This is a genomic window from Mesorhizobium sp. C268A (genome assembly GCF_040324475.1).
Lineage (GTDB): Bacteria > Pseudomonadota > Alphaproteobacteria > Rhizobiales > Rhizobiaceae > Mesorhizobium.
This window is the reverse complement of record NZ_JAMYVX010000001.1, coordinates 905,200-1,016,535: the sequence shown is the minus strand read 5'-3', so window position 1 is coordinate 1,016,535 and position 111,336 is coordinate 905,200. Positions and strand designations below refer to the sequence as shown.

Here is a 111,336-nt window from a genome sequence, read left to right as displayed (position 1 = left end):
CGTCAAGCTCATGGCCAAGGAAGAGACGAAGTGATGGGCAGCTTTACCGCCTGATCACTACCGGCGGCCGCCGGCGCTCCCAGCCCTCGCGTTCCAGCGTCGGCAGATCATGCTCCTCGCTGGCATAGCCGAGGCAGAAATAGCCGATCAGCGTCCACTCAGGCGGGGTGTCCAGGATTGCGGCCATCTCGGCCGCGTCGAGGATCGACACCCAGCCCATGCCGATGCCTTCCGCCCGCGCCGCCAGCCACAGCGTGTGCACCGCCATGACGGCCGAATAGTCGATGGTTGCCGGCATCGTCATGCGGCCGAGCCCATGGCCCTGTTGCGTCGTGCGGTCGGCGAAAACCGCGAACTGGCAGGGCGCTTCATTGAGACCGGCGAGCTTCAGCCGGGCATAGAGAGCGGCGCGCTCGCCTGAAAAGCATTCAAGAGCTTCGGCATTGCACCGCTCGAAACAGTCTCTCACCGCGCCCCGCCGCTCGGCGCTCTCGACCACCACGAAGCGCCACGGCTGGCTGAGACCGACGGACGGCGCGATGCTGGCAAGCTCCAGCAGCCGCTCCAGCGTACCCTCGGGCAAAGCCGTCCGCTCGAAGCGCCGCACATCCCGGCGCCAGCGCAGCAGCGTGACCAGCCCGGCGCGAAAATCATCGGTGAAATCGGGGGGTGGTGGCATGGCGATCAGGAGACTTGTGTGGGGAATAGGCAGTAGGCAGTAGGCAGTAGGCAGTAGGCAGTACAGCCCTCAGACCCTATTGCCTACTGCCTATTCCCTAAGCTGCGGCCGCCGCCTCCTTCCAGCAAGGCGGGCTGAACGGACGGGTCGCGTCGTGTCCGGCGAGTTCATAGAACAGAATGGTCATTGGCGGCTGCGTCCTCGCGGTCTAATTAGGCGCCTGCGGCTGAAGCGGAACTCGTCGGCGGGAAAAAGATGAAACAGCATTTCATGATGTTCGCGGCCTACAATCAATGGGCCAATGGCCGCATCTACGATGCCGTCGCCGCACTTGACGAAGAAGAGTTCAACCGCGATGTCGGCGCATTTTTCGGCTCGATGATGGGCACGCTCAACCATCTGCTGGCCACCGACCGCATCTGGATGAAACGCTTCACCGGCGAGGGCGACGCGCCGGCAAAGCTCGACGCCATCCTGCACCGCGCATTGCCTGGCCTAAAGCTGGCGCGTGAGGCCGAGGACAGGCGGATCGTCGACTGGGTCGACGGTTTGACCGAAAAGGCTTTGTCCGGCCGCTTCTCCTACATGACCGTTTCCGACATGCGCACCGTCTCGCAGCGGCTGGCGCCGGCGCTGGGACACGTCTTCAACCACCAGACCCATCACCGCGGCCAGGCGCATACCATCCTGACCATTCTCGGCCGGCCTTCGGTGCAGCTCGACCTGGCGTTTTTCCAACGCACCGACGAAGGCCGCGCCTACGCCTGATCTCCTGACCGCGCTTCCCGTTTAAACGCACGGGAGCGTTAACCGGTGCATTTGCGCGGCCGTCGATGCCCGGCACCAGCTCTGGATCCAAGCCGGGTTTGAGGACCCTGTCGGCACAACGCTGCCCGGTGACTGGGCCAGATGGCTGGGCTGTCAGTGGCCCGCCTTTTGTGGGCCTTCGGCTCCAGGCCGCCGCAGCCACAACCCGCTCCAACTCCGGTGGAATTTCTGTCGAGAGAATTAAACAGAGTTTAAATATTGAAGCAAAAACATATTTTTTTTTAGCAGACCAGTGCACGCCTTGAGAACTACAATCCTTATTCTTGGAAAAAATAAAGAAACTATAAGGAAGACTCGTGCGTAGCTGTGAGTGCATGAGCATATGTCTGCTTTGGTTTGCTGGCATGTTGCAATGCACAAAGCAGAACGGCAACAAGGAGAGTGTCATGGTTAATATCACTCAAAAAATCGCTAGAACACTGGCGGCGGGTGCAATTATCGTCATTTTTGCCGCTCCCGCGAATGCAGGCGGCGGAATTGGCGTCGGTGTCGGCGCATCTATCGGCGGTGCTGGCGGCATCAATGCCGGTGTTGGCGCTTCGATCGGCGGCAGCGGCGGGGTCAAGGCCGGTGCCGGCGCCTCGGTTGGCGGCAGCGGCGGTATCAAGGCGGGTGCTGGCGCAACGGTCGGCGGCAATAGCGGCGTTACTGCGGGCCTCGGCGCCTCAGTCGGCGGTAGCAGCGGCATCAAGGCCGGCGCTGGCGCGACGGTCGGCGGAGCCGGTGGCATCAAGGCCGGTGTTGGGGCCACGGTCGGCGGCAGCGGAGGTATCAATGCCGGTGTCGGCGTCAACGTCGGCAGCGGCATCAACGTCGGTGTCGGCGTCGGCATTGGCGGAACGCCGGGCACGCCCGGTACGCCCGGTACCCCCGGCACTCCAGGAACTCCTGGAACACCAGGCACCCCTGGGACACCCGGTGTCGTCGCCAGCATGTCGAACAGCCAGCTGACACGTATGAAGAAGCGCTGCGTCGATGTGCTCGCCAGCGAGGGCACCTACGACAGCGATCTGCGGCAGCTATGCCTTATGATCTCGCGTCGCTGAGACAGGTTTCGCCGGGAGTGTCGAGCCAGCCGTGAGGCTTTACGGCACTCTCCTACCGCATGGCCCAGACTTCCCGAGGGACATGCGCTGACGAGAAGCCTCCGGCCAGTCGGAAAGCCCGCCGCGCAAGTGGCGGGCTTTTTGTCGCCACTCACAAGGCAACCGATCGCGCCTTTCGATTGCCGGAGCGTTTTATCGTTTAACGGAAACGATGAAACGCGCTATCCCTTTGTCTTGGTAATTCTCAGGGAAAGCGCCCACGCGCTTCTCCCGGGAAAGCTGCTCACACTTTCCTGGAATTGTTCTGGTTAACCACATTCGAATTGCAGGTAAGATTTTAGGGTTTCATTTGTGTTCCCGCTGCAAAATGGCGAACACAGTGGGAGAAATGGCATGCGGGTCGATCTGTCGCCCACCAGCTGGGGCAGGGTCATAGCAGTCACGGTTGTCGGCACGGCGATCTGTATCGCGGCGGCCTTCCTTGTCGATTCCTACAATTTTCCGTCGCTGTCGCCCGAAGCATTGCGCTGGGCGCAGCTCACCGACCTGCTACTGCCGCTTGTGCTGGGTGGATCGTTCTTCTCTTTCCTGATGTACAAGATGCGCCAGCTGGCGATCGCCCAGAAGAATCTGAGCATTGTCGCGGCAACTGACAGCCTGACCGCGGTGTTCAACCGCGGCGCGTTTTCGATGCTGGTCGAGGCCTATCTCGAACAGGCGCGCAGCCAGGCCGTCGTCGATGCCGGCGCCCTGCTGATCGTCGACGCCGATCATTTCAAGACCATCAACGATCGATTGGGCCACGATTGCGGCGATCAGGCGCTCAAGCTGATTGCGCAGACGATCAAGGCCCAGCTGCGCGGCGCCGACATCGTCGGTCGCATCGGCGGCGAGGAGTTCGCCATCTTCCTGCCTGGCGCCGACCCGTCGCAGTCCTGGCTGGTTGCCGAGGGGATCCGGCGGCGCATCCGCGAGGTCGAGTTTGCCCCGGATGGACGGCCCTGTCCGCTCTCGGTGAGCATCGGTGGCGTCGCCTTCAGCGGACCCACCACCTATGCCGACATGTTCCTGACGGCCGACCGGCACCTCTACAAGGCCAAGTCCAACGGCCGCGACCAGGTCAGTTTCGAAACGACCGGGCCGCGCGCCCTGCTGGCCGGTGATCCGACGTTGCATTGAAATGCGGGCGCCAGGCGAGGCTCCGGTCGGGCACAGGCGCTTTTCAAACGGATCGCGGCAATGCGACCTGGAACACGCAGCGGCGCCGTCAGCTTCCATGGTGTCGACTGCAGCAGGCCTCGTTCCTTAACGCAAGTGTCTCGGTCTGCTGGTTGGCGCTGCGATCCGTTGGCCTGCCGCATCGATATGATGCCTTCAGATGTACCTAGTCCTCGCTTGGTGCGTCTGCCGCTGCTTGCGGGTTGGCCGTCCATTTCTGCTTCGAGGTGTGGATCAACGCGATGGTGAAACGGTGGCTGCAGCGTCGCTCGCTATCGCGCGTGGTACCCGCCTCGGCGGCTTGTACCGTTATCCAATGCTCATAGATCGGATGAGTCAGTGGATCCAGAAGTCGGCCTAAACTTGTTGGACCGGCAATTACTTAGAGAAGAAATAATCCGTAGAGTGGCGTCGGATTTTCCATTGTTCCATCCATTCATCAAGATGACGATATATTCAACTTCCTGATTGACCATAATGGATTTCTGTCTGACGTCTCAAGGGGCAGTTATATTTCAGAGATGGGGCAAGCATCTGCAATAAAACTCAAAGGAATTTTAACACGGCATCTAGGCCGGGGCCTTTTTACTCCTCGAGTTCGCCTCAGGGTATGGATGCGTGACGTGGCACCATGTGGATGAAGACATCGATCTCGTCAGTTCCGATCATCCACAAGCGATTTCTTTCCTGGCGAACGAATTCAAGGTTAAAGCCATTCAGTCGCGATCGATACCGGAGGAGGCAGTTTTTGGCCGGCTCTATGATGCAGTCTTTGCGCTTTCATTCTTTTCCACATGCCGATAACAACTGGTCGCGATGGCTGGTTCGTCTGTTCAGCTTTGTGCGGCCTGTTGGCATTCCGATTTCACAACTCACGGCTCGCGAACCCTGCCTTTTCTTCAAATGGAGACGCCACCGAGTGAATTTGGCCTCGGTTTGCATTGAACAGTGAACAGGCCGACATCGCGGTTGAGGAATACGGCATGATGGCCATGGATCTTGGTTTCGTGATCAAACTATCTCAAGACGCTTCCAATGCCGAGTTACTCCAAGATGAAGTGGACGCTTGGTGGGATCACCAAGACGTGTTTGTCGTTCGACGTCTGCCGGCAAGTCCGAGTGATCTTTTTTGCTGGGCAGGCCCGGTCCCGGCCGTCTCAGACGGCGTAGCCGCCATAACCGTGTGCGACCGGCTTGACCGAGACGGCCGGCTGGACCGCGGGCCAGAGGATGCCTGCCGTGACTGCAAAGGTGATCAGGGCATCGCGTGCGGCCTCGGTCGAGATTTCGCCGGCGCGCGCTGCCTCGCACGCCCGCACGGCCGCGCCATAGCTCAGGCGCCGGCGTGACGGCGGAAATTCGGTCAGGAAATCATGCATCTCGAACAGCGAGGCGAGCATGCGTTTGTGGCCGGCGCCAACGCTAACGGCAACCGGGGTGAAGAACATCGCGTCGTGCATTCTGGCCTCTCTGGATGGGCGGAAGGGCGGCGGCCGCCGCCCTCCGATCGCGGGTTGGACGCCAGAAAACGCGGCTGGCGGCCCGAGGTTCCCTGAGAGATGCCATGACAGGACGATTTGCTCTTGAGGTCGCTCCCTGCCGGCATTCGCGGTTGCGGCTATTTCCACATGCCGCGCATGCGGGCGCCGAGGTCGACGCGGACTTCAGGTCTGTGGCGCGGATCGTCCTTGGCGTGGACGCTTGCCCACGACGTCTGCTCGAAGGCGCCGAGGATCGAGGCCGGGATGAAACGGGTTCGCGAGGCATAGACGTGGCGGTCGCCGCGCGCTGCCTGGCCGTGAGTGAAGAAGCGCTGCGGCGTCACCAGATGCAGGCCGTCCTTGGCCCGCGTCATCGCGACGTAAAGCAGCCGGCGCTCCTCCTCGATGTCTTCCTTGGTGCCGACGCCGAGATCGGCCGGGATGCAGCCATCGACGGTGTTGAGCACGAAGACGTTCTTCCATTCCTGGCCCTTGGCCGAATGAATGGTCGACAGGATCAGATAGTCCTCGTCGCGGTGCGGCGGCCCGGCCTGGTCGCTGGTCGCATCCGGTGGATCCAGCGTCAGCTCGGTCAGGAAGCGCTCGCGCGAAGCATAGCCTGAACCGATCTGCTCGAGCTGCATGAGGTCGGCTCGCCGCGTCGTCGCATCCTCGTGGATGCGCTCAAGATGCGGCTCGTACCACAGCCTGACCTGTTCGAGATCGGCCGGCCATTTCCCCGACCGGGCGCGCAGGCCGGAATAAAGCGCAACGAAGGCTGGCCAGTCCTCAGCCGCGCGTTGCGGCGGCCGGTAGCGGGCCAGTCCCATTTCCTCGTCGAGCGATGTCGCCATGGTCTCGACGATGGTGCTCGCCGCCGAAGGGCCGATGCCGGGCAGCAGCTGCAGCACGCGGAAGCCGGCGACGCGGTCGCGCGGGTTCTCGGCAAAACGCAGCACCGAAAGCACGTCCTTGACATGGGCGGCGTCGAGGAATTTGAGCCCGCCGAACTTGACGAAGGGGATGTTGCGGCGCGTCAGTTCGATCTCCAGCGGGCCGCTGTGGTGCGAGGCGCGAAACAGCACCGCCTGCGATTTCAGCACCGTGCCGGCCTCGCGCTCGGCAAGGATGGCCTGGCAGACATAGTTCGCCTGCTCGGCCTCGTCGCGCACGCTGACCAGTTTCGGCCTTTGCGAGGATTTGCGCTCCGACCAGAGGTTCTTGGTGAAGCGCTCCGACGCCTCCGAGATGACCGCGTTGGCTGCCGCCAAAATGCTCTCGGTCGAGCGGTAGTTGCGCTCCAGCATGATGACATCGGCGGCTCGCGCGAATTGTTGCGGGAAATCGAGGATGTTGCGCACTTCCGCGGCGCGAAACGAATAGATTGACTGCGCGTCGTCGCCCACCACTGTCAGTCCGGCGCCGTCCGGCTTCAGCGCCGAAAGGATCGAGGCCTGCAGCCGGTTGGTGTCCTGGTATTCGTCGACCAGCACATGGTCGAAACGCGAGCCCAGATGCGCCGCGATCTCCGGCTCGGCGGCCATTTGCGCCCAATAGAGCAGGAGGTCGTCGTAATCGAGCACGTTCTGCGCCTGCTTGGCCTCGACATATCGGGCGAACAGAGCCTTCAGTTGTTCGGCCCAGCCGGCACACCACGGAAAGGCCGAACCCAGCACCTCGCCAAGCGGCGCCTGCGCGTTGACGGCGCGCGAATAGATCGCCAGGCAGGTGCCCTTGGTCGGAAACCGGCTTTCGGTCTTCGAGAATCCAAGTTCATGCCGGGCAAGATTCATCAGGTCGGCGGAATCCTCGCGGTCGTGAATGGTAAAGGCCGGGTCGAGGCCGATCGTCAGCGCATAGTCACGCAGCAGCCTGGCGCCGATGCCGTGAAACGTACCGGCCCAGCTCAGCGCGTCGGCGATGACGGACGCGTCTCGGCCCAGCACCTCGCCGGCGATGCGTTCGACCCGCCTGGCCATTTCGGTGGCGGCGCGGCGCGAGAATGTCATAAGCAGAATGCGTCTGGGATCAGCGCCCTTGACGATCAGATGCGCGACCCGGTGGGCGAGCGTGTTGGTCTTGCCGGAGCCGGCGCCGGCGATCACCAGCAGCGGCCCGGCGACCTTGCCGTCGCCATGTTCGACAGCGAGCCGCTGCTCGGCGTTGAGCTTCGCCAGATAGGCGGGCTGCAAGGACGAATCATTGATGGCGATGGTCATCGCCTATCAAGCATCGTTTCCGCTTTGTTCGCAACGGGCCGAAGTAGCCCCTATCGCCGTGGCGCGACACCCGTTGCCGCCGACTGGCGCCGCAAGGTGGCGCGTTCGTCGCCAGGCACCGGCAACGGATCGAAATTGTCGGGCACGTCCTTGATGATCTCCTTGGCGATGCGATAGGTCGCGTAAGCGAAAAGGCCGGTAATGAGCAGACGGATCATGGCGCGATCTCCTTTAGGCAACCAACCTCAGAGCCGCCGTTTGGTTCCAGCCGACGCGGTGTCGTTTGCGAGCGTGCAACCAAAGCTGAACCACCTCGTTGCCTTACGAAGGAGAGGGCAGACCTAGGAGGTCGCCATGAAGAGGCTTCTGATTCTGTTGGCCGCCAGCTTGGCGCTCGCCGCCTGCGACGGCGACATCCAGCCAACCAAAGCCCCGGTGCTCGATCAAACTCCGCAGACGGATTCGGCGCCAAAGCCGGCGGCCAGCGGCGATCAGCCGGCGCAATGATCGTTTTCCGGCGGGAGACGAGAAATGGCTTTCAGGAGAAGAAGGCCGGCGCCGCTTGGGAGGTGAGCTGATAGCGCCGGCCAGGCGGATATCAGGTCCGCCGCAACAACCGAAGATAGCTGAGTCTCTCGCCTGCGTCATGAGGTGGCAGTTTTCGTGCCGGTTCTGCTCGTGCCGTCTGCGCAAAACCAGCAGAAAAGACCACAAATCCCGCAAGGCCGCGGAAAGAATCCGACCTCAGGCAATGGCCTTGCGCAGCACCGGGCCGCCGGCAATCCCGGCGTCCAGCTGGCACTGCGTCAGCGCCGCCTCGGCCATGATCCACTGCTTGAACAATTCCACCTTGCGCGTGTAGGGCGCGGTGACCGGGCAGACGAAATACCAGCCGGCGGTGTTGGGGTGATGCACGGCAAACGGCGCCACCAGCCGCTCTGCGCGGATCTCGCTCGCCATATAGGCGCGGTTGGCGACTGCAAAGCCCATGCCGGCATTGGCCGCCTCATAGGACATCATGCAGGAATCGAAATAGATGCTCTTGGTCTCGCCGAGCACGGAACTCGCGCCGGCAAAACCCAGCCACGACTGCCAGTTCTGCGTGCAGGTGTCGGAATGCAGCAGCGTGAAATGCCTGAGGTCGTCGGGCGTCACCTTTGACGGCGGCCTATCGCCGAGAACCTCGTGGAACAGCTTCCTGCTGCACACCGGCGTCAAATCCTCCTTGAACAGCAGGTCCGCCTTGAGGTCGGGAAAGCTGCCGTCGCCATAGCGGATCTCGAGGTCGAACTCGGAGGTGGCGAACTCATTGGTGGCGTAGGAGGTCGAGACCCGCATTTCGATTTCGGGATATTGCCGCTGGAACAGCGGCAGGCGGGCAAACAGCCAGCGCGCCGCGAACGTCGGCAGCACCGAAATCTTCAGCACATGCGCCTGCGACTGTCCGGTCGCCTCCATGCTGGCCGCCACGATGCGCTCCAGCGCCTCGCGAACGCGCGACACATAGGTCTCGCCTTCGGGTGTCAGCGACACCGCATTGCCGCCGCGCTGGAAGATCTTGAAGCGCAGCTGTTCCTCAAGGCTTTTGACGCGCTGGCTGACGGCGGAAGCAGTAATAAACTGCTCTTCGCCCGCGCGCGTGAAGTTACGGTGCCGGGCGGCACTTTCGACAATCTTCAGCGAATTGAGGTTGACCTGACTGAGCAGACGCACGCGTTTCGACCTTAAGCTGGGCTTACACTAGCACCAGCATTCCTAATTTTACAGGGGTGGGGAAATTAATCGACAGTTTACCAAGTGATGCCCCCATCCTGGAGAAGTAGAATGAACGCCCATACCATACCTGAACTGCGCTACGCGATGAGCCGAGAAGCCATTATCGGCCATGAGACGGCCTGGAAAGTGTCGGGTTTCGGCGTTGCGCAGTATCTGCATGGCTACGACCCGGCGCTGCTGGCGGTGATCGAAGAGGCGGCGTTGAAGCTCAAGGCCAGCCACGCCGTGCACAAGCACCTCGACCTTACCTTCATCACCGGCGCCGACCGTTTTATCCCGGAGATCAAGGAACTGCTGCATGACAAGCTGCGCCTGGAACGTCTGTCCGACATGATGGGCACCAAGCTCGAGCCCTATCCGCTGTCGATCGTCGGCTCGACCGTCACTTTCATGAATCCCAAGGACGGCGCCGTCGATTGGCATTGCGACGGTGTCCCGGTCACCGAACTCATTCCGCTGTCGATCAGCAATCCGCTGGTCGGCGGCCATCTCGAAATCTACTGCGACGATTCCGAGACCGGCCGCGCCATCCTTGAATCCGGCCGCGAGATTCCGCGCAACCAGGTCATGCGCATCGACCACAAGATGAACTACGCCACACTCGGCCAATTTCTCGGTGTGCTGCACCGGACCGCGCCGATCCAGCTCGGCTCGCGCGTCACGCTGGTCCTCAACCAGCGCTCTGTGGCCAAGCCCTATGTCGACGACAATCGCATGTTCTATCTCGCAGCCGATAATGATCACGATCGCGAATGGGTCAACGAACTGGCCGAAGACGTCTGGACGAACCAGCTGCCGGCCTATCGCCGCTTCGAGGAAGAACGTCCGGTTGCGGCGGCGGCCGATGCGCCGGTCCCGGGCGGGTCAAGGGATTCATGGTAGCCAGGGCATAGAAGTGGACGCCGGTTTGGTCGTCGGTAACATCATGGTCGGCGATGAGGACAAGGCACCGTCGCGCCGATTCCGGGATGGATCCGGCTCGCCATCGGCCCTGGTCTTCGCCGCCGGCGCGGTCGCCCTGTGGTCGACCAACGCGCTGGTCGGCAAATCCCTGCTGGCCAGCCATCCAGTGTCGCTCGTGCAGTTGCTGCAATTTTGTGGAGCGGCTCTGGTGTTCGCCGTCATCCATCTGGCGAGCCGGAAGGGGGACACGCAAGACGCAGCCTTTTCCAAGGGTGCTGACGGCACCCTGGCGCCGGTCGCGGTCGGCTTTATTGGCCTGGTCGGCACCATGGTGCTGCAATACATCGCCTTTGCCTCCATGCCGGTGATCGAGGCCAATCTCGTCGCCTACACCTGGCCGCTGATGGTCGCGGCGGCGGTCATCGTGCTGGGCAAGCGGCAACGCCCCGTGCTGCTGGGGTTGACTGCCGTGCTCGGCTTTGTCGGCGTGGCGCTGGTGATCTCGGGTGGTCGCGGCCAGCCTTTTCTCCAAGGCAGCATCGTCGGCTATCTCGCTGCCTTCGGCTCGGCGCTGTGCATGGCCTTCTATTCGATTGCGGTCGCCCGCCTGGCCACACCGTCGGAGCGTTTGCTTTTGCCTTCGGCGTTGGTCGGCGTCGGCCTGACCTTGCTGTGGTGTATTCACGACGGCGCTGCCTGGCCATCCAGCGTGCACCTCCTGCTTGGCCTCTATCTCGGTGCCGGCCCGATGGGGCTGGGATATTATTTCTGGTCGCGCGCCTTGAAGCTTGAAGGCGGCGGCAAGGTTGCGGTCATCGCCTATCTGACCCCGATCGCATCGACGCTGCTGCTGACACTTTCGGGCGAAAGGCTGACGCTGACCGCGATAGCCGGTGCGGTCCTCGTCATCGGCAGCTGTATTGCGGTGGGCATAGAACGCTCGGAGGCTGAACATGCTTGACGACGATGAACGCCTCGCCAGACAGGAAGCATTCTGGCTGCTCAAGGAGTTCGGCGCCGAGGCGCCGCTCTACGCCGCCATGAAGGCCGAAAAGGCGATAGAGCAAAAAGATTTCGGCCGGTGCGCCCGCTGGAAGCGCATTCTGGACATACTGGCCGACTCTAAACCTGCGGCGTCCGTGCAGTTGAAATCTGCTGGCGCGAAGTCGGCCGTTTCCAAGTATTAGATTTTCTAATTTGCAACGTTGCAACCTGTTGTGGAAACATCCTCCTGTTCCGATTCTTGATCGTTTATTGAGACTTTAGCGACCCGTTGGGGGGTGCAGCTAGGTCGATACATCAAGAGAAGTCTTAAAAAAAGCCGGCAACTTCATGACCGGCGGGAGAAACAGAATTGCACACCATCGACAGCAAGACCGCTATTGAACTGACTGCTGACATCGTCTCGGCCTATGTCGGCAACAATCCTCTCCCTGCGTCCGGCCTGCCGGATCTGATCGCCAGCGTCAGCGCATCGGTGCGCAAGTTGGGCAGCATTGCCGCCGTGGAAAGCCCCGCGCTGAACCCCGCTGTCAATCCGAAGCGGTCGGTGTTTCCCGATCACATCGTCTGTCTTGAGGACGGCAAGAAATTCAAGTCGCTGAAGCGGCACCTGATGACCGACCATGGTCTCAGCCCGGAGGAATATCGTGGCAAATGGGGCTTGCCGTCGGACTATCCGATGGTGGCGCCGAACTACTCCGCGACCCGTTCGGCACTGGCCAAGTCCTCGGGCCTCGGCCGCAAGCCGGCCGTTCCGGCTGCCGCGGCCAAGGTGACGAAGCGCAAACCCAAAGCCTGAACCAGGCAGCCTCTGAAAAGTCAGTCTGCTGTTTGCAATGGACGGCGCGCTTAAGGCGCGCCGTTTTCATGCCTTATGCCCCCGCCGACGCCCAGGCCCTTGCGAAGCGCCGCCCTCCCGTGCAAAAGCCCCGGCATGCTTATCATCAACGACCTCTCGCTCCGCATGGCCGGACGCTTGCTTCTCGATCACGCCTCGCTGACCTTGCCGGCCGGCACCAAGGCTGGCCTCGTCGGCCGCAACGGCACCGGCAAGACCACGCTGTTCAAGGCCATCACCGGCGACTTTCCCTCCGAGACCGGCTCGATCAGCCTGCCCAAAAACACCCGCATCGGCCAGGTGGCGCAGGAAGCGCCCGGCACCGAGGAGCCGCTGATCGAGATCGTGCTCAAGGCCGATCTTGAGCGCACCGCGCTGCTCGAGGAGGAAAAGACCGCCACCGACGCGCACCGCATTGCCGATATCCATATGCGGCTGGCGGATATCGATGCGCATTCGGCGGAATCCCGCGCGGCCACCATCCTTGCCGGCCTTGGCTTCGACGACGCCGCGCAGCGCCGCCCGGCCTCGTCCTTCTCCGGCGGCTGGCGCATGCGTGTGGCGCTCGCCGCGGTGCTGTTTGCCGAGCCCGACCTTCTGCTGCTTGACGAGCCGACCAACTATCTCGATCTCGAAGGCACGCTTTGGTTGGAAAACTACGTGTCGAAATATCCGCACACGGTGCTTCTGATCTCGCACGATCGCGACCTGCTCAACCGCGCCGTCAATTCCATCGTTCATCTCGACCAGAAGAAGCTGACCTTCTGGCGCGGCGGCTACGACCAGTTCGAGCGCCAGTACACCGAGCAGAAGGAGTTGCAGGAGAAGGGCCGTGTCAAGCAGGAAGCCGCGCGCAAACACATGGAGTCCTTCGTCGAACGCTTCCGCGCCAAGGCTTCGAAGGCGAGACAGGCGCAGTCGCGCATCAAGGCGCTGGAGAAGATGAAGCCGATCGCGGCGATCGTGAACGACACGGTGCGGCCGTTCTCTTTCCCCGAACCGGTGAAAACGGTGGCGTCGCCGATCGTGGCGCTGAACAACGTCAATGTCGGCTATACCGAAGGCCAGCCGATCCTGAAGAAGATGACGTTGCGCATCGATGCCGACGACCGCATCGCGCTGCTCGGCGCCAACGGCAACGGCAAGTCGACCTTCGCCAAGCTTCTGTCGGGCCGGTTGAAGCAGGAGAGCGGCACCATGACGGTGGCGCCGGGCCTGAAGGTGGCGATCTTCGCCCAGCACCAACTCGACGACCTACGCCCGGATGAAAACGCCTATGAGCATGTCCGCCGGCTGATGCCGGAGGCGCCGGAATCCAAGGTACGTGGCCGCGTCGCCCAGTTCGGTCTCACCACCGAGAAGATGAACACCGCCGCCAAGGACCTGTCCGGCGGCGAGAAGGCGCGCCTGCTGATGGGCCTGTCGGCCTTTGAGGGGCCAAACTTGTTCATCCTCGACGAACCGACCAACCATTTGGACATCGACAGCCGCGAGTCCTTGATCCATGCGCTGAACGAGTTTCCCGGCGCCGTCATCCTGATCTCGCATGACCGCCATCTGCTGGAAGCGACCGCCGACCGGCTGTGGCTGGTCAAGGACGGGGCGGTCAACCCGTATGACGGTGACCTTGAGGACTACAAGACGCTGGTCACCGGCGTGTCCGGCGACCGACGCGGCAAACGCGAGGCCGAGAAGGCATCCAAGGCCGATCGCCGCCGCGATGCCGCGGCGCGCCGCGCCGCCTTCGAGCCGCTGGCCAAGGAAATCCGCGCCACCGAAGCGCTGATGGACCGCATCCGCAAGCGCATCGACCTGATCGAGGATGAACTCGCCAATCCGGCGGTGTACGAAAAGGATCCGTCGACGGCGACGAGGCTCGCCAAGGAGCGCTCGCAACTGGCCCAGCAGCTTGCCGGCCACGAGGAGAAGTGGCTGACCATGTCGGCCGAGTATGAGGAAGGCACGGCGGAGTGATTACCCTCCCCCGTTGTGGGGAGGGTCGATCCGCGAAGCGGAGCGGGGTGGGGTCCGCGCCGCACCCCATCCCGTCGCTGCGCGCCGACCCTCCCCATCAAGGGGAGGGTAAGATCTGGCCCTACACGCCGCCCGCGAAACCCGCTAAAAACGCCGCATGAACCAGCACGCCAAGCTCAGAATCGGCCACTCCGCCTGTCCGCATGATTGCCCTTCGACCTGCGCGCTCGAGGTCGAACTGCTCGATGGCAACCGCATCGGCCGTGTCCATGGCGCCAAGTCCAATACGTATACGGCTGGTGTGGTCTGCGCCAAGGTCGCGCGCTATGCCGACCGTGTCCACCATCCCGACCGGCTGCTGAAGCCGCTGATGCGCGCCGGCGCCAAGGGCGACGGCGTCTGGAAGGAATCCAGCTGGGAAGCGGCACTCGACGTCGTCGCCGAGAAATTCATCGCGGCCGAGGAAAAATACGGCTCCGAGACCGTCTGGCCTTATTTCTATGCCGGCACGATGGGGCTGGTGCAGCGCGACGGCATCGACCGGCTGCGCCATGCAAAAAAATACTCCGGCTTCTTCGGCTCGATCTGCACCAATCTGGCCTGGACCGGCTGGATGATGGGAGCGGGCGCCTTGCGCGGTCCCGATCCGCGCGAGATGGCGAAGTCCGACTGCGTGGTGATCTGGGGCACCAATGCCGTGGTCACGCAGGTCAATGTCATGACCCACGCCATCAAGGCGCGGAAGGAGCGTGGCGCCAGGATCGTCGTTATCGACGTCTACGAGAACGCGACGATGAAGCAGGCCGATATGGGCCTTGTGCTGAAGCCCGGCACCGATGGCGCGCTGGCCTGCGCGGTCATGCATGTGCTGTTCAGGGAAGGCATGGCCGACCGCGCCTATCTCGAAAGATACACCGACGATCCGAAGGGGCTGGAAGCGCACCTGGAGACGCGCACGCCGGGATGGGCTTCCGCCATCACCGGTCTTGCCGTCACCGAGATCGAGGCTTTCGCACGCCTCGTCGGCTCGACGAGGAAAACCTATTTCCGCCTCGGCTATGGCTTTGCCCGCCAGCGCAACGGCGCGGTCAACATGCACGCGGCATCCTGCATCGCCGCCGTCACCGGCGCCTGGCAATATGAGGGTGGCGGTGCCTTCCATTCCAATTCCGGCATCTTCAAGCTCAACCAGGATGTGCTGGAAGGCGCCGCGATGCGCGATCCCAATATTCGCCATCTCGACCAGTCGCGCATCGGCCCGGTGCTGACCGGTGCAGCGGACTCGCTCTATGGCGGCCCGCCGGTGACGGCGATGCTGATCCAGAACACCAACCCGGTGAATGTCGCGCCCGAGCAGCGGCTGGTGAAGCAGGGTTTCCTGCGTGACGACTTGTTCACCTGCGTGCACGAGCAGTTCATGACCGACACGGCAAAGCTCGCCGATGTCGTTTTGCCGGCAACGATGTTTCTCGAGCATGACGACGTCTACAAGGGCGGTGGCAACCAGCACATCACGCTCGGTCCCAAGCTGATCGAACCGCCGGAAGGGCCGCGCACCAACCATTTCGTCATCGAGCAATTGGCGCAGCGTCTCGGCGTCGCCGACCGGCCGGGCTTTGGCCTGACCGAGCAGCAGCATATCGACATCATCCTCGGCAAGCGCGGGCTGGGCTCCTTCGCCAGCCTCAAGGAAGACAAATGGGTCGACCTGCAGCCGGGTTTCGAGGCGGCGCATTTCATCGATGGTTTCGGCCATGCCGACAAGAAATTTCACTTCCGCGCCAACTGGAGCGGGCAGGCGGCGCCCAACCGGCCGCCGAAAAGCATGGGCCTGTTCGGGCCGGTGGCGGAGCTCCCGGAATTCCCCGACCATGTCGACCTGATCGAGGTCGCGGATGCGGAGCATCCGTTCCGGCTGACGACATCACCGGCGCGCAACTTCCTCAATTCGACATTCGCCGAGACACCGGTGTCGAAGGCCAAGGAAGGCCGGCCGGAATTGTTGTTGCATCCGGACGACGCTGCCGCGCTTGGCTTGGACGACGGCGACCGTATCGAGGTCGGCAACCGGCGCGGCGAGGTGGTGCTGCACGCAAAGCTGTTCGATGGCATCAAGCGCGGCGTGGTGATCGCCGAGGGCATCTGGCCAAACAGCGCGCATGAGCGTGGCGAAGGCATCAATGTGCTCACCGGCGCCGACGCACCAGCGCCCTATGGCGGTGCGGCCTTCCACGACAACAAGGTCTGGCTGCGGCCGGCGGGCTAAAGCAATTCCAGGAAAAGTGTGAGCGGTTTTCCGTCCGGAATTGCGGAAAAGAGACTGGCTATCCCGGCAGAGGCACCGTCAGCCCCACCTTGACACGGTCCATGGCAACGAAGGTGCGGAATTTCGGACATTCTTGCTGTCGAAGAACAGTCTGCGCGTCAGGGCCTCATAGGCCCCCATGTCGGCCGCGGTGATGACTAGGATGAAGTCGGCCTCGCCGGTGACGTAGTAGCATTGCTGCACTTCGGGCTCTGCCGAGAATTGCCGCTTGGCCGCGTCGATCAGGTCCGAGCGTTCGCTCTCCAGTTCGACCTCGACGAAAATGGTGATGGGCTGGCCGACCACAACGGGGTTGATGACAGCGACGTTGCCGGCAATGACGCCGGACTGCGCCATGCGCTTGATGCGCCGCTGCACCGCCGGCGCCGACAGGTTGACGGCTTCGCCGATCAGCCGCTGCGGCGTCGTGTTGTCCCGCTGCAGGATGGCAAGGATGGCGAGGTCGAAACTGTCGAGCGAAGGCGATCGAGGCAAAGCGCTATCCTGGCGAAACAAACTTGCATTTCGAAGCGCCAATAACAGCGCTATTTGCGCCTCGGCTGCAATATGATTTCGTCACACCCAAAGGAGGCCACCCGTGTTCCTGCTCAACAGCAATGCCTTGCACCGCCGGCCGCTCGATCCGGTCGATGCCGAAACGCTGGGGAATGCCGGTGCCGATACGGTCGAGCGCTTTCTTGCCCATCGCGACAATCACCTGGCAACTCCGTTGCATGCATTGCCGACGCTGGCCGGCGAACTCGGCCTCGGCGCCGTCCACATCAAGGATGAAGGCTTTCGCCTCGGTCTCGGCAGTTTCAAGGCGCTCGGCGGCGCCTATGCCGTTTTTCGACTGGTGCTGGAGGAGGCGAGCCGATCGCTTGGTCGGCCCGTTGACGTGGCCGATCTCAACCGGTTCGACGTCCGGGCGGTCGCTGCCGGCATGACGGTTGCCTGCGCCACCGACGGCAATCACGGCCGCTCGGTCGCGCAAGGTGCACAGTTGGTTGGCGCGAAAGCGGCAATCTTCGTTCACGCCGGCGTCAGCGAGGCGCGCATTGCAGCAATAGCCCGCTATGGCGCCGAGATGATCCGCGTCGACGGCAATTATGACGACTCGGTCAGCCAGGCCGCCGAGGTTTCAGCTGAGCAAGGCTGGACCGTGGTGTCCGACACCTCCTGGCCGGGCTATGAGCGCATCCCGGGCCTGGTCATGCAGGGCTATACGGCGATCGTGCGCGAAGCCTTGCGCCAGTTGCCGCAGCCGCCGACCCATGTCTTCGTGCAGGCCGGTGTCGGCGGCATTGCCGCCGCCCTGGCCGGCCATCTCGCCATCGTGCTCGGTGACGCCAGGCCGACCTTCATCGTCGTCGAGCCAGCCCGCGCCGCCTGCGTTGTCGCAGCCGCCCGGGCGGGCCACGTGGTCAAGGTCGCACACGATCAGCCGACGGTGATGGCGATGCTCGAATGCTACGAGGCCTCGCAAGTTGCCTGGCGCGTTCTGGCGCGGGTTGCCGATGCCTTCATGACGGTGGATGAGGAGGAGGCGGTCGCGGTGATGCGGCGGCTGGCACGGCCGGCTGGCAATGATCCAGTGATCGTCGCCGGCGAAAGCGGCGGCGTCGGTCTGGCCGGGCTGATCCGGGCGGTGGCCGACCACAAGGCCGCTCTCGGGTTCGACGACAAATCCCGCGTGCTTGTAATCAACACCGAAGGCGCCACAGACCCGCACCGCTATACCGAGCTGGTCGGGCAGAGCCCCGCCGATGTGCTGGCCGGCAAGCTGAAGGCCGAGGCATAGCCATGATCGGGATCGATGCACAGCGTCTGCTTGGCCGCATCCGGGAACTCGCCGCCGTTGGCCGCGACAGTGAGGATAGGCTGATCCGGCTCGCCGCCTCCGACACAGACAAACAGGGCCGTGACCTCTTTGTCGGCTGGCTCAGGCAGGCCAGGCTGGGAGTCGCCATCGACCGGGTCGGTAATATCTTCGGCATCTGGCAAAGCCCCGACAATGCCGGGCAGGCGCCGCTGCTCATCGGTTCGCATATCGACACCGTTATCGATGCCGGCATCTATGATGGCTGCTACGGCGTGCTGGCCGGGCTGGAGGTGATCGAGACGCTGCAGGCTTCGGGCTTTTCGCCGTCGCGCCCGGTCGCGGTCGCCGCTTTCACCAATGAGGAAGGCGTGCGCTACACGCCTGACATGATGGGCTCGCTATGCCATGCCGGTGGCGTCAGCGCCGAGGCCGTGCTGGCCGCCATCGGCACGGATGGCAGCGTGCTCGGCCAGGAGCTCGCCCGCATCGGCTATGCCGGCGACCGCGAACCCGGCTTCCTCAAGCCGCATGCCTATCTCGAACTTCATATCGAGCAGGGGCCGGTGCTGGAGCGTGAAGGCGTGCCGATCGGCGCGGTCGAGAATCTGCAAGGCATTTCCTGGCAGCGCATCACCATCGACGGCGCCGCCAACCATGCCGGCACCACGCCGATGTCGATGCGCAGCGACGCCGGCCACGCCGCCGCCCGCATCATCACCTTCCTGCACGATCGGGCCAGGGCTTCGAATGGGCCAACCGTGGCCACGGTCGGCACGATGCGCTTCGAACCCAACGCCATCAACGTCATTCCCGCGCGCGCCGTCTTCACCATCGACCTGCGCGATCCCGACGAACAGCGCTTGCAGGCGCATGAGGCGGCCCTTGCTGCCTATCTCGAGGAGCTTGAGGTTTTGGAGAACGTATCGATCTCGGTCGAGCGGCTCGCCCGCTTCGAACCGGTGCTATTCGACATCGGCATCGTCGAACTGATCGAGGCGGCCGCGAAGAACCGCGGTCTCGGCGTCAGGCGCATGACATCGGGCGCCGGCCATGACGCGCAGATGATGGCCCGCCTCGCGCCGGCGGCAATGATCTTCGTGCCGAGCGCCGGTGGCATCAGCCACAATCCGCGCGAACACACTGAAGATGCCGAGCTTGTCGCCGGCGCCAACATCCTGCTTGATGTCGCCAGTGAGCTTGCAAATAGGTCGGGGAGAAAATGGCTGAGCTCGATCGTGATGTGCTGAAGCAGGAAATGACCGGCTGGCGGCGCGATTTGCACGCGCACCCCGAGTTCGGCTTTGAGGAAAAGCGCACCGCTGCCTTTGTCGCCGCGAAGCTGCGCGAATTCGGGCTGGACGATGTTGCAGAGGGGGTCGGCGGCACCGGCGTCGTTGGCACATTGAAGCGCGGCAGCGGCAACCGGGCGATTGCGCTCAGGGCCGACATGGATGCGCTGCGCATCACCGAGCAGTCCGCGACCGCCCATCGCTCGCAGAACCCCGGCATCATGCATGCCTGCGGCCATGACGGCCACACCACCATGCTGCTCGGCGCGGCAAAGCTGCTGGCCGCCGAGGGCGGTTTCGACGGCACCGTGCGCTTCATCTTCCAGCCCGCCGAGGAATGGGGCAGGGGCGCGCTGGCGATGCTGGACGACGGGCTGCTGCAGCGCTTTCCCTTCGACGAGATTTTTGGCCTGCACAACATGCCTGGCCTGCCCGTCGGGCATTTCGAGACCCGTGCCGGCCCGTTCATGTCGGCGGAGGACAATTTCGAGATCGTGCTCAAGGGCATCGGCGGCCATGCGGCGCGGCCACATTCCGGGAACGAGACCTTGGTCGCCGCCTGCGCGCTGGTCACCAATCTGCAGACCATCGTCTCGCGCCGGCTGAGTCCCGCCGACATTTCGGTGGTTTCGGTGACCGAGCTGATCACCGACGGCACCCGCAACGCATTGCCCGGCCTCGCCTGCATCCTCGGTGACGCCCGCAGTTTTCGTCCCGAGGTCAGCGCCGAGATCGAGCGCCAGATGCGGGTCATCGCGGCAGGCACCGCCGCTGCCTACAATGTCACCGCCGACGTGACCTATAGCAGGGAATTCGTGCCGCTGCAGAACGATGCCGACCTGGTGGACGCGGCCTTTGTCGCCGCAAGGCGCGTGCTGGCCTATGGCGCCGCCAGCATCGCGGCGGAGCCGATGACCGCCTCGGAGGATTTCGCCCGCTTCCTCGATCACGTACCGGGCTGCTTCGTCTTTCTCGGCAATGGCGAGACCTCGCCGCCGCTGCACAATTCCAGCTACGACTTCAACGATGACGGGCTGTTGCACGGCACGGATTTCCATATCGCGATCGTCAGGCAAAGACTGGGCGGCGCGATCGGGAAATGACGCCTGATCGCCTTCGCAACTGGCCCAAGCGGCACTGCTATCGCCAGCCAGTTGCCGGGTTTAGGGAGATTGCCTGTTGCCGGAGATCGCACGCCGATGACCAGGGTTTCGCTTCTGGGAATACCGCATGACGAGAACTCGTCCTATCTCAAGGGCGCGGCCGCAGCGCCGGCCCTGATCCGGCGGGAACTCAAAAGCGACGCGCACAGCTCGTGGAGCGAAACCGGCTTCGATGTGGCGGACAGTTTCGTCGACCACGGCGACATCGACTTTTCAGGCGCCGGCGGTCCATGGGAGCGGATCGAGGCCGAGGTCGGCCGCGCGCTGGATGCCGGCCACCCGTTGATCAGCCTCGGTGGCGATCATGCCATCGCCTGGCCGGTGCTGCGTGCCGTGCGCCGCCGCCATGCCAGGCTAACGATCGTCCAGATCGACGCCCATCCCGACATCTACGATGCCTATCAGGGCAACAGGCGGTCCCACACCTCGTCCTTCGCGCGCATCCTGGAGGAGGGGCTGGCCGACCGGCTGATCCAGATCGGCTCGCGCACCCTCAATGATGAGCTTCGTGACCAGCTCAAGCGCTTCGGCGTCGAAATGATCGAGGCGCGGCATTTCAGCGAGGATCTGCAGCTCGATCTCAAGACGCCGGTCTATCTCTCGGTCGATCTCGACGGCCTCGACCCGGCTTGTGCGCCCGGCGTGTCGCACCGCGAGCCCGGTGGTCTTACAACCCGGCAAGTGATCAACCTGATCCAGCGGATCGACCAGCCCATCGTCGGCGCCGATGTCGTCGAATACAATGCAAGCCAGGACGTCTCCAATCTCACCGCGCTGGTTGCCGCCAAGCTGGTCAAGGAGATCGCCGGCATGATGCTCAAGACGCATGGCGCCGGCTGAATCAATCTGGCAGGGCGGCATGGTAGATCATTGTTGCGACTCGCATTTCCAGTGAAAGCCGCCATGCAGCATCCATTGAAAATAGCCATAGCCGGTGCGCTCGGCCGCATGGGCAGGGAGATGGCGCTGGCCGTCGAGACCGATCCCAGGCTGGCGCTCGTCGCCCGCTTTCACAGGCCGGGCAGCGCCGGCGAGGGGCTGGTCGAGCGCGACGAAGCACTGGCGCTTGCGGACGTCGTCATCGATTTCACCACGCCTGCGGCCTCCATCGAATTGGCGAAGACTTGCGCGGCCCGCGGCGGCCCGGCGCTGGTCATCGGCTCGACCGGCTTCGGACCTGCCGATCTCGCCGCCATCGCTGCTGCTTCGAAGTCCGTCGCCATCGTTCGCTCAGGCAGCTACTCGCTGGGGCTCAACATGCTGGCTGGGCTGGTCGAACAGGCGGCGCGAGCACTTGGTCCCGCCACCGACATCGAGATCCTGGAAGCGCATCACCGCATGAAGGTCGACGCACCGTCGGGCACGGCGCTGATGCTGGGCGAGGCGGCCGCTCGCGGACATGGCGTCAGGCTGGACGATGTGGCGAAACGCATCCGCGACGGCGTTACAGGTCCACGCCCTGCCGGCGAGATCGGCTTTGCCGTGCTGCGCGGCGGCAGCATCGTCGGCGAGCACAGCGTGAGCTTCCTCGGTGAGGGCGAAACGCTTACGCTCTCGCATTCAGCCGGCGACCGCTCGATGTTCGCGCGCGGCGCCATTGCGGCAGCACGCTGGGTCTCTGGCCGGCCGCCCGGCGAATACGACATGCGCGACGTACTGGGGTTCACGGCCTTTTGAGATGCAATGGTAACGCAACGAGGGCGTTGCGAGGTCGGAACCGCCTAGAGAATAGAATATAGCACAACTACGCCATTTCGCGCCTTCCCAAACCGAACCGAACGGTTCGGTTCGCACATTTTTGTGATTGGCAATGGCAGCAACGCACACCCATTTCGGGGTGGTCCGAGCGACGCGAATTCCTCCCAAGGCACGCCACTTGACGGACAGAACTGAAAAATCTGGATTACCTGAAATGACCAAGATCGCACTTACCGCTGCTGCCATCCTCCTTGCCACCGGCACCGCTTTCGCAGGCAGCGACCACTACGGCTCCGACGGCGTCAACCAGCCTGCTGTGACAGCGCCCGCCGGCAACATCGATCACCGTTATACCGCCTCGATCCGCAAGCCGGCCAGCCTCGGCGATTTCACGATCAAGGGCGACTCGAACCAGCCGGAATCCGGCCAGGGCATATGGGGTCGTTGATTTTCTGAGAAATCGACGACCACAAAGAGCGGTGGGCCTGGCCCACCGCTCTTGGTTTTATGCAATCGACTCGGGCCGCAAAGATCTTGAATCAATCCGCCAGCAGCGGGTCCTATCTCCTTGTTTGACCGTGGTCTTTTCAAAACTCGGTTTGCGGCTGTCACCTGCGGCTAGCCCGTTAGGCAGCTTGGTCTAGCTTATATCCTTCGGCTTGATGCAATGCGTCAACCGGGCCGCGCCGAAGCCGAGATCCGCCCAATCGCCGTCGATGACAAAGCGGGCAAGGGCGCCGGTCGGGAGTTTCTCTTCAAGTTTCCTTAGAGCAGCCACACCCGATCGCGGACCGGCGAGCCGGCGGGCAAAGTCCTCCAGGCCGGGATTATGGCCGAGCACCAGGAGACAGCTAGCCGATGCGACTGCCTGCTGCACCTCGGCCAGAATGTCGCCAGCCGTGGCTTCGAAAAGCGCCTCGGCGAACTCCACCGTTACGCTCGCCGAAAGTTCCGCCGAGACCAGCCGCCATGTCTCGCGCGTGCGCAGCGCCGGCGACACCAGCGCCAGGTCAGGCAGCCAACTGCGCCGGGCCAGTTCGCGCCCCATCAGCGGCGCCGTCTTCAGCCCGCGCGGCCCGAGCGGCCGGTCGAAATCAGCAAGCGCCGGGTCGTCCCAGCTCGACTTGGCGTGGCGCAGCAGGAGCAATTGTCTCGGTGTCGCCAATGTCGGCCTACGGCGTGATCCGCGCCAGATGTTCGAGATCGCGTTCTTCGCGCAGCGGGTCGGGCGCCATCACCACGGAAGTTCCGTTTTCGGCATCGTCGGCGAAATGTGCCAGCACGGTGCGACCGCTTTCCATGTGCGCCTTGCCGTCAGCGACCAGCCCGAGCGCCAGCGCATAAAGCCGGTGCTCGGCCTTCAGCACTCTGGCGGCCAGCGTGTCTTCGTTGTCGCCGACCATCACCGGCACCGCTGCCTGCGCGATGATCGGGCCGTCATCCATCTCTGATGTGACGAAATGCACCGTGCAGCCATGAATGCGAATGCCGGCGCGCAGGGCGCGCGCATGCGTATCGAGCCCTTTGAAGGCCGGCAGCAGGGCAGGGTGGATGTTGAGCATGCGCCCTTGCCACTTCTCGACCAGGCCGCGGGAGAGAATGCGCAGATAGCCGGCCAGCGCCACGATCTCGGCGTTGAACGCAATCAGCGCGGCGTCGATCGCCGCATCATGGGCTTCCTTGCTGGCATGGTCGGCGCGCACGATGACCTTGGTCGGGATACCGCGCGCGGCCGCGATGCCGAGGCCGGCGGCGTTGGCCCGGTCGGAAATGACGCCAACGATCTCGGCGGGATAGGCCGGGTCGCTCGCCGCCGCGATCAGCGCCGTCATGTTCGAGCCGCGTCCCGAGATCAGAACAACCGTGCGTTTCCTGCTCATAGGCCGATCGAGCCCCGATAGATGACGCCGGCGTCGCGGCGCGGAACGATGCGGCCGATCGGCGTCACAGTCTCGCCGGCCTCCTGCAGCACGGCTGCGACCTGTGCCGCCTGGCCGGAGGCGACGACGAGGATCATGCCGATGCCGCAGTTGAAGGTGCGCATCATCTCCTCCGGCGCCACGCCGCCAGTCTTCGCCAGCCAGGAAAACACCGGCGGCACATCGATGGCATTGAGATCGAGTTCTGCGGAAAAGTCCTTGGGCAGGACGCGCGGAATGTTTTCGGGAAAGCCGCCGCCGGTGATATGGGCCAGTGCCTTGATGCCATGCGTGTTGCGGATGGCCTTGAGGACCGACTTCACATAGATGCGGGTCGGCTCGAGCAGCGCCTCGGCCAGCGTCGCTTCGTCGTTGAACGGCGCCGGATCGCTCCAGGCAAGCCCGCTGACGGCAACGATACGGCGCACCAGTGAAAAGCCATTCGAATGCAGGCCCGAGGAAGCCAGCCCAAGCAGCACGTCGCCTTCGACAATATCGTCGGTCGGCAGCAACTGGCCGCGTTCGGCCGCACCGACGGCGAAGCCGGCAAGGTCGTAATCCTTGTCGTTATACATGCCGGGCATTTCGGCGGTCTCGCCGCCGATCAGCGCGCAGCCGGCCTGTCGGCAGCCGATTGCTATGCCGCCGACGATTGCCGTCCCCTGGTCGGGGTCGAGCTTGCCGGTGGCGAAATAGTCGAGGAAGAACAGTGGCTCGGCGCCCTGCACGACGATGTCGTTGACGCACATGGCGACGAGGTCGATGCCGATCGTGTCGTGCTTGCCGGCATCGATGGCGATCTTCAGCTTGGTGCCGACGCCGTCATTGGCGGCGACCAGCACCGGATCCGTGAAACCCGCCGCCTTGAGGTCGAACAGGCCGCCAAAACCGCCGATCTCGCCATCGGCGCCCGGCCGGCGCGTCGCGCGCACCAGCGGCTTGATCTTCTCGACCATGAGGTTGCCGGCATCGATGTCGACGCCCGCCTCGGCATAGGTGAGCCCGTTCTTGCGCTTGGCCCGGTCGCCCTTGCTCATCGTCGGCGCATCCCTGTTTCCCTCGGCGGCTCTTCGCATGAATGGTTTCGGGGGGCAAGGATGACGACAGGATACCGGGCTTTTGCCCAAGATAAATACGTGGACAGTCGCCCCTTCACCGCTGGTCCTTGCAGCCACAATCCATCTCCATCATCGATCTGCAGAACAAGCATGGCGGGACATGCCTTTGACCATTCCCAACCTCATCACCATCCTGCGCTTCGTGCTGGTGCTGGCGATGCTGAACATGCGCTGGGACTGGGCCTTTGCCGGATTTCTCGTTGCCGGAATTGCCGATGGCGTCGACGGCTTCATCGCCCGCCGCTTCAACCAGCATTCGAACTCGGCGCCTATCTCGATCCGATGGCCGACAAGGTGCTTCTGGTCTCGGTGTTCGTGGTCATGGGCTTCATCGGGCAATTGCCGCTGTGGCTGGTGGTGACCATGGTGTCACGCGATGCGCTGATCATCTGCGCCGTGCTCTTGTCCACGGTCATGGCGCATCCGGTCGAGATGAAGCCGCTCTATGTGTCGAAGGCCAACACCGCCGCCCAGATCGTGCTGGCGGCCGTGGTGCTGGGCGAACTTGCCCTTGGCCTCCACCTCTACCCGCTCAGGCCTGCGCTCATATTGCTGTCCGGGGTCTTGACCGTGGCTTCGGCCGCGGCCTATCTCGTGGCTTGGCTGAGGCATATGAGCGGCTATGGCGAAGGCTCCACCCCGGGTAGTTGACAAGAATGCCGCGACTGCAGCGCTAGCAGAGGCGGCTGCGTCCCTGGCGTTTCGCCGCCAGATTTTCTTCTGGCTGGGTACGGCAATCTTCCTGGCGCTGTTCCTCTACATTTTCTCCAGCATCCTGTTGCCGTTCGTTGCCGGCATGGTGCTGGCCTATTTTCTCGACCCGGTCGCCGACCGGCTGCAACGCCTCGGCCTCTCCCGGCTGATGGCGACGGTGGTCATCCTGATTGCCTTCATCGTCCTTTTGGTGCTGGCCTTCGTCATCCTGGTTCCGGTACTGGCCACGCAGATGGCCGATTTCGCCAGCAAGCTGCCGGAATATCTGACCCGGCTGCAGTCGCTGATCACCAGCTTCGATCCGAAATGGCTGGAGCAGAAATTCGGCGTCAATGCCAATGGCCTGCGCGACGGGCTGAATTCGCTGCTCACTTCCGGTTTCGGCCTGCTGAGCACCGTCTTCACCTCGATCTGGAGTTCCGGCGTTGCTCTGGTGTCGGTGGTCAGCCTGTTCGTGGTCACTCCGGTTGTCGCTTTCTACATGCTGCTCGACTGGGATCGCATGGTGGCGGTCGTCGACAGCTGGGTGCCGCGCGATTATGTCGGGACGGTCAGGGCGATCTCCAGGGACATCAACACCGCGACCGCCGGCTTCGTGCGCGGCCAGGGCACGCTGTGCCTGGTGCTCGGCGGCATGTATGCCACTGGCCTGACGCTGACCGGGCTGAATTTCGCCATCCTGATCGGCCTCTTCGCCGGGCTGATCTCCTTCATTCCCTATGTCGGCTCGCTGACCGGGCTGGTGCTGGCCGTCGGCGTCGCCTTCGTCCAGTTCTGGCCGGACTGGACCATGATCGTTGCTGTCGCGGTGGTGTTCTTCATCGGCCAGTTCATCGAGGGCAACATCCTCCAGCCGAGGCTGGTCGGAAAGAGCGTCGGCCTGCACCCGGTCTGGCTGATGTTTGCGCTGTTTGCCTTCGGCGCCCTGTTCGGTTTCGTCGGCCTGCTGATCGCTGTTCCTGCTTCGGCGGCGGTTGCCGTGCTGGTGCGCTTTGCCATTGCCCGTTACCTGGAATCGCCGCTCTACAAGGGACACTCCACCGAGCCCGTCCCGCCGCTGCCCGCCGATCGCGGCGGCGGCCACCGCTCGCCGCGCGGCTGAACGTGGCGGATCAAAAGACCGAACCGCCGCGCCAGCTGCCGCTCGACCTTGGCCACGGCACCGGCTATTCGCGCGACGCGCTGGTGGTGTCGGCCACCAACCGTGAGGCGGCAGCCCTTGTCGACCGCTGGCCGGACTGGCCGTCGCCGGTGATCGTGCTCGCCGGCCCGGCCGGTTCCGGCAAGACGCATCTGGGTTCGATCTGGCAAGCGCGGGCCAACGCTGTGGCGGTCGATACCCAGCGCATCGGCAATGCCATCACCGGGCTTGGCGGCAGGCCGGCGCTGATCGACGATGTCGACAAGACAGCCATCGACGAGGCGGGCCTGTTCCATCTCATCAATGAAGTGCGCGGCGCCGGGGCCACCTTGCTGTTGACGGCGCGGCGCTTCCCCGCCGCCTGGAGGGTGACGTTGCCCGATCTCGCCTCGCGGCTGAAGGCGGCGGCAACGGTCGAGATCCATGAGCCGGACGATTTGCTTTTGGCTGGTGTCATCACCAAACTCTTCGCCGACCGCCAGGTCGAGGTCGAGCCGCATGTCGTGCAATATCTGGTGCGCCGCATCGAGCGCTCGCTGGCCACCGCCATGCGCGTGGTCGAGCGCCTCGACCGCACCGCGCTCGAGCGCAAGACGCCGATCACCCGGGCGCTCGCCGCCGAAACCGTCAGCGCAATGGACGAAGGGCAGGGCGAGTTCGAGGTTTAGATCCTGCTGCAATTCCCTGGACGGCGATTGTCGATCCCGCCCGTGCGACGTTTTCAAAACATGCATGGTGACATCACCTGAAATAATATGATACTTTCAATCAATGACATCGGAGCGATATCAATGCCTGCAGTGACCGTCCGAAATCTTCCGGAAGCGACCCACCGAGCTCTGCGTGTACGGGCGGCCTTGCACGGTCGCAGCACCGAGGCCGAGATACGCGACATTCTGGAAAACGCGGTGCGGCCGGACGGCCGTGTGAAACTCGGCTCCGTTCTGGCAGACATTGCCCGACGCGCCGGGCTGACCAATGAAGACGTGGAGGTCCTGGAGCAGGCTCGCGACAAGGCGCCGGCCGAACCGCTGGGGTTCGAATGATCCTCCTCGATACCAATGTCGTTTCGGAGGCCATGAAGCCCGAACCGCATCAAGCTGTGTTGGCCTGGCTTGATGACCAGGCCGAGGAAACGCTTTACCTCTCCAGTGTGACGCTCGCCGAAGTGCTGTTCGGCATCGAGGCCATGCCGGCGGGTCGTCGCAAGGCTGCGCTCGCTGAAACCTTCGCCGGTGTGTGCGCCGTGTTTGAGCGCCGCATCCTGCCTTTCGATACCGAGGCGGCCCGGCACTATGCCCGACTTGCAGTGAAGGCGAGGGCAGCCGGCAAGGGGTTTCCTGTGCCCGACGGCTACATCGCGGCAATCGCCTCCGCAAACGGCTTTCATGTCGCCTCGCGTGACACGGCGCCATTCCACGCGGCCGGCGTGCCTGTCATCGATCCTTGGCAGCCGTAACCAGGTACGGCAGCCCGACCAGAGCGCGAGCTGCGAACATGCGTTTCGGCAGGATTTCCTCTTCAGCGACGACAGCGTGTTCGAATGAATACACTCGATCTCTCCGTGCCCACCGCCGCATGAGGGCCGCTGTCCCATTTCGGGAAACATTATTTGGCATCCGTTTTGCACCTGGGAACTTGCCGGCTGACCCCGGTCCTGGTCGCGTTCCTGATCGGGTTGTAGGCTCGCCGGGAGTGATGATTGGGGTTCTCGCCCGGCGAGCTTACCTTCGTGGAGCAGTCACCGGAGTGTCCGGGAGGGTGCCCTATAGCCACAACGCCGCCAGATACCGGACCAGCAGATAGACCACCGTATGCGCTGCCACGTAGCACGCGGCGACGACGACAAAGAACAGCACGCTGGCGGGCCACGAGCGGGGACGGCCTTGCCTCTTGCTCGGCCGGTTGTTCCAGATCCACAGGGCTGCACAGATAATGGCCCAGACGACGACGAACGGAACCGTGATGCCGATGTAAGCGAAGTAGGCAGGGCCAATCAGCGAAAGCCATGCCTCGAGACCAAGCATCCAGTATCTCCCCTTTGCCCGGAGTCTAATGCATGTCGCTCAAGGTGGTCCCGGTTTTGAGAGAACGACATGCATCAAAACAAAAATCAAAACGCGTCGCCTAGATACGTTTCAGCGCGACGCGCTTTTAGACCGGCGATAGAGGTGGAAGCGAGGGGATTATCCCTGCGTCGATTTTCAGCCAAACCCGCCGAAGGGATGCTGTTCGATGACACGGGCGCCTGATGCATGTCGCTCAAGTGGCCCCGGTTTTGAGAGAACCACATGCATCAAACAAGACCTCAAGCGCGTCCGTGAGTCCGTTCAAATGCGACGCGCTTTAGGTCAGATTGGTGCTCCGGCCGCCAACCCGGCCGGAGCAGGTCCAAAGCGATCGGATCAGCCGCAGACCCTGACCTCTTCGACGACCCTGTGGTGATGGCGCCAGTGCCTGACCAGTTCGATATGGCAGCGGTGATGGCGATGGTGGCGCCGCCATTGGCCATCCTGGTTGTCGCTGTAGTCGTCGCCATAGTCGTCGCTATAGTCTTTGTGGCGCTGGTGATGGCGAAGAACCTGTATATCGCCATCGTCGGACGAATATTGATCGTCGTCATCGGACTGGATAGTCAGACTGGCGGCTTGCGCCGGTGCGATCAAAGCCGCCGTTCCGGCGAACGCGATCATCGAGGCGATGAGAAGGGTTTTCATTGTTTGCTCCTTGGGTTGAACATACACAACTCTGGGAGCGAACTGGTGTTCCAATGTAGGGTCCGATCGGCGAGCGGCTGCTGCTTGGGCAATGCGTGCCACCATGCGCTACCGGCGAGGCAGCCATTGGCGACCTTGGGAGTGACCTTGGGCAAGGACTGGCTTTGTGGGAAAAAATGGTCGGAGTGGAGAGATTCGAACTCCCGACCCTCTGGTCCCAAACCAGATGCGCTACCAGGCTGCGCTACACTCCGAGGCCCTGCGGCGTATACGGTTCCGGACCCTGTCGCGCAACCCCTAAAACATCAAACGGGGCTTGGCGGTCTGCGCTCCCGCGCAATCCTGGCTGCGATCGCCTTGGCCTGGATGCGAGCATTGGCGAAGCAGCCGCGGATGCTTGGCCGCATGCCGGTGAACCACAGGCCCGGCAGTTTCGGGTCGCTGTCGGCGCCGTTGAACAGCGGCACGCCCTTTTGGTCGAGCACGCCGAGCTTGCCCAGCATGGCCTCGAGCCCGGTGCGGTAGCCGGTCGCGGCGATGACGATATCGGGCTGGATCGTCGCGCCATCGTCGAAAACGACCGTGTCGCCGGTAAATTCCCGCACGGTTGGCAGCACGATGATCCTGCGGTCCTTGATGGCATCGACGGCGCCGTCATCGGTGGCGATGGCGGTATAATCCGACGCCAGCCGGCTTGCGCCGCCCGAAGGCGTCGGCGGCAGGCCGTAGGCCGTGAGGTCGCCGAAGGCCCATCGTTGCGTCGCCGCCATCACCGCATCGGCGAGCTTGAACGGCAGCCGCGCCAGGATCGGCGAAAATCGGTGGACGGCGATCTGGCCGAGGCGCTTGGGCAGCAGTGCCGGACCGTTGCGCGCCGACAGCCAGATCTGTCCCGCGTCGGCTGCCACCAGGTGATTGAGCACGTCGAAGCCGGAATTGCCGGCGCCGACGACCAGCACTTTCTTGCCCGCATAGGCCGTGGCGTTACCGAATGCGGCCGAATGGATGATGCGTCCGGCAAAGGCCTTCATGCCTTTCCAGGCCGGGATGAAGGGCTGCCGGTCGCGCCCGGTGGCGATGACGACATGGCGCGCCAGCCGCGGCCCGGCACTGGTCCGCACAAGCCAGTGGTCGCCCTCGAAGCCAATCTCCTCGACCGCAATGCCGAACTCGACCGGCAGCCGGTGCATGGCGTGGAATTCGTTCAAATGGCCGATGATGGTGTTTCGGTGCGGAAAGGCAGGGGTGCCGGCAGGAAAGGAAACGCCCGGCAGCGCCGAAAGGTCGCGATGCGTGTTGAGATGCAGTCGCTCGTGCCGCCCGTGCCATGGCTCGGCCAGCCGGGCTTCCTTTTCCAACACCATCACAGGCACGCCGGTCTTGAGCAGCGCATGGGCTGCGGTCAAGCCGGCTGCCCCGGCGCCGATCACGATCGCGCCGTCGAAAATCGCTTGGCTGTCGGCCTCGGCGTGCAAAATCCCTGCGTCCATGCCTCTTTGTGTCGCCATCATGACCATGACTTTTGATGCTACGCCAGTGTATCCAGTCGATGCCGCTGCCGAAGCGGCCTGGTTGCAGGCCGCTTCGGCCTTGCTGTCGGCAGTGTTGCACAGTATTGACTGAAATAAGGCGGCGCTACCGCCAACGCAGCTACGAGGTGCCCATGTCCGCGCGTATTTTCAGCCCAGCCAAAACCGCGATGCAGTCCGGCAAGGCCAAGACCGGCCATTGGGTGCTGGAATTCGATCCCGCCCAACGCAAGAAGATCGACCCGCTGATGGGCTACACCACATCGGGCGACATGCTGAGCCAGATCAGGCTGACCTTCGACACCAGGGAAGAAGCGGTGGCCTATGCCGAAAAGCAGGGGCTGGCCTTCCGTGTCGAGGAGCCGAAAGAGACCAAGCGCCGGCAGATTTCCTATGCGGAAAATTTCCGCTATGACCGCAGGATACCCTGGACGCATTGACCGGCGGTCAGCGCCTCGCACATAGACACCAGCCGGCCAAGATATCAAATGCCGGCCAGCGGTCCCGTAGCTCAGCTGGATAGAGCACCGGCCTTCTAAGCCGATGGTCACAGGTTCGAATCCTGTCGGGATCGCCAACAACTTCAAGGTCCATTCCGGACACATAGGTTACGGTTTATATCGGAGACATGGGTAACACTTTTGGCCCGAAGGGGTTTTGGAGTGGTTCGAGCCTGCATGTCTCATCATCGAAGTAGCCCAAATCATAATCCATGAAGGAAGCCAGCCAGATATGGTCCTCGACCTGTTTGATGCCGACGGTCTGGCCGGCAAAGACGAGGCTGAGGTTGATCTTCTTGCGATTGTAGCAGATGCGGCCGCAGGTGGTGACGGTGACGGCCTTGTCGTGAAACGGATAATCGAGATCCGGCAGGCCGGCATAGATGCGCGGTGACGGCGTGTAGCGCTCGGCTGGACAGGCCATGTCGAGCGCCTGATGTGGGCGTTCTGAGTTGAACTCATTGATGAAGTCATCGAACCTGGCCTGCTGCTGCAGGAAATTGGCGCCAGCCGGTTTGGTGGTTTCCTTCTTGAGAGTCAGGTGCATGCGCTCATGGCGCCCGTTCTGCTGCGGACAGCCCGGCTGGATGCGCTCGATGTCGATGCCCAGGCGCAGCCACCAGACCGACAGTTTGCTGAGATTGAACAGCGCGTTTGGGCTGGCAAAGGGAACGCCGTTGTCGGTCCTGATGGCGCTGGGCAGGCCGAACTCTTTGAAAACGCTCTCGAACACCGTGAAGGCATAGGCTTCCTTGGTAGTCGACAACGCCTCGCAGGCGATGAGATAGCGGCTGGCGAAGTCGGTGATCGTCAGCGGATAGCAATAGCGCCGATCGGCGAGCATGAACTCGCCTTTGTAGTCGGCACACCACAGATCGTTGGGCCGATAGCCGTTTGAAAGTGGTGTTCCCATCGCCCTGTTGCGCCTTCGCTTGCGGCGCTCGACCAGGCCATGGCGGTCGAGAACCGCATGCACCGTCGAGATCGCAGGCCGGTGAACGTCAGGATACAGCCGGGCCAACCGTTCGCGTATCTTTGGCGCACCCCAGGTCGGCTTGTCTTGCTTGAGGCGCACAATCAGCTTCTCGATTTGAAACGGAAGCTGATTGGCGTGGCGGTAGGGTCGGCGTGATCGATCCGTCAGCCCCTCAAGGCCACTGTCATTGTAGCGTGTGAGGATCTTGTAGCCGGTCTTGCGCGAGATATCGAACTCACGGCAAAGCACCGCCATCTTCTCGCCGTCCAGCAGCCGGGCAATGAACTTCAGCCGCTCTTCCATGACGTTACACTCCTTCCAAGGCACCTTGCTCTCCTTGCAAAGGGCCGAAAGTGTAACCCATGTCTCCGGAATGAACTGTCACCCATCTCTCGGGAAGGGCACAAAGAGATAGTGTGGAGGCCTGAGTGGGAATTGAACCCACTACGTCGGTTTTGCAGACCGATGCGTCACCGTCCCGCCCTCAGACCATGGCTCCTTGTGCATTGACCGCGACAGCTAGTCAACTTGGCCGGCCTCTGCTCGCAGGTTCGGACCGCGATCCGGCTGCCACCAGTCGAGATGTTCGGAACGCGGCTCGCGTTCAGGCGTTTGTCGCAGATGGCACCGAAAACCCCGACCATTGCGCGCATCTGGCGCGGCAGGACCTCGCCCGACAGGGCCGACGCCTATGAGCGCTACAATTACGAGGCTGGTATCAAGCCGCTGATCGAGAAAGCGCTTGGCGTGCAGACTTTTCGCGAGGACACGCCGACGCATTCGGAATTCATCACCATCTCCTATTGGGAGAGCGTCGAGGCGATGGCCGCCTTTACCGGCGGCGATCCGCAAAGCATCCACCATCTCGACCGCGACAAGGAGTTCCTGATCGAATTGCCGAAGGGTGTCCAGGTGCTGCGAATCCGTTCCAGCCACGGACTGGTTGGCGGCAGCTGATGTTTGCGGGCTTTGACGCCAGGACCGTTCAAATGGAGGAGACATCGATCTTCGTCAGGGCCGGTGGCTCAGGGCCGCCGCTGCTGCTCCTGCATGGCTTTCCCGAAACGCATGTTATGTGGCGGGACATCGCCGTGGCATTGGCGCCGAACTTCAGCGTGGTTGCCGCCGATCTCAGGGGCTACGGCCAAAGTGGTTGTCCGGCTTCCGGAGCCGATCATGCCGCCTATTCCAAACGAGCGATGGCGCGCGACATGGTGCAGGTTATGGACGTTCTCGGTTTCGACCGTTTCATGGTTGCCGGCCACGACCGTGGCGGTCGCGTCGCCTACCGGCTGGCGCTCGACCATCCCGAAACCGTGTCGAAGGTCGCCGTTCTCGACATCGTCCCCACGGCCTCCGCCTGGGATCGGGCCGATGCCAGGTTGGCGCTGGCCTTCTGGTCGTGGAGCCTGCTCGCCCAGCCGGAACCGCTGCCTGAGCGCCTGTTGTCCGCAGCACCCGACGCAGTTGTCGACAATGCGATCGCCGGCTGGGGCTCGGCCCCAGATGCTTTTCCCGCTGAGGTCAGGGCCGCCTATATCGAGGCGCTGCGTGATCCCGCCCATGCCCACGCCATCTGCGAGGAATATCGCGCCGCCGCAGGCATCGACCGCGAGCACGACGCGCAGGACCAGGCTGATGGCTGTCGCATCAGATGCCCGCTGCTTGCGCTCTGGAGCGGCGAGGGCGGGTTGGAGAACTGGTATGCGGAGGAGGGCGGCACGTTGGCGATCTGGCGGCAATGGGCTGAAAACGTCGGAGGCGGCTCGGTCAAGGGTGGGCATTTCTTCCCGGAAGAGCACCCCGAAGCCACGGCTGCAAGGCTGTCGAGATTCTTCGCAAGCTGACGGCGGACCGATTGCTAAATCCGGCCCTGTGTTTTCCTGTGCCGACTATCTCAGATGCCCGAGGGATTGCAGGATCAAAGTGCTTGAAAGACCAAGCAGGGCGATACCGTAAAACCGGTCGATCCACACGGCGTTTGGCCCAGCCAGAAGCCTTGCGGCCCGCGCGCCAAGGGCTGCGTAAAACGTCAGCACAAACACATCGGCAAGCGCGGCGACAATGGCCAGGATGCCATACTGGATCGCGATCGGCTCATCCACGCGGACAAAATGCGGCAGGATCGCGGGGAAAAGCAGCCAGGCCGCCGGATTTGTGACCGCCACCAGGAAGCAGCGCCCAATGAGTGCCTTGGCTGAATGGCGTGTTTCGGGAAGGTTAGGGTTGAACGAAGGTCGGGATGCGGTGCGCAGGGTACCGATGGCGACGAAAAGCAGATAGCCCGCGCCGAACATCCTGAGAGCCCAGAGATAGAATTCCGAAGCCAGCAGAAGAGCGCCGAAGCCCAGCGCGACGATGCTGATAAGAACGAAATCAGACAGTACGACGCCGGCCATGCCGAGAAACGCGCGTCGAAAACCGTAGCGGGAGCCGTTGGTGATGGCGAGCACGACGTCCGGTCCCGGAACCGCCATTCCGAGCACCGACACGAAGGCAAATGTCACCAGCGGCAGGTTTCCCATGACGCCGCGTAATGTACCCGGCGCTCACCGTCCGTAACGCCCTTCACACAGCGGCTTGGCTATCGCCGATTGTTGTTGGCCACCTTGGCTCAGTGCCCGTCGCGCATCTTAACCACCACAGTCCGCACCGCCAGCACCAGCACGGTGATGATGATCAGGATCACCGAGAGCGCGGCGATCGCCGGGTCGATGTTGTCGCGCAGGCCCATCCACATCAGCCGCGGCAGCGTGATGGCGTTGACCGAGGTGATGAACAGGGTGACGCCTATCTCTTCCCAGGACAGCACGAAGGACAGCAGCGCGGCGGTGACGATGCCGAACTTGATGTTGGGCATGATGATGCGCGTGGCGCGTTCCCACACGCCGGCGCCAAGGCCGCGCGCGGCAAGGTCGATGCGGCGGTCGAGCTGGCTGAGCGAGACCAGGATCAGCACCGTGGCGAAAGGCACCGTCATCACCGAATGCGCCATGGCGACGCCGAGCCAGGTGTCGTAGCCGAAGAACGAACTCATGCCCGAGATCGACGTCAGCAGGAAGTAGAGCGTGATCGCCGAGACCACCGGCGGCACCACCATCGGCAACAGCACGAAGCCGACAAGGGCGGCGGTAAATCGCGGCTGGAACATCCAGGCGCCAAGGCTGAAGCACAGCGCCAGCACGGTGGAGATGACGCTGCTGACGATGCCGATGCGGATCGACAGCAGGATGGCGTCGAGCCAGCGCGGATCCTCGATCAGCGCGCGGTAGTGGCGCAGCGACAGTTCGCCCGTCGGCATAGCCAGCATGCGGCTTGGCGTCAGCGACACCGGGATGACCGCCAACAGCGGCAGCAGCAGGAACAGCGCCACTAGCACGGCGAGGATCAGGGAGACGGGACCGGGGCGATAGGTCGGCATCAGATCAGTTGCTTCGGTCTGACATAGCGGAACAGCAGCGCCATGAGCGCGCCGACGAACAGCACCAGCACGACGCTGATCGCCGCACCCAGTCCCCAGTCGGGACTCTGGAAGATGCGGAGATAGATCAGCTCGGCGATCATCACGCTGCGGCCGCCGCCGAGGATCGCCGGCGTGACGAAGAAGCCGAGCGAGAAGACGAACACGATCATCGCCGAACCGATGATGCCGGAGCGCGTCATCGGCACGAACACGGTCCAGAAGGTGCGCATACGGCTGGAGCCGAGCCCGCGAGCCGCGAGCAGCACGCGCTCGTCGAGGCTGCGCATGGCGGAGGCCAGCGGGAACACCGCGAAGGGAATGAGGAAATGCGTCATGCCGACAATGACGCCGAACTCGTTGCGCACCAGCGCCAGCGGCTCGGAGATGAAGCCGATCGATTGCAGCCAGGTGTTGATCAGGCCGCGGTTGGACAAAAGCGCCACCCAGCCGAAGGCGCGGGTAAGCACCGAGATCCAGAAGGGGACGAGAATGCAGAATTCAGCGATTATGCGCTGTGCCGGGCTGCCGCGCACCCACACCATGGTGATGGCGTATGCCGCCGCCACGGAAACCACGGTGACGATCAGCGCGATGCGCAGCGTGCGGATGAACACAGACTGCACCAGGGCATCGGTGGCGAGCGCGCCATACTGGCCGAGCCCCGGTGTCGGCAAGGTGACGCTCCACTTGACGACGCCGAGGAACGGCCAGGCGTAGGCCAGCACAAGGAACAGGAGCAGCGGCGCCATCAGCACCGCCGCGCCCATCCTGTCGGAGAGGGTGCCTCTCATCGAAGCTCGTGCCCGGCCTGGTCAGGCCGAGATGATCTTGGTGTATTCGTCGAGTGCTGCCCCGTAATTCTTGGCGTACCAGTCCATGTCGAGCGCGATCTGCTTCTTCATGTTTTCGGGATCGACCGGGTTGATGCGCTTCTTGTCGGCGGGGATCAGCGCATCGGCGGCCGGATTGGCCGGACCCTGTCCGAGCTTGTCGAACATCACCAGTTGCTTTTGCGGATCCTGGGCGCTGGCGATGAACTTCATCGCTGCGTCCTTGCCGCCGGGGTTGCCCTTGAGCACGGCCAGCGCGCCGGGCGAAATCAGGCCCTGATCCCAGATGAACTTGATCTTGCCGCCCGAGTCCTGCTCGATCAGCGAGGCGCGGGTCGACCACACGATCGCCATCGAGGCTTCGCCGTTGAGCAGCACGCTCTGGCTCTCGGCGCCGCCGCCCCAGTAAGCCACGACGTTTTCCTTGAAAGCGGCGATCTTGTCATGCGCTCGCTTCAGGTCGAGCGGGTAGAGCGAGGCCGGCGCGATGCCGTCTGCAAGCAGCGCTGCTTCCCAGCTCGACACGCCCCATTTGTAGAGCGAGCGCTTGCCCGGAAACTTCTTCACGTCGAAGAAGTCGGCCATGCCGGTCGGCGCGTCCTTGCCGTATTTCTCGGAATCATAGGCGATGACATAGGAGAAGAAATAGGTCGACGCCGCGTATTCCCAGCCGAACCCCTCGCGCATCTTCTTCTTGTCGACGACGGCGTAGTCGATCGGCTCGAGCGCACCCTGCGCGCCGAGCGTGATGGCCGAGAACGGGTCGACATCGACGAGATCCCAGGTCGGCGCGCCGCTCTTGAACTGTGCGGCAATCGCGCCTTCGGTCGGGCCCGAACCGTCCATCTTGACGGCGATGCCGGTCTCCTTGGTGAAGGCCTGGCCATAGGCGGCGTCATAAGCGGTGAGGGCATCGCCACCCCAGTTGACCAGCACCAGCTCCTTGGCCTGCGCAAAGGCACCGGTCGAGCGCAGCAGCATCGGTGTGCCGGCCAGCACGAGGGCTGCAAGCTGGGTGAATTGCCGGCGCGAAATCTCGCCGCGCACAGCCCGGGCGGTCAGCCCGTCCATGGCTTGTTTTTTGCTTTGGTTTGTCATTTTAGTTCCCCTTTTTCGTTTTGGTTCCGGTGGTTATGGCGCGCTCCAGATTCTTTGCTGGAAGACTTCGCCGTTCTCGTCGTCATCCTCCGTCCGGAAGGAGGAAACCCTTTTCCGCCGGCCATGTCAGCCAGACGGAATTGCCTTTGCTGAGTGCAGCCGCCGCGACCTCGTTCGGCACCGAGACGGTCACCTTGGCGCCCTGGCGTGTCGTCAGATCGAGTTTGGTCGCCGCACCCAGATAGGTCGAGCCGATGGCGGTGGCGGCAATGCCGTTCTCGCCGGCGGCGGCTTCGCGCGTGATCGACATATGTTCGGGCCGGATCGCCAATATGGCATCGCCACGGACTTTCTCGGCCTTGCAGAGCATGTTGACCGCGCGGTCCTCGCAGAGGCCCGTCGAGCCATTGTCGGCGGGCTTGACCCCCTTCAACGGCAGCATGTTGATCTCGCCAAGGAACTCGGCGACGAAGCGGTTGTCCGGCCGGTCGTAGACCTCGTCCGGCGCTCCGACCTGCAGCAATTTTCCGTGGTTGAAGATGGCGACGCGCGACGACAGCGCCAGCGCCTCGCTCTGGTCGTGGGTGACGAAGACGAAGGTGGTGCCGGTCTCCTGATGCAGCCGCTTCATCTCGGCCTGCATCTGGCCGCGCAGGCTCTTGTCGAGCGCCGAGAACGGCTCGTCGAGGAGCAGCACGCCGGGTTCGAACACCAAAGCGCGGGCCAACGCCACGCGCTGCTGCTGGCCGCCGGAAAGCTGCGCCGGCAGTTTCGTCTCATGGCCCTTGAGGCCGACGCGCTCGATCATCTCGGCAACGCGGCGCTTGATCTCGGAAGCCGATTTCTTGCGTACCTTGAGCGGGAAGGCGATGTTGGCCTCGACCGACATATGCGGAAACAGCGCATAACCCTGGAACACCATGCCGGCGGCGCGCTGCTCTGCCGGCCGATCGGTGATGTCGAAACCGTCGCTGAAAAGCTTGCCGGCGGTCGGTTGCACGAAGCCTGCCAGGATCATCAGAAAGGTGGTCTTGCCCGAGCCGGAGGGGCCGAGCAGCGTCAAAAACTCGCCGCGGCCGATATTGAGCGTCAGGTCGTCCAGCGCCCGGAACGAGCCGAAGCTCTTGCCGATCCCGATTGCCTTGATCTCTGCGGCCCGGCCGGGTTGCTGCATCCTGCCTCTTCCTTGATCGTGGCTTGAGCGTAGGGCAGTGCGCCGGCTCACCGCAACCGAATAGTTTTCGCCTGATCGGCAAATTTGATTCACGGATGGGAGGCTAGTACGGGCTGATCCGGTTCTCCGACAGCTTCGACCTCAACCAGCCATTGAATGCTTCCAGCACCGGGTGGCTGGCCTTGGCATGTTCCGACACCAGGAAATACGAGCGCGGCGAGGGGATCGCGATGTCGAAGGGGCGCACCAGACGGCCTTCGCTCAGCGCCCGGCGGCTGGTCAACTCGTCGCCCATGGCGATGCCCTGGCCGGCGATCGCCGCGGAAAAAACGAGGTTCATGTCCGAGAAGAAGATGCCGCCTTCGGTGTCGGGGTTTTCCACCTTGGACAGCGCCAGCCAGCGCGCCCAGTCCTCGGTGTCGCCGAGATGCAGGAGATTGGCGCGCAGCACGTCGGCCGGTTTTGAAAAGCCGCCGACCTTGTTGAGCAGTGTCGGGCTGCAAAGTGGCGTGAACGAGATTTCGCACAGCAACTCCACCGAGCGGTTCGGCCAGTTGCCGACGCCGAAGGCAATGAAGGCATCGGCGTCCGGATTGCTGACATCGTCCAGCCGCCGCGGCGTCAGGATCGACAGCGCCACGTCTGGATACATCTGCCGGAACTCGCCGATGTGGGTGCATAAAAACAGAGAGGCGAAGCCCGGCGTGCAGGAAACGGCGAACGAACCGCCGACGCCGGTGCCGGCCTGGCGCGTTACCGCATCGCCGAGCACGGTCAGCGCCTTCCTCACATCGGCGGCATAGCGCTGGCCGCGCGGTGTCAGCGCCACGCCCTTGCCGATGCGCTCCAGCAGGTCGAAGCCGAGGTCGCGTTCGAGCAGCCGCAACTGATGGCTGACGGCGCTGCGGGTCAAATGCAGTTCATCGGCTGCGCGCCAGACACTGCCGTGACGGGCAAAACTGTCGAGGGCGCGCAACGCCTGTGTGGAAGGTATTCGCAAGAGGCCTCAGGTGAACCGAATTTGCATGAACCGGAAAAACATATCACTTTTTGCAATGCCGCTTCACTGCTTTCTTGGGGCGCATGGAGAAACCGGTGACGACCTCGGCGCAAGCCACCGCGCTTGCCTGTCTCGATGGCATCCAACCGTCGCTGTCGGCGTGGACGCGCGCCATTTTCGATTTCGGGGAAACCGCCTGGCGCGAATACCAGTCGGCGGCCTGGTATGTGGCGCGGCTGAAGCATGAGGGCTTTTCGGTCGAGGAAGGGTCGGCCGGCATGCCGACCGCCTTTTGTGCCCACTGGACGAATGGCCCGGGGCCGACCATCGGCATGTACGGCGAATACGACGCCGTGCCCGGCAACTGCCAGGACGCGGCAACGGTGAAGCGATCGCGGCCGGGCCTCGGCAGCGAGGCCGGCGGCCACACCGATCCGCATTCCGGGCTTGGCATTGCCGGCCTCGGCGGACTTCTCGCCACCAAGGCGGCAATGCAACGCCACGGCATCGAGGGGACGTTGCGCTTCACCGGCGAGCCGGCCGAGAAGGTCAGGGGCTCGAAGCCGATCCATGCGGCCAAGGGCTACTATGACGGCCTTGCCGGCATGATCTCCTTCCACCCCTTCTATATGCTGCCGCTCTGCAACACGGCGCGCTGGGACACGCATTGCGGCGCGGCCTACGCGATGATCTACCGTTTTGTCTGCGACGAACCCGAAAACTGGGTTCGCGCAAGCGATGGCGCGCCGATCCCGCAGGCGCATTCGGCGGTGCGGGCGCCCGGTGCCAATGACGCGCTGATGACGATGTACATGACCTCCAAGGCGCTGCGCGATTCCATGCTGCCTCACCAGGGCGGCTGGTCGATCAGCGAGGCGATCCTCACCGCCGGGCAGGCGACCGCCGACAATCTGCCGGCGGGGCTGGCCGAGATCCAGTACATGATCCGCGTGCCGACCATTGCCATGGCAGAGCAGGTCACCGCGGTGCTCGACCGTAATGCGGCCGCGGCCGCGGCGATCAGCGGTTGTCGCTATGAGCGCCATTGGGTGTCGAAGTCGAGGCCGGGCCTCGCCAATCACGCCATGGCGGGGATTGCCTATGAGGCGCTGTCCACCGTTGGCGCTCCGAGCTGGGACGAGGCGGCGAAAGCGATCGGTCGCGAGGTCCAGGTCAATGCCGGCGGCACCGCGACCGACAACCCTTTCATCGACGAGATGGAGCGGCTGGTTGCGCCGCAAGAGGCCGAGGCAATCCTGCGCCGCGATTTGCCTCCGTCGCAGATCAACTCGACCTCCGACGACTACACCGACATGTCGTGGCACACGCCGACCGCACGCTTCTATGTCGCCCGCCCGGCGCTGCGCTCGGCGAATGGCCATGCCTATCCATCCTGGGCGATGAACGCGCTGGGCGGTATCTCGGCCACCATCGACCCGATGGTCATTTGCGCCGCCAAGACGGTTGCGCTTGCAGCCCTCCGCCTGCTCGAGGACAAGGCCGCGCGCGATGCGGCCATGGACGAATTCGTCACCCGCACCGGCGGCGGCATTGGTGGCTCCAACTGGATCGCGCCGCTTTGCGACTATGACCCGCCGATCAATTTCCGCTGGCCGGAATATGTCACCACCGCGCGGGGGCGCGATTGGTGGATTCCGAGCAGCCAACCCAATCAAGCTGCATAATCGAGGAGAACCTTATGACCGTCCATGACCGCATCGTCGCCGAGCCGTTCTCGCTGCAACGCCGCAACCCCGCCGGCGGCACCAAGCCGCTGACGTCATGGGGCTTTGCCAACGAGACCGACGTGCTGACAGACGTGTTGCTCGGCTCGCCAAACTTCCTGCGCCACCTCTCGACCAGCTCGCTGTCGCGCAAGCATTTGCGCGAAGCGCCCTGCAACGTCCAGATCGCGCAGGCGCAGCACAAGGACCTCGTCGCCGCCTACGAGCATTTCGGCGTCAACATCCACTGGCACGAGCCGACGCCGGAACTGCCGATGCAGGTCTATTCCAGAGACTCCAGCGTCATGACGCCCTACGGCGCCTTCATCACCGCCATGGCCAATTGGTGGCGGCGCGGCGAGAACTATGCCGCCATCCGCACCTATGAAAAGCTCGGCATCCCCATCTACGACATGGTCACGGCTGGCACCTTCGAAGGCGGCGACTTCAACGTCATCGAGGAGGGCGTGGTGCTGATCGGCTGCGGCGGCGCCCGCACGCAGGAAGAGGGCGCCCGGCAGGTGCAGGACTGGTTCGAAAAGGAAGGCTGGGAAACGCGCCTCGCCTTCATCGACGAATATTACGTCCATATCGACCTGATGGTGGTGCCGATCGCCGAAAAACTCACCGCGGTGTGTCTCGCCTGCACCGAGCCCGGCATCGTCGACTGGCTGAAGGGCAAGGGCCACGAGATCATCGACGTGCCCTTCCAGGACACGATGGCGCTCGGCTGCAACTTCATGTCGCTTGGCAAGGACAGGGTGATCGCGCCGACGTCGAGCCAGTCGCTGATCGGCCAACTCAAAGCGCGCGGCTTCGAGGTTGCTGCCGTCGACATGAGCGAGATTTCCAAGACCGGCGGCGGCATTCACTGCATGGCGCAGGCGCTGAAGCGCGAGCCGGCGTAACGGCACGAATTGCCGCCGGGACCTGTGACGGACTGCTGCCAGATTTGACAAAACGGGCCCGGCAGACGAAATTGATGCTATTAAGGAGGGATTCTGTGAAGAAAACTTACGAAAAGCCGAGTCTGGCCAAAGCCGGCAAACTCGGATCGCTGGTCGCTTCAAACCCGTCGAAGCCCGCCCCCTGAGCGCAACCAGCCGCTGAAGGCCGAAATTCGGTCGTCCTGGTTACCGACGACCGGATCGCGCTGTATGATTGAAGGGAGCCCGCCGGCTTTGAACGGCGGGCTTTTTGCTTTGCGCCAGAGCGCCGCCGCGTCAACTGGCTAGCCCAGTCTTCCCGACCCTGAATTGAACTTGCGCCGGGCGTTTTCCAGATGCGCGCGCATCGCCTGGCCGGCCGCTTCCGGGTCGTGGCGCTCGATCGCCTCGAACACCGCCTGGTGGCCGGCAAAACTCGTGCGGTTTTCGATCTCCGTATTGGCTACGTGGATGCGCTGATTGATCAGCCATTCGACCTAGCCGTTGATTTTGAAACCAAGCCAGCTTCCCCAAAAGATCATGCCCAAACAAAGCCATAGCGCGAAGACCACATGCGCGCCGTTCCCGCCCGCCCGGCGATCAGGGAGTGGCTGGCGTGAGATGGCCGCGCTGACGACGGAACGAGATCGCCTCGTCTGGCCGGCCGGACTCGCGACGGCGTGGTCCGGCCGGAATTCCATCTGCTATGCGGGTATCAATACGGCGATGCGATGCACGCCGACCTCCTTGCTTGTATTCGTCGCTTCATCGGTCTTGCCCTTGGAGCAGGTGTACATATCACCCGTCTTGAGCTTGAATTCCTTGTCCGCTTTCTTGATCGTGAATGCACCTGAGGTAATGGTGCACACCATGTCGTTGTCCATCACGGTTTGAGGAGCATGTGCTCCGGGCTGAAACACAACGTCGATAATTGCGATGCTCTTGTAGGCGGGAATGTCTGCATTGCCGGTGCCGACCTCCACCACCCTGACACCGGGCGCAATCTCCTTGCCCTCTTTCGGGCCGTATTTCTTGATTTTTGCCGATGCCGCCAAGGTGAACAAAGGCGCTACCGCGGCGGTCGTCAGACCGAGGGCAATTGCAGACCTGCGATTCATGGTTTTCATTGCATCCTCCCGATGCTCGTCATGCATGGATATGCACGACCGGCGATATATTAGCACAAACGAATTTACTTGTATGCAAAGTGACTGTGGCGCAGGCCAGCAAGAAAATGCTCCGCCGGATAATGTCGCTTCACTGTACCTTTTGCCGGAATTTCGAATGACAGGTCGAGCAATCCTGCAGGATGAGATGCAGGATATGCTCCGCCGGCAGTTTGGTCGGATCGGCTTCCTCTGGAATCGAGCGCTTGCCGAGCAGGCTGCCGCCGCCCATCGCCAGGCCGGTGCCCATGCGCATGTCATCGGTGATGACGGCCGGCGCGCTTTCGGCCTTGGCGGCCAGAGCGTCGGCCAGCGTTCCGATCTGATTTGCCAGGGCCTCGAATTCCGCCCGTGACTGATCGATCTCCAGCCTGGCCTGCGAAGGCGGTCCAAGCGAGCCGCTCGGAAATTCGGCAATCAGGGCAGGGCCGGTGCGCGCGCGCAGCGTGTCCGCTGCCGCCTTGAAGGCTGCCGCGTCATAGGCTTGCCTGCGGTCGAACATGCCGGCAATGGTTTTCGCAGCCGCCGCCATCTCCTTCATCGACGCCTGGCGGGCCGCGACGATCGGTCCGCTGCCGACGGAGGCGCCCATCGTAAGGGCACAGACCAGCCACAGCAGCGCCGCTTTCACAGTCCATCTCACGGCGCCATGTCCTTGCCCCATCCATCCGTGCTCAGCCAGCCGCAGCAGGGGTTCGACCTGCAGTCGGATTCTTCGGTCGTGATGCCGGTTCTCATCGGTAAATTTCCGTCGCCGGAGGTCTCCGTCTCTGAGCAGATAGACCTTCCAGCCACCGGAAGGTCAACTGATTGAGAAGGCCGATCAGCGGGCAATCAGCACAGGCTTGCAGCAAGCTGACGCAGCGTTTCCTTGACTTGGATCGCAAAAACGGGCAGCAAGGCGGGGGTGAGGGAGAGCATTCTACCGTGGCGCAGACCATGGAGTGCTCTTTTTTCGTATCAGGCGCCGCATAATCGGTGGCTGATGGAGGGATTGGTTAACCAACTTTGTCCATCTTTTGATTCAATCGGCAACAGACGCGAAAGGTGCAGGGGGCACCAGCGAACTGTGGATGTCACGGATGCGAGGGTCGCAAGCCTGCATGCCGATTGAGAGTGGTTGTATGGCGTTTTTGCGTTTGAAAGACCGGGGCGACACTCCTGAACGGGGTTTGACTTCGAAGAGATCCGGCCAGCGCTGGGTGGTGGTGCCGGTTGTCGGCGCGGCCTTGGCGCTGTGGTCGGTGGCAACCATGGCCGGCCTCTATTCGCTCGGTACCTCGCTCACCGCAGCCTCCAACAGCCTTCCGCACAGTCTGCTTCTGCCGAACGCAGCACTTGCCGATTCGCGCCGCAGCCTCGCCAATTCGTGGGCGCCGCGGCTTTCGGCGCAAAAATCACAGGCCTCGCTGCTCAGCCAATGCGACGCCGGCTGCGCGCATGCCGCCGCGAACTTCGCGCATGACGGCAAGATGGCGCGGCTGAAGCCGGCCACGCACGCTGTGGCCCCGAGCAGTGTCGCCTCAAACATTGCGCCAAACACCAGCGTCGCTCTCGCCACTTCGCGCGGCATGCGCTTCGACGGCGTGGTGGCCAAGGCAGAGCTGTCGCCGCAAAAGCTGGCTGCCGCCTTCGCCAAGGCCTCGAATGCGCCCTTCATGCTTGCCAGCCTTCCGGTCGCTGCCCGTTTCGCCGAAGTCCGGCTGCCCGATCAGCATGGCCCGGCCTCGGAACGCTTTGGGCCGGAAGTGGCTGAGATCGAACGCTCGTCGCGCCTGGCGCTGGCGCTGGCCAACAGCTTGCCGGAAGACGCTGACATGCTGGCCCCGCCGGCGGCCGTTGCAGCAATCGCCGGTGCGCAGGATCCTGGGCAGGCCGAGGTTCAGGTCGCTTCGCTGCCGCCGCAGGACGATCTGCCCGACAACATTGCGTTGCCGGGTTGGCGTCCACGCGCCGAAACCGCTCAGCCTGCCGAGGCTCGGCAAGCCAGCAAACCCAGGGCAGCCAAGCCACAGACCGACAGGACGGCCGAGAGCCCCGCACCCCAGTCGCCGGGCAATTCGTCGCCGCGCTCGCCACGCAGTACTTCGGAGGTTGCCGCACTGCCTGGCGTGCCAGAAAGCCAGAGCATCCAATCAAGCCGGATCAAGCCTGGCAAACGGTCGAAGACAGAGGCCGGCGAGATGCTGGCCTATGCCAAGCCGGACGTCCCGGCGGGCGGTGTCGGTCGCGCCTTCAAGGATCTGTTCGCCACGCCCGGAATGGGCGGCGGCGTCGCCGTGTACGATATCTCGGCCAAGACCGTCTATATGCCGGACGGCTCGCGGCTGGAGGCCCATTCGGGGCTGGGTTCGATGGTCGACCAGCCGCGCTTCGTGCACAAGAAGAATGTCGGCCCGACGCCGCCCAACACCTATGATCTGCGTCTTCGAGAATCCCGCTTCCATGGCGTCGAGGCGCTCCGTCTCACTCCCGTCAGCGGCGGCAACAAGTACGGTCGCGACGGCCTGCTCGCCCACACCTACATGCTGCGCGGCGGCCGTGCGGAGTCCAATGGCTGCGTCGTCTTCAAGGACTACGCCCGCTTCCTTGCCGCCTACAAGAAAGGCAAGATCAAGCGCCTCGTCGTCGTGCCGCGCCTGACCAAGCCGCTGACGCGGGTCGCTCAGGAAGGCCGGGGAGCGTAAGGCAGTAGGCAGTAGGCAGTAGGCAGTAGGCAGTAGGCAGTAGGCAGTAGGCAGTAGGCAGTAGGCAGTAGGCAGTAGGGCCCAGGAGCGTCCATCGCCTGTTCCTTGTTTTTCTGCCCCTATTGCCTATTCCCCACTGCCTATTCCCTTTTGACCCCCAGGCAGATTATGACTGACCCCTGCGGGTCGGCTTCACCACGAGGACATCATGACAATACGCGCTGTCGTTTGGGGCGAGAACATCCATGAGCGGACCAATGAGGTGGTCGCAGCCCTCTATCCCGAGGGCATGCACACGACCATCGCCAAGGCGCTGAATGCCGACGAGGCGATCTCCGCCTCGACCGCCACGCTCGAACAGCCCGAGCATGGCCTGCCCGCCGACCGTCTGGCCGAGACCGACGTGCTGGTCTGGTGGGGCCACAAGGACCATGGCGCCGTCGCCGACGAGATCGTCGAGCGCGTCGCCCGCCGGGTCTTTGAAGGCATGGGGCTGATCGTTCTCCATTCCGGCCATTTCTCGAAAATCTTCAAGCGGCTGATGGGCACGCCCTGCACGCTGAAATGGCGCGAGGCGGGTGAGCGCGAGCGGCTCTGGGCGACCAGTCCCAGCCATCCGATCGCCGAAGGCGTCGGCGAATATTTCGAGCTCGAGAATGAAGAAATGTATGGCGAGCAGTTCGCCGTGCCCGAACCGCTGGAGACCGTCTTCATCTCCTGGTTCCAGGGCGGCGAGGTGTTCCGTTCTGGGCTGACCTATCGCCGCGGCGCCGGCAATGTCTTCTACTTCCGCCCGGGCCACGAGACCTATCCGACCTATCACGACGCCAATGTGCACAAGGTGCTGCGCAATGCGGTTAAGTGGGCGCACAATCCGCAGGGCACCAAGTCGGCGATCCTTGAGGCGCCGAACGTGCCGGTCGAAAAGGCGCTGGAGCCGATCGTCGAGCGCGGCGGCAAGCTGCACGTTTCGGGCGAGGCCGGCTACCGCTAAAGCAAAGTCCAGGAAAAAAGGCGTAGCGGCTTTCCGCATGGGTTTCCTAGACCGTATCTGCGCCATATGATTGAATCGAACCAATTCGCTCGGAGTGCAGAGAATGCGGCTTTTGATACTGGGTACAGGCTGGATGGCGCAGGAGCATGCCCGCCGTTTCGGCGGCATCGACGGCGTCGAGATCGTCGGTGCTGTCGACGTCGATGAAAAGCGCGTGGGCGAATTCGCCGACGGGTTCAAGATACCGAAGCGATTCACATCGCTGGAAGACGCGCTGGCGTGGGGCGAATTCGATGCGGTCGCCAACGTCACGCCGGACCGCATTCACCACCCGACCACCATGGCGTTGATCGCGGCCGGCAAGCCGGTGCTGTGCGAAAAGCCGCTGGCCGAAGACTTCGGCAAGGCAAGCGAGATGGCCAACGCGGCTGAGGCAGCCGGCATCGTCAACATGGTCAACCTCACCTATCGCAATGTCGCTGCCTTGCAGAAGGCGCGACAGATGGTGCTGGCCGGCGAGATCGGCACCGTCCGCCACGTCGAATCCTCCTATCTGCAGAGCTGGCTGGTGTCGAAATTCTGGGGCGACTGGCGCACCGACCCGAAATGGCTGTGGCGGCTGTCGCGCGACCACGGCTCCAACGGCGTGCTCGGCGATGTCGGCATCCACATCCTCGATTTCGCCAGCTATGGCGCCGCACTCGACGTCGACCACGTGTTTTGCCGGCTGCGCACCTTCGACAAGGCGCCAGGCAACCGTATCGGCGAATACGAGCTCGACGCCAATGACAGCTTCGCCATGACGCTGGATTTCTCCAACGGCGCCTTTGGCGTCGTTCACGCCAGCCGCTGGGCGACCGGCCACATCAACGAATTGCGCCTGCGCATCTATGGCGACAAGGGCGGCATCGAAGTCGTGCACAATCTCGAGGGTTCGGAACTGAAGGCGTGTGTCGGCGAGGATATCGAGAACGCCAAATGGCACGTGCTCGACGCCGGCACGGTGCCGACCAATTACCAGCGCTTCGTCGATGCGGTTCGCAGCGGCGTGCAGGCCGAGCCTTCATTCCACCATGCCGCCGAACTGCAGAAGGTGCTGGATCTGGCCATGGTTTCGGAACAGAAGCGGACGGAACTGAGGGCCAGCGCCGATACGCAGTGATGTGAAGGGGAGGAAGAAACAATGGTCACGCGCCGCGCGCAATGTCTCTGCGGCCAGCTTTCAGCCGTCTGTTCGGGCGAGCCGGTGCGCATCTCGGTCTGCCATTGCCTCGACTGCAAGCGCCGCACCGGCAGCGCCTTCAGCTACAATGTCCGGTTTGCGCAAGCTGATGTATCGATCGAGGGGCGGGCGAAGCAGTTCACGCGCACCGGCGACGAGGGCGGCCGCGTCATCTACAATTTCTGCCCGGAGTGCGGCGCCGCCGTCCACTATCGCATCGACACGCAGCCCGGTGTGATCGCCATTCCCGTCGGCGCCTTCGCCGACCCGTCGTTCCCGCCGCCCTTCCAGTCTTTTTACCACGAAAGCCGTCGCTGTGAGTGGGTCGAGATCAACGCCGAGCCGCTGGCGACGTTCGACTGAAGGCCGCTTTTTGGATACCCGGAACCGTCCGCACGCTCCGCGCCTTTGAGAGGGCATCGCCCCCTGATTGCCATTGCCGAGCCGTTAGCCACCGCGCTCGGCTGCCCCATGAATAGGCATAAGTCAAGACGAATCCGGCTTGCGGCCCGATTGCTGACATGCTTACCTGACGGCATGTGTTCAATGGGGGTATATGGATGGCTAAGGAATCTTCGAATTCCGCTTCTTCAGAAAAGAAGGCGGACGTAAATCTGATAGGTAACACAGAAGGAAACGGGCTGAACTTCATGGGAGTTCAGGCCCGCGAAAACGGAACCGCCGGCGACGCCGTCGGTGTCGACAAGATCCGTGACCTGCTGTTCGGCAACCAGATGCAGGACTATGACCGCCGTTTTTCCAAGCTTGAAGAACGGGTGTTGCAGCGCTTCAAGGATGTCGAGTCCGAGGCCAAGCGCAATCTCGAAATGTACGAGTCGAATGCAAAGAAGCAGATCGATTCGCTTGCAGGGCAATTGCGGAGCGAAAAAGATTCACGAGCCGATGCCGACAAGGAGATCGACCGGAATCTTCGCGAGCAAAACCAGGCTCTTGAAAAGCAGGTGCGCACGTTGTCGGATCAGTTGAGCGCGCTCGAGCGCGACGTTTCGGACCGGATAAATCGAAACGATCATTTGCTGCGTGAGGAAATCAAGCAGAAGAATGAAGGCGTTCAGATGCTGATCGAGAAGATGTTTGCCGACCTCAGCAACGTCAAGACCGACCGAAATCTTTTGGCTGGCCTGTTTGTCGAGGTTGCAAAGTGTCTCAATCAGGATCCCGTCGGGAGCAAAAGCAACTCGGACCGCAGCTGGAAAGTGAGTTGATGGGACCTTGACGTCCACCGTCGACCCATTCAACCTTCCGCAAAGAACAGCCTCGAACGATACAGAGATTGATCGCGAGGCTCTGGCTCGTCTTTTGATCGAAATTGCCCGGAACGTTGATCCGGACTACCGTGCGCAGTTCGAGGCGGTTCCAACCGCCGATCCGCGCATGGAAACGCTGCGGCAGTTGCTGGTCAGCCGCGAAATCTCCGAGCTTTCACGCGTCACGCATCTGCTCGACGAACCCGAGCAGCTTGCGGCGGCCGTGGGCGACGTTCTTCCCAGTGCTGCCGGACGAGCGCCTTACGCGCAACTCGGCGAGGCGCTTGCGCCAGCTGTCGAACGGGCTGTGCAAAGGTCGATCCAGAAGAGCCCGCGCACGCTGACGGACATATTGTACCCGGTGTTTCTGCCGGCAATTCGCAAGTCGATCGGCGAAAAGATCGACCAGACCTTTCAGTCGCTGAATGAAACTCTAAGGCACATATTCACCTGGCACGGGCTCAAGTGGAGACTTGAAGCCTGGAGAACAGGGGCAAGCTTCTCGGCAGTTGTTCTGAAGCATTCCCTTGTCTACCGTGTGGAACATGCCTTTCTCATTCATCGGAATTCCGGCCTTTTGATAGCGCATGTAACTGCCGACAATGCGACGAGCGAAGATCCTCAGCTCATTTCTTCGATGCTCAGTGCGATTCAGGATTTTGTAAAAGACTCATTTAACGAGAAAGAGCAGAGCGGCCTGGACACAATCCGTTTCGGCGAGCTTCGTCTCTGGTCGGAAGTTGGACCGTTTGCGACACTGGTTTCGGTGATCCGGGGAAATCCGCCGGAGGAATTGCATGAAATCGTTCGCGATGTGTTGCTTCGCATCCATGAGCAATCCTCAGAGGCTTTAGAGCAGTTCGACGGCGACGGTTCGCAGCTGGCCTCCGTAGAGGCGCAGTTGCAGACCTGCGTCGAGCTGAAGCAGGAGGAATCAAACGACGGATTTCCGTGGCTGGTGGCGGCCGTTGCCCTGCTGCTTTTGAGTCTGGCAGGCGGTTGGTACTTTCTTTCCTGGCAGTCAGCGCAGCGCTGGCAGGCTTACGTGTCGCGCTGGCAGGCTTACGTGTCGCGAGTGGAGGCCCAGCCGGGCATCATCGTTGCCGAACAGCAGGTACGCGATGGCCAGTTCTATATTGCCGGCCTGAGGGACCCGCTTGCCGTCGACCCGCAGTCGCTGTTGTCAGGCACGGGAGTCGATCCGGCCGGGGTTCATTCGCAATGGCAATTTTATCAGAGCCTTGAGCCGGAGTTCGTGCTGAAGCGGCTGACGGCGTCGCTGGCTCCGCCGGATTCAGTGCGACTTTCGATTGTCGATGGCCGCATCGTCGCCGAGGGTGAGGCTCCCGACACCTGGATCAGCCGGGCGCGCGCGGCGGCCCAGCAGCTTTCGGCAGGCGGGCCGGTCTTCGATATCTCGGGGGTTCGTGACGTAAGTCCCCAAGTGCGCGAGGCGGAGCGCTGGCACGCCTATGTGTCGCGACTGGAGACCCAGCCGGGCATCATCGTTGCAGACCAAAAGATAAGCGACGGCCAATTCTATATTGCCGGCCTGCGAGACCCGCTTGGCGCCGATCCGCAGTCGCTGTTGTCGGGAACAGAGGTCGATCCCGCCCGGGTTCATGCGCAGTGGCAGTTCTATCAGAGCCTTGAGCCGGAGTTCGTGCTGAAGCGGCTGACGGCGTCACTGTATCCGCCGGATACAGTACGACTTTCGATCGTCGATGATCGCATCGTTGCCGAGGGTGAGGCTCCCGACACCTGGATCGATCGCGCGCGCGCGGCGGCCCGGCAGCTTTCGGCAGGCGGACCCGAATTCGACATCTCCAAGGTTCGTGACGTGAGCCCCGAAGCACGCGCGGCGGAGCACTGGCAGTATTATGTGTCGCGACTGGAGGCCCAACCGGGAATCATCGTCGCCCAACAAAGCGCGAGGGGCGGACATTTCTATATTTCCGGCTTGAGAGACCCGCTTGCCGCCGACCCGCAAGCCCTGCTGTCCGGAACGGACGTTGATCCTGCCCGCGTTCATGCACAGTGGCAATTCTATCAGAGCCTTGATCCGAAGTTTGTGGTGAAGCGGCTGACGGCGGCGCTGTCCCCGCCGAAAACCGTTCAGCTCTCGATCATCCAGGGTCGCATCGTGGCCGTGGGTGAAGCTCCTGCCGGCTGGATCAACCGCGCGCGGGCCGCCGCTGAACAACTTTCGGCGGACGGAGTGGTTCTGGATGTCTCGCAGCTGCGTGAGCTGAACCTCGCAGAACTTAATCATTTGAGGCAGGCGATCCAGACGACCGATATTTTCTTCTCTTCCGGCAAGGTTGTGCCGGGACCGGAGCAGACGCCGGTTCTCGACAGGTTGGCGGATCAAATAAAGGAATTCGCCCAGAGTGCCCGCAATTCCGGCGTAACGGCGCGGTTCATGTTGACCGGGCATTCGGACACCACGGGCCGTGAGACGGCCAACGCGTCGATCAGCGCCGCCCGCGCCGAGACAGTTCGTGCGCTTCTCAACAAGCGCGGCGTTGCTCCCGAATTGCTGCTGGTTCGGGGCGCGGGCACTTTTGAGCCGGCTGTACCTGAAAACAGTCTAACCGGTAGCTCCACCAATCGCCGGGTTTCGATTACGGTAAACCTGGACTAGCGGAGCCCAACATGTTGCAAAAAAAGATCTGCATGCTGGGCGGCTTCGCCGTCGGAAAGACGAGTCTGGTCCGCAGGTTTGTGCAGAGCATCTTCTCAGAAACCTACTTGACCACCGTCGGAGTGAAAATCGACAAGAAAAGCGTCGCGCTCCCGGACAAAACCGTGGATCTGATTTTGTGGGATTTGGCCGGCGAGGACGATATCGGCTCATTCCGCGTCAGCTATGTTCGAGGTGCAACCGGGCTCGTGCTAGTCGTCGATGGAACCCGCGCCGCTACTCTTGCCGTGGCACTCACGCTGCGCGAACGGGTCGAGGCCGAATTCGGCGCCATGCCGTTCGTATTGCTGTTCAACAAGTCCGATCTGGCCGATCGGTGGGCGATATCGGATGGTGAGATCAACGAGTTGAGGCAACGTGGATGGCAAATCTATCTAACAAGTGCGCTTTCGGGCGAGCAGGTCGATGACGCCTTTCGTCAACTTGCCTTGATGGTCACCAAATAGACCATGCATGAATTGCCAAAAGAAGTCAGAAATTGGTTTTTCAATTTCTTCTTCGACGGGCACGCTGTCGCTTATCTGAAAATCGACCCTGAGCTTTGCATAGCTGCCAAGGGCGGTAATGTTGAACATTACGGGCTGTCATCACTTCGCATCGGCAAGCCTGTTGCCGAGCAGCTTGAATTCATGGAGGGTTTGCTGCCTTGCCCGGAGCTTCCGTTTCGCATGGACATGGTTGAACTGCCCGGCGGGCGTGTCGCCGACCTCCATTTTTTTGCTGACAATGCGTTCGTGTGGCTGCTTTTTCTGGACGCCACTGCCGAACGAGACAACAGGCAGCGGCTTCAACAGAAGGCCTATGAAATGACGCTCCTGCAAGAGAGGGAGCGTCAACTCAACGAAAAATTGCAATCGACGAACGAGGCGTTGAGGAAGAGCCAGGAGGGATTGGCGCGTGAATATCAGCGCGCCGAAAACCTGCTCCTCAACATTCTCCCGGCCTCGATCGCGGAGCGATTGAAAGCGCAAAAGAAAATTGCCGACAACCACGCAGAGGTGAGTGTGCTTTTTGCCGACATCGTCGGTTTTACGGAACGAGCGCGCAGCGTCGGAGCGGTGACGACGCTCGCTATTTTAAACTACTTCTTCAAGGCGGCGGATCGGCTCTCTGAGCGATACGGCTGCGAAAAGATCAAAACAATTGGCGATTGTGTGATGGTGGTCGCCGGCCTGCCCACGGCGCGATCCGATCATGCAAAGGCCCTCACGCGCTATGCGATTGAGCTGCGCAAAGCGGTCAAGCGGGAACGCTTCGCAGGAGAGCCGATAAGGCTGAGAATTGGAATTCACTCAGGACCGATCGTCGCCGGCGTCATAGGCAAGAGGCGGTTCGCCTATGACCTGTGGGGTGAGACCGTTAATCTCGCCTCACGTATTCAAACGTCCGCGGAGCCCGATGAAATCCGTATTTCCGATGCAACTTGCCAACTGCTTGGACCGAAATTTGCTTGCGACCCACTCGAGGAAACGGAATTGCGCGGTGCGGGTCGCGTGCGAATGTGGCGGCTCCCGAGCTGATCCGTCGCCTGCGGTGCGACCGTGGAGCGCCGATAGCGGCGCCCGAAAGCCATTGGCGTGACCTGATCTTGCGATCGCAAAGCACCCTTTGCGCTTGCCCGGAAGGCCTCTATTCTGGAGCACAGTGGCCGCTGGTGGGATAGAATGTCGGTACTGCCTTTCCTGAGAATCTACGCACCGCTAAACGCGGTGCTGGCTGCGCCTGGGCTTCTGGCGGTGGCTGCGCTCACGATGCCGAACATGTCCGGACGAAGCAGACTGGCTCTGGCTGCCGTGCTCGCTGTCATTTGGGCCGCCTATCTTCTGCAGATGGCCGAGACCCTGCTCAAGCGCTGGGCGGGAGACCTTCGGGACAGGACGCCGGCAATCGCAATCGATGTGCTCGCGGTTTTGGTTCCACTCGCCGCATTCCTGCTCGACGGCACGCCCGACCGCAGCCTCTACTGTGCTGTCTGGCTGCTGAAGCCGCTGCGCGACTCGACGTTCTTCCCGCTGCTTGGCAGGGTTCTGGCCAACGAAGCGCGCAACCTGGTCGGCGTCACCACGGTCTTCGGCCTGGTTCTGTTCGGTGTCGCACTTGCGGCCTATGTCATCGAGCGCGACGTCCAACCGGAAAAGTTCGGCAGCATCCCCGAGACAATGTGGTGGGCGGTGGTCACGCTGTCCACTACCGGCTATGGCGACGACATTCCGCAAAGCTTCGCCGGCCGCGTCCTTGCCGGGGCTGTCATGATGTGTGGCATCGGCATCTTCGGGCTCTGGGCCGGCATTCTTGCCTCCGGCTTTTATCAAGAAGTCCGTCGCGAGGATTTTGTCCGCAATTGGCAATTGATTGCCGGCGTTCCGTTGTTTCAGAAGCTTGGCCCGGCCACGCTGGTCGAGATCGTGCGCGCGTTAAGACCCCGCACGGTGCCGGCGGGCGCCGTGATCTGCCGCAGCGGCGAGACCGGCGATCGGATGTTCTTCGTCGTGGAGGGCCGCGTCAGCGTCGCGACGCCGAACCCGGTGGAGCTTGGCCCTGGCGCCTTCTTCGGCGAGATGGCGCTGATCAGCGGCGAACCGCGTATGGCGACCGTCACTGCCGCAACTTCTGTCTCACTCCTCTCGCTGCACGCGGCGGATTTCCAGATGCTGTGCAGCAGCAGCCCGGAAATCGCGGAAATCATCCGCAGGACAGCGCTCGAGCGGCGCGGCGCGGCGCCGGTGGCTTGACCGTACAGCCGATGGTGGCCCGGCTGGAACTGGATGGTACGGCTCTATCGACCACGCGCGAAGGTTCTGGACGGCACGTGGAAGGTCCCAGAGGCGTAGCCGGAGACCTAAACGTAGCCGATCCACTCTACCGGCGGCTCGTTGTTTGGCGCTGTGCGTCGACAGTTCCTGCCCCGCGGCCTTTCGGACGACCGGCTTTGGCTAAACTCTAATGCCTTAGAATCTTGCTTAGAAAAGCCCGGCTGCGGTCGGTCTTCGGGTCGGAGAAAAACGCTTCCGGCGTGCCGCTTTCGACGATGGCGCCGGCGTCCATGAACACCACGCGCTGCGCCACCTTGCGGGCAAAGCCCATTTCGTGCGTTACCACCATCATGGTCATGCCTTCCTCGGCCACCGCGACCATGACGTCGAGCACTTCGGAAATCATCTCGGGATCGAGCGCCGAGGTCGGTTCGTCAAACAGCATGATCTTGGGGCGCATGCCGAGGCAGCGCGCGATGGCCACACGCTGCTGCTGGCCGCCGGACAGCTGTGACGGGTAGGCATTGACCTTGTCGGCGAGGCCGACCTTGGCCAGCAAGTCGCGCCCGGCCTGCTGGGCCTCGGCGCGGGGGATCTTGCGCACATGGATCGGCGCCAGCGTGACGTTTTCCAGCGCCGTCTTGTGCGGGTAGAGGTTGAACGACTGGAAGACGAAGCCGATCTCGGTGCGCAACTGCGTCATGTTGGTGGCGGGGTCGCCGAGGCGCTGGCCGTCGACGACGAGGTCGCCATCCTTGATCGCTTCCAGGCCGTTGATGCAGCGGATCAGCGTCGACTTGCCCGAACCACTTGGGCCGCAGACGACGACCACTTCGCGCGGCTCGACGCTGAGCGTGATGTCCTTCAGCACATTGAGCGAGCCGAACCATTTGTTGACGCCGCGAAAGTCGATCATGCCCGTTTTGGTCAGGTTTGGTTTGGTCGGGCTCGGATTGGTCATGGCGGTCAGCCCTTTGGGGTTCGATGTCACAGCTGCACCTCGCCATGCGCCGCGCCCATGCGTCGCTCCAACCGGCGGGCGAGCATGATCAGCGGATAGCAGACGACGAAATAGCCGACGCCGACCAGGAAGAAGACCAGCAGGCCGTTGGGCACACGCTGCACCACAAGCCAGCCGACGCGGGTGAGGTCGGTCAGCCCGATCGCCGAGACGACGGAAGAATCCTTGATCAACAGTACATATTGCCCGACCAGCGGCGGCAGCACGATGCGCATCGCCTGCGGCAGCACCACCTGGCGCATGCGTTGCCAGCGCGACAGGCCGGACGCCAGAGCTGCCTCGACCTGGCCGGTCGGCACCGAGCGGATGCCGGCGGCGACGATCTCGCAGATGAAGCACGCGGCGAGGTTGGTGAGCGCGATGATGCCGGCGGTGAAGGCATCGAGCTCGATGCCGAATTCCGGCAGGATGAAGAAGATCAGGAAGATCTGCACCAGGAACGGCGTGCCGCGGATCAGGTCGACCCAGGCGCCGATCACGCTCGAGATCAGCCGGTTGCCGCCGGTGCGCAATATGCCGAGGCCGAAACCAAGCAGCGTGCCCAGCACCAGGCTGATCGCCGACAGCATCACGGTCATGCCAAGGCCGCGCAAGGCGAGGGGGTAGCTGCCGGCCAGGCTTTGCAGCTGTTGCCAGATCATGTGCTGCTCCTTGCCGGCTGCAGACCGAGCCAGCGACTGGACAGCCCCGCCAGTCCTTTGAGGCCGTAATAGAGCAGCAGATAGAAAGCGGCGATGGTGATGAAACCTTCCGCCGGCATGAAGCGGTCGGACGCCAGCAACTGGCCGGCGCGCGTCAGTTCGGAAACCGAGATCAGCGACAAAAGCGCGGAATCCTTGACCAGCACGATCGCCTGGCCGAGCAGCGGCGGGATCGTCACCTTGAAGGCTTGCGGCAGGATGACCAGGCGCATGCGCTGGACATAGGTCATCCCCGAGGCGACGCCGGCCTCGACCTGGCCGCGCGGGATCGACAGGATGCCGGCGCGGATGATTTCCGCGACATAGGCGCCGCTGTTCAGCGACAGAGCGATGATGCCGACGACCAGCTCGGGCAGGACGAAGCCGAGACGCGGCAGGCCGAAATAGAGGAAGTAGAGCTGCGCCAGCAACGGCGTGGCGCGCACGGCATCGATATAGCCCTTGGCCAGCACGCGAAACAGCTGGCCGCGCTGCAGGTTCATGGCGGCGAGCACGATGCCGACGGCCAGCGCGCCCGCAAAGGACAGCGCCGACAGCCATACGGTCGTGATCAGACCCTGCCCGAACAAAGGCAGATATTCGATGATGGTGCGGAAGCTGAAATTTTCGAGCATGGCGGTGAATTGTGAATGGTAATGGGCAGTAGTGAGTAGTGAGTGGTGAGCAGTGAAGGGCGTCCGGAATGGCCATTCACCATTCACCATTCACTACTTCCTACTCACTACTCCCTGCTTACCTCTGCTTAGTGATCCTTCTTCCAGGCGTCGGAATTGACCCAGTAGTCTAGGTTCTTCTGCAGGCGTCCGTCGATGCTGACCTGGTTGAGGAACAGGTTCATCCAGATCAACAGGTCCGGCTCGTCGTAGCGGGTGGCGAAGGCAAGCGGCTCCTTCGACAACAGGTCCGGCATGATGGTGAAGGTGCCGGCGGGATAGGCTGTCGACTGACCCTTGACCGCCGAGACGTCGTTGACACCGCAATCGGCCTGGCCGTTGTTGACCGCGTCGAGCAGCAGCGGGCCGCCGCCCTTGTAGCTCTTGATGTCGGCATCCGGGAAGGCGTTTTTGGCTTCCTTTTCGCCGGTGGCGCCCAACAGCACGGCGATCTTGGTGCCCTTGGCCTTGCAGTCCTCGGTTGTCTTGAACTTGCTGCCGGCCTTGGTGAAGACGGTGCTGCCCGTATACATGTAAGGTGTGGTGAAGGCGACCTTCATGCCGCGCGCCAGCGTCGGCGTCATGTCGGCGACGAGCAGGTCGGCCTTGCCCGAAAGCAGCGCCGGGATCAGCCCGTCCCAGTCATAGTCGAGGAAGGTGATCTTGACGCCCATTTCCTTGGCCATCAGCTCGGCGAGTTCGACCGAACTGCCGGTGCGTTCGCCATTGGCGCCGACCAGCGAGAAGGGCGGTCCCTGCGTCTGCACCGCGACGCGCAGTTCGCCGCGCTTGGTGATCTCGTCGAGGGTTCCGGCACTGGCAGCAGCGGTCAGGCCCGCAAGCGCAAGTCCGGCGATGAAAAGCTTGGCAATCTTCATTTGGCATTCCTCCTGTTATCGTTGTTGTTCCACTTTGTTATTCCACCCTTTTGGGTGTTTTTTGAGCGGCAGCACCGTTTGCCGGCGGCAGCCACCGTTCGAAAATCCTCAGTCCCGGGCCACCGTTTCGGTCACCTTGATGCCACGCCTGGCCAGCTCGTCGAAGAAGGGTTCGTCCGGCACATGCAGCAGCGGGTTGAGCAGGCCAGGTGTGGCGATCTCGCGCCGCGCCAGCATTTGCGCGACGATGCTGGCGGGATAGCCGACGCCGAGGCTCATGCCGAACAGGCCGGATGCCAGGTCGCGTTCGATGATCAGGTCCGACGTCACCGTTTTGGCGCGGCCACCCTCGAGACCGGAAAAGACATTGCGCATCACGCAAAGGTCCTTCTCGTCGGCGCCATATTGCAGTTGCGGGCCGAGCAGACGGCCGAGAAATTCGCGCGGGCTGGCGCCGGTGCCGGGCACCTTGTCTTCGGAGAGGAAGCCGAGTTCCTTCAGCGGCGCCCAGAACGCCGACCATCCCGGCCAGCGCAGTGTATAGCGGCCCGAGCGTTGCAATCCCTTGGCGGCCGCCAGCATCTCGACATAGTGCAGCGCGTCGCCATTGGGGAAAGCTTCCAGTCGGCCAAGGCCCGCGACCTCGATTTCGTGGATGAAGGCATTGTCGTGCTGTCGGCCGGCCGGCACTTCGACGCGCTTGCCATGCTCGATCATCACGCTGTCGCGGTTCTGGCTGACCAGAACCATGTCGAAATTCCAGCTCACCTTGTAGCAGAGCGGCTTGGCCATCGCCTTCGGTTCGGGGATGCCGCCGCAATAGGAATCGATCGAAGAAATCGTAGAGAACTGCTTTGCGGCGCGCGCGTAGAGCACGAGGTCGATGCCGGGGTCGAGCCCGCATTCGGTCATGATCGAAACGCCGGCCTGTTCAGCCTCCTGCGCCAGATCGGCAATCGCCTTGCCGTAATTGGTGGTGACCAGCGGCGTGCGCGTTGCGATCGCGGCCTGCACCGCCTCGCGCATCAATGGCTGCGGCAGCAGATCGATGGCGGCGTCGACATCCGCCAGCACGGTGGCAAGCGCCGGACCGATCGCGCCCTCGGGCATGACGAAACGCACGCGGGAAAGGTCGGTCAGCCCGGCAAGCCGAGCAGGGCCGTCGGCCGACGTATCGACGCAGACGACTTCCTCGACGCCGGCGCTGGCGACGAGATCGGCGATGGCCGCCCGTCCCTGCAGGCCGAGGCCGCCGAGAACAGCTATTCTCATGCCGGCTCCTTGCGCGACGGTGTTTCTTCCGACCAGCAGCCTTCGGGAAGGCTGACCCATTTGTTGCATGAAGCCATGACGACGAAGGTTTCGCTGCGCACGACTTCGCCGGGAATGCCGGCGCCGGGGATCAGCTCGCTGGTGATGCGGTAGAGGTCGGCGACATCGCCGGCCACGGTGACATCGACAATGATGTCGAAGCGCCCGGTAACCACCGAGGCCGAGTTGACGAAAGGCAGTTCGGCAATGCGCTGCGCCAGTTCCCGGGCGCGGCCACGTCCCTGCGCATTGATGCCGACAATGGCCGAGATCAGCTCGGGGCGTTCGGTCAGATTGAGCAGCCCGACGATCTTCAAGAGGTTGCGGTCGAGCAGATTGCGCAGCCTTGAGCGCACCGTCGGCACCGAGATCGCCATCGTCTCGGCGAGCCGGTTGATGCCGGGCTGGGCATCCTGCGACAACAGCTTTACCAGCCGTCGATCGGTTTGATCGAGATGCTCACGCAAAAGGCAAGGCTTTCATAAAGGGAAAGAAACGATGGGATTTTCTTTCGGATATGAAAAATACATTATGGGAAATTTTTAACAGCAGCAAGAGCTATGTCATCCCTCTGTGCCAGTTCCCGTGTGCGTTCAGGCAAGACAGGATGCATGTCGTCCCAAAACCGCTGCACATTTTGGGGCAGTCGAGGATGTGCGCGACAGCACTAGGTGACGGAGTTCGAAGACGATCTTGCCGCGGCCGTGGTCGCTTGAACGCGACGGTAGGTCGTAGTGAGCAACGCACCCGAATGGCAGGCCGACCGAGCTGCGGCGTAGCCGCAACTCACGCCTTCACCTGATAAGCGGAGAGGCTCATTCGCGACATGGCCAAAAGCGGCCTTTCGATAAAACTATAACTCGCCAGGGACACGGCGATGCAGGCGGTGACAATAGCTATGCTTGCAAGCCATGGTGACACATTGGCGGTTGCAACGACAGGAGCGATCGCGAGCAGCACGATAGGATGGGTCAGATAGAGAGAGTAGGAAGCATCTCCCAGCCTTGCCAGCACGCGAGGAGCAAAAAGTCGGAAGTAGCTCTCCAGGCTGATGCAACCCGCGACAAGGATCAGCGCCGGGATACCTTGAGCAAGGGTTCGCGGCAAGTTGAAGCCAAGTACCATCACCAGTGTGGACACAATAGCGAACCCGACAGCCGAGGCACCCAGGAAAGCGGGCAAACGCATCAGTCTGCCGACCAGATGGCCGACAGCCATGCCGGCAAGGAACTCAAACAGGATTGGCGTGGTATAGAAAAACAGCACAGTGTCGGCGGCGGGTTTGAAGATAATGCGTGCGGCTACGGCGATTGCAAAGACAACGCCAATCGTGGCCATTTGCGTCAGCGCACCAAAACCCATAGTCGCCGCGAACAGAATGTAAAACAGGATTTCCAGATTGAGCGTCCAACCCACGCCAAGCACTGGCTGGACATAGCCTGTGGCCGTATCGAGATAGGGCACGAAAAGCAGGCTATTGGTAATCTGCTCAAAGGACACTCCACGACCGGCAAACAGCCAAAGTGCGGCGACCATGAGGAAGGTCATGACCCAATAGAACGGAACGACGCGCGTGAACCGCTGCATCAAAAAAGCACGGTGGTCGCGATGTCTGTTCTCCGTCGAGAGAACCATGACAAAACCGCTGATGACGAAAAACAGGTCGACGCCGCTGTTTAGAATGGGAATAGGCAAATCGAGCACGCCTAGTGCGGCCGGAAGATGATAGATAACAACCATTAGGGCTGCTAGTCCCCGCAGGGTCTGTATCGATGTATATTGTTGAATCCGACGCGGCGCAGCGTGATCATTATCCGGAATGACGTTCATTAAAAAATGTCCCCGATGCCGGAGAATATTAACACAGATGAGATCGTTGATGCGACGATTAACTGCCGGTTTAATTAATACATAAAATTTGAATAGCTTTCACCGACTTTCGCGGCCCGGGCCTTGCGATCGCCATCGTCTCGGCGATGCCTTGGCGCGCTGCTTGTATGCGCTATCGCCCGGCCTGGAAGATCGCCACCGCTGCCGCCGTCAGCGCGGCATTGCCGGCCGCAACCGTGCCATCCGGCAGATGCTTCCCATCCTCCAGCCCGACGCGCGTCGACCAGTCGCGATCCGCGGCACGGCGCACGAACGGCCACACCGTCGCGTTCTCGCCATGCAGCAGGATGGCACGGCGAATGCCGGCGCGCTCCAGGACCTGTTCGATGCCGCCAGCGACCGCAAAAGCCTCGTCTAGCGTCTGCTCGGAAATCTCGATCAGCACGCGCAGCACGCGCCCGCCATGGTCGAGGCCGACCAGCCGCTCGGCGTCGGCGACCGACGCCAGACCCGCCTCGATGCCGATGCCGCGCTGGCGCAGGCTCTCCATGACGATCGGTGCCGCCGCCTCGCTGAGATTGACCGAGGCATAGTCCGGCAATTCGCGCCAGCCGGCGATGGCGACCAGCGTGCTTGTATCGTCATTCTCGATCCAGGCGCCGGTGGAGACGCCGATCAGCGTACCAGGGCAGGCACGGCGCAGCCCTGCGATCGTCAGGTCCATCGCTGCCGGCGCAAGGCTCTCGCGGCGGTCCGCTCCGCGGGCATGGACATGCAGCTCAGCTGCGCCCGCGGCAATCGAAGCCGCCCCGTCGCGCGCCATAGCGTCGGAGTCGAGCGGCAGTGTGGGGTGAAAATCGGCGGCGCGCGCGCCATTGATGCAGGCCTGGACGATCATGGCTCTCGCGATCCTGTTGCCGATGGGCGAGCCTAGCAAAGGGCAGGGCGGAGAGGGAACGGGCGTGGTGAAGATTGCTGACAGGGTGTTGCGCAGGGCACTCGTTGCAACGCTGCAATCCTTCTCGCGCTCTCTATCCTGCCGGACATCCACCTGAGCGGGAGATTGGCAGTTTCAGCGCCGCCGCTCGGCCTGCCTTCAGTCTTCGTCGCTCCAGATCAGCCGTAACAGCCGCAGCAGTGTTGCCCGATCTTTTTTCGTCAGCCGTTGCAGGAACCGGTCCTCGTGGTTGCGCACTTTGAGCCGCCATGCCGGCATGGCGGCTTTGGCTGCCTTGGTCAGAGCGAGCACCTGCATGCGCCTGTCCTGCGCATGGTCGTCGCGGTCGACCAGCCCGCGCTCCTCGAGTTCGGCCAGCAGCGGCGCCATGTTGGCGCTTTTCATGCCGAGCCGGCGGCAAAGCTCGGCGGCGCTGATGCCGGGCCGTTCGTCGATCAGCGCCAGCATCCCGTAGGTGACCGGGCGCAGTGAGGCATCGGCCATCTCGGCGGTGAAATCATTGAGCGCCAGGGTCGAAGCTCGCCGCAGATTGTAGCCGATCTGTGCGTCGAGCCTGTCTTCAGGCGCCACCCTAGCCACCTTGCCGCTGCGGTCCGATGTCTCGTCCATGCTGCAACCGATCGCTGCGACCAAGGTTCTTGTCAAGCAAAAAAGACTATGCAACATAGCAGTTCTAAAAGCTATGTCACATAGCGATTGATGCAGGGGAAGAGCACAACTCTTCTCCCCGCCACACAGGAACGCAAGCCGGAGGAGAGTTGCCATGACCGAAGAGACCGTTGCCTTCGACATCGAGGATGGCATCGCCTGGGTGCGCTTCAACCGGCCTGAAAAACGAAATTGCATGAACCCGGCGCTCAACCGGCGCATGATGAAGGTGCTCGACCAGCTGGAATACCGCGATGATGTCGGCGTGCTGGTGCTGTCGGGCGAGGGCAGTGCGTGGTCGGCTGGCATGGACCTCAAGGAGTATTTCCGCGAGACCGAGGCCAAGGGGCTGGGCGCCGTCCGCAAGGCGCAAGGCGAGGCCTATGGCTGGTGGCGGCGGCTGCGCTGGTATCGCAAGCCGACCATCGCCATGGTCAATGGCTGGTGCTTTGGCGGCGGCTACGGCCCGCTGTTTGCCTGCGACCTCGCTTTCGCCGCCGACGAGGCGCAATTCGCTCTGTCGGAGATCAACTGGGGTATCCTGCCCGGCGGCGGCGCCACCAAGGTGGTGGTCGATCTCCTGTCGATGCGCGACGCCATGTATCACGCGCTGACCGGCGAGCTGATCGACGGCAGGAAGGCGGCGGCCTGGAAGCTGGTCAATGAAAGCCTGCCGCTGGCGGAGCTGAAGCCACGAGTTACCGAGGTGGCGAACATCCTGCTGAAGAAAAACCCGGTGGCGCTGAAGGCGACAAAGGACGCCATCCGCCGCGTCGGCGAGATGACCTATGACAATGCCGAGGACTATCTGGTGCGCGCGCAGGAAGCGGCCAATTCCTTCGACAATGACGGCCGCAAGGAAGGCATCCGCCAGTTCATCGACGAAAAGAGCTACAAGCCCGGGCTCGGCGCCTATGACAAGGCGAGGTGATCAGCCAATATCCAATCGGGGAGGAGAAGCGAGATGCCGGCCTGGACGACGCCCGATCCCGTGGCCTTGCATGCCGCGACGCAGCCCGAGCGCCTCGCTTGCGTCGACCTGGCTTCCGGGCGGCGTTGGACGTATCGCGGGCTCGACGAGGCCATCCAGCGCGCCATGGCTGTGCTGGAAGACTACGGCATCGAGCCGGGACAACGCATCGCGACGCTCGCCCGCAACAGCGCCGATCTACTCATCGCTCAGCAGGCCGCCATGCGGCTCGGCGCCATCTTCGTGCCGGTCAACTGGCGCCTTTCCGCCGTCGAGCAGCAGACGGTCCTGGCCGATTGCGAGCCGGTGCTGCTGCTGCACGACGCGGCGCTGATTACGGCGCTGCCAAAAGGCTGTGTACCTGTGGAGGTCAGGGCCTTTGCCGCGGCGGTCGAAGCGCAAGCGCCCGCGCTACGACGCGCTTTGCCGGCGGGCGATGTACCGTCGATCATCCTCTACACCTCCGGCACATCGGGCCGGCCCAAGGGTGTCATCCTGACCGAGGCCAATGCGTTCGCCACCGCGGTCAATTTCGGCGTGCTGGGGCGGGTCGGCAATTCCAGCATCTTCCTCTGCGACGCGCCGATGTTCCATGTCATAGGCCTCATCACCAGCCTGCGTCCGCCCTTGCTGCAGGGCGGCACCGTGCTGATCTCGCCCGGCTTCGAGGCCGGTCTCACCAACCGCCGTCTGGCAGACCCGGACCTCGGCGTCACCCACTATTTCTGCGTCGCGCAAATGGCACGGATGCTGCGCGACGGCACCGCGTTCGCGCCGGCGAACTGGACCACGCTGACGGCCATCTTTACCGGTGGCGCGCCCAATCCCGCCGCCGACATCCTTTGGTGGCTGGAGCAGGGCGTGCGCATGGTCGACGGCTTCGGCATGACCGAAGCCGGCACCGTGCTCGGCATGCCGGTCGAGGCACACCAGATCGCCCGCAAGGCCGGCTCCGCCGGCCTGCCGGCGCCGTCTTTGTCGCTGCGCATCGTGGACGAAGATGGCCAGGACGCCGCAGCCGGCGAGCCGGGTGAGATATGGCTGTCAGGCCCCAATGTCACGCCGGGCTACTGGAACCGGCCCGATGAGACGGCGCAGGCCTTTACATCGGATGGCTGGTTCCGCACCGGCGACATTGCGCGCCGCGACGAAGATGGTTTCGTCACCCTCGTCGACCGCCGCAAGGACATGTTCATTTCGGGCGGCGAGAACGTCTATCCAGCCGAGGTCGAGATGGCGCTGCTCGATCATCCCGACATTTCGGACGTCGCCGTCATCGGCATCGCCGACGGGCGCTGGGGCGAGGTCGGTCGCGCCTTCGTTGTACTGAAGGCTGGCTGCGTCCTCGATCCGGCCGCGCTCGCGGCGCACTGCGCGGACCGTATCGCCCGCTACAAGGTGCCGAAGGAATTCCTGCTCACCGACGCCCTGCCGCGCACCGCCTCCGGCAAGATCCAGAAACACATTTTGCGTGGCTGGCGGTGAGCCAAGAGACCACCACCGCCGTCCTCACTGCGCCCGCGCCTTGGCGACGTCGGCCGGCGTGATGGCGGATTGCTTGCCGCCGAAATGCGCCAGCACATAGTTGCCGAGCGCCGCGATCTCGACATTCGAATAGGCATTGGCGAAAGCCGGCATCGCCTGCTTGCCGAGCGGCGTCGTGATATGCGCGCCCTTCAGGATGACCTGGATGAGGTTCGTGCCATCGGGGTCATTGACCGTGCGGCTGCCGCGCAGCGCCGCATAAGGGGTCTGCAGCCCTTCGCCGTTCCATCCGTGACAGCTGGCACAGGCGCCCTGGAACAGCTTCAGGCCGAGCCCGCCTTGCGCCACTGAATCGGCAGACGGAGCGTAGGCGATGGACGTCGTCAGTGTTGCCGGCGGCTCGACTTCGACGATCGCCTTGTCGCTGCTGACTTGCGGCGGCACGGTTTTCACATAGGCGACGATCGCCTTGATGTCTTCCGGCGTCAAATGGCGCAGGCTGTAGTCGACGGCTTCGCCCATGCTGCCGGTGGCCGCACCACGCCCTTCCGCATGACCCTTGGACAGATAGTTGGACAACTGCTCATCGCTCCAGCTGCCGATGCCGGTCGTCTTGTCCGAACTGATGTTGTAGGCCTTCCAGCCCTGCAGTTCGGCGCCTGCGAATTTCTTGCCGTTGTCTAGCCCATAGAACAGGTTGCGGGGCGTGTGGCATTCGCCGCAATGCGCCATCGCTTCGGTGAGATAGGCGCCGCGGTTCCATTCCGCGCTCTGCTTTTCGTCTTGCGGCAACGGACCGTCGGGAACGAACAACAGGTTCCAGAACCGCAGGACATAACGCTGGTTGAACGGAAAACTCAGATCGTTCTTCGGCGCCTCGGCGTGCACCGGCGGCAGGCTGAACAGATAGGCCTTGATCGCCAGCGCATCTTCGGTGGTCATCCTGGCGTAGGCCGCATAGGAAAAGGCCGGATAGAGATTGCGGCCTTGCTTGTCGATGCCCTGATGCAAGGCACGCACGAACTCCGCGTCGCTCCAGTCGCCGATGCCGGTTTCCTTGTCGGCGGTGATGTTTGGGGAATAGACGGTGCCGAACGGCAGTTTGAAGGCAAGGCCCCCGGCATAGGGCGTGCCGCCGCCGTTTGTGTGGCAGGCGACGCAATCGGCCGCGCGCGTCAGATATTCGCCGCGATCGATCAGCGCCTGGCCGGCCGGCAGCTTTGCCTCCGCCGCGGAGACGTCCGGCAGCGGCGCCGGCTTGAACAGGAAGATCGCAACGCCGACAGCGATGACGACCACGACAGCGAGGAGGATGCGGACCAAGCTTCTCATGGCCTGGCCCTCACAGCGCTTCGGCTTCGGTTTCGATGCCGGTCTCCGGGCGCTCCCTGCTGTTCGCCAGCACCGCCAGCAAGGGTGCTGAGGGCGGCGGCACCATCGACACGCTGGTCTTATCGGCGCCGTCGCTCTTCAGCTGGTTGCGGTCGATGGCCAGGCTGCGCAGGCGTTTTCCCGTCGCGGCAAAGATCGCGTTGGCAAGGGCGGGACCGGCCGAAACCGTTGCCGTCTCGCCGATGCCGCCGGGCGATTCCAGGCTCTTGACGTGATAGACCTCGATCTTCGGCGCCTCATTGTTGCGGAGGATGCGGTAGTCGTGAAAATTACTCTGGTCGACGCGGCCATTGCTGAAAGTGATGCCGCTGTAGAGCGCCGCCGACAGGCCGAAGATCAACCCGCCTTCGATCTGGGCTTCGACCGTGTTTGGGTTGATGGCGATGCCGCAATCGACGGCCACCACCGCGCGCTGCAGCGTAATCTCGCCGGCCGCTGACACCGAGATTTCCAGCACCGCGGCCATGAAGCTGCCGAAGGCATCGTGCAGGGAAATGCCGCGGCCGCTGCCGGCCGGAAGCGGCGAGCCCCAGCCCGACTTTTCGGCCGCCAGCTCGAGCACGCCTGCGGCCCGCGGCTGGTTCTTCGTCAGCGCCCGGCGATACTCTACCGGATCCCTGCCCACCGCATTGGCGAGTTCGTCCATGAAACTTTCGACCACGAAGACATTGTGCGTCGGTCCGACGCCGCGCCACCAGGTGATCGGCACCGGCGGGTCCTCGCGCACCCAGTCGACCTGGATGACCGGCAGATCATAGGGCGGTTTGGCGGCGCCCTCGACGGCATCGTCGTCAAGCTTGTCCTGAGGCCAGCCGCCGGGGATGTAATTACCCAACACCGAACCGCCGGCGACATGGTCGATCCACACGGTTGGCAAGCCGTCGGCGCCGAGACCGGCTGATATCCGGTCGTAGTAGGTCGGCCGGTAGAGATCGTGCTGGATGTCTTCTTCACGCGTCCAGATAACTTTGACCGGGTAGCTCACCTGTTTGGCGATCGCCACCGCCTGGCCGACATATTCGGCGACCAGCCGGCGGCCGAAACCGCCGCCGATCAGGTGATTGTGCACGATGATCTTGTCGAGCGGAAAGCCCGTGACCTGTGCCGCCCAGCCTTGCGCCTGGGTGGGCACCTGGGTGCCGAGCCAGATCTCGCATTCATCGGCGCGCACATGCACGACGCAGTTGACCGGCTCCATCGGCGCATGGGCGAGGAACGGCAGCTCATAGCTCGCCTCGACCGTCTTGACGGCGGCTTTCAGCGCGCCGGCGACGTCGCCTTCCTGGCGCGCCATGATCGGTGTCTTGTTTTTGGACGCAGCCTTCAATGTGTTCATCATATCGTCGCTTGAAAGCCTGGCGTTGGCGCCTTCGTCCCAGGTGATGGTGAGGGCCTCGAGGCCTTTCTTGGCCGCCCAGAAATGATCGCCGATCACGGCGACCGCATTGTCCAGCCTGACGATATCGCGCACGCCTGGAACGGCGCGTGCCGCCGTCTCGTCCACATCGCCGAGCTTGCCGCCGATCACCGGACAGGCGGCGACCGTCGCCACCTTCATGCCGGGCACGCGCACATCGATGCCGTAGACCACCGCGCCATTGACCTTGCCCGCCGTGTCGACCCGGCGCAGCGACTTGCCGATTAGCTGGAAATCCTTGGGGTCCTTGAGCTTGACGTCGCTCGGCACCGGTTGCTTGCCGGCCGCGTCGGCGAGCGCGCCATAGGCCAGCTGCCGGCCTGTCGGCAGATGCGTGACCACGCCAAGCTTGGCGCTGCATTCCGAAATCGGAACCGCCCATTGCGCGGCTGCTGCCGCAACCAGCATCGTGCGGGCAACGGCGCCTGCCTTGCGCAGCGATTCCCAGGTTGCCCGCATCGAGGTCGAGCCGCCCGTTGCCTGGCCGCCAAGCGCAGCGGTGGCGTACAGCTTGTCGTTGGGCGGCGCGTCGACGACCTTCACCTGGTCCAGGCCGACTTCCAGTTCCTCGGCAATCAACGTCGCTTCGCCGGTGTGCGTGCCTTGGCCCATTTCGATGTTGGGCAGGATGAAAGTGATCTTGCCGTCGCTGTCGACGCGGATAAAAGCATCGGGTGAAAAGGCGGCGGTGACGTCGCCCTCGACGGGTTCGGCGGCGGCAAAACCGGGCCTGGTGCCGGCGCCCAGCATGGTGAAGCCGAGCAGAAGGCCGCTGCCCTGCAGGAAGGCACGGCGCGAGGTGAGTTTTTGGGTGGGGGAGGAGGACGGCTTGCTCATGGCTGGCTATCTCCCTCAGGCCTTCGCGGCCTGTTTTATGGCCGCTCTTATTCGCGTGTAGGTGCCGCACCTGCAGATATTGCCGGACATGGCGGCATCGATATCGCTGTCGCTCGGGTCGGGGTTGCGCTCCAGCAGCGCCGAGGCCGACATGATCTGGCCGGACTGGCAATAGCCGCACTGGATCACTTCAAGGTCGAGCCATGCCTGTTGCACTTTTTTGCCCGCCGACGTCGCACCGATCGCCTCGACGGTGGTGACATGGCGCGACCCAACCGACGCGACCGGCAACACGCAGGATCGCACCGGTTGCCGGTCAAGCTGCACCGTGCAGGCGCCGCACTGGGCGATGCCGCAACCGAACTTCGTGCCGGTCAGGCCGATGACATCGCGCAGCACCCACAGCAATGGCATATCGTCCGGCACGTCGACACTGCGATCCTCGCCATTTACATTGAGCGCAATCATGGGCCTCTCCTCGGTTATCCGCATCCCCGTGGACAATGCAGTAGGCACCTGTTTGCCGGTCGTGTCTAATCACATGCATGTTGTTCGGCACCGCAACGCGTGTGCAAATCGCACTCGTGTGCGCGCCACAGTGCCCCTGATCTTTGCCGGGCTGCCGGATGAAAGGTTTTTGCGATGGCTGAGTTGAAGGTCAGGACCCGCGTCACCGGCGCGACGGCGACGCTGCAGCCCGGCGGCTTGCCTTCCATCACCACTCCGACCGGCGGTGCAGTCGATGTCGTCACCGGCGTCAGCGCGCCGGGCCTCAATCCGCTCGACCTGCTCTACGCCTCGCTCGCCGCCTGCATGGTGCTGAGCGCGCGCATCGCCGCCTCACGCCTCGGCGTCGCCGCCGCGCTTGGCGAAGTACGCGCCGAGGTCAGCGGCGAGAAGGCGAAGGACGAACCGTCGCGCGTCGAAAGGCTCAACATCAGGCTCGACATCTCAGGCGATCTCGACGCTGCGACCAAGCAGCGGATCGTCGAGGACGCCGAAGCGATCTGCACGGTGTCCAACACGCTGCGCGCCGCGCCGCAATTGCATACGACGCTTGGGTGAGGGCTTCGCAGAATGCCTCGCTGCCACCAACCAAGGACCGTCCCATGGCCATGATCCCGCCGATCGACTACGCCTCGGCATCGCATGACATCCGCGCCGAGCACGACAGGGAGCTTGGCCTGCGCGGACGCATGACCAACATGAAGCGCATCCTGCTGCATTCACCGGCGGCCCACCGCATCTATGCCGAATGGTTCACCCTGCGCGATCTGCTCAAGCCCGCACTCGACGACCGCGCTGTCTGGCTGTTGTCGCTGGCGATCTCCGAGAGATGCCGCGCCGAGATACCGCTTACCTTCTTCCGCCGCGCGCTGATCGACAGCGGTCTTGATCCCGAGGCGATCGAGCCCAGCGCTGAAGAAGCTTTGCTGATCGAATTCGGCAACGCAGTCGCTGCCGATACCAACGCCGTTCCCGACGATGTCTGGGCGGCACTCAAGGCTAGCTACGACGACACACTGCTGGTCAACCTCGTCGCCTTCGCCGGCATCATGGTGGCGACCTGCTGGTTCACGAATGCGGTGCGCGTTGATCTCGACCCGGAGCTGGAGGTGTATCGCAAGCGGTGAAGCGCGTTTTCCCTTCTTCCACAGGGGGCGAAGGGGAAGATCGCGCTTCACCTCCGCAGGAATCGGGTGGTTCACGCCCGCCGTTCGCCCCACTTTGATCACATCAAAGGAGGCATCGATGACCATCCATTCGATAAGCACCAAACGCGCAGCCCATTCGGCCGAAGCGCGCGTCGCAGCGCAGGACTGGAGTGCTCTGATCGGCGAACTGAACAGCCACGGCAGCGCCGTCATGCCGGCGCTGCTTGCACCCGAGGAGTGCGCCGAGATCGCCGGTCTCTATCCGCATGAGGACCATTTCCGCAGCCATGTGGTGATGGCCCGCCATGGCTTCGGCAAGGGCGAGTACCGCTATTTCCGCTATCCGCTGCCGGATCTGGTCGGTGGCCTGCGCACCGCGCTCTATTCGAGGCTGGCCGGCGTCGCCAACGACTGGAACGAACGCATGGGCGTGGCACAGCGCTATCCCGATGACCACGCCGCCTTCCTCCAGCTTTGCCACGAAAGCGGCCAAACGCGGCCGACGCCGCTTCTCCTCCAGTATGGCCCCGGCGACTTTAACTGCCTCCATCAGGACCTCTATGGCGACCTCGCTTTTCCGTTGCAGGTCGCAATCCTGTTGTCGCAGCCGGGCGAGGATTTCGCCGGCGGCGAATTCGTGCTGACCGAGCAGCGCCCGCGCATGCAAAGCCGTGCCGAAGTGGTGCCGCTGACCCGGGGCGATGCGGTGATCTTTGCTGTCCACAACCGCCCGGTGCAAGGCACGAAAGGCCATTACCGCGTCAACCTCAGGCACGGCGTCAGCCGCCTGCGCTCGGGACGGCGGCATACGGTGGGAATCATTTTCCACGACGCGAAGTGACAATTCGTCGGACACAGCCAAAGCACTTCACTACCGGCTGCTTATTGACATGGCGAGTTCGGCGGAACAGTCTCCGCTTGTGTAAGAGAGGGGAATTTATGAAACGATCCTATGAGAAGCCGACACTCGTCAGACGGGGCAAGCTCGCCTCGCTCGCCGCCCAGCAGGTGCCGTCAATAGAAGCGGAAGTGCCCGCACCGAACTGAGTACAGAAGCTGGTTCAAAAACAGCCCGTTGCGCAAAATCGCGCGGCGGGCTGTTTTGCATTCTGGAGGTGCGGACCGCAGCGGCTTTTGCGCGCGGCGTCAAATGGGCGCTTCCTCTGGCGCGGCCGATCGCGTAAGGGCCGGGGAAAATCCTCCAAGGTTCTTCCAGTCGCATGATCCGTCTTGAAAGCATCAGCAAGCAGAACGGCCGCCAGCTTGTCTTCATCGAGGCCTCGGCCTCGCTACAGAAGGGCGAGAAGGTCGGCCTTGTCGGGCCGAACGGCGCCGGCAAGACGACGCTGTTTCGCATGATTACCGGCCAGGAGCAGCCTGATGAGGGCCAGGTCCAGGTCGATCGCGGTGTCACCATCGGCTATTTCAGCCAGGATGTCGGCGACATGGCCGGCCACAGTGCTGTGGCCGAAGTGATGAACGGCGCCGGGCCGGTCAGCGACGTGGCGGCCGAAATGGCGGAACTCGAGGCGGCCATGGCCGATCCCGACCAGGCCGACCGGATGGATGAGATCATCGAGAAATATGGCGAGGCGCAGCACCGTTTCGAGGAACTCGACGGCTATGCGCTGGATGGCCGCGCCCGCGAAGTGCTCGACGGCCTCGGCTTTTCCCAGGAAATGATGGACGGCGATGTCGGCAAACTGTCCGGCGGCTGGAAGATGCGCGTGGCGCTGGCCCGCATCCTGTTGATGCGGCCCGATGTCATGCTGCTCGACGAACCGTCCAACCATCTCGATCTCGAAAGCCTGATCTGGCTGGAGCAGTTCCTGAAAGGTTATGAGGGCGCGCTGCTGATGACCTCGCACGACCGCGAGTTCATGAACCGCATCGTCAACAAGGTGGTCGAGATCGACGCCGGGTCGCTCACCGCCTATTCCGGCAATTACGAATTCTACCAGCAGCAGCGGGCGATCGCCGACAAGCAGCAGCAGGCGCAGTTCGAGCGCCAGCAGGCCATGCTGGCCAAGGAGATCGCTTTTATCGAGCGCTTCAAGGCGCGGGCGTCACACGCCGCCCAGGTGCAGAGCCGGGTGAAGAAGCTCGACAAGATCGATCGTGTCGAGCCGCCCAAGCGCCGTCAGATCGTGAATTTCGATTTTCAGCCGGCGCCGCGCTGCGGCGAGGATGTCGTGACGCTGAAGAACGTCCACAAGGGATATGGCAGTCGCTCGATCTATGAGGGGCTGGATTTCCAGGTCCGCCGCCGCGAGCGCTGGTGCATCATGGGCGTCAACGGCGCCGGCAAGTCAACGCTGCTGAAGCTGGTGGCAGGCGCTTCCGATCCCGACACCGGCACGGTCGCGCGGGGGCCGAGCGTGAAAATGGGCTATTTCGCCCAGCACGCCATGGAGGTGCTGGAGGGCGAACGCACCGTGTTCCAGACGCTGGAGGACGCGTTTCCGCAAGCCGGCCAGGCGCCGCTCAGGGCACTCGCCGGCTGCTTCGGCTTTTCCGGCGACGAGATCGAGAAGAAATGCCGGGTGCTGTCGGGCGGCGAAAAGGCGCGCCTGGTGATGGCGCTGATGCTGTTCGACCCGCCCAATCTGCTGGTGCTCGACGAGCCGACCAACCACCTCGACATCGCGACCAAGGAGATGCTGATCACGGCGCTGTCACAGTACGAAGGCACCATGCTGTTCGTCTCGCACGACCGCCATTTCCTGGCGGCACTCTCCAATCGCGTGCTGGAATTGACGCCCGAAGGCATCCACACCTACGGCGGCGGCTATACCGAATATGTGGAGAGGACCGGGCACGAGGCGCCGGGGCTGCGGACCTGACGCAGGTCCTGCGTCCGCATTTGCGTCCAGCAAAGCCAGGATTTGTCAGCTCGCCGCCAGCCATTTGCGCGACTGCGCGAAGGCCTTGAAGGCTTTGGCATCCATCGGGTAGCCGAACAGGAAGCCTTGCAGGATGTCGCAGCCAAGCTCTTTCAGGATGCGCGCGTGCTCCATCGTCTCGACGCCCTCGGCGATCACTTCGATCCCGAGCGACTTGCCGATGTCGATAATGGACGACACCAGCTGCCGCTGTGCGATTGAGCTGGTGATGGGGGTGACCAGTTGGCGGTCGATCTTGAGGCGACGCGGCCGCAACTTCAACAGCGAGACGATCGAGGCATGCCCGGTGCCGAAATCGTCGATCTCGATGTCGATGCCGAGCCCCTTGATGTGTTCGATGTTCCAGCTGACCAACTCGTCGTTTTCGTCGAGGAAAATCGACTCTACCAGTTCGAACGACACGGTCCCTTCCTTGATGGGAAGCTTGCGCAAACCCTTGATCAGGTCCCTGTCTTCCAGGCGCCGTGCGGAAACGTTGACCGAGACGCGCGGGATGTTGAGGTGGCTGCGCGACCAACGCTCGAAATTATCGAGCGCCTGCTCCAGGACGGTGCGGTCGATAAGCGCCACGACATTAAGTTCTTCAGCCACCTTGATGTAGGCGTCGGGGGTCAGCATGCCGCGTTGCGGATGATCCCAACGCGACAGCGCCTCGACGCCGACGATCTCCAGCGTCTTGGCGTCGAACTGCGGCTGATAGTAGACGATGAATTCGTTCCGCTCGAGCCCGCCCAGAATCTCGTCGGCGGTCTGCTTGGTCCGCACGATCTCGCTCTGCAGCTCTTCGTTGAAAAACTCGTAGCGGTTGCGGCCGCGGCCTTTCGCCCGGTACAGCGCCAGATCGGCATTGACAAGCAACTGCTTGGCATCGACGCCGCTATTGGCCGCAATGCCGATGCTGACGCCGAACCGGCACTGGTGACCCAGATAGTCGACCGGCTGGCGCATCGCATCGATAATGTGGTCGGCCAGCGCGGCGAGTTCCTTGTCGTCGCGTCCATGGCTCAGCACGACAAACTCGTCGCCGCCGATGCGCGCAACGAAATCGGCACTGCCGACGCTGGCCTTGATGACTTTCGAAGCATGCACCAGCAATGCATCGCCCGCCGCATGGCCGAGCGTGTCGTTGATCTGCTTGAACCGGTCAAGGTCGAGATGCAGCAACGCCGCACGGCCGTCGGCTTCGCGGTTTTCGGCAAGCATCTCGTCCAGATACCGACGGTTGGGCAGACCGGTCAGCGAATCATGCATCGCGACATGCTCGATGCGGGCTTTGGCCAGGTTCAGTTCGGCATTTTTCGATTCTGAAAGGCGACGTTCACGCATGAGATTCTCGTTGAGCAGCACGTCGCCTGTCACATCCCATTCGGCGCCGATCATTTTTGGCGTGCCGTCGATGTCCCGGAAGAAACTGGCGCGGGTGCGCACATGGCGAATGGTGCCGTCCGGCCGCAGGAGCCGATACTGCGAAGAGTAGGGGCCTTGTGTTGCAACAGCCGAATCGAAATCTGCTTTAGCCCGTTCGAAGTCTTCGGGATGAATCGCCAAGGCCCAGTCGTCATAGCTACGGGACTTGCCGCCTGAGGGTTTGCCATAGATTTCGTTGATGCGGTCGTCCCATACGAGTTCGTTGCTGACGGTATCGTGCTCCCACACGCCTATAGCAGAGGCTTCCAACGCCAGTTCCAGCCGCCGGGACAGGCGCCTCAACTCGGCGTCATTTTTCTGCCGCTCACCGAAAAGACGTCCTGCCACGAGGATCGGCAGCACCACCAGCGCGCCGGCAAGCGCCATGAGCAGACGCAACAGCCACTCATTTTTCGGAGCGGTCGGCCAACCGCCCTTCGGTATGGCTGAAATTTGCCAGGAGCCTGAAGGCAATTGCACCTCTGCCATCACCGGATTGCCGGACACGACATTATCGCCGCCGAAGAACAGTTCCCCGCCGCCGCCGAGCGCATCCTTGCCGATAAGCGCCACATCGATATCCAGATCAGGGTCGGTCAGTCCGCTGGCAGCGTAGAGCCGATCGACATCGATCACGGCCGAGACGATACCCCAGAAACGGTCGCCGCCACCCGCCGTCGGCACGAAGACCGGGATACGGCCGATGAAGCCACGTCCGCCTTGCGCCAGTTTGACCGGCCCGGCGAGCACCAGCGCGCGCTGGTCACGGGCGCGAAGCGCGGCCATGCGTTGCGTATCGCTCTTGCGGTAGTCCAGCCCGATGGCTTTTTCATTGCCTTCCAGCGGATATATCAGCGCGATGACGAGGTCGCGCGCACCGGCAATATCGCGCAACTGCGATTTTTGCTCGAACAGATTGCGGGCGAGTGCCGCAAATCTCTGCTGGCCCATATAGGGCTCGGTAACGATTGTCGAAACGAGACCCTGAACCAGCTGGAGATTGCCGCCTATGTTGCCTTCGAGCTTGGCGCGTATGATGTTGACCTTGGCCAGGACATCGGCGCGCGCCAGCTGATCGGAGACCTCTCTGTTCCTCTGGTCGGCAACCAGGGCGCAGACGAGAAGCACGACAAAGGCAATCGCCGCCGGCAAGTTGGCGGAAGAAAAAACGGCCCGTTTCAACCGGCCGGAATTGAGCATTGCGCCTGCCAACTCGATCCGAAGACCTTTCCAGGACAGTAGTCCTTCGGTCGACCATAGTAGCTAAAGCTTAAATTTGAGCTTCGAGACGAATCCGAGAACAAACGGTAAGCTTTTGGTTGCCAGGGTCCAGCCGAAATCTGAATGAGTGTCCGAAAGTAGGACGCCAGGTTGCAGAGTTCTGCAACCCAACGGCGAAGTCATATTCGCCTCAGATTGCAACAAGCCGCCTGATCTTGCCGCGCGGGCCCTTGCGGGAGGCTTACTTCCCAGCCATTTGATCGGCCAGCGCCTGCGCCTGGGCGAGCAGCGCCGGGAAAGCCGGGTCAGCCGGCAGGCGCTGCGCCATGCAGGCCCGGTAGTCGCTGTCGCCCTTGTCCCAGGCGGCGTTGGAGGACTCGAACGCTTTTTCGTCCTTCAGGTCCGATGCCTGGTAGGCCTCCTGGAATTTCTGCGCGGCGGCGTCCGCAGCAGCCCACACGGCGTCGCAGGCGGCGATCTTCGGAACGGCAGGGGCTGCCGGCGCTGCGATAATTCTCACGCTGTTGCCTTTGACGAGCGTAACGATGACTTCCTGCTCATAGATCGGCCCGACGTCCTGCGTCCAGCCGCCGAGCCGTGCGAAGGCGATGTCGGCGCCTTCGGGTTTCTTCAATGGAAAGTCGAGCGTTCCCTCGAAGGCGGCGTCGCTGTTGATCGCCTGGGTATAGAAGGCATCCAGCTTAAGCGCCTCATCGATGCCGGCGGGCAGTTTGAAACTTTCGTCGGTCTCGGCGGTTCTGGACTGGAGCCAGCGCTCCAGCAGCCCTCGCGTCGTTGCCACCAGGCTGGGGCCGTCGTCGCCCTTGGTGTATCGCAGCCCATCGAGCATGCCATAGCCGATATCGGAGTCGCTGAGGCTTTCGATATTGATTGTGCCGGTTGGCGGAAAGTCCTTGACCGCCAGCGGCCCGATAATGCCGGCAAGACGCTGCTGGAGGTCGGCCAGCGCCTTCTCGTTCTCAGCGTCGATGGTCTCGATTGCCGCGTTCGCACTGTTCAGCGCTGCGATATCAGCAATCGCCTTGTCACGCGCGGCCACATAGTCGTCCTCCGGCGAGGCCGCGAAAGCCACGCTGCTCACCAGTGCAAACAGAAACGTCCAGACCCACCGCATGATATAAACCCTGCTCTACGTTCGATTCCAAGGATACATGACAACATTGGGCTGAAAAAAGACGCCGTTGGAGCTGCAGATCTCCCCACATGAGGGGGAGATGGCCGGCAGGCCAGAGGGGGTCGCCGCGCGTGAAGCGCTGACTCCTTTTGCAGCGCGAGACGACGTTAGCGCTTCACGCGCAACGACCCCCTCTGTCGCCTTCGGCGACATCTCCCCCTCGAGGGGGGAGATTGGCGCCTAATCACGCCTTGCGCTTCTCCACCTCCGCCTTCCTCAGCAGGAAGCGCTGGATCTTGCCGCTTGGGGTCTTCGGCAGTTCCGTGATGAACTCGACCTCGCGCGGGTAGGCGTGCGCCGACAGCCGTTTCTTGACGTGCTGGGCCAGCTCTTCGGCGAGCTCCGAATTGCCCTTGTAAGCCGGCGCCAGGACGACGAAGGCCTTGACGATCTCGGTGCGCTGCGGATCGGGCACGCCGACGACAGCCGCCTCGTTGACCGCCGGATGCTCGATCAGCGCGCTTTCGACGTCGAACGGGCCGATGCGATAGCCGGCCGAAGTGATGACATCGTCGGCGCGGCCGATGAAGGAGACCGAACCGTCCGGCTCGTACTCCACCGTGTCGCCGGTGCGGTAGTAGCCGCCCGTGATCGCTGGCGTCTCGGCTTGGTGATAGCCGTCGAACCAGCGCAGCGGCGACTTCGCGATGTCGACGGCGAGGATGCCGGGCTGGTTGGGGCCGAGCTCGTTGCCGGCCTCGTCCAATACCACCATGCGATATCCGGGCATTGCGAAGCCGGCCGAGCCCACGCGCACGACGTGCGAGAGCCCATGATGGTTGTTGACCATCATGCCGTTCTCGGTCTGGCCGTAATGGTCGTGAATGGGCGCGGCGAGATTTGCGTCGAACCAGCGGATGACTTCCGGGTTGAGCGGCTCGCCGGCGCTGCTCACCACGCGCAGTCTGCCTTTGACACGGGCCGCAGCTTCCGCGCCTTCCGCCATCAGCAGGCGATAGGCGGTCGGCGAGCCGGCAAGGCTGGTGACGCCGAGCCGCTCGATGATGTCGTAAGTGCTCTTGGCGTTGAAGGCGCCTTCATGGAAGGTCGTGGCGATGCCGAGCTGCAACGGGCCGGTGATGGCGTAATAGAGGCCGTAGGCCCAGCCGGGGTCCGCGATGTTCCAGAAGATGTCGTCGGGCAGCAAGCCGATCGCGTCGCGCATATAGGCGCCGAAGGCGAGCAGGGCGCGAAGCGGCACCGGCACGCCCTTGGGCAGGCCGGTCGTTCCCGACGTCGACATCATCATGAACAAGTCGTCGCCCTTGCGCATCACCGGCTGGCACTCGGGCGAGGCGGCGGCAAGCGCGGCGCGGAAATCGATGTCGCCTGCAGGTAGCTCACCGCCATTGCCAAGGATGGTGGCGATTTGCGCTGATGTCTCGACCTCGTCGAGCTTGCCGCGATTGGCCGGGTTGGTCACCACGATCCTGGCGCCGCTATAGCCGAGGCGGTGCTCGATGGCTTTCGGACCGAAGGCGGTGAACAGCGGCTGGTAGACCGCGCCGATGCGCCACGTCCCGAGGATCAGCGCCACCAGTTCGGGGACGCGCGGCAGCATGCCGGCGACGACATCGCCGGCACCGACGCCGGCGGCCTTGAGCACATTGGCGGCGCGCCCGGACATGTCGGCGAGATCGTCGAAGCTGAATTCGCGAAGCTCGCCGCCGGCCGAGATCGCGCGCAGCGCCAGCCGGTCTTCTCCGGTGTAGCGGCCGCAGCATTCGACATAGGCATTGATGCCGGTTCCAGGGTTGCCATACAACCGCGCGATCTCATCTTCGATGCGAAAGCGCTGAGCGGCATCCTCATAGCGCGGCATTTTGCTCATCGCGGTCCTCCCTAAGCGGCGCCCATCTCCCCTTGGAGCGCCTTATCGGTCAGATTGCCTGAAATTGCTGCGCTGGTCGATTACGGCGATAGTCGGGGGATGCGAAGGACCGCAGCGCAGCGACAATCCGCGCCGAGCCACTGCTGTTGACCGAACCATCCATCCGGCCGATAGCACCGCCAGAATTGCCCCGAGGCCCCAATGACCCCAGACTCAACTTTCGATGACGCGGCCACAGCCGACGAAGGACGCGATGCCGACACCGCCTGGCAAAACGACATCCGCGCGGGCGTGCGCCACGTCCGCGATCTCGCCTCCCTGCCGCTGTCACCCGCCGAGCGCGCGGCGGCGCAGGAGGCGGCCGTACGCCACAAGGTGCGTGCCCCCAAAACCTATCTCGACCTGATCGACTGGAACGATCCCGCCGATCCGATCCGCGCCCAGGTCATTCCATCGCCGGATGAGCTGACGGAAACGGAAGGCGAGCTCGACGATCCGATCGCCGACCATGCCTTCAGTCCGGTGCCGCGACTGACGCACCGCCACGCCGACCGGGTGCTGTTGTTTGCGACCTACCAATGCGCGGTCTATTGCCGTTTCTGCTTCCGCAAGGAATCCCTGACCTCGATCGGCCGCGGCTATACGCGAGAAGCGCTCGAAGAGGCTTTTGCCTATATCGAAGGCCATACCGAAATCCGCGAAGTGATCCTGACCGGCGGCGATCCGCTTTCGCTGCCGGACAAGGCGCTGGCCGAAATCCGCGCCCGTATCGAGACGATCGCGCATGTGAGGCTGCTGCGTATCCACACACGCGTGCCTGTCGTGCTGCCCGCGCGCATCACGCCGGGGCTGGTTGGCGCCTTGCAGGGCCGGCTGATGGTCACAATCGTCACCCATTTCAACCATGCGCGGGAGATCACGCCGGCCACCGAATTGGCCTGCCGCGTCATGCGCCAGGCAGGCTTCGTGCTGCTCAACCAGAGTGTCCTGCTCAAGGGCGTCAACGACACGGTCGAGGTGCTGGAGGAACTCTGCCGCGAACTGATGTACCGGCTCGGCGTCAAACCCTATTACCTGCACCATGGCGACCTCGCGCGCGGCATGGCGCACAGGCGCACCACGATTGCGCAGGGACAGGCGCTGGCCGGTGCGTTGCGCGCCCGCCTGTCGGGCATCTGCAATCCCGTCTATGTGCTGGACCTGCCGGAAGGCGGTGGCAAGGTGCCGCTCGGGCCATGCCATGTCGAGGGCCGGGACGGGCAGGACTGGCGCATCCGCGGCCAGGACGGCGAGGTGAGGCTGTATCGGGACGTCGTGGTGTAGGCAGGGCGCAGCGGCGACGATGACCGCCGCCGTCACATTGTCGATCGGGATGACCATCGCACCAAACTCTCGCCACTACGCGTTCGCCTGCATTCCGTATGTTGACATAAAGATATCCTTATGTGATGGTTGTCGCCTCAAGGATAAAAAATGTCGCAGAATTCTGCATCGCTGGACGCAATGTTCGGCCCCGTCGCGGCCAAGCCCGACGGTTCGGAAGTGCTTGCGGCGCTCACCGCGGCGGCACGCGAACGCATCCTCATCCTCGACGGCGCCATGGGCACGCAGATCCAGGGTCTCGGTTTCGACGAGGAGCATTTCCGCGGCGAGGCTTTTGCCGGCTGCGCCTGCCACCAGCAGGGCAACAACGACCTCTTGATCCTGACGCAGCCGAAGGCGATCGAGGAGATCCATTATCAATACGCCATCGCTGGCGCCGATATCCTCGAGACCAACACCTTCTCCTCGACCTCGATCGCCCAGGCGGATTACGGCATGGAGGATGCCGTCTACGCGCTGAACCGCGGCGGCGCGCGGCTGGTGCGTCGGGCAGCGGCGAGGGCACAGCAGGAGGACGGCAAGCGGCGCTTCGTCGCCGGCGCGCTCGGGCCGACCAACCGCACCGCCTCGATGTCGCCCGACGTCAACAATCCAGGCTACCGCGCCGTCACCTTCGACGATCTGCGCCTGGCCTATGGCGAGCAGCTGCGCGGCCTGATCGACGGCGGCGCCGACATCATTCTCATCGAGACCATCTTCGACACGCTGAACGCCAAGGCGGCGATCTTCGCCTGCAACGAGATATTCATCGAAAAGGGCGTGCACCTGCCGGTGATGATTTCCGGCACCATCACCGATCTCTCCGGCCGCACGCTGTCGGGCCAGACGCCGACGGCGTTCTGGCATTCGGTGCGCCATGCGAGCCCCTTCACCATCGGCCTCAACTGCGCGCTCGGCGCCAACGCCATGCGCGCGCATCTGGCTGAAATATCGGGTGCCGCCGACACCTTTGTCTGCGCCTATCCGAATGCCGGCCTGCCCAATGAATTCGGCAGGTACGACGAGAGCCCGGACTTCATGGCCGCGCAGATCGAGGATTTTGCGCGGGAAGGGCTGGTCAATGTCGTCGGCGGCTGCTGCGGCTCGACGCCGGACCACATCCGCGCCATTGCCGAGGCCGTGAAAAAATATCCGCCGCGCGCGATTCCCGAGATCGAGCGCAAGATGCGCCTGTCCGGGCTGGAGCCGTTCACGCTGACCGATGAGATTCCCTTCGTCAATGTCGGCGAGCGCACCAACGTCACCGGCTCGGCCAAGTTCCGAAAGCTGATCACGGCGGGCGACTATGTTCCGGCGCTCGACGTGGCGCGCGACCAGGTCGCCAATGGCGCACAGATCATCGACATCAACATGGATGAAGGCCTGATCGATTCGAAAAAGGCGATGGTCGAGTATCTCAACCTCATCGCCGCCGAGCCTGATATCGCCCGTGTCCCGGTGATGGTCGACTCCTCGAAATGGGAGATCATCGAGGCCGGGCTTAAATGCGTGCAGGGCAAGCCGCTGGTCAATTCCATCTCGATGAAGGAAGGCGAGGAAGCGTTCCTGCACCACGCGAAGCTGGTGCGCGCCTATGGCGCGGCCGTGGTCGTCATGGCCTTCGACGAGGCCGGCCAGGCCGACACCAGGGCGCGCAAGGTCGAGATCTGCACCCGCGCCTACAAGCTGCTCACCGAACAGGCCGGTTTCCCGCCCGAAGACATCGTCTTCGACCCCAACGTCTTCGCGGTCGCCACCGGCATCGAGGAGCACGACAATTACGGCGTCGACTTCATCGAGGCCACCGGCGAGATCACCGCCACGCTGCCGCATGTGCATATCTCGGGCGGCGTCTCGAACCTGTCCTTCTCCTTCCGCGGCAACGAGCCGGTGCGCGAGGCGATGCACGCCGTGTTCCTCTACCATGCCATCCAGCGCGGCATGGATATGGGCATCGTCAATGCCGGCCAGCTGGCCGTCTACGACACGATCGAGCCGGAGCTGCGCGAAGCGTGCCAGGACGTCGTGCTCAACCGCGCGCCCCGGGCCGGCGGCACTGCCACCGAACGCATGCTGGAGATCGCCGAGCGTTTCAAGGGCACGGCCGGCAAGGACGCCAGGGAGCGCGATCTCGCCTGGCGCGACTGGACAGTCGAGCAGCGGATTTCCCATGCGCTGGTCAACGGCATCACCGAATTCATCGACGCCGACACCGAAGAGGCGCGGCTTGCGGCCGAGCGGCCTCTGCATGTCATCGAAGGCCCGCTGATGGCCGGCATGAATGTCGTCGGCGATCTGTTCGGCGCTGGAAAGATGTTTCTGCCGCAAGTGGTGAAGTCGGCGCGCGTGATGAAGCAGGCGGTGGCCGGATTGCTGCCGCACATGGAGGCCGAAAAACTGGCCAACGCCGCCAATGGCATCGACAATGGCGAGCGCCAGACGGCCGGCAAAATCCTGATGGCGACTGTAAAGGGCGATGTCCACGACATCGGCAAGAACATCGTCGGCGTCGTTCTGGCCTGCAACAATTACGAGATCATCGATCTCGGCGTCATGGTGCCGGCGGCGAAGATCCTGCAGACGGCTCGCGAGCAAAATGTCGACATCATCGGCCTGTCCGGCCTGATCACCCCGTCGCTGGACGAGATGGTGCACATGGCCGCCGAGATGGAGCGTGAAGGGTTTGACATTCCGCTGCTGATCGGCGGCGCCACGACCAGCCGCGTGCACACGGCGGTGAAGATCCACCCGCGCTATTCCAAGGGACAGACGGTCTATGTCAATGACGCCAGCCGCGCCGTCGGCGTCGTGTCATCCTTGCTGTCGAACGAGACCAAGGGCGGCTACGTCGACACAGTGCGGGCCGAGTACAAAAAGGTCGCCGACGCGCATGCCCGCTCCGAGGCCGACAAGCAGCGGCTGCCGCTGGCAAAGGCCAGGGCCAATGCGCACAAGGTGGACTGGTCCGCCTATGAACCGCCGAAGCCGTCCTTCACCGGCGTGAAAGTGTTCGAGAACTGGGACCTGACCGAGCTCTCGCGCTACATCGACTGGACGCCGTTCTTCCAGACCTGGGAGCTGAAGGGGCGCTATCCCAAGATCCTCGATGACGAGAAGCAGGGACCGGCGGCGCGCCAGCTGTTCGAGGATGCGCAGGCGATGCTGAAAAAGATCATCGCGGAAAAATGGTTCGCGCCGCGCGCCGTCATCGGCTTCTGGCCGGCGAACGCCGTCGGCGACGACATCAGGCTGTTCACGGATGAGGCACGCTCGCAGGAACTGGCAACCTTCTTCACGCTGCGCCAGCAGCTGACCAAGCGCGACGGCAAGGCCAATGTCGCGCTGTCGGATTTCGTCGCGCCGGCCGACATCGGCAAGCCCGATTACATCGGCGGCTTCATCGTCACCGCAGGGATCGAGGAGGTGGCGATATCAGAGCGTTTCGAGCGCGCCAACGACGATTACTCCTCGATCATGGTCAAGGCGCTGGCCGACCGTTTCGCCGAAGCCTTTGCCGAGCGCATGCATGAGAAAGTGCGCAAGGAATTCTGGGGCTATGCATCAGACGAGACGCTGGCGCCCGACGAACTGGTCGGCGAGCCCTATCGCGGCATCCGCCCGGCGCCCGGCTATCCCGCGCAGCCCGATCATACCGAGAAGGCGACCTTGTTCCGGCTGCTCGACGGCGAGCGCAATGCCGGCGTCAGCCTGACCGAGAGCTATGCGATGTGGCCGGGCTCCTCGGTCTCCGGCATCTATCTCGCCCATCCCGAAAGCTATTATTTCGGCGTCGCCAAGGTCGAGCGCGACCAGGTCGAGGACTATGCCCGCCGCAAAGCCATGCCGCTGGCCGATGTCGAGCGCTGGCTCGGCGCGATCCTCAACTATGTCCCTCAGCACTATGCCGAGGCGGCGGAATAGCGGCTGCGACGTGGCCCAATGGCTGCTCGACCGCTCCCTTGATTTTTCACCGTCGAAAAAAATCGCGCCGCACCCGGTTCTCGGCGAGCTGCCGGTTGTCGGTCGGTCAGACTTAGGTCCCTCGCGCCTGCTTTTCTGGAACAAGCCGTGATGTCCCGCATTTTATTGGCAGGGACACAAGGAGTGTCGAGTGAAAGCGATTTTGGGACTGGTCGGCGGCTTCGTGCTGACCCTTGCGGTGTTCGGCAGCGGGCTGGTTTTCGCAGCCTGGCTGCTTGCCGCCAAGCCTGTGCGGGAGGCAAGGCCCACCGTCAGCGTGGCGGAACTGTGGACCCGGAAAGCGCGGCCGGTGGACAAGACGGCGCAGGACTTCGAACGTGTGCCGCCCGAGCAGTCCGCGCCTGCCGACATCGCCGCCAAGGAGCCGGCCCAGGACCCGGCCAGGCAGCAGCCCGATCCCACCGTCACCGCCGCCATCGCGCCGGCCGAACTGCCGCCGCCGCATCTCGCCTGGTGCGCCAGCCGCTACCGCTCCTACGATCCCGAGGACAACAGCTACATGTCCTATAGCGGACAGCAGCGCACCTGCGTCTCGCCCTATCTCGCCGCCGACCGCGCCGCGCCGCGAGAGGCAAGCTATGTCGAGGGCGCGGGCGCCTACGCGGCCGCCGGCGGCGAACCGGACCATGTCGCCTCCTGCTTCAGCCGCTATCGCTCCTACCGTCCGGAAGACAACAGCTACCAGCCATATTCCGGCGGGCCGAGACGGCAATGCGAATAGCCAGCGCGAAGGGCGCCGCGAACGATTGCGACCGCGCGATTTCTGGGGTCGTTCGGATCGTCCTCAAAGCCCAGGGGAGGAACCACCATGGAAGACGACCGGCATCACAAGATACAGCAGCGCGCCTATCAGATCTGGGAGCGCGAAGGCACTGGCGACCCCGAGCACCACTGGCACCGGGCCGAGGCCGAGATCGACCGCGAGGCGGCGCTGCCGCTGACCGCCGACGACGCCCTGCCGCGCGAGATCGCCAGCACCGACGTCCTGACCGTCGAGGAACTCGCCGTGCGCACCGGCATATCGGGCGACGAGGCGCAGGAGCTGATCGACAGACTGGACACGGACAGGGCGGCGGTTGAGCAGGCGGCGAGGGGGATTGAGGGAAAGAGGCGGGCAACGTCCTGATCGGAGGGCTAGGACGATCTTTCAGAGTGTCTTGTTGACACTTATCACTTGGCAGTCGCGACAGAGGCCGTCATTTCCGACAGCTTTGCGCCCAAATTGATCCGTGCTGGCCATAGCAACATCCGTAAGCGGACGGTGCCGACGCCGGCGAAGCAGCCCAGATGCCGCGATACGAAGTGCCAACCACTTCGCGGCACCAGCGTGCCTGTAGACACTCTCGCCACTTTCTCTATACGACGTCGAGACGGGGTGGCGAGCAACGATGATCACAGTGTTGGTGCACGAGTTGAATCAGACGCCGATGCGGCGGCTGATTTCGTCGGCAGGGCACTTGTTGCCGCTTTTGCGCATGGAAACCTATCAGTCAGTCTTCCGCCGGCTAAACTTTCCCGCGGGTACCTTGGTTTTTACTGATTTTGAGTATCTGAATGGCATGGAAATGATGGCGGCGGCGGATATTGCCGAAGCCGCAAAGCGCGCCGACCCTGATGCTCGAATTCTAAACCATCCCGCGACTGTCCTGGAGCGGTTCGCCCTGCTCCGCCGGCTTCGTATTAGAGGAAGCAACCCGGTCGAAGTATCGCGTCTGGAGCAGGATGAGCGACCAACCCGTTACCCTGTTTTTATCCGGATGGAAGATGGCTTTTGGGGGCCGGAAACCAAGCTTCTGGAAAACCCACGCCAACTTGAAGAGGCGATCGCCGTGCTCCAGGGCAACGCCAAGCCGATGAAGCGGCGCATCGCCGTCTCCTTCGAAGCCGATCGCGATTCGAACGGCTACTATCGAAAGTATGGCGCATTCCGCATTGGGGACGCGATTGTGTCTCAGCACATACTTAGGTCCGTCGACTGGAACGTTAAGTCATCGGCAAGCAGCACCGACCCGGATTTCGTGCGCGAGGAACTCGCCTTCGTAAAGGACAATCCGCACGCTGAGGACCTGCTTCGCGCCTGCAATACGGGCCATATCCAGTTCGGCCGCGTGGACTACACGTTGCGAGACGGCGCATTGGTGATATTCGAGGTCAACCCCAATCCGACTTTTCCGAAGTTCAAAGGTGGCGCAGCCGCCCGTGAGGAACGACGTGGCCACATTATCGCGGCGTTGAAAGTTGCATTCGAGGCAATCGACAGTTCCGGCACCGGGAGAATCGACTTCCTGCCTTCAGCCGGATCTTACCAATTCATTCAGTCGGGCCGCTGGATATGGCCGGTGAGATGGCTTTGGAGAACAAGAATGGCCCGGCGAAGGAAGATGCAATCGCAATGAACGGCCCGCGAGAAAGCCCACCGGCAGGACAACGGCTCTCGATTTACACCGACGAACCACTCACGCAACTTGCCCGTTTTTCGTTTGATTGGGCTGAGGTGCTGTGTGACCCGAGCCATGGGTGTATGCCCTACCATCGCACGTGGAGCATGATCCGCCTGCTGGAATCGAAAGGTGCCAAGCCGGCCGGCGGGGGGTTCTTTGGGCGTGAATTGGCTGCCGTGGCCCAGGAGGGACGCTGTCGCATTCTCCTGTCGGGCGCGGCCGACACCGGCCTGGCGGCAATGGTTCTGGGCCAAACGAGGCCGGTCGGCATCGAGCCCGAATTTGTGCTGATCGATCGCTGTGAAACGACGGTCGAACAGAACAGGCTGTTTGCCCGCTCCGCCGGTTTTGCGCTCGAGACCCACCGCGCCGACATTCGCGGTTGCGACTGTGCGCCGGTGCAGGCAGTTGTCGCGCATAGCGTTCTTAATTTCTTCGACCGCAGCGCACGCCAGCAGGTGGTCGACAGTTGGGCGCGTAGTCTCAAGCCTGGCGGACGCCTGCTTCTCTCCCAGAGGTTGCTATCGGAAAAAGACCAGCCGAGGGGGCCTCGCGGCAGCGCTGAAATCGGCCGAAGGCTTTCGACCATCGAGAAGGCCGCCGTCGCGGCGCATTTTCCTGCCGCTGCCGTGGCGGAGCTGAAGACGGCCGTCGAAGCGCTCTGGGGTGAACCGCTGCATGAAGATCGCACTACATATTCAGACCTTGCGGATATGCTGAAGCAATCCAACCTGACGATTGTCGGCTCGGAGCAGCATCATACCGGGAAAAGCGTTTCCCCGCTTGCCGCTGCCGACAGCGTCCAGACAATTCCAAGATACGAAATCGTCGCCGTCAGGATGTAGCCCGACCACTAGAATAAGTGCGACATCGCAGAAGCGGGAAGGTCGATAGCGGCTATCCGATCGAGATAAAACCAGGTCGCCACTGCGACCGCAACCGAGGTGCAAGATGCCAGTGTCGCCAACTTCAAGGTCAGCTTCTGACCGGCTGAAATCCATACCAGGGTAAACAGGGACAGCGCCGGCGGGAGGCCCGCCAGCCAGACAGCGACCGGCAACAGGAGCATCATCATCAACGGCACACGATGGCTTTCCGGGATCGTATGGGTCCGTTCGCCTCCCTGTTTCTCGTGGCCAACAAGCGAGATCGTTTGCACAAGGGCGACCGCGAGCATCGCAAACAGACAACACCAGGCCACGGCCTGCGCGAAGATCGAATAGCCTGGCTGCCCTTGGAGCGATATCGCTGCCATCACAGCGCATCCACCGGTCAACAGCCATGCGACTGCGGCATCGGCACGCTTTGGCTTGACACGTCGCGGCGGCAAAACACCACCGCGCACGATCCATGCGAGGGAAAGCGCGATTATGACCATGATCGTCAACGACGCCGGCCGTTGTAGAGGGTTCAGCCTGCCGACACGGGCCAACTCCACACTGAGCGCCAGGTTTCGCTCGATGAAGCCGCCCAGGACGAATGATATGACAAAAGGAATTTGCGGCCAGGCGAGGCGCTTCAGCATGTAGCCGGCCAGCCCGAAAGCGACGGCTACGTACAGATCGATCAGCAGCCCGTTTAGCTGCACGATCGTCACGAAGCTGACGACAATGATCGGGAGCGCGATGCGGTCGATCCTGAGAGCAGTCAGGCGCGCAAAATATGGTGTCAACACCAATCCCACTGCGGACGTCAGCAGGTTCGACAGCAGCAGCGCGGTAATCAACGTGAACGTCAGGGGCAAGCCGGTCGTCAGCATCGGTATGCCCGGAACGATGCCGTGTACCGTCAGGACTGTCAGCAGGATCAAGCCGCCCTCGCTGCCGGGAAGGCCGAAGGCAACGGTCGGCAGAAGCGAGCCTCCGTCCTTCGAATCGACGGCCGCTTCCGGCGCAATGATGCCCCTGATATCACCAGATCCGAACCTTGAGCGCTGGTCCTTGGGGGTTGTCTGGATCGCCTGCCCGTAGGCAACGAAGCTGGCGACCGTTCCTCCAACACCTGGAATGATGCCGACCAACACGCCGATGGCCGACGATCGCATTGTTAGTCCCCAATGACGAAAGACAGCAAGCATACCGGTCCAGATCGAGTCGTTCGCGTTTTCCAGGCCAGCCGCTTTTTCAAGCTGCAATCTTTTTCGCCACGAGATGATTTCAGAAACGGTGAAAAAGCCAAGCAGCAGCGCGACCATGTCGACGCCGTCGAAGAGAGCGATGCTCCCAAACGTCCAGCGTGGTTGGCCATAGGTCGGATCAGTTCCGACAAGACCGACCAAAAGCCCCAGCAGCGCCATCGCCAGCGCTTTCAGACGGGACGCGCTTGGAACCGCAATGATCGTCGACAGGCCCCACACGCCGAGCAGCACGTATTCAAACGGTCCGAATTGCAGGATGAACGGCCGAATGATCGGCATGAGCGCTATGAGGACGAGGACGCCAAAAACCGATCCGACGGCCGAGGCCGTTGCCGCGGCGGCTATCGCGGTGCGAGGCAGGCCGGCCCTGGACATCGGATGGCCGTCGAGCAGGGTTGCCGCGCTTGGCGCGTTGCCAGGTATGTTGAAGAGGATAGCCGTTATAGATCCCATGAAGGTCGCGCCGCCGGTCAGGGCGCCAAACAGCAACAACACCGATACCGGATCCCAATGCACGGTTGCGACCAGCAGAATGGTTGCAAGGCTGGCGCCGCCAATCCCTGGAAGAAAGGACGTAGCCATGGCAACCAAGGTGCCAAGCACCGGGATCAGTATGTTCGGCCAGGAGAATACATTGCCCAGTCCAGTGCCGAGGGCAGCCCAATATCCGGTCATCAGCGCGTTGCTCGCGCATCCCGCTCGAGTTCCGGGTGTTTTTTCAGATACGCTTCCGCCTCATGGAAGGCACTGAGCATATCGTTGATCACGATGACGGTCTCGTCGGCGTCGCGCGGCTCGATTGGACGTTTCTGAGCTTCAAGCGCCACCTTGAACCCATCGCTCTTGACCGCGGCGGAGACGGCGTCACGAAGACAACCTAGCGATTTCTGCTCCATGTCGGCAGGGGCAAAAAATCCCCGCGCTGTCGCCGAAGCTTTCGCGACGGCGATGGCCAACCGCAATCGTTCTTCCTGCTTCTCCTTGGAAAGGCCTTGGCTGCGCTGCCACACCAACCCTCCTTCACCCGCCAGGAAAGCCACGCCTGGCGCGTTCGGGTCAGGTCCCTCCGTGAGAACCAGACCGACTTTGGCTTCGCCTGCGGCGGTCGAGCGCAAGCCTGTCGTCAATGAATTGGATGTCATATCGCCTTCGCCACGCAGGAGCGCGGACATGAGTGCGCCGCTGCCTTCATAGCCCGAGACCACGTCGACCTTGATATCGAGGAGGTGCGCGGTGAGCACTATCGGCAGGATGCCGGCTTCAAGCGATGAAACCGACGCGACCAGATGTTTGGCGCTTTGCAAATCGACATCGTTCCGAACGATCCACGCTTCGGGATCGATGTGAATCAGTCCTATCGGATTTAGCCGATTCATCCAGTTGTCGACGCCAGCCGGAATGTCACCTTGCGAAATTATGTCGGAGACGCTTTCAATCATAAGGACCAGTTCGTCGGATGGCGCATTGGTTACACGCTTTAGCGCCGCAAATCCGCCTGCCGCGGGCATATTCACGACCCTGACATCGAGCTCGGTCGTGCTGGCAAGGGCCGGCGCAAATGCACGGGCATAGGTATCATAGCCGCCGCCGGCAGCGTTGGGGACAACGAGGGTGATTCGCCGGCCGGCGTAGGTGGTTGCGCAAGCGATCTCGCCGCCGCTTGCCGCGGACGGCAGGTAGATTGCCGCGGCGGTGATTGCCGCCAACGCCACACGAAAGAACTTCATCTCGCCAAGCCCCAGATTTCACCCAGTGGTGATACTTTAGATAGCCCTTGCAACGCCAGCGTTGTTCCTTAGCAATCGCGCTTAGTTTCGTGAATGTCGCGGTCTGTGTCGCCAATTGGCGTCCGATCTGCCATGCGGTTATTCAGTTCATTAACCTTTCATTAACCATACCACGGCTAGCGTTTACCTCTCAGTAAGGAATCGCCCGCTGTGACCTTTGCCGCTCCCCTCGAGGCCAAATCCATTCGCTTTCGCGCCCGCTCCTTCGTCGCATTCACGCTGACGCCGGAGGCGCCTTTGGACGTTTGGCTGGAGAGCCTCGATCGCTGGGTCGGCAATTCGCCGGGCTATTTTGCCGGGCGCCCGGTGGTGCTCGACCTGAACGTGCTGAAGCCCGATGTCGTGGCCATCGAAGCGCTGGTCGATCTGCTCGGCCAGCGCGGAATCCGCATCTATGCCATGGAACTCGATGGTGGCGCCGAGCTTGGCACGCATCTGCCGCCGGTGCTGGTCGGCGCCAAGGAGGCGACCACCGACGGGCTGCTGCAGCCGAGCCGCAAGGCGGGCAGGGCGGAGGAGGACACTGCGGTAAGCGACATGAAGGCGGCCGGTGACATCAAGGCAGAGGCCGGCGATTTGAAGGCGGGCGATTTGAAATCGGCGAGCGATGCCAAGGCACAGCCGAAAGACGCCAAAATTGCCGCACCCGACGCTGGCACGCTGATGATCCGCTCGCCGATCCGTTCAGGGCAGCTGATCTTCCACCCGCATGGCGATGTCATCGTGCTGGGCTCCGTCGCGTCCGGCTCCGAGATCGTCGCCACCGGCTCGATCCACGTCTATGGCACGCTGCGCGGCCGCGCGTCGGCAGGGGCGCAGGGCAATACCGCCGCGCGTGTCTTCTGCCGCAGGAACGAGGCCGAGCTTCTCTCGGTCGATGGCTGGTATTGCACGGCCGAGGAGATGGACCCGTCAGTCCGGGGCAAGCCTGTGCAGGCATTTCTCGACAACGGCATGCTGCGCATCGCCCCTTTCAGCTAATGCGTCTCGCCCGACAACGACATAACGAACAACAACGGAGGCTTTATTGATGGGCAAGGTAGTGGTGGTCACCTCGGGCAAGGGGGGCGTCGGCAAGACGACCTCTACCGCGGCTCTGGGGGCGGCGGTCGCCAAGACCGGCAAGAAGGTGGCGCTGGTCGATTTCGATGTCGGCCTGCGCAACCTCGATCTGATCATGGGCGCCGAACGGCGCGTGGTGTTCGACCTCGTCAACGTCATCCAGGGCTCGGCAAAGCTGTCGCAGGCGCTGATCCGCGACAAGCGGGTCGAGACTTTGTTCCTGCTGCCGGCCTCGCAGACGCGCGACAAGGATGCGCTGACCGAGGAGGGCGTGGCCGAGGTCATCGGCAAGCTGCGCTCGGTCTTCGATTATGTCTTCTGCGACAGCCCGGCCGGCATCGAGCGCGGCGCGCAGCTCGCCATGCGCTTTGCCGACGAGGCCGTCATCGTCACCAATCCGGAAGTGTCGTCGGTGCGCGATTCCGATCGCATCATCGGCCTGCTCGATTCCCGCACCTTGCGGGCCGAGGAGGGCGAGCAGATCGCCAAGCACGTGCTGGTCACGCGCTACGATGCGGGACGCGCCGCGCGCGGTGAAATGCTGTCCATCGACGATGTGCTGGAGATCCTGTCGGTGCCGCTGCTCGGCATTATCCCCGAGAGCCAGGATGTGCTGCGCGCCTCCAACCTCGGTTCGCCGGTGACGCTGTCGGAGCCGCTGAACGCCGCTGCCAAGGCTTACATCGACGCGGCCAAGCGGCTCGAGGGCGAACAGCTGCCGGTCATCGTGCCCTTCGAGCGCAAGGGCTTCCTCGATCGTCTTTTGGGAAGGAGGGCGGCATGAACCTGCTCGACATCTTCAAGCGGCGCACCAGCGCGCCGGTGGCGCGCGAACGGCTGCAAGTGCTTCTCGCCTATGAGCGCCGCAACCGCAGCCAGCCCGATCTCGTCTCCATCCTGCGCGAAGAGATCATGGCGGTGATCGCCAAGCATGTGCAGATCGACCAGGATTATCTGCAAGTCTCGATGGACCGCGGCGAGACCATGTCGACGCTGGAGATCGACATCCAGATCCCCAACAAGAGCGCAGTGCCGCTGGCCATGGCTGGGTGAGATTGAAGCTGCTGATCTCCCCCCTTGTGGGGGAGATGGCCGGCAGGCCAGAGGGGGGCACTGTCCCGCTGGCCTGTCAATTACATGTAGCAACGGCTTTGCCGAAGATCTGGATTCGCTGAGAGGTAGCGATCCTTCGCGCCCCCCTCTGTCCTGCCGGACATCTCCCCCACGAGGGGGAGATTGCGCTCCTCGCGCTCGCCTGCGCCAAGCACCCCCGCCCGGACCTACGGTCCGACCTCCCCACAAGGGGGAGGTAGGGGCCAGCGCCTCTCCCCAAAAAACATTCAACCAACTAGTTGACTATCTAAAATCTCGCCTCCATATTCAACTACATGGTTGAATTAGAGGCGCCCCAGATGGACCAGGTTTTTCACGCCCTCGGCGACGCCACGCGCCGGAACATGCTTAACCACCTCGCCGGCGGCGAGCGTACGGTGAGCGAGCTGGCTCAACCCTTTGCCATGTCGCTGGCCGCCGCCTCCAAGCACATCAAGGCGCTGGAGCATGCCGGGCTGATCCGGCGCGAAGTGCGCGGGCGCACCCATGTCTGCCGCCTCGAGGCCCGCCCGCTGGCCACCGCCTATCAGTGGCTCGGCCAATACGCGCGTTTCTGGAACAGCCGCCTCGATGTCCTCGAACAGCTTTTGCGCGAGGAGGCGGGGCGCAAAACGTCGACAACGCCGTCAACGCCGGCACCGGCAAATCCAGAACCATCGAAGCCGGAATCACCCAGGCCAACACCTTCCAAGGGAGACGACCGATGAACCAGATGAACAGCTTCGACGGCTACGCCCAGCTGATCCAGCCGGCCACATTGAGGATCGAACGGCTTTTGCCCGGCACCAGGGAGCGCGTCTGGGAATATCTGACGCAGAGCGATCTGCGCCGCCAATGGCTGGCGGCCGGCGACATGCAGATGGAGGAAGGCTCTTCCTTCGATCTGGTCTGGCGCAATGACGAACTGACCGAACCGCCCGGCGACAGGCCGGCCAGCTTCAGTGGCGGCGAGCAGCGGATGCACAACCAGATCGTCGAGTGCGATCCGCCGCGCAAGCTCACCATCACCTGGAACGGCAGCGGCAATGTCACCTTCGAATTGGCGCAGCGCGGCGACGACGTTCTGCTCACCCTGGTCCACCGCCGCCTGCCGGACCGCTCGAGCCTGATGATGCATGCCGCAGGCTGGCACGTGCATCTCGACCTCATGGTTGCCCGCGTGGCGGCCGAGAAACCCGAACCGTTCTGGGACAGCTTTAGCCGTCTCGTGGCGGACTACGACCGGCGCCTGCCGGCCTGACCTGACCTGACGCATCGCCTGGTCCAACCGGGCACCATCGATCCCTTGCGCCGGATGCCGGCGCAAGGGCCGGCGAAACACGCGCCTTCGCCAGACACCGCGGCGCGTCATCGGAAGTGAAACCAGGCAACGTGCTTGCATCCCGCAAGCCCGAAGGAGGAAGTCATGCGTAAATTGATCACCGGAATGAAGATCTCCATCGACGGCAAGATGGAAGGCCCCGAAGGCTTCGCCGACTGGGTCGACAACTGGTCGGAGGAATACGGCCTGATGCCTGAGATCGACGCCTGCCTGCTCGGCGGCGTCATGTATGCCGGTTATGAGCGCTACTGGAGCGCGATCCAACAGAACGAGCCGGACCAGCCATTGCCGATGACCGGCAGACTGGTCGACCCGGCCGAACTCGAATGGGCGCGCTTTGCCGCGAAAACCCCGCACTATGTGCTGTCGAACACCATGACTTCGGCCGCCTGGGCCTCGACGCGCTTCCTGCGCAGCCTCGACGACGTCGCGGCGCTGAAGCGCGAGCCCGGCAAGAACATCTATCTCATGGGCGGCGCCCGCATCACCGCCAGCCTGATCGAGGCGGGGCTAGTGGATGAAATGCGGCTCATCGTCTATCCGCTGCTCGCCGGCGACGGCAAGGCGCTGTTCGGCACGGTGCACGCCCGGCACGGACTGGAACTGCGCAAGGCCGAGGCGCTTTCGGATGGACGTGTGAGCCTGGTGTATGGGCTGGCGAGCTAGCTTCTTTTCCTCTCCCTCCGGAGGGGAGAGGTGGCGCCGCGAAGCGGCGACGGAGTGGGGGAAGGCGCTCATGAAACCCACGGTCGCCGCCTCCGGCAAGCAGGCAATCGGGCGGATGTGATGGACGGTCGACCCCCACTCCGTCGAGCTTCGCTCGACACCTCTCCCCCGATCGACGGGGGAGAGGAAATGCGTCGGCGTTCGCCTTCCACGTCTTGCCCCATCAACAGTCTGCCCGTGCCACACGACAGCCAGGCCTATTATCCATATCTCGGGCCAACGCTGCGGCGCACCGCGCGGAGGGACTGGAATTGACGTCGACGCAGATTGCCGCAGCTGAAGCGAAGGGCTTGCCGATCGGCGCGTTGCTTGGCGCCATGGTGTCGATCCAGATCGGCGCCACCTTCGCCAAGGGCCTGTTTCCACTGATCGGCGCCAATGGCACCACGGCGCTGCGGCTGGTCGTGGGGGCGCTGATGCTGGCGGCGGTGCTGAGGCCGTGGCGGGTGCGGCCGTCGCGCGCCGTGCTGCCCTGGCTCATCGCCTACGGCGTCAACCTCGCGGCGCTGAACCTGCTGTTTTATGCAGCGCTCGCCAGAATTCCGCTCGGCGTCGCGGTGGCGCTCGAATTCTGCGGCCCGCTGCTCGTGGCGACGCTGTCGTCGCGGCGCGCCACCGACTTCGTCTGGGTGGTGCTGGCCGTTGCCGGCATATTGCTGTTGTCGCCCTTCATCCACTCCGGCAGTGCACTCGACCCGATCGGCGTGATGCTGGCGCTGGCCGCCGGCGGCTGCTGGGCGCTCTACATCGTCTTTGCGCAAAAGGCGGGCGCCGAGCTTGGCAGCCAGACCACGGCTTACGGGCTGGTCATTGCCGCTGCTCTCGCCCTGCCGTTCGGCCTAGCCGAGGCGGGTACCGGCCTGATCGCACCCGCGATCCTGGTCAGCGCGCTGCTGGTCGGGCTGTTCTCCAGCGCCTTGCCGTTCTGGCTGGAGATGGTGGCGCTGACCCGGATGCCGGCCAGGCTCTACGGCACGCTGACTTGTCTGGAGCCGGCGCTGGGCGCGCTGGCCGGCTTCCTGTTCCTGCACGAGACCCTGAGCCCGCTGCAGTGCGCGGGCGTCGCCGCCGTGGTCGTCGCCGCCTTCGGCGCCGCGCTGACCACCAAGCCGCCGGTGCCGTCGCCGGAATAGTTGCCCGAGATGGGTATATGAGGCCGACGCCATGTCCGCCGGTCCCGTGTCCGGTTGCTCAAGCGCCTGCAGCATCGATATATGGATCGATGTATGTGCAGGAGATCCAGATGAGCAGGGCCGACAGCATTGCTTGAGCCGTCCGTGATCAAGGCAATACTCCTTGTCGGGTTCGCCGCTGTCGTTGCGGCTCTCGCCTGGCGGCTGGCGCGGTCTCGTCTCAGAGCCCGGCTTCGTGAAGATCCGGCCAACGACTACGCCGTGCGCCGGGACTGGTCGGGCAACCACGGCAAGCTCAATCATTCGTCCTTTGTCTATTTCGATGCCGATCGCGACGGCCGCTACGGGCTCGGCGACCGCCCGATGGCCGGCATCATGGTCAGACTGCATGATGGCGACGGCCGCTTCGTCGCCGCGGCGCGGAGCAACCGCGGCGGCTTTGCCAATTTCCTGGCGTCGGCGAAACGTCGGGCCGCGCCCATCCATGTGCCGGGCAGCTACCGCTTCACCGTGTCGGTTCCGCCCGGCTGGCGCTCCAGCAGCGCCAACGAGGTCCAGTCGCAGCACCTCCGGCCGCTGCCGGGCTCGCCCACCGGGCTGGCCTCGGAAGCAATGCTGCAGCCGGTCGGCCTGTTTGCGATACGCCGGCTCAGCGGCCGCGTAGCGGACGGTGCTTCGGCGAGCATCTCGGTGATGGCGAAAGGGCAAGAGGTGGCGGTGCATCCGCTAAGTGCTGGGGCTGGCTTCCGTCTCGATCTGCCCGATGACGCCGACGCGATCGAAGTCACCGGCGATGGCATGGAACGACGACTGGCCTTGTCCGCCTACCCGACCGAGCTCGGCCTGCTGTCGCCCGAGAACGCGGCTGTCGACAGCGCCGCGTCCTTGCAGGCCATCGGTTTCGACGATGTCACGACGCGCGGCCTGCGCAAGGTGCCGTCCGGTTATGCCGGGTTGACCTGGTTCAACCTGAACGCACTGGCGCGCGATCATACCGAAGGCAGCGAAGGCTACGTCAACGGCAATATCTCGGGAGACCATGTCTGCTATACGAGCAGCGGACACCCGGCCGAATTCTCGAGCGACAAACCGTTCGGGTTCCATTCCGTGATGCTGACAGCGGCATGGTTGAAGTCCGAAGGCGAAACCGCACTGGTCGAGAGCTGGCTTGGCGACCGGCTGATCGCCAGCGACACGATCGTCCTGTCGGCACTGGCGCCCGTCCACTATGCGCCGATGCTGGCGGCGGTGACGCGCGTACGCCTCTCCACGAGCCACTATTGGCAGCTAGTGCTCGACGATCTGGTGGTTGTGCGCTGAACGGTCCCGCCGCCTGCGGGAGATCATGCTCCGGAAACGATCAAGCCGCCCGACTCTGCCAGGAGGATCTCGATCTACCGGGGAACGAGTTTAGCCCGGAATAGGAGCAGAAGCGCCGTTCGCGGTGATCTGCGAGAGCTTGCCCTTTTTTACCAGCACTGGCTTGGAATAGGTCTTCCTCATTTTCCACTCTCCACGTCGGGCACCCAAAGCCCCGTTCCCGGCCAGACGGCACGAGGCGTCGGATAATCGGCCGCTAGACGGCGACCGGCCCGGAGCCGTTACCATTGTCGGCTGTAACCTGCGAGAGCTTGCCCTTCTTGACCAGCACCGGCTTCGAATAGGTCTTCTTCATGCCGCATCTCCAGTGTCAGGCGAGGCCGCCAGATCAGGCGACAGTCCGACTCAACGACTTCACTCGATCGGGCCGGAACCCGCTCCATTGGCGAGCGCCGTAACCTGCGAAAGCTTGCCTTTTTTGACCAGAACAGGCTTCGAATAGGTTTTCTTCATAGTGAATCCTCCAAGCTTACGCGATAATGCCAGACGGATCGGCACTGTCAACCTTCGCGGCGCCGTCGTCCCGCCCCGGGTTTTCTCGGTCCCGATGCACTAGATCATGATGAGATTTGGTTGCAATCTCATCATGATCTAACCCTTTGTTGGAGCATGATCTTTTCCAAAAACCGGACCCGCTTTTTGGAATCATGCTCTAACCCGCAAATCCACCTTCATCGAGAAAGCGTTGTTCTTGGGCGTGCATGGCGCGACCGAGGATCGGGTTGCGGTGCGGAAAACGTCCGAAACGGCGGATGATGTCGCGGTGATGTTCGGCCCGCTTCAGGTCGGACGGGCCGATGTCGCGCGACAGCGCCACCGAGCGGTCCTGGTCGGCAATCGCTTCGGAATGCGCGAAGGGCAGCCCGAAGAACAGCCGCAGCGAGGGATCGACCATCCGCTGGAACCCGGCATCGATCGCCTCAGTAGCGATCGCGCGGGCCTTCGCGTCGCTGGCATACATGCGCGGCGTGTCGCGAAAGGCGTTGCGCGGGAACTGGTCGAGCAGCAGGATCAGCGCCAGAGCCCCGTAGGGCGTCGCCATCCAGCCATCGCAGTCGCCGCGCGCTGCGGCCTCATGCAGCCGCAGGAAGCGATCGCGAAACTCGCGGTCGAAGGCCGCATCCTTGGCGAACCACGCGGCAGGTCCTGCCTGCCACCAGAAGCCGACCACGGCGGCAGCGGCATCCGGCACATTCTTCCGGGCGGCGAGGCCGCCCGGTTCGACGGTTGCGATGGGGTCCATTGTCAGGCCGCCTTCGCATCGCCGGCCAGTGCCGCCCAGTCCAGCGCTCTTGCCCAATCGGCGAATGAGGTCGGCTTCACCGGCAGCAGACGGGTCGTCTGGCCGAGATCGACGGCAAGCACGGTCTGCTTCTGGCTGTGGATCCAGGCATAGCTGGCGGCAGTCTGTTCGGCGGCGTCCTTGCCGAGCATGGTTTCGAGCGCGGCGGCGAAGTCCGCCAGCGGCACCGGATAATAGCTGACTTCGCGGCCGACAATGCCTGACAGGATGACGGCCATCTCCGGTCCGGTCAGCGCCTGCGGCCCGCCAATGTCGAAGCTGGCACCGGCAAGCTCCGGATGCCGCAGCGCTTCGACCACATAGGCCGCCATATCCTGCCAGGAGATCCAGGAGGTCTGGAAGTTGGTCGGCAGCGGATAGGCGAGGACGCCCTGATGCATGATCGCCGGCGCGCTCCAGGGCGCTGCGATATTGCTCATGGCCAGCGTCGGCTTTAGGACGATGGATGGCGGGCCGAACGTCTTGATGTAGTCGATGAGTTCGGCCTTGGCATCCATCACCGCCGTGCCGGAATGGCCCGACACATGGCCGCTGGTGTTGAACACCAGTAGCTTGACGCCGCCTTGCTGCGCCGCATCCGCAATGTTGCGGCCGTAGCGCAGGATCTCTTCAGGGCTTGCACCGACCGGCAAGGTCAGCGCCACCGCATCGACGCCGAGGCAGGCGAGGGCCAGTCGGCCGGGGTCGGCGAGATCACCGCGCACGATGTTGACCCCATCGCCGAACGGATCGGGCGAGCCCTTGCGTAACAGGACACGCACCGTGGGGCCGGCGGCGCGGCAAGCGCTGACAATGGCCGACCCTTGGGCGCCGGAGGCGCCGGTGACCAGAATCGAATTGGGAAAGTTTGGCATGGATTTGCTCCTCTCTGAATGAGTGCCGACGAAACCGGCACCACCGTCTTCGCGTCGAAGAAGGCATTCGCAACTTTACTCTGCTGAATCCAGTGATATGATTTCAGGAATATGCTGAACAAAATTGACTTGGCGCGCGCCGATCTCAATTTGCTGGTCTTGTTCCAAGCCATCATGGAGGAGCGGCATGTCGGTCGCTCGGCGGAGCGGCTAAACCTGTCGGCCTCGGCGGTCAGCCATGGCCTTGGCCGGCTGCGCAAGCTGCTTGGCGATCCGTTGTTCCTGAAGACGCCGCGCGGCGTCGTGCCCACCGACCGGGCAACGGAGCTTGCCGAACCGGTGGCCGAGATCCTGGCGCGGGTGCGCCGGGTGATCGCCAGCGCCGAGCCGTTCGATCCGGCCCGCTCGACGCGCCGCTTCACCATCGGTGCGCCGGATGCGGTGTCGTCCGTGCTCCTGCCGCCGCTGCTCGACCAGATCCGCCTTTTGGCCCCCGGCATCGACATCGGCATCCGGCAACTGCTGCCACGCCAAGGTGAACCGTCGCCCACTACTGCCTGGAGCGACTGTGTCGCCGAACTCGAAGCGCGCGCCATGGATGTCGCGGTGATTCCGTTCGACGGCCTGCCGGCACGCTTCACCGTCGTCAAGCTCTATGAGGAGGATTTCGTTGTCGCCATGCGCGCCGGCCACCGCTTCGCCGGCGATCCGTGCCTCGACGCCTATTGCAGCGTGCAGCATATGGTCGTCTCGAGCAATGGCGATCCGAACGGGTTTGTCGACAGGGTGCTGGCTGAACGCGGCCTGTCGCGTCGCGTCGCGCTGACTGTCCCCAACTTCATGTTCGGACTGGCCGTGCTTGCTCAGACTGATCTGATATCGGCCTATCCGCGCCGGTTCCTCGCCATGTATGGCGGCCGTTTCGGTGTCGTCGGCGTCGATGCGCCCATCCGGCTCGGCCACTTCAACATCAACAGCATCGTGCCGAAGGTTGCGCTGATGGATGCGGGCTTGGCCTGGCTGGTCGGCCTGCTCAGGCAGACCGGAAATGCAGCGCTATCTTCGGGTGCGGCGTAAGCATTGGCCTGGCCGTCGCGGCGGCCCTCAAAGCTCCTTTTCCGCCAGTTCGCGGAAGGCATCGGGAACCGAGCGCCGGGCTTCCAGCGCCACGGCGCCATAGCCGACAGCCTCTCTGCCAAAGCGCTGGCGGATCTTGTCGATGGCGCGGTCGGCGCCAAAGCGCGCCAGGCCTTGCCTGCTGCCGGGTCGCTGCTTTTCATCGGCAAGCCCGAGCGGCAGCTCCAGCTGCAGCTCGGCACTTTCTTCCAGCTGCGACACCGAGATCGCCAGCAGCGAGATGGTCTTCTCCCGAGGGTTGGCGGCCAGCACGCCGCGCACCAGCTCCCCGGCGATTTCGGCCAGCATCGCGGTTGCCGAAATCGGCTGATCGAGCGTCAGCGAGCGTGTGACGGCGTGCAGATCGGCGAAACGCACGCGCACCGTCACCGTGCGCCCGGGCCGTGATTTCGCCCTGAGCCGGCTGGCGACCCGGTCTGCCAGATGCAGCAGGACGGGTCCGAAGATACGCGCCTCGGCCGGCCGTCTGCCAAGCGCCGACTGCGCGCCGGCGGAATGCGACCGCCTGTGGGTTTCGAGCTTTCGCGGGTCGCGGTTCCATGCCAGCGACGCCAGCTTTTCGCCGGCGGCGGGCCCGAGCAACCTTCGCAGCGCCCCACTATGCGTCTTTGCCAACTGGCCGATGGTCTCGATGCCGATCTCGGCCAGCCGCGCCTTGGTCGCCGGGCCGACGCCCCACATCAGCCCGACCGGCAGATCATGCAGGAAGGCAAGTTCGGTGTCCGGATCGACCACCACCAGCCCGTCGGGCTTGGCCACCTGCGAGGCGATCTTGGCCAGATGCTTGGTGCGCGCCACGCCGATCGAGATCGGCAGGCCAAGCTCTGCCCGGACGCGCCGACGCACCGTGGCGGCGATCTCGGGCGGCGGCCCGAACAGATGCGTGCAGCCGGCGACGTCGGCAAAGGCTTCATCGATGGAAATCCGCTCGACCAACGGCGTGAAATCGTCGAGCACCTTGATGGCGGCATCGCCCAGCCGCTGATAGTCGGCGAAATGGCCGCCGACGAAAATCAGTCCGGGGCAAAGCTCGCGCGCGCGTCGTCCGGGCATGCCGCCGCGCACGCCGAAAACCCTGGCTTCGTAGGAGGCGGCAAGCACGACGCCGCCGCCGACGGCGATCGGCTTGCCCCTGAGCGCCGGGTCGAGCAGCTGCTCGACCGAGGCGTAGAAGGCGTCGAGATCCGCATGCAGGATGGTGGGTTCCATCCCGACCGTTCCCTTTGCGGCGTTGCAGCATTAGCCGCGTCTGTTGTGAGAGGCGTTTTTCCGAACAAATAGAGAACAAACAGGGCCTATTGTCAAGCGAAGCGGTTGCCGCCGGCCGGTCCGTTCCAGGTCGGGCCGTCGAGTGCTCCGCCTGGGCATCGGACCTGCGGAACATTGTCTCTCGCCTCAGCGTTCATATCCGCGACGGGACGCTGTTTTTGTGGAGGCCGGTATGGGCCAGTTCGAGATGATCGACCTCGTCAGCGTCGTTGACGCCTGCACGAGCGATCGCGTTGCCGGGCACTGCGTGTCAATGGCCAGGGCGGTAGAGGAGTTGCGAGTGCTGACCGGTGATTTCGTATCGCCGGACGAGACGGTGGCCAACGCGCTGTCGGCAGTGGCGCTGGGGCGCGGCTGCGCGGTGGTGTTCGACGAGCGAGCGGGCGCCGACATCTTGCTGGCGCCGTAGCGGGCGGCGCCGGGTTGTGGCAGCCAGAAGAGTCGAACAGCGTGCAAAAAGCTGTGCAGGCATGGCCCCATAAGCGGGGCGTGGAAAATTTCTGCGCGTGGGTGTATTCTCCAGGACGCAAGCGGTCGCAGACCGCATAGGGGGAGAAGTGACATGCCGAGGGTTTCGGAACTCTTTTTCAAAACTGCCATCTTGTTCCTGATGTTGGGGATTGCGGCCGGCCTGCAGATGGCGATCTCGGGCGACCACGCCGCTTTTCCGGCACACGCGCATATCAATCTGCTCGGTTGGGTGACGAGCGCCATCTTCGGCGGCTACTACGCGCTCAATCCGCAAAAGGCCGCGCGTCGCGTCGCCATGATCCACTACGGGCTCTACACTCTCGGCCTGGTGATCATGCTGCCGGCGCTGTATGTGATGCTGCAGGGAAACCCGGCGCTTGAACCGATCGTCGCCGGCGGCTCGCTCATTATCGCCGCTGCCGTTCTGGTTTTTGCTTTCGTGGTGTTTTCGCCCGAAACGGCGCGCTCGGTGTCCGGCGTGGTTCCGGCCTCTCGCTGACTGTTCGCGCGCGGCGATCAAAGTCCGACCCGCATTCGCGACCCGCGACACGGGTTGGCCAGGCCGATGGCCGCAGCCGCTGGCTGCGGTGTCTATCGCCGCGTCGGCGCTTAACATACCCGAGTCCCACCACGTATTATTTCGTGACTATTTGGCGCCGGAACCTTCCCAGATACCGCGCGTTGCGGCGACTGTATTCGCGCTGCCTTATATATAGGCAGACTTGAGTACGTCCACAGCATGGGTTGGGGGAGGAGCAGGCCACCATGTCGAAAAGAGAAATCGGAACGTCGGCCTCACTGGGCCGACGCATCGCCGATCTGAAAGCCAGGATGCGAGACGCCAGCGTTACTGAACACGAGATGCAGACCTTCCAGAAGGTCGCAGCCATCATGGGAGGTGTCGAAGGCTCCCTACGCCTCGACGCCGACGACCTGATCGCGGCGTCCTTCGTCACCGAGGCGCTCGGCGATCCCGGGTCGAATTGAAGGTCAGAGCCCGTCGGCACTCAAGTGCCGGCGGTCGATGGCCCGGTTCGCAGCGCCGCGATGCCGGAGCGTGTCTGCACCGCCCGCGGCGGGGATTTCTTGCGCACTTTGAAGATTTCAGGCGAGCGGCCTCGACGGCGCTTGAAATATTGGGCTTCGCGTTCGTGCTTCTCGGCTGTCGAAGGTGCCGAGATTGTCGCCGTCCAGCCCTTGACCACAAGGGCTAAGCCAAACCGCCAAGGCGCCTTAAACGAAGGATCCGGCCAGCCGGATCCTTCGAAATATCGCGATGCTCCGGCATCGCCTTCAGCTCATACTTGGTCCAACTGGTGACGGCGTGGACGTCCCGGGAAACCTCTCGAAAGTCCGCGGTCGCTGCCTTACACGTCGTCGAACGGGCCGCCGCGCCTCGCCAGGTCGTGACCAATGGCGGCTTCCTCGGCGTCGTCGGGCAAGGCATCGTCACTGTCTTGGTAGGGGTTGTCGTCATCCTCCTCGGGCAGTTCGCCTTCCTTCTCGACACCGGTGGTGTCCGGCAGGCTTTCCTCATCTGCTCCGTCGGGCAGGACCGTTGCGCCACGCAGCGCATCCCAATCCTGCCGGCGCGGCGTCGGCGCTTCCACCTCGTCATTGGCGATCCTGTCGCGGGCATCGTTTTTGCTCGGTGGCGCCTCGACCTCGTCATTGGGTTTTCTGTTTCGTTCTTCCATGATTGCCTCCTCCGGGCGGCTTTGCGTCGAGAAGGTGGAACTCACTTCCCGGCTGTCAGGTTCCGGCAACCACTCCATCTCCGTGGAACCAATTGCCGCCAGTCTGCTTTGCCAAGGACTAGTCTGCTTTGCCAAGGAGATGAATCCAGAGGAGCTGGACCATGAAGACTTTCCCCCTCATCCCATGCGTGCTGCTCCTGGCGCTGGCCGACCCGGCGGCTGCGCAGGACAATGGCGACCAGCACGGCCGTGCCGCGCCTTGCCAGGCGCAGCCTCAGGACGATGGTCAGAAGCCGCCGGTCGCCAATGGCGGTGGCGAATCGACCAGCACGCTCGGTCCCTGCGGCGGCGTGCTGCAGCCGCCGCCCAGTGGTGACCAGGGTATGACGCAGCCGCCGCCGGACCAGGGCAAGACGCCGGTGATCAAGCCTGGCGAGGTGCCTGCGCAGCCGCCGAAGCAATGACCTTTGCTTGAAACTTCACGGCGTGGCACGAAGGCGGTCGGTTCCCGTCTTGGCCGGGCGACGCGGTCACCGGATCAATGCCGGCGCCGGCCGCAATCGCCCGGAATTGGAGCCGTGCATCATCCATGTCGAAGGTCTCCTGAGGGATTGTGCTTCAATGCGAATCTTGCGGGTGCGGGTTCTGCTGGCATGACCGGGAAGCCGATCAATTTAGTCTCCGCTTGCGGAACAAGACCGTACCGGCTGCGTTTGCCTCCAGGAGCCCGCCACCTCGATCTGCGCTGTTTTCGCCTCATGCGGGAACACGGCGGAGCTCGCCAACAACGACAGGAGACGAAGATGAAAACCATCCTTATTCCCGCCGTCGCCGGGCTCGCCATGATCGCTGGTATCGGCATTGCCGCCGCCGACGAGGTCATCGTCACGCAGCCGGCACAGCAGCAGGTGATCATCACCCCGGAACAGCGCACGGTCGTGCACCAGTACGTAAAGAAACATCCGCTTGCCTCGGTCAATCTGCTCGGCGTCGAATTGAATGTCGGCACTGCCTTGCCTGACACTGTCGAGCTGCAGGAGGTTCCCGACGTTCAGTACAGATATGCCGTCGTCGACAACCATACCGTGTTGGTCGACCCCGGCACGCGCAGGATTGTCGAGGTGGTCGAGTAACGCTCGATAACCTAACCATTCATCGGTGATACGGCCCTGTCGTTCTTCCCAAAAGGGCGGCAGGGCCGAATGACGAACATGATGAAAGGAGAATTGCCATGTTGCCGCATGTCGAGACCCCGAACTCCGCCAATGTTGCGGCGTGTTGCGACAAGTTGCTGGCCGAGCGCAACACGGCGCTGTTATCGATGAAGGAAGCGATCGCGCTCCTGCGGGAGCGCACCGGCACCGATCGTTCGGATGCCGACCTCGCGGGGCTGATCGTCAAGAAAGCGGCGCTGCTCGGCGTTGCGGTGATTTCCGACCCGCGCTGAGATGTCTCGTCACTCAAGACGCCGGCCGAATTTTCGGCTAATGTTTTCGTGGAATCTGGACCAACCGACCGGACCCAACCACGGAGGCTTAAGTGACGGACGACAAACAGGACCGCATTCGCCAGCGCGCGCACGAGATCTGGGAAAAGGCCGGCCGGCCTGAAGGCGCGCATCAGGAACACTGGGAGCAGGCCACGGCTGAAGTCGATGGCGCGGTCGCCAAGCCAAAAAAGGCGGCGAAGAAAGCTGACGCCAAGCCCGCCAAGGCAGCCGCCAAGCCAAAGGCAGCGAAGCCTGCCGCCGCAAAGTCCGGCAAAGCCAAATCGAAATAAGGCCAAGTCGAAATAAGGCCAGTCGAAATAAAGCAAGGCCGGAATTCGCTGGCCGGGCCATCCTTGGCGCCCGCCGTTCAGGCGCGCCCGAGCCTCTCAACCTGACGAATTGCGCCTGCGACGGGCAGCGCAATTCCTTGTGTTTGGCGACAGGCGCCCTCATGCCTCCCAGGCATAACTCGACAGCGCAAAGCGAATGCCGGCAGCTGTCATGGCCAGTTCGCATTCGGTGATCTGGCGCAGGTGGCGCAGATAGCGCGTCACGGTCTGTGGCAGCCAGCCGGCGCAGGCCTCTACATAGGCGCGGCTGTGAACAAGGGTGCCGGTCGACAGCCTCTCGTCCTTCTCGGCAACGACTTTCAGATATTGGCGGATGAAGCGGATGTCGTCGGCGATGTCCTGGCTGGCCATTCGCCAGGCCCCGGCGAGGCGTTGGCACTGATCGAATGACAAGGGCAACAAAGGGGGCGGCAATAAAGGCGGCGGCAACGACGGAGATGACGGCAAAGGACGAGAGAGATCGGCGAAGGCAACATGGTTCGCTGTGCTCAAGGACATTCCTCTCTGCGAAAAGAGATATCGTACCTTATGTACGAATGAGCGTCAAGCCAATTTCGTACAGTTGGGACGATGACAATGAATATAGCAGCGGTCGCTTCAGCCAATCACGTATCGTGAATCCTTCAGGACTCGCACCAATTTCGCGGAGGGATTTTCCCAGGATGGTGTTGACTGTTTCCCTCGTGTCGGCGTCGAACAGGTTCAGGCCGCGCCGGATCGTCTCGCGCCAGTTTTCGCCCTTGTCCCACGCTTCCATGAAGGCGAAGGCAAGGTCGTCCTGGCGACGTGTGGCTTCGAGCGCTTGGGTCAGCAGGCGCGCTTGATGGAGATCCTTCTCCCGCTTGGCGCCAGCGCTCGGCCCGCGTCGCGAGGCGACGATCAGCTTGTGGATGGCGTAGCGCTGGGGCGAGGGGACCAGCACAGGCAAGCCCGAGCGATGCAGCAGCACAGTTCGGATGGGGTCGCGGATGAGGAGATCCAGAAACCGTAAGGGCTGCGCGGAGTCTCTGCCGTTTTCTTATAATTACGTTTATCAGCTTGAATTTCAACGCAGTTATAAGAAATTCGTGGAAACCTTATAACGCAACGAACTGACGAGTCGTCTGTTAACGCCCGGGCGCCCGGCACGTCTGGCCCAAAACACTTTCCCGCAGTGCCTCAACAAACGGCTTCCCCAATGCCGCGAACGGTGCTTTAACCCGCTCATCCACAGGGGTGCTCCGTATGGTCGGGGCTGAGATGAGGGCGGCAAGCCTTCGGACCCTAAAGCTGATCTGGATAATACCAGCGGAGCGAGGCGGGCGATGTTTTCAGGCGCACAGATTTCCCTTTATCCCATGACCGACGATTTCGTCGGCGTCATCCTTGGCGCGCTCGGCGCGCTCGATCCGTGGCGCGACCGGCTGCGGATCGAGATCGACGACATCTCGACGCTTATGGTCGGGCCGCCCGAGGTGCTGTTTCTCGCCATGCGCGACCTGTTCGTCGCGGCGGCCAAAAGCGGCAAGCACTGCGTGCTTTCGGCGGCGGTCTCGCGCGGCTGTCCGGGCGAGCCCGACGATCCGATCTGCCGCTCCGACGAGACCGGCGGCCCCGCCATTCCGCTGGACGAGCGCAAGATCGCCGCGATCCGCGCTGTCCAGGCCACGCCGTCGACCGGCCAGCCGGTGGCGGCGCAGTTCTCGCTCTACGTTATGGGCACGGGCGACCATATGGACGAGATCTACGGCTGCATCGATTTCCTGAAACAGTCCGGCGTCTTTGAGCGCTCAAAGAACTTCTGCACCAAATTGCGTGGCGATGCCGGTGCCGTATTTGCCACGCTCAACGAGGCCTTCTGCCGCTTCGGCCCCGGCGCCGGCCACGTCACCCTCGACATCACGATCTCGGCGAACAGCCCGAGCGCCGTCTGAGCCGCGGCTCAAGCGTCGTTCCTCGAGGATATTGCCGTGGCTGGTTTATCTGACCCATTGCGTGGAGGAGATGCCCCTGACCCCTCAGCACAAAGAGGAGGGGAGCCATTGGCGATTGGCGAAGACCGCGATGCCCACGAATCTCCCCCCTCGAGCGGGAGATGGCCGGCAGGCCAGAGGGGGTCCCAGCGCGTGGAGCGCCGACGTCCTTTTCGCATCGGCAAGGCGTGGGCGCTCTATGCGAGACGACCCCCTCTGTCGCCTTCGGCGACATCTCCCCCTCGAGGGGGGAGATTAGCCGCAGCCATCGCCAAGACCATCCCCGCCGCCTGCGCCTCCGCCCTGCTCCTCGCGGCGTGGGAGCTCTACGCCCGCTATGGTGGCGCTGCGCCCACCATGCTGCCGGCGCCGTCGCGCGTGCTGCAGCAGGCCTGGGAGCATCGCGCTGCCCTTGCCGACAACACGCTGCCCACCATCCGCGCCACATCAGCCGGCTTCGCCTGCTCGTTGGTCGCTGCCTTCGTGCTTTCGGCGCTGGTCGATTTCTTGGCCCCGCTGCGCCGCGCGCTGTTTCCGCTGCTGATCGTCAGCCAGACCTTGCCGCTGGTCGCGATTGCGCCGCTCATCGTACTGTGGTTCGGCTTCGGGCTGATGCCAAAAATCTTGCTTGTGGCGCTCGTTACCTTCTTCCCGATGATGGTGGCGCTGGTCGAGGGTTTTGCCGCGACCAGCAAGGCGATTTCGCAGATGCTCGCCACCATGGGGGCAGGGCGCTGGCGCATCTTCTGGCTGGCGCGCCTGCCTTCGGCGCTGCCCTATTTCTTCGCCGGGCTGCGCATCTCCATCACCTACGCCGTCGTCGGCGCGATCTTCGCCGAATATGCGGGGGCGGCGAAGGGGCTGGGCATCTACATGCTCAATGCCAAGAACAACTTTCGGCCCGATCTGGTGCTCGCTGCGGTCGCCGTCAGCGCCGCGCTCACGCTGATCCTGTTCGGCATTGCCGTGCTCGTCCAGCGCTTCGCCATGCCTTGGGAGAATGCAGGGAGCGAAAGCCGCGACGGCAAGGTTGAAGCTGCAGAAGAGAACCGTCAATGACGCGGCTCGAACTCCGGGACATCAGGAAGAACTTCGGCGCGCTTGAGGTGCTCGCCGGCATTTCGCTTCATGTCGCGGCCGGCGAGTTCGTCTCCATCCTCGGCCCTTCCGGCGCCGGCAAGTCGACGCTGTTCCAGTTGCTGACCGGCGCGCTGAAAGGCGAGGGCGACATGCGCTTCGACGGCGCACCATTGCAGGGCAGCCCCTTCGCCTTCATGCCGCAGCGCGACGCGCTGATGCCGTGGCGGCGCGTCATCGACAATGTGACGCTGGGGCTGGAAGTGCAGGGTCTTGGCCGCAAGGCGGCGCGCGAACGCGTCGCGCCGTTGTTCGCTGAGTTCGGCCTTGCCGGTTTCGAGCGCGCCTGGCCGGCCGAGCTTTCCGGCGGCATGCGCCAGCGCGCCGCCCTTTTGCGCACCGTGGTGCAGCAGCGCGACATGCTGCTGCTCGACGAGCCCTTTGGCGCGCTGGATGCACTGACCCGCGCGGGTATGCAGCGCTGGCTGGAAGGCATGTGGCAGCGCCACCGCTGGACGGCGCTGCTGATCACCCATGACGTGCGCGAAGCCGTCTACCTCTCCGATCGCATCTATCTGATGTCGGCGCGGCCGGCCCGCATCATCGGCGAGATTGCCGTGCCGCTGCCGCGCCCGCGCACCACCGGCAGCGATGCCGCGCGCCAGGCCGCCGCGCTCGAAGCCGACATCCTCGACACGCTGCTCAATCCCGGGACTGACCGGCCCTCGTTCCCGCAGACCGCTCAAAGGAGTTTTTCATGACCGAATTCACACGCCGGCAGGCTTTGCTGCTGACGCTGGCTGCCGGACTGCCGCTTGCCTCTCGCGCTCATGCGGCTACGCAAAAAATCACCGTCGCGCTCGACTGGACGGTCAACACCAACCATGTCGGCCTGTTCGTTGCCCGCGACAAAGGGTTCTACCACGAGGCCGGGCTCGATGTTGAGATCCTGCCCTATGGCGATACTGGCGCCGGCACGCTGGTCGCCAACCGCATCGCCGATTTCGGCATTGCCGGCGTCGGCCTGTTCACCCAGCGGGCTGCCGGCGCCGATCTCAAGGCGGTCTACGCCGTGGTCCAGCAGGAGACCGGCCGGTTGGTCTTCAACGCGGATCGC

The 111,336-nt window shown here is 63.1% G+C and carries 113 protein-coding genes, 3 tRNA genes, 3 pseudogenes and 1 riboswitch (2 of these 120 cut by a window edge); of the genes and pseudogenes, 69 read left to right on the top strand and 50 right to left on the bottom strand.

Annotation, left to right across the window (positions count from 1 at the left end; all coding sequences use genetic code 11):
- Positions 1-34, top strand: the 3' end of a protein-coding gene (locus NKL06_RS05190; protein ID WP_023693941.1) for a hypothetical protein. Its footprint begins 191 nt before the window's first position; 34 of the gene's 225 nt are visible here — the last part of the coding sequence; its start codon lies beyond the left edge, outside the window; it ends in the stop codon at positions 32-34.
- Positions 35-43: 9 nt separating this feature from the next.
- On the opposite strand, the gene bluB is transcribed toward NKL06_RS05190, so the two are convergent.
- Positions 44-679 carry a 5,6-dimethylbenzimidazole synthase gene (bluB, locus tag NKL06_RS05185; protein ID WP_023693940.1) on the bottom strand — a complete coding sequence of 212 codons (636 nt, stop codon included), beginning with the start codon at positions 677-679 and terminating at the stop codon, positions 44-46.
- 255 nt (positions 680-934) lie between these two features.
- Between bluB and NKL06_RS05180 the strand changes: the two genes are divergently transcribed.
- From NKL06_RS05180 to NKL06_RS05170, 3 genes are all read left to right on the top strand, one after another.
- Positions 935-1,447, top strand: a complete 513-nt coding sequence (locus NKL06_RS05180; RefSeq protein ID WP_023693939.1) for a DinB family protein — start codon at positions 935-937, stop codon at positions 1,445-1,447.
- 446 nt (positions 1,448-1,893) lie between these two features.
- Positions 1,894-2,553 carry a hypothetical protein gene (locus NKL06_RS05175; protein WP_023684735.1) on the top strand — a complete coding sequence of 220 codons (660 nt, stop codon included), beginning with the start codon at positions 1,894-1,896 and terminating at the stop codon, positions 2,551-2,553.
- Between the two features lie 393 nt (positions 2,554-2,946).
- Complete coding sequence (locus NKL06_RS05170; protein ID WP_023693938.1) at positions 2,947-3,732, top strand: GGDEF domain-containing protein; 786 nt, start codon at positions 2,947-2,949, stop codon at positions 3,730-3,732.
- Positions 3,733-4,928: 1,196 nt separating this feature from the next.
- Here NKL06_RS05170 and NKL06_RS05165 read toward each other — a convergent pair.
- The 3 genes from NKL06_RS05165 to NKL06_RS05155 form a co-directional block, all read right to left on the bottom strand.
- Positions 4,929-5,231: a DUF982 domain-containing protein gene (locus NKL06_RS05165; protein ID WP_023670262.1), complete on the bottom strand. Its 303-nt coding sequence runs from the start codon at positions 5,229-5,231 to the stop codon at positions 4,929-4,931.
- Positions 5,232-5,389: 158 nt separating this feature from the next.
- On the bottom strand, positions 5,390-7,471 hold the full coding sequence (locus NKL06_RS05160) for an ATP-dependent helicase (RefSeq protein ID WP_023693937.1): 2,082 nt from the start codon (positions 7,469-7,471) through the stop codon (positions 5,390-5,392).
- Between the two features lie 50 nt (positions 7,472-7,521).
- A complete protein-coding gene (locus tag NKL06_RS05155) occupies positions 7,522-7,689 on the bottom strand; it encodes a hypothetical protein (protein ID WP_023670264.1) in 168 nt (55 codons plus the stop codon).
- A gap of 136 nt (positions 7,690-7,825) precedes the next feature.
- Between NKL06_RS05155 and NKL06_RS05150 the strand changes: the two genes are divergently transcribed.
- Positions 7,826-7,978 carry a hypothetical protein gene (locus tag NKL06_RS05150; protein ID WP_023693936.1) on the top strand — a complete coding sequence of 51 codons (153 nt, stop codon included), beginning with the start codon at positions 7,826-7,828 and terminating at the stop codon, positions 7,976-7,978.
- Between the two features lie 237 nt (positions 7,979-8,215).
- Here the strand turns inward: NKL06_RS05150 and NKL06_RS05145 are convergent, their stop codons facing one another.
- Positions 8,216-9,184: a LysR substrate-binding domain-containing protein gene (locus NKL06_RS05145; RefSeq protein WP_023670266.1), complete on the bottom strand. Its 969-nt coding sequence runs from the start codon at positions 9,182-9,184 to the stop codon at positions 8,216-8,218.
- 111 nt (positions 9,185-9,295) lie between these two features.
- Between NKL06_RS05145 and NKL06_RS05140 the strand changes: the two genes are divergently transcribed.
- The 6 genes from NKL06_RS05140 to NKL06_RS05115 all read left to right on the top strand — a co-directional run bounded on the left by NKL06_RS05140 (position 9,296) and on the right by NKL06_RS05115 (position 16,230).
- Entirely contained in the window at positions 9,296-10,129 is an 834-nt protein-coding gene (locus NKL06_RS05140) for a hypothetical protein (RefSeq protein ID WP_023693935.1), read from the top strand.
- Positions 10,130-10,142: 13 nt separating this feature from the next.
- Entirely contained in the window at positions 10,143-11,111 is a 969-nt protein-coding gene (locus NKL06_RS05135; protein ID WP_245267159.1) for a DMT family transporter, read from the top strand.
- Positions 11,104-11,337, top strand: coding sequence for a hypothetical protein (locus NKL06_RS05130; RefSeq protein ID WP_023684750.1), 234 nt, complete (start codon positions 11,104-11,106; stop codon positions 11,335-11,337). The genes NKL06_RS05135 and NKL06_RS05130 overlap by 8 nt, the downstream gene beginning before the upstream one ends.
- A gap of 167 nt (positions 11,338-11,504) precedes the next feature.
- Positions 11,505-11,951 carry a Ros/MucR family transcriptional regulator gene (locus tag NKL06_RS05125; RefSeq protein ID WP_023670270.1) on the top strand — a complete coding sequence of 149 codons (447 nt, stop codon included), beginning with the start codon at positions 11,505-11,507 and terminating at the stop codon, positions 11,949-11,951.
- Between the two features lie 135 nt (positions 11,952-12,086).
- Entirely contained in the window at positions 12,087-13,964 is a 1,878-nt protein-coding gene (locus NKL06_RS05120; RefSeq protein ID WP_023693933.1) for an ABC-F family ATP-binding cassette domain-containing protein, read from the top strand.
- A gap of 157 nt (positions 13,965-14,121) precedes the next feature.
- On the top strand, positions 14,122-16,230 hold the full coding sequence (locus NKL06_RS05115) for a molybdopterin-containing oxidoreductase family protein (RefSeq protein WP_023693932.1): 2,109 nt from the start codon (positions 14,122-14,124) through the stop codon (positions 16,228-16,230).
- Positions 16,231-16,288: 58 nt separating this feature from the next.
- Here the strand turns inward: NKL06_RS05115 and NKL06_RS05110 are convergent.
- Positions 16,289-16,764, bottom strand: a pseudogene (locus NKL06_RS05110) (Lrp/AsnC family transcriptional regulator).
- A 103-nt stretch (positions 16,765-16,867) separates the two neighbouring features.
- Here NKL06_RS05110 and NKL06_RS05105 point away from each other — a divergent pair.
- The 6 genes from NKL06_RS05105 (at position 16,868) to NKL06_RS05080 (ending at position 22,689) form a co-directional block, all read left to right on the top strand.
- Positions 16,868-18,070 carry a diaminopropionate ammonia-lyase gene (locus tag NKL06_RS05105; RefSeq protein ID WP_023693931.1) on the top strand — a complete coding sequence of 401 codons (1,203 nt, stop codon included), beginning with the start codon at positions 16,868-16,870 and terminating at the stop codon, positions 18,068-18,070.
- A gap of 2 nt (positions 18,071-18,072) precedes the next feature.
- Positions 18,073-19,338 carry a Zn-dependent hydrolase gene (locus NKL06_RS05100; protein ID WP_352580047.1) on the top strand — a complete coding sequence of 422 codons (1,266 nt, stop codon included), beginning with the start codon at positions 18,073-18,075 and terminating at the stop codon, positions 19,336-19,338.
- On the top strand, positions 19,311-20,483 hold the full coding sequence (locus NKL06_RS05095; RefSeq protein ID WP_023693929.1) for an amidohydrolase: 1,173 nt from the start codon (positions 19,311-19,313) through the stop codon (positions 20,481-20,483). The genes NKL06_RS05100 and NKL06_RS05095 overlap by 28 nt, the downstream gene beginning before the upstream one ends.
- 96 nt (positions 20,484-20,579) lie before the next feature.
- Positions 20,580-21,383 (top strand): agmatinase, encoded by an 804-nt coding sequence (gene speB, locus NKL06_RS05090; protein ID WP_023693928.1) that lies wholly within the window; start codon positions 20,580-20,582, stop codon positions 21,381-21,383.
- Positions 21,384-21,446: 63 nt separating this feature from the next.
- Positions 21,447-22,220, top strand: a complete 774-nt coding sequence (gene dapB, locus NKL06_RS05085; protein ID WP_023693927.1) for a 4-hydroxy-tetrahydrodipicolinate reductase — start codon at positions 21,447-21,449, stop codon at positions 22,218-22,220.
- A 235-nt stretch (positions 22,221-22,455) separates the two neighbouring features.
- Positions 22,456-22,689, top strand: coding sequence for a DUF680 domain-containing protein (locus NKL06_RS05080; protein WP_023693926.1), 234 nt, complete (start codon positions 22,456-22,458; stop codon positions 22,687-22,689).
- Between the two features lie 192 nt (positions 22,690-22,881).
- On the opposite strand, the gene NKL06_RS05075 is transcribed toward NKL06_RS05080, so the two are convergent.
- From NKL06_RS05075 to purM, 3 genes are read right to left on the bottom strand one after another with little or no spacing between them, the layout of a single operon-like run.
- Complete coding sequence (locus tag NKL06_RS05075) at positions 22,882-23,406, bottom strand: SixA phosphatase family protein (RefSeq protein ID WP_023693925.1); 525 nt, start codon at positions 23,404-23,406, stop codon at positions 22,882-22,884.
- Positions 23,407-23,413: 7 nt separating this feature from the next.
- Complete coding sequence (purN, locus tag NKL06_RS05070) at positions 23,414-24,121, bottom strand: phosphoribosylglycinamide formyltransferase (protein WP_023693924.1); 708 nt, start codon at positions 24,119-24,121, stop codon at positions 23,414-23,416.
- Positions 24,118-25,197, bottom strand: a complete 1,080-nt coding sequence (purM, locus tag NKL06_RS05065) for a phosphoribosylformylglycinamidine cyclo-ligase (protein ID WP_023693923.1) — start codon at positions 25,195-25,197, stop codon at positions 24,118-24,120. Before purM ends, purN begins: the two co-directional genes overlap by 4 nt.
- Before the next feature lie 187 nt (positions 25,198-25,384).
- On the opposite strand from purM, the pseudogene NKL06_RS05060 reads away from it, so the two are divergent.
- From NKL06_RS05060 to NKL06_RS05040, 5 genes and pseudogenes are all read left to right on the top strand, one after another.
- Positions 25,385-25,929, top strand: a pseudogene (locus NKL06_RS05060) (CDP-alcohol phosphatidyltransferase family protein).
- Positions 25,901-27,094 carry an AI-2E family transporter gene (locus NKL06_RS05055; RefSeq protein ID WP_023684761.1) on the top strand — a complete coding sequence of 398 codons (1,194 nt, stop codon included), beginning with the start codon at positions 25,901-25,903 and terminating at the stop codon, positions 27,092-27,094. The pseudogene NKL06_RS05060 and the gene NKL06_RS05055 overlap by 29 nt, the downstream one beginning before the upstream one ends.
- Positions 27,095-27,096: 2 nt before the next feature.
- The gene (gene hdaA, locus NKL06_RS05050) at positions 27,097-27,801 is read left to right on the top strand and encodes a DnaA regulatory inactivator HdaA (protein WP_023693922.1); all 705 of its coding nucleotides are present in this window, start codon (positions 27,097-27,099) and stop codon (positions 27,799-27,801) included.
- Between the two features lie 123 nt (positions 27,802-27,924).
- A complete protein-coding gene (locus NKL06_RS05045) occupies positions 27,925-28,179 on the top strand; it encodes a FitA-like ribbon-helix-helix domain-containing protein (protein WP_023670289.1) in 255 nt (84 codons plus the stop codon).
- A complete protein-coding gene (locus NKL06_RS05040; RefSeq protein WP_023684763.1) occupies positions 28,176-28,592 on the top strand; it encodes a type II toxin-antitoxin system VapC family toxin in 417 nt (138 codons plus the stop codon). The genes NKL06_RS05045 and NKL06_RS05040 overlap by 4 nt, the downstream gene beginning before the upstream one ends.
- A 307-nt stretch (positions 28,593-28,899) precedes the next feature.
- On the opposite strand, the gene NKL06_RS05035 is transcribed toward NKL06_RS05040, so the two are convergent.
- The 4 genes from NKL06_RS05035 to NKL06_RS05020 form a co-directional block, all read right to left on the bottom strand.
- Positions 28,900-29,160 (bottom strand): hypothetical protein, encoded by a 261-nt coding sequence (locus NKL06_RS05035; protein ID WP_023684764.1) that lies wholly within the window; start codon positions 29,158-29,160, stop codon positions 28,900-28,902.
- A 378-nt stretch (positions 29,161-29,538) separates the two neighbouring features.
- The gene (locus NKL06_RS05030) at positions 29,539-29,850 is read right to left on the bottom strand and encodes a hypothetical protein (protein ID WP_023684765.1); all 312 of its coding nucleotides are present in this window, start codon (positions 29,848-29,850) and stop codon (positions 29,539-29,541) included.
- A gap of 177 nt (positions 29,851-30,027) precedes the next feature.
- Positions 30,028-30,104 (bottom strand) — tRNA-Pro (locus tag NKL06_RS05025).
- 51 nt (positions 30,105-30,155) lie between these two features.
- Positions 30,156-31,340 carry a flavin-containing monooxygenase gene (locus tag NKL06_RS05020; RefSeq protein WP_023693921.1) on the bottom strand — a complete coding sequence of 395 codons (1,185 nt, stop codon included), beginning with the start codon at positions 31,338-31,340 and terminating at the stop codon, positions 30,156-30,158.
- Between the two features lie 173 nt (positions 31,341-31,513).
- On the opposite strand from NKL06_RS05020, the gene NKL06_RS05015 reads away from it, so the two are divergent.
- Both NKL06_RS05015 and NKL06_RS05010 read left to right on the top strand, forming a co-directional pair.
- A complete protein-coding gene (locus NKL06_RS05015; RefSeq protein WP_023670294.1) occupies positions 31,514-31,819 on the top strand; it encodes an ETC complex I subunit in 306 nt (101 codons plus the stop codon).
- 60 nt (positions 31,820-31,879) lie between these two features.
- A tRNA-Arg gene (locus tag NKL06_RS05010) sits at positions 31,880-31,956 on the top strand.
- Between the two features lie 38 nt (positions 31,957-31,994).
- Here NKL06_RS05010 and NKL06_RS05005 read toward each other — a convergent pair.
- Together NKL06_RS05005 and NKL06_RS05000 are read right to left on the bottom strand one after the other, a co-directional pair.
- On the bottom strand, positions 31,995-33,182 hold the full coding sequence (locus NKL06_RS05005) for a helix-turn-helix domain-containing protein (RefSeq protein WP_023727784.1): 1,188 nt from the start codon (positions 33,180-33,182) through the stop codon (positions 31,995-31,997).
- Positions 33,183-33,272: 90 nt separating this feature from the next.
- Positions 33,273-33,346, bottom strand: a tRNA-Cys gene (locus tag NKL06_RS05000).
- Positions 33,347-33,476: 130 nt separating this feature from the next.
- Here NKL06_RS05000 and NKL06_RS04995 point away from each other — a divergent pair.
- Together NKL06_RS04995 and NKL06_RS04990 are read left to right on the top strand one after the other, a co-directional pair.
- A complete protein-coding gene (locus NKL06_RS04995) occupies positions 33,477-33,812 on the top strand; it encodes an antibiotic biosynthesis monooxygenase family protein (protein ID WP_031208674.1) in 336 nt (111 codons plus the stop codon).
- Complete coding sequence (locus NKL06_RS04990; RefSeq protein WP_023693919.1) at positions 33,812-34,702, top strand: alpha/beta fold hydrolase; 891 nt, start codon at positions 33,812-33,814, stop codon at positions 34,700-34,702. Before NKL06_RS04995 ends, NKL06_RS04990 begins: the two co-directional genes overlap by 1 nt.
- A 45-nt stretch (positions 34,703-34,747) precedes the next feature.
- On the opposite strand, the gene NKL06_RS04985 is transcribed toward NKL06_RS04990, so the two are convergent.
- From NKL06_RS04985 to NKL06_RS04960, 6 genes are all read right to left on the bottom strand, one after another.
- The gene (locus NKL06_RS04985; RefSeq protein WP_023693918.1) at positions 34,748-35,380 is read right to left on the bottom strand and encodes a LysE family translocator; all 633 of its coding nucleotides are present in this window, start codon (positions 35,378-35,380) and stop codon (positions 34,748-34,750) included.
- 89 nt (positions 35,381-35,469) lie between these two features.
- Positions 35,470-36,276, bottom strand: a complete 807-nt coding sequence (locus NKL06_RS04980; protein ID WP_023693917.1) for an ABC transporter permease — start codon at positions 36,274-36,276, stop codon at positions 35,470-35,472.
- A complete protein-coding gene (locus NKL06_RS04975) occupies positions 36,276-37,109 on the bottom strand; it encodes an ABC transporter permease (RefSeq protein ID WP_023670301.1) in 834 nt (277 codons plus the stop codon). The genes NKL06_RS04980 and NKL06_RS04975 overlap by 1 nt, the downstream gene beginning before the upstream one ends.
- Positions 37,110-37,130: 21 nt before the next feature.
- Positions 37,131-38,246, bottom strand: a complete 1,116-nt coding sequence (locus tag NKL06_RS04970) for an ABC transporter substrate-binding protein (RefSeq protein ID WP_023693916.1) — start codon at positions 38,244-38,246, stop codon at positions 37,131-37,133.
- Between the two features lie 82 nt (positions 38,247-38,328).
- Entirely contained in the window at positions 38,329-39,420 is a 1,092-nt protein-coding gene (locus tag NKL06_RS04965; RefSeq protein ID WP_023693915.1) for an ABC transporter ATP-binding protein, read from the bottom strand.
- A gap of 103 nt (positions 39,421-39,523) precedes the next feature.
- Entirely contained in the window at positions 39,524-40,420 is an 897-nt protein-coding gene (locus NKL06_RS04960) for a LysR substrate-binding domain-containing protein (RefSeq protein ID WP_023684774.1), read from the bottom strand.
- A gap of 83 nt (positions 40,421-40,503) precedes the next feature.
- On the opposite strand from NKL06_RS04960, the gene NKL06_RS04955 reads away from it, so the two are divergent.
- Both NKL06_RS04955 and NKL06_RS04950 read left to right on the top strand, forming a co-directional pair.
- On the top strand, positions 40,504-42,105 hold the full coding sequence (locus tag NKL06_RS04955; protein WP_031208672.1) for a zinc-binding metallopeptidase family protein: 1,602 nt from the start codon (positions 40,504-40,506) through the stop codon (positions 42,103-42,105).
- A gap of 14 nt (positions 42,106-42,119) precedes the next feature.
- Entirely contained in the window at positions 42,120-43,052 is a 933-nt protein-coding gene (locus tag NKL06_RS04950; protein ID WP_023693913.1) for a dimethylarginine dimethylaminohydrolase family protein, read from the top strand.
- Between the two features lie 323 nt (positions 43,053-43,375).
- Here the strand turns inward: NKL06_RS04950 and NKL06_RS04945 are convergent, their stop codons facing one another.
- From NKL06_RS04945 to NKL06_RS04935, 3 genes are all read right to left on the bottom strand, one after another.
- Positions 43,376-43,486 carry a hypothetical protein gene (locus NKL06_RS04945; protein WP_245267157.1) on the bottom strand — a complete coding sequence of 37 codons (111 nt, stop codon included), beginning with the start codon at positions 43,484-43,486 and terminating at the stop codon, positions 43,376-43,378.
- A gap of 288 nt (positions 43,487-43,774) precedes the next feature.
- A complete protein-coding gene (locus NKL06_RS04940) occupies positions 43,775-44,197 on the bottom strand; it encodes a hypothetical protein (RefSeq protein ID WP_023684778.1) in 423 nt (140 codons plus the stop codon).
- 130 nt (positions 44,198-44,327) lie between these two features.
- Positions 44,328-44,879, bottom strand: a complete 552-nt coding sequence (locus NKL06_RS04935) for a cytochrome c (RefSeq protein ID WP_031208670.1) — start codon at positions 44,877-44,879, stop codon at positions 44,328-44,330.
- Between the two features lie 481 nt (positions 44,880-45,360).
- Here NKL06_RS04935 and NKL06_RS04930 point away from each other — a divergent pair, with 481 nt between their 5' ends.
- The 9 genes from NKL06_RS04930 (at position 45,361) to NKL06_RS04890 (ending at position 55,843) form a co-directional block, all read left to right on the top strand.
- Entirely contained in the window at positions 45,361-46,923 is a 1,563-nt protein-coding gene (locus NKL06_RS04930) for a DUF2778 domain-containing protein (protein WP_081725507.1), read from the top strand.
- 208 nt (positions 46,924-47,131) lie between these two features.
- Positions 47,132-47,917 (top strand): ThuA domain-containing protein, encoded by a 786-nt coding sequence (locus tag NKL06_RS04925; protein WP_023693908.1) that lies wholly within the window; start codon positions 47,132-47,134, stop codon positions 47,915-47,917.
- A 103-nt stretch (positions 47,918-48,020) separates the two neighbouring features.
- Positions 48,021-49,079, top strand: a complete 1,059-nt coding sequence (locus NKL06_RS04920; protein WP_023693907.1) for a Gfo/Idh/MocA family protein — start codon at positions 48,021-48,023, stop codon at positions 49,077-49,079.
- Between the two features lie 21 nt (positions 49,080-49,100).
- Positions 49,101-49,502 carry a GFA family protein gene (locus tag NKL06_RS04915; protein ID WP_023670313.1) on the top strand — a complete coding sequence of 134 codons (402 nt, stop codon included), beginning with the start codon at positions 49,101-49,103 and terminating at the stop codon, positions 49,500-49,502.
- A gap of 197 nt (positions 49,503-49,699) precedes the next feature.
- On the top strand, positions 49,700-50,365 hold the full coding sequence (locus tag NKL06_RS04910; protein ID WP_023670314.1) for a hypothetical protein: 666 nt from the start codon (positions 49,700-49,702) through the stop codon (positions 50,363-50,365).
- A 7-nt stretch (positions 50,366-50,372) separates the two neighbouring features.
- Entirely contained in the window at positions 50,373-53,051 is a 2,679-nt protein-coding gene (locus NKL06_RS04905) for an OmpA family protein (protein WP_031208667.1), read from the top strand.
- An 11-nt stretch (positions 53,052-53,062) separates the two neighbouring features.
- The gene (locus NKL06_RS04900) at positions 53,063-53,557 is read left to right on the top strand and encodes a Rab family GTPase (RefSeq protein WP_023670316.1); all 495 of its coding nucleotides are present in this window, start codon (positions 53,063-53,065) and stop codon (positions 53,555-53,557) included.
- A gap of 3 nt (positions 53,558-53,560) precedes the next feature.
- Positions 53,561-54,631, top strand: a complete 1,071-nt coding sequence (locus tag NKL06_RS04895; protein WP_023693905.1) for an adenylate/guanylate cyclase domain-containing protein — start codon at positions 53,561-53,563, stop codon at positions 54,629-54,631.
- Between the two features lie 144 nt (positions 54,632-54,775).
- Entirely contained in the window at positions 54,776-55,843 is a 1,068-nt protein-coding gene (locus NKL06_RS04890; RefSeq protein ID WP_023693904.1) for a cyclic nucleotide-gated potassium channel, read from the top strand.
- 208 nt (positions 55,844-56,051) lie between these two features.
- On the opposite strand, the gene NKL06_RS04885 is transcribed toward NKL06_RS04890, so the two are convergent.
- From NKL06_RS04885 to NKL06_RS04845, 9 genes are all read right to left on the bottom strand, one after another.
- Complete coding sequence (locus NKL06_RS04885) at positions 56,052-56,780, bottom strand: amino acid ABC transporter ATP-binding protein (protein WP_023693903.1); 729 nt, start codon at positions 56,778-56,780, stop codon at positions 56,052-56,054.
- Between the two features lie 71 nt (positions 56,781-56,851).
- Complete coding sequence (locus NKL06_RS04880; protein ID WP_023684787.1) at positions 56,852-57,526, bottom strand: amino acid ABC transporter permease; 675 nt, start codon at positions 57,524-57,526, stop codon at positions 56,852-56,854.
- Positions 57,523-58,200, bottom strand: a complete 678-nt coding sequence (locus tag NKL06_RS04875) for an amino acid ABC transporter permease (RefSeq protein WP_023693902.1) — start codon at positions 58,198-58,200, stop codon at positions 57,523-57,525. The genes NKL06_RS04880 and NKL06_RS04875 overlap by 4 nt, the downstream gene beginning before the upstream one ends.
- A gap of 128 nt (positions 58,201-58,328) precedes the next feature.
- The gene (locus NKL06_RS04870; RefSeq protein WP_023693901.1) at positions 58,329-59,117 is read right to left on the bottom strand and encodes an ABC transporter substrate-binding protein; all 789 of its coding nucleotides are present in this window, start codon (positions 59,115-59,117) and stop codon (positions 58,329-58,331) included.
- A 108-nt stretch (positions 59,118-59,225) separates the two neighbouring features.
- Complete coding sequence (locus NKL06_RS04865) at positions 59,226-60,389, bottom strand: saccharopine dehydrogenase family protein (RefSeq protein ID WP_023693900.1); 1,164 nt, start codon at positions 60,387-60,389, stop codon at positions 59,226-59,228.
- Positions 60,386-60,895: an Lrp/AsnC family transcriptional regulator gene (locus tag NKL06_RS04860; RefSeq protein WP_023670324.1), complete on the bottom strand. Its 510-nt coding sequence runs from the start codon at positions 60,893-60,895 to the stop codon at positions 60,386-60,388. The genes NKL06_RS04865 and NKL06_RS04860 overlap by 4 nt, the downstream gene beginning before the upstream one ends.
- A gap of 319 nt (positions 60,896-61,214) precedes the next feature.
- On the bottom strand, positions 61,215-62,258 hold the full coding sequence (locus tag NKL06_RS04855; RefSeq protein WP_081725506.1) for an acyltransferase family protein: 1,044 nt from the start codon (positions 62,256-62,258) through the stop codon (positions 61,215-61,217).
- A gap of 172 nt (positions 62,259-62,430) precedes the next feature.
- Positions 62,431-63,156 carry a 3-keto-5-aminohexanoate cleavage protein gene (locus tag NKL06_RS04850; RefSeq protein WP_023807785.1) on the bottom strand — a complete coding sequence of 242 codons (726 nt, stop codon included), beginning with the start codon at positions 63,154-63,156 and terminating at the stop codon, positions 62,431-62,433.
- Positions 63,157-63,354: 198 nt separating this feature from the next.
- A complete protein-coding gene (locus NKL06_RS04845; protein WP_023693897.1) occupies positions 63,355-63,825 on the bottom strand; it encodes a MarR family winged helix-turn-helix transcriptional regulator in 471 nt (156 codons plus the stop codon).
- Between the two features lie 154 nt (positions 63,826-63,979).
- Here NKL06_RS04845 and NKL06_RS04840 point away from each other — a divergent pair, with 154 nt between their 5' ends.
- Both NKL06_RS04840 and NKL06_RS04835 read left to right on the top strand, forming a co-directional pair.
- Entirely contained in the window at positions 63,980-64,795 is an 816-nt protein-coding gene (locus tag NKL06_RS04840) for a p-hydroxycinnamoyl CoA hydratase/lyase (RefSeq protein ID WP_023693896.1), read from the top strand.
- Between the two features lie 33 nt (positions 64,796-64,828).
- Positions 64,829-66,319 carry an AMP-binding protein gene (locus NKL06_RS04835; protein WP_023807784.1) on the top strand — a complete coding sequence of 497 codons (1,491 nt, stop codon included), beginning with the start codon at positions 64,829-64,831 and terminating at the stop codon, positions 66,317-66,319.
- Between the two features lie 24 nt (positions 66,320-66,343).
- Here NKL06_RS04835 and NKL06_RS04830 read toward each other — a convergent pair whose 3' ends face one another.
- From NKL06_RS04830 to NKL06_RS04820, 3 genes are read right to left on the bottom strand one after another with little or no spacing between them, the layout of a single operon-like run.
- Positions 66,344-67,651: a c-type cytochrome gene (locus NKL06_RS04830; RefSeq protein ID WP_023693895.1), complete on the bottom strand. Its 1,308-nt coding sequence runs from the start codon at positions 67,649-67,651 to the stop codon at positions 66,344-66,346.
- Between the two features lie 10 nt (positions 67,652-67,661).
- Complete coding sequence (locus NKL06_RS04825) at positions 67,662-69,965, bottom strand: xanthine dehydrogenase family protein molybdopterin-binding subunit (RefSeq protein WP_023693894.1); 2,304 nt, start codon at positions 69,963-69,965, stop codon at positions 67,662-67,664.
- A 15-nt stretch (positions 69,966-69,980) separates the two neighbouring features.
- Positions 69,981-70,433: a (2Fe-2S)-binding protein gene (locus NKL06_RS04820; RefSeq protein WP_031208662.1), complete on the bottom strand. Its 453-nt coding sequence runs from the start codon at positions 70,431-70,433 to the stop codon at positions 69,981-69,983.
- 174 nt (positions 70,434-70,607) lie between these two features.
- On the opposite strand from NKL06_RS04820, the gene NKL06_RS04815 reads away from it, so the two are divergent.
- From NKL06_RS04815 to NKL06_RS04800, 4 genes are all read left to right on the top strand, one after another.
- Positions 70,608-71,030, top strand: coding sequence for an OsmC family protein (locus tag NKL06_RS04815; RefSeq protein WP_023693893.1), 423 nt, complete (start codon positions 70,608-70,610; stop codon positions 71,028-71,030).
- A gap of 44 nt (positions 71,031-71,074) precedes the next feature.
- The gene (locus NKL06_RS04810) at positions 71,075-71,599 is read left to right on the top strand and encodes a carboxymuconolactone decarboxylase family protein (RefSeq protein ID WP_023693892.1); all 525 of its coding nucleotides are present in this window, start codon (positions 71,075-71,077) and stop codon (positions 71,597-71,599) included.
- A 118-nt stretch (positions 71,600-71,717) separates the two neighbouring features.
- Positions 71,718-72,461 (top strand): 2OG-Fe(II) oxygenase, encoded by a 744-nt coding sequence (locus tag NKL06_RS04805; protein WP_023693891.1) that lies wholly within the window; start codon positions 71,718-71,720, stop codon positions 72,459-72,461.
- Positions 72,462-72,840: 379 nt separating this feature from the next.
- A complete protein-coding gene (locus tag NKL06_RS04800) occupies positions 72,841-74,463 on the top strand; it encodes an ABC-F family ATP-binding cassette domain-containing protein (protein ID WP_023693890.1) in 1,623 nt (540 codons plus the stop codon).
- 45 nt (positions 74,464-74,508) lie between these two features.
- Here NKL06_RS04800 and NKL06_RS04795 read toward each other — a convergent pair whose 3' ends face one another.
- From NKL06_RS04795 to NKL06_RS04785, 3 genes are all read right to left on the bottom strand, one after another.
- Entirely contained in the window at positions 74,509-77,130 is a 2,622-nt protein-coding gene (locus tag NKL06_RS04795) for a bifunctional diguanylate cyclase/phosphodiesterase (RefSeq protein ID WP_031208660.1), read from the bottom strand.
- A 262-nt stretch (positions 77,131-77,392) separates the two neighbouring features.
- On the bottom strand, positions 77,393-78,286 hold the full coding sequence (locus NKL06_RS04790; protein WP_023693888.1) for a hypothetical protein: 894 nt from the start codon (positions 78,284-78,286) through the stop codon (positions 77,393-77,395).
- Between the two features lie 244 nt (positions 78,287-78,530).
- Positions 78,531-80,177 carry an acyl-CoA synthetase gene (locus tag NKL06_RS04785; RefSeq protein WP_023693887.1) on the bottom strand — a complete coding sequence of 549 codons (1,647 nt, stop codon included), beginning with the start codon at positions 80,175-80,177 and terminating at the stop codon, positions 78,531-78,533.
- A 201-nt stretch (positions 80,178-80,378) separates the two neighbouring features.
- On the opposite strand from NKL06_RS04785, the gene NKL06_RS04780 reads away from it, so the two are divergent.
- The 6 genes from NKL06_RS04780 to NKL06_RS04755 all read left to right on the top strand — a co-directional run bounded on the left by NKL06_RS04780 (position 80,379) and on the right by NKL06_RS04755 (position 88,806).
- Positions 80,379-81,500 carry a KamA family radical SAM protein gene (locus tag NKL06_RS04780; RefSeq protein WP_031208658.1) on the top strand — a complete coding sequence of 374 codons (1,122 nt, stop codon included), beginning with the start codon at positions 80,379-80,381 and terminating at the stop codon, positions 81,498-81,500.
- A 150-nt stretch (positions 81,501-81,650) separates the two neighbouring features.
- Positions 81,651-85,460, top strand: coding sequence for a methionine synthase (metH, locus tag NKL06_RS04775; RefSeq protein WP_023693885.1), 3,810 nt, complete (start codon positions 81,651-81,653; stop codon positions 85,458-85,460).
- A gap of 190 nt (positions 85,461-85,650) precedes the next feature.
- Positions 85,651-86,241, top strand: a complete 591-nt coding sequence (locus NKL06_RS04770; RefSeq protein WP_023693884.1) for a BA14K family protein — start codon at positions 85,651-85,653, stop codon at positions 86,239-86,241.
- Between the two features lie 87 nt (positions 86,242-86,328).
- Positions 86,329-86,646: a DUF2934 domain-containing protein gene (locus NKL06_RS04765; RefSeq protein WP_023693883.1), complete on the top strand. Its 318-nt coding sequence runs from the start codon at positions 86,329-86,331 to the stop codon at positions 86,644-86,646.
- Positions 86,647-86,908: 262 nt separating this feature from the next.
- A complete protein-coding gene (locus NKL06_RS04760) occupies positions 86,909-87,916 on the top strand; it encodes a hypothetical protein (RefSeq protein ID WP_023693882.1) in 1,008 nt (335 codons plus the stop codon).
- Positions 87,865-88,806, top strand: coding sequence for a class I SAM-dependent methyltransferase (locus NKL06_RS04755; RefSeq protein WP_196814116.1), 942 nt, complete (start codon positions 87,865-87,867; stop codon positions 88,804-88,806). Before NKL06_RS04760 ends, NKL06_RS04755 begins: the two co-directional genes overlap by 52 nt.
- Before the next feature lie 8 nt (positions 88,807-88,814).
- On the opposite strand, the gene NKL06_RS04750 is transcribed toward NKL06_RS04755, so the two are convergent.
- Both NKL06_RS04750 and NKL06_RS04745 read right to left on the bottom strand, forming a co-directional pair.
- Positions 88,815-90,773 carry a tripartite tricarboxylate transporter permease gene (locus NKL06_RS04750; RefSeq protein WP_023693881.1) on the bottom strand — a complete coding sequence of 653 codons (1,959 nt, stop codon included), beginning with the start codon at positions 90,771-90,773 and terminating at the stop codon, positions 88,815-88,817.
- Complete coding sequence (locus tag NKL06_RS04745) at positions 90,773-91,825, bottom strand: Bug family tripartite tricarboxylate transporter substrate binding protein (RefSeq protein ID WP_023693880.1); 1,053 nt, start codon at positions 91,823-91,825, stop codon at positions 90,773-90,775. The genes NKL06_RS04750 and NKL06_RS04745 overlap by 1 nt, the downstream gene beginning before the upstream one ends.
- Before the next feature lie 210 nt (positions 91,826-92,035).
- Here NKL06_RS04745 and minC point away from each other — a divergent pair, with 210 nt between their 5' ends.
- The 8 genes from minC to NKL06_RS04705 all read left to right on the top strand — a co-directional run bounded on the left by minC (position 92,036) and on the right by NKL06_RS04705 (position 98,560).
- Positions 92,036-92,866: a septum site-determining protein MinC gene (minC, locus tag NKL06_RS04740; RefSeq protein WP_023693879.1), complete on the top strand. Its 831-nt coding sequence runs from the start codon at positions 92,036-92,038 to the stop codon at positions 92,864-92,866.
- Positions 92,867-92,915: 49 nt separating this feature from the next.
- Positions 92,916-93,731 carry a septum site-determining protein MinD gene (gene minD / locus NKL06_RS04735; RefSeq protein ID WP_023670342.1) on the top strand — a complete coding sequence of 272 codons (816 nt, stop codon included), beginning with the start codon at positions 92,916-92,918 and terminating at the stop codon, positions 93,729-93,731.
- Positions 93,728-94,000, top strand: a complete 273-nt coding sequence (gene minE, locus NKL06_RS04730; protein ID WP_023684809.1) for a cell division topological specificity factor MinE — start codon at positions 93,728-93,730, stop codon at positions 93,998-94,000. The genes minD and minE overlap by 4 nt, the downstream gene beginning before the upstream one ends.
- Before the next feature lie 335 nt (positions 94,001-94,335).
- The gene (locus NKL06_RS04725) at positions 94,336-94,767 is read left to right on the top strand and encodes an ArsR/SmtB family transcription factor (RefSeq protein ID WP_023693878.1); all 432 of its coding nucleotides are present in this window, start codon (positions 94,336-94,338) and stop codon (positions 94,765-94,767) included.
- Complete coding sequence (locus tag NKL06_RS04720) at positions 94,764-95,300, top strand: SRPBCC family protein (protein ID WP_023693877.1); 537 nt, start codon at positions 94,764-94,766, stop codon at positions 95,298-95,300. The genes NKL06_RS04725 and NKL06_RS04720 overlap by 4 nt, the downstream gene beginning before the upstream one ends.
- A 165-nt stretch (positions 95,301-95,465) precedes the next feature.
- The gene (locus NKL06_RS04715; RefSeq protein ID WP_023807780.1) at positions 95,466-96,047 is read left to right on the top strand and encodes a dihydrofolate reductase family protein; all 582 of its coding nucleotides are present in this window, start codon (positions 95,466-95,468) and stop codon (positions 96,045-96,047) included.
- A 311-nt stretch (positions 96,048-96,358) separates the two neighbouring features.
- Positions 96,359-97,240 carry an EamA family transporter gene (locus NKL06_RS04710; protein ID WP_023693874.1) on the top strand — a complete coding sequence of 294 codons (882 nt, stop codon included), beginning with the start codon at positions 96,359-96,361 and terminating at the stop codon, positions 97,238-97,240.
- Between the two features lie 144 nt (positions 97,241-97,384).
- The gene (locus tag NKL06_RS04705) at positions 97,385-98,560 is read left to right on the top strand and encodes a hypothetical protein (protein ID WP_023693873.1); all 1,176 of its coding nucleotides are present in this window, start codon (positions 97,385-97,387) and stop codon (positions 98,558-98,560) included.
- Positions 98,561-98,650: 90 nt separating this feature from the next.
- On the opposite strand, the gene NKL06_RS04700 is transcribed toward NKL06_RS04705, so the two are convergent.
- The 5 genes from NKL06_RS04700 to NKL06_RS04680 form a co-directional block, all read right to left on the bottom strand.
- Positions 98,651-98,743 (bottom strand): hypothetical protein, encoded by a 93-nt coding sequence (locus NKL06_RS04700; protein ID WP_023689018.1) that lies wholly within the window; start codon positions 98,741-98,743, stop codon positions 98,651-98,653.
- Between the two features lie 73 nt (positions 98,744-98,816).
- Entirely contained in the window at positions 98,817-98,915 is a 99-nt protein-coding gene (locus NKL06_RS04695) for a hypothetical protein (protein WP_023684816.1), read from the bottom strand.
- A gap of 59 nt (positions 98,916-98,974) precedes the next feature.
- Positions 98,975-99,073: a hypothetical protein gene (locus NKL06_RS04690; protein ID WP_023670351.1), complete on the bottom strand. Its 99-nt coding sequence runs from the start codon at positions 99,071-99,073 to the stop codon at positions 98,975-98,977.
- Between the two features lie 199 nt (positions 99,074-99,272).
- Entirely contained in the window at positions 99,273-99,863 is a 591-nt protein-coding gene (locus NKL06_RS04685; RefSeq protein ID WP_023728143.1) for a DUF924 family protein, read from the bottom strand.
- Between the two features lie 2 nt (positions 99,864-99,865).
- Positions 99,866-100,777 carry an SDR family oxidoreductase gene (locus NKL06_RS04680; protein ID WP_023693872.1) on the bottom strand — a complete coding sequence of 304 codons (912 nt, stop codon included), beginning with the start codon at positions 100,775-100,777 and terminating at the stop codon, positions 99,866-99,868.
- 111 nt (positions 100,778-100,888) lie between these two features.
- On the opposite strand from NKL06_RS04680, the gene NKL06_RS04675 reads away from it, so the two are divergent.
- Positions 100,889-101,854, top strand: coding sequence for a LysR family transcriptional regulator (locus NKL06_RS04675; RefSeq protein ID WP_023693871.1), 966 nt, complete (start codon positions 100,889-100,891; stop codon positions 101,852-101,854).
- Between the two features lie 27 nt (positions 101,855-101,881).
- Here the strand turns inward: NKL06_RS04675 and dinB are convergent, their stop codons facing one another.
- Positions 101,882-103,123 carry a DNA polymerase IV gene (dinB, locus tag NKL06_RS04670; RefSeq protein WP_023693870.1) on the bottom strand — a complete coding sequence of 414 codons (1,242 nt, stop codon included), beginning with the start codon at positions 103,121-103,123 and terminating at the stop codon, positions 101,882-101,884.
- A gap of 232 nt (positions 103,124-103,355) precedes the next feature.
- Here dinB and NKL06_RS04665 point away from each other — a divergent pair, with 232 nt between their 5' ends.
- The 3 genes from NKL06_RS04665 to NKL06_RS04655 all read left to right on the top strand — a co-directional run bounded on the left by NKL06_RS04665 (position 103,356) and on the right by NKL06_RS04655 (position 104,641).
- Positions 103,356-103,592 carry a hypothetical protein gene (locus NKL06_RS04665; RefSeq protein WP_023693869.1) on the top strand — a complete coding sequence of 79 codons (237 nt, stop codon included), beginning with the start codon at positions 103,356-103,358 and terminating at the stop codon, positions 103,590-103,592.
- A gap of 153 nt (positions 103,593-103,745) precedes the next feature.
- On the top strand, positions 103,746-104,153 hold the full coding sequence (locus tag NKL06_RS04660; protein ID WP_023693868.1) for a heme-copper oxidase family protein: 408 nt from the start codon (positions 103,746-103,748) through the stop codon (positions 104,151-104,153).
- 266 nt (positions 104,154-104,419) lie between these two features.
- Entirely contained in the window at positions 104,420-104,641 is a 222-nt protein-coding gene (locus NKL06_RS04655; RefSeq protein ID WP_023693867.1) for a hypothetical protein, read from the top strand.
- Between the two features lie 380 nt (positions 104,642-105,021).
- On the opposite strand, the gene NKL06_RS04645 is transcribed toward NKL06_RS04655, so the two are convergent.
- Complete coding sequence (locus tag NKL06_RS04645; RefSeq protein WP_023705173.1) at positions 105,022-105,351, bottom strand: hypothetical protein; 330 nt, start codon at positions 105,349-105,351, stop codon at positions 105,022-105,024.
- A 161-nt stretch (positions 105,352-105,512) separates the two neighbouring features.
- Between NKL06_RS04645 and NKL06_RS04640 the strand changes: the two genes are divergently transcribed.
- The 4 genes from NKL06_RS04640 (at position 105,513) to NKL06_RS04625 (ending at position 107,130) form a co-directional block, all read left to right on the top strand.
- Positions 105,513-105,815, top strand: a complete 303-nt coding sequence (locus NKL06_RS04640; protein WP_023693864.1) for a hypothetical protein — start codon at positions 105,513-105,515, stop codon at positions 105,813-105,815.
- Between the two features lie 339 nt (positions 105,816-106,154).
- Entirely contained in the window at positions 106,155-106,484 is a 330-nt protein-coding gene (locus tag NKL06_RS04635; RefSeq protein ID WP_023693863.1) for a DUF1236 domain-containing protein, read from the top strand.
- A 98-nt stretch (positions 106,485-106,582) separates the two neighbouring features.
- Positions 106,583-106,798: a hypothetical protein gene (locus NKL06_RS04630; RefSeq protein WP_023670360.1), complete on the top strand. Its 216-nt coding sequence runs from the start codon at positions 106,583-106,585 to the stop codon at positions 106,796-106,798.
- A 92-nt stretch (positions 106,799-106,890) separates the two neighbouring features.
- A complete protein-coding gene (locus tag NKL06_RS04625) occupies positions 106,891-107,130 on the top strand; it encodes a DUF2934 domain-containing protein (protein WP_023684825.1) in 240 nt (79 codons plus the stop codon).
- Between the two features lie 159 nt (positions 107,131-107,289).
- Here the strand turns inward: NKL06_RS04625 and NKL06_RS04620 are convergent, their stop codons facing one another.
- Both NKL06_RS04620 and NKL06_RS04615 read right to left on the bottom strand, forming a co-directional pair.
- Positions 107,290-107,541, bottom strand: a complete 252-nt coding sequence (locus NKL06_RS04620; RefSeq protein WP_023684826.1) for a hypothetical protein — start codon at positions 107,539-107,541, stop codon at positions 107,290-107,292.
- A 175-nt stretch (positions 107,542-107,716) separates the two neighbouring features.
- A pseudogene (locus NKL06_RS04615) lies at positions 107,717-108,181 on the bottom strand (GSU2403 family nucleotidyltransferase fold protein); the annotation flags it as partial.
- Positions 108,182-108,391: 210 nt separating this feature from the next.
- A riboswitch (TPP riboswitch) is annotated at positions 108,392-108,504 on the top strand.
- Between NKL06_RS04615 and NKL06_RS04610 the strand changes: the two are divergent.
- The 4 genes from NKL06_RS04610 to NKL06_RS04595 all read left to right on the top strand — a co-directional run.
- Entirely contained in the window at positions 108,495-109,103 is a 609-nt protein-coding gene (locus NKL06_RS04610; RefSeq protein WP_023693861.1) for a YkoF family thiamine/hydroxymethylpyrimidine-binding protein, read from the top strand. It overlaps the preceding riboswitch by 10 nt.
- Before the next feature lie 255 nt (positions 109,104-109,358).
- On the top strand, positions 109,359-110,201 hold the full coding sequence (locus NKL06_RS04605) for an ABC transporter permease (protein WP_023693860.1): 843 nt from the start codon (positions 109,359-109,361) through the stop codon (positions 110,199-110,201).
- Positions 110,198-110,980 (top strand): ABC transporter ATP-binding protein, encoded by a 783-nt coding sequence (locus tag NKL06_RS04600; RefSeq protein WP_023693859.1) that lies wholly within the window; start codon positions 110,198-110,200, stop codon positions 110,978-110,980. Before NKL06_RS04605 ends, NKL06_RS04600 begins: the two co-directional genes overlap by 4 nt.
- A protein-coding gene (locus NKL06_RS04595) for an ABC transporter substrate-binding protein (RefSeq protein ID WP_023693858.1) crosses the window boundary here: on the top strand, positions 110,977-111,336 show its beginning. The gene runs 648 nt beyond the window's last position; only the first 360 of its 1,008 coding nucleotides appear in the window; it begins with the start codon at positions 110,977-110,979; its stop codon lies off the right edge, out of view. The genes NKL06_RS04600 and NKL06_RS04595 overlap by 4 nt, the downstream gene beginning before the upstream one ends.

Coding starts and splice junctions, on each gene's coding strand:
- bluB (WP_023693940.1), bottom strand. CDS start 679: ATGCCACCACCCCCCGATTTCACCGATGATTTTCGCGCCGGGCTGGTC.
- NKL06_RS05180 (WP_023693939.1), top strand. CDS start 935: ATGAAACAGCATTTCATGATGTTCGCGGCCTACAATCAATGGGCCAAT.
- NKL06_RS05175 (WP_023684735.1), top strand. CDS start 1,894: ATGGTTAATATCACTCAAAAAATCGCTAGAACACTGGCGGCGGGTGCA.
- NKL06_RS05170 (WP_023693938.1), top strand. CDS start 2,947: ATGCGGGTCGATCTGTCGCCCACCAGCTGGGGCAGGGTCATAGCAGTC.
- NKL06_RS05165 (WP_023670262.1), bottom strand. CDS start 5,231: ATGCACGACGCGATGTTCTTCACCCCGGTTGCCGTTAGCGTTGGCGCC.
- NKL06_RS05160 (WP_023693937.1), bottom strand. CDS start 7,471: ATGACCATCGCCATCAATGATTCGTCCTTGCAGCCCGCCTATCTGGCG.
- NKL06_RS05155 (WP_023670264.1), bottom strand. CDS start 7,689: ATGATCCGTCTGCTCATTACCGGCCTTTTCGCTTACGCGACCTATCGC.
- NKL06_RS05150 (WP_023693936.1), top strand. CDS start 7,826: ATGAAGAGGCTTCTGATTCTGTTGGCCGCCAGCTTGGCGCTCGCCGCC.
- NKL06_RS05140 (WP_023693935.1), top strand. CDS start 9,296: ATGAACGCCCATACCATACCTGAACTGCGCTACGCGATGAGCCGAGAA.
- NKL06_RS05130 (WP_023684750.1), top strand. CDS start 11,104: ATGCTTGACGACGATGAACGCCTCGCCAGACAGGAAGCATTCTGGCTG.
- NKL06_RS05120 (WP_023693933.1), top strand. CDS start 12,087: ATGCTTATCATCAACGACCTCTCGCTCCGCATGGCCGGACGCTTGCTT.
- NKL06_RS05115 (WP_023693932.1), top strand. CDS start 14,122: ATGAACCAGCACGCCAAGCTCAGAATCGGCCACTCCGCCTGTCCGCAT.
- NKL06_RS05100 (WP_352580047.1), top strand. CDS start 18,073: ATGATCGGGATCGATGCACAGCGTCTGCTTGGCCGCATCCGGGAACTC.
- NKL06_RS05095 (WP_023693929.1), top strand. CDS start 19,311: ATGGCTGAGCTCGATCGTGATGTGCTGAAGCAGGAAATGACCGGCTGG.
- speB (WP_023693928.1), top strand. CDS start 20,580: ATGACCAGGGTTTCGCTTCTGGGAATACCGCATGACGAGAACTCGTCC.
- dapB (WP_023693927.1), top strand. CDS start 21,447: ATGCAGCATCCATTGAAAATAGCCATAGCCGGTGCGCTCGGCCGCATG.
- NKL06_RS05080 (WP_023693926.1), top strand. CDS start 22,456: ATGACCAAGATCGCACTTACCGCTGCTGCCATCCTCCTTGCCACCGGC.
- purN (WP_023693924.1), bottom strand. CDS start 24,121: ATGAGCAGGAAACGCACGGTTGTTCTGATCTCGGGACGCGGCTCGAAC.
- purM (WP_023693923.1), bottom strand. CDS start 25,197: ATGAGCAAGGGCGACCGGGCCAAGCGCAAGAACGGGCTCACCTATGCC.
- NKL06_RS05055 (WP_023684761.1), top strand. CDS start 25,901: ATGGCGAAGGCTCCACCCCGGGTAGTTGACAAGAATGCCGCGACTGCA.
- NKL06_RS05045 (WP_023670289.1), top strand. CDS start 27,925: ATGCCTGCAGTGACCGTCCGAAATCTTCCGGAAGCGACCCACCGAGCT.
- NKL06_RS05040 (WP_023684763.1), top strand. CDS start 28,176: ATGATCCTCCTCGATACCAATGTCGTTTCGGAGGCCATGAAGCCCGAA.
- NKL06_RS05035 (WP_023684764.1), bottom strand. CDS start 29,160: ATGCTTGGTCTCGAGGCATGGCTTTCGCTGATTGGCCCTGCCTACTTC.
- NKL06_RS05030 (WP_023684765.1), bottom strand. CDS start 29,850: ATGAAAACCCTTCTCATCGCCTCGATGATCGCGTTCGCCGGAACGGCG.
- NKL06_RS05020 (WP_023693921.1), bottom strand. CDS start 31,340: ATGGACGCAGGGATTTTGCACGCCGAGGCCGACAGCCAAGCGATTTTC.
- NKL06_RS05015 (WP_023670294.1), top strand. CDS start 31,514: ATGTCCGCGCGTATTTTCAGCCCAGCCAAAACCGCGATGCAGTCCGGC.
- NKL06_RS04995 (WP_031208674.1), top strand. CDS start 33,477: ATGGCACCGAAAACCCCGACCATTGCGCGCATCTGGCGCGGCAGGACC.
- NKL06_RS04990 (WP_023693919.1), top strand. CDS start 33,812: ATGTTTGCGGGCTTTGACGCCAGGACCGTTCAAATGGAGGAGACATCG.
- NKL06_RS04985 (WP_023693918.1), bottom strand. CDS start 35,380: ATGGGAAACCTGCCGCTGGTGACATTTGCCTTCGTGTCGGTGCTCGGA.
- NKL06_RS04980 (WP_023693917.1), bottom strand. CDS start 36,276: ATGCCGACCTATCGCCCCGGTCCCGTCTCCCTGATCCTCGCCGTGCTA.
- NKL06_RS04975 (WP_023670301.1), bottom strand. CDS start 37,109: ATGAGAGGCACCCTCTCCGACAGGATGGGCGCGGCGGTGCTGATGGCG.
- NKL06_RS04970 (WP_023693916.1), bottom strand. CDS start 38,246: ATGACAAACCAAAGCAAAAAACAAGCCATGGACGGGCTGACCGCCCGG.
- NKL06_RS04965 (WP_023693915.1), bottom strand. CDS start 39,420: ATGCAGCAACCCGGCCGGGCCGCAGAGATCAAGGCAATCGGGATCGGC.
- NKL06_RS04955 (WP_031208672.1), top strand. CDS start 40,504: ATGGAGAAACCGGTGACGACCTCGGCGCAAGCCACCGCGCTTGCCTGT.
- NKL06_RS04950 (WP_023693913.1), top strand. CDS start 42,120: ATGACCGTCCATGACCGCATCGTCGCCGAGCCGTTCTCGCTGCAACGC.
- NKL06_RS04940 (WP_023684778.1), bottom strand. CDS start 44,197: ATGAAAACCATGAATCGCAGGTCTGCAATTGCCCTCGGTCTGACGACC.
- NKL06_RS04930 (WP_081725507.1), top strand. CDS start 45,361: ATGGCGTTTTTGCGTTTGAAAGACCGGGGCGACACTCCTGAACGGGGT.
- NKL06_RS04925 (WP_023693908.1), top strand. CDS start 47,132: ATGACAATACGCGCTGTCGTTTGGGGCGAGAACATCCATGAGCGGACC.
- NKL06_RS04920 (WP_023693907.1), top strand. CDS start 48,021: ATGCGGCTTTTGATACTGGGTACAGGCTGGATGGCGCAGGAGCATGCC.
- NKL06_RS04915 (WP_023670313.1), top strand. CDS start 49,101: ATGGTCACGCGCCGCGCGCAATGTCTCTGCGGCCAGCTTTCAGCCGTC.
- NKL06_RS04910 (WP_023670314.1), top strand. CDS start 49,700: ATGGCTAAGGAATCTTCGAATTCCGCTTCTTCAGAAAAGAAGGCGGAC.
- NKL06_RS04900 (WP_023670316.1), top strand. CDS start 53,063: ATGTTGCAAAAAAAGATCTGCATGCTGGGCGGCTTCGCCGTCGGAAAG.
- NKL06_RS04895 (WP_023693905.1), top strand. CDS start 53,561: ATGCATGAATTGCCAAAAGAAGTCAGAAATTGGTTTTTCAATTTCTTC.
- NKL06_RS04890 (WP_023693904.1), top strand. CDS start 54,776: ATGTCGGTACTGCCTTTCCTGAGAATCTACGCACCGCTAAACGCGGTG.
- NKL06_RS04885 (WP_023693903.1), bottom strand. CDS start 56,780: ATGATCGACTTTCGCGGCGTCAACAAATGGTTCGGCTCGCTCAATGTG.
- NKL06_RS04880 (WP_023684787.1), bottom strand. CDS start 57,526: ATGATCTGGCAACAGCTGCAAAGCCTGGCCGGCAGCTACCCCCTCGCC.
- NKL06_RS04875 (WP_023693902.1), bottom strand. CDS start 58,200: ATGCTCGAAAATTTCAGCTTCCGCACCATCATCGAATATCTGCCTTTG.
- NKL06_RS04870 (WP_023693901.1), bottom strand. CDS start 59,117: ATGAAGATTGCCAAGCTTTTCATCGCCGGACTTGCGCTTGCGGGCCTG.
- NKL06_RS04865 (WP_023693900.1), bottom strand. CDS start 60,389: ATGAGAATAGCTGTTCTCGGCGGCCTCGGCCTGCAGGGACGGGCGGCC.
- NKL06_RS04855 (WP_081725506.1), bottom strand. CDS start 62,258: ATGAACGTCATTCCGGATAATGATCACGCTGCGCCGCGTCGGATTCAA.
- NKL06_RS04850 (WP_023807785.1), bottom strand. CDS start 63,156: ATGATCGTCCAGGCCTGCATCAATGGCGCGCGCGCCGCCGATTTTCAC.
- NKL06_RS04845 (WP_023693897.1), bottom strand. CDS start 63,825: ATGGACGAGACATCGGACCGCAGCGGCAAGGTGGCTAGGGTGGCGCCT.
- NKL06_RS04840 (WP_023693896.1), top strand. CDS start 63,980: ATGACCGAAGAGACCGTTGCCTTCGACATCGAGGATGGCATCGCCTGG.
- NKL06_RS04835 (WP_023807784.1), top strand. CDS start 64,829: ATGCCGGCCTGGACGACGCCCGATCCCGTGGCCTTGCATGCCGCGACG.
- NKL06_RS04830 (WP_023693895.1), bottom strand. CDS start 67,651: ATGAGAAGCTTGGTCCGCATCCTCCTCGCTGTCGTGGTCGTCATCGCT.
- NKL06_RS04825 (WP_023693894.1), bottom strand. CDS start 69,965: ATGAGCAAGCCGTCCTCCTCCCCCACCCAAAAACTCACCTCGCGCCGT.
- NKL06_RS04820 (WP_031208662.1), bottom strand. CDS start 70,433: ATGATTGCGCTCAATGTAAATGGCGAGGATCGCAGTGTCGACGTGCCG.
- NKL06_RS04815 (WP_023693893.1), top strand. CDS start 70,608: ATGGCTGAGTTGAAGGTCAGGACCCGCGTCACCGGCGCGACGGCGACG.
- NKL06_RS04810 (WP_023693892.1), top strand. CDS start 71,075: ATGGCCATGATCCCGCCGATCGACTACGCCTCGGCATCGCATGACATC.
- NKL06_RS04805 (WP_023693891.1), top strand. CDS start 71,718: ATGACCATCCATTCGATAAGCACCAAACGCGCAGCCCATTCGGCCGAA.
- NKL06_RS04800 (WP_023693890.1), top strand. CDS start 72,841: ATGATCCGTCTTGAAAGCATCAGCAAGCAGAACGGCCGCCAGCTTGTC.
- NKL06_RS04795 (WP_031208660.1), bottom strand. CDS start 77,130: ATGCTCAATTCCGGCCGGTTGAAACGGGCCGTTTTTTCTTCCGCCAAC.
- NKL06_RS04790 (WP_023693888.1), bottom strand. CDS start 78,286: ATGCGGTGGGTCTGGACGTTTCTGTTTGCACTGGTGAGCAGCGTGGCT.
- NKL06_RS04785 (WP_023693887.1), bottom strand. CDS start 80,177: ATGAGCAAAATGCCGCGCTATGAGGATGCCGCTCAGCGCTTTCGCATC.
- NKL06_RS04780 (WP_031208658.1), top strand. CDS start 80,379: ATGACCCCAGACTCAACTTTCGATGACGCGGCCACAGCCGACGAAGGA.
- metH (WP_023693885.1), top strand. CDS start 81,651: ATGTCGCAGAATTCTGCATCGCTGGACGCAATGTTCGGCCCCGTCGCG.
- NKL06_RS04765 (WP_023693883.1), top strand. CDS start 86,329: ATGGAAGACGACCGGCATCACAAGATACAGCAGCGCGCCTATCAGATC.
- NKL06_RS04760 (WP_023693882.1), top strand. CDS start 86,909: ATGATCACAGTGTTGGTGCACGAGTTGAATCAGACGCCGATGCGGCGG.
- NKL06_RS04755 (WP_196814116.1), top strand. CDS start 87,865: ATGGCTTTGGAGAACAAGAATGGCCCGGCGAAGGAAGATGCAATCGCA.
- NKL06_RS04750 (WP_023693881.1), bottom strand. CDS start 90,773: ATGACCGGATATTGGGCTGCCCTCGGCACTGGACTGGGCAATGTATTC.
- NKL06_RS04745 (WP_023693880.1), bottom strand. CDS start 91,825: ATGAAGTTCTTTCGTGTGGCGTTGGCGGCAATCACCGCCGCGGCAATC.
- minD (WP_023670342.1), top strand. CDS start 92,916: ATGGGCAAGGTAGTGGTGGTCACCTCGGGCAAGGGGGGCGTCGGCAAG.
- minE (WP_023684809.1), top strand. CDS start 93,728: ATGAACCTGCTCGACATCTTCAAGCGGCGCACCAGCGCGCCGGTGGCG.
- NKL06_RS04725 (WP_023693878.1), top strand. CDS start 94,336: ATGGTTGAATTAGAGGCGCCCCAGATGGACCAGGTTTTTCACGCCCTC.
- NKL06_RS04720 (WP_023693877.1), top strand. CDS start 94,764: ATGAACCAGATGAACAGCTTCGACGGCTACGCCCAGCTGATCCAGCCG.
- NKL06_RS04715 (WP_023807780.1), top strand. CDS start 95,466: ATGCGTAAATTGATCACCGGAATGAAGATCTCCATCGACGGCAAGATG.
- NKL06_RS04700 (WP_023689018.1), bottom strand. CDS start 98,743: ATGAGGAAGACCTATTCCAAGCCAGTGCTGGTAAAAAAGGGCAAGCTC.
- NKL06_RS04695 (WP_023684816.1), bottom strand. CDS start 98,915: ATGAAGAAGACCTATTCGAAGCCGGTGCTGGTCAAGAAGGGCAAGCTC.
- NKL06_RS04690 (WP_023670351.1), bottom strand. CDS start 99,073: ATGAAGAAAACCTATTCGAAGCCTGTTCTGGTCAAAAAAGGCAAGCTT.
- NKL06_RS04685 (WP_023728143.1), bottom strand. CDS start 99,863: ATGGACCCCATCGCAACCGTCGAACCGGGCGGCCTCGCCGCCCGGAAG.
- NKL06_RS04680 (WP_023693872.1), bottom strand. CDS start 100,777: ATGCCAAACTTTCCCAATTCGATTCTGGTCACCGGCGCCTCCGGCGCC.
- NKL06_RS04675 (WP_023693871.1), top strand. CDS start 100,889: ATGCTGAACAAAATTGACTTGGCGCGCGCCGATCTCAATTTGCTGGTC.
- dinB (WP_023693870.1), bottom strand. CDS start 103,123: ATGGAACCCACCATCCTGCATGCGGATCTCGACGCCTTCTACGCCTCG.
- NKL06_RS04665 (WP_023693869.1), top strand. CDS start 103,356: ATGGGCCAGTTCGAGATGATCGACCTCGTCAGCGTCGTTGACGCCTGC.
- NKL06_RS04660 (WP_023693868.1), top strand. CDS start 103,746: ATGCCGAGGGTTTCGGAACTCTTTTTCAAAACTGCCATCTTGTTCCTG.
- NKL06_RS04655 (WP_023693867.1), top strand. CDS start 104,420: ATGTCGAAAAGAGAAATCGGAACGTCGGCCTCACTGGGCCGACGCATC.
- NKL06_RS04645 (WP_023705173.1), bottom strand. CDS start 105,351: ATGGAAGAACGAAACAGAAAACCCAATGACGAGGTCGAGGCGCCACCG.
- NKL06_RS04640 (WP_023693864.1), top strand. CDS start 105,513: ATGAAGACTTTCCCCCTCATCCCATGCGTGCTGCTCCTGGCGCTGGCC.
- NKL06_RS04635 (WP_023693863.1), top strand. CDS start 106,155: ATGAAAACCATCCTTATTCCCGCCGTCGCCGGGCTCGCCATGATCGCT.
- NKL06_RS04630 (WP_023670360.1), top strand. CDS start 106,583: ATGTTGCCGCATGTCGAGACCCCGAACTCCGCCAATGTTGCGGCGTGT.
- NKL06_RS04620 (WP_023684826.1), bottom strand. CDS start 107,541: ATGGCCAGCCAGGACATCGCCGACGACATCCGCTTCATCCGCCAATAT.
- NKL06_RS04610 (WP_023693861.1), top strand. CDS start 108,495: ATGTTTTCAGGCGCACAGATTTCCCTTTATCCCATGACCGACGATTTC.
- NKL06_RS04600 (WP_023693859.1), top strand. CDS start 110,198: ATGACGCGGCTCGAACTCCGGGACATCAGGAAGAACTTCGGCGCGCTT.